This window comes from Cognatishimia activa (assembly GCF_001458335.1).
Classification (GTDB): Bacteria; Pseudomonadota; Alphaproteobacteria; order Rhodobacterales; family Rhodobacteraceae; genus Cognatishimia; species Cognatishimia activa.
The window spans coordinates 420,615-504,796 of sequence record NZ_CYTO01000024.1; the positions used below are offsets into that span (position 1 = coordinate 420,615).

The 84,182-nt window shown below is 54.4% G+C and carries 85 protein-coding genes and 1 tRNA gene (1 of these 86 only partly in view); 59 read left to right on the forward strand and 27 right to left on the reverse strand.

Features of this window, described 5'->3' with window-relative positions; all coding sequences use genetic code 11:
• Positions 1 to 890, forward strand: partial view of a Re/Si-specific NAD(P)(+) transhydrogenase subunit alpha gene (locus TA5113_RS13120; protein WP_058314433.1) — the 3' portion only. It extends 688 nt beyond the left edge of the window; 890 of the gene's 1,578 nt are visible here — the last part of the coding sequence; its start codon lies beyond the left edge, outside the window; the stop codon is at positions 888 to 890.
• A gap of 15 nt (positions 891 to 905) precedes the next feature.
• Entirely contained in the window at positions 906 to 2,339 is a 1,434-nt protein-coding gene (locus tag TA5113_RS13125; protein WP_058314432.1) for an NAD(P)(+) transhydrogenase (Re/Si-specific) subunit beta, read from the forward strand.
• 53 nt (positions 2,340 to 2,392) lie between these two features.
• Here TA5113_RS13125 and TA5113_RS13130 read toward each other — a convergent pair whose 3' ends face one another.
• On the reverse strand, positions 2,393 to 2,749 hold the full coding sequence (locus TA5113_RS13130) for a winged helix-turn-helix transcriptional regulator (RefSeq protein WP_058314431.1): 357 nt from the start codon (positions 2,747 to 2,749) through the stop codon (positions 2,393 to 2,395).
• Between the two features lie 100 nt (positions 2,750 to 2,849).
• Between TA5113_RS13130 and TA5113_RS13135 the strand changes: the two genes are divergently transcribed.
• The 8 genes from TA5113_RS13135 (at position 2,850) to TA5113_RS13170 (ending at position 11,463) form a co-directional block, all read left to right on the forward strand.
• Positions 2,850 to 3,416: a flavodoxin family protein gene (locus tag TA5113_RS13135; RefSeq protein WP_058314430.1), complete on the forward strand. Its 567-nt coding sequence runs from the start codon at positions 2,850 to 2,852 to the stop codon at positions 3,414 to 3,416.
• A 194-nt stretch (positions 3,417 to 3,610) separates the two neighbouring features.
• Complete coding sequence (locus TA5113_RS13140; protein WP_058314429.1) at positions 3,611 to 4,885, forward strand: DUF3422 family protein; 1,275 nt, start codon at positions 3,611 to 3,613, stop codon at positions 4,883 to 4,885.
• A 67-nt stretch (positions 4,886 to 4,952) separates the two neighbouring features.
• Positions 4,953 to 6,116: an acetylornithine deacetylase gene (gene argE, locus TA5113_RS13145; RefSeq protein ID WP_058314511.1), complete on the forward strand. Its 1,164-nt coding sequence runs from the start codon at positions 4,953 to 4,955 to the stop codon at positions 6,114 to 6,116.
• A gap of 19 nt (positions 6,117 to 6,135) precedes the next feature.
• Positions 6,136 to 7,302, forward strand: coding sequence for a M20 aminoacylase family protein (locus tag TA5113_RS13150; RefSeq protein ID WP_058314428.1), 1,167 nt, complete (start codon positions 6,136 to 6,138; stop codon positions 7,300 to 7,302).
• A 288-nt stretch (positions 7,303 to 7,590) separates the two neighbouring features.
• On the forward strand, positions 7,591 to 8,418 hold the full coding sequence (locus TA5113_RS13155; RefSeq protein ID WP_058314427.1) for a UDP-2,3-diacylglucosamine diphosphatase: 828 nt from the start codon (positions 7,591 to 7,593) through the stop codon (positions 8,416 to 8,418).
• 4 nt (positions 8,419 to 8,422) lie between these two features.
• Positions 8,423 to 9,508, forward strand: a complete 1,086-nt coding sequence (locus tag TA5113_RS13160) for a sulfotransferase family protein (protein WP_058316770.1) — start codon at positions 8,423 to 8,425, stop codon at positions 9,506 to 9,508.
• Positions 9,509 to 9,594: 86 nt separating this feature from the next.
• Complete coding sequence (locus TA5113_RS13165) at positions 9,595 to 10,722, forward strand: glycosyltransferase (RefSeq protein ID WP_058314425.1); 1,128 nt, start codon at positions 9,595 to 9,597, stop codon at positions 10,720 to 10,722.
• Positions 10,723 to 10,737: 15 nt separating this feature from the next.
• Positions 10,738 to 11,463 (forward strand): polysaccharide deacetylase family protein, encoded by a 726-nt coding sequence (locus TA5113_RS13170; protein WP_058314424.1) that lies wholly within the window; start codon positions 10,738 to 10,740, stop codon positions 11,461 to 11,463.
• A gap of 137 nt (positions 11,464 to 11,600) precedes the next feature.
• Here the strand turns inward: TA5113_RS13170 and moaA are convergent, their stop codons facing one another.
• The gene (gene moaA, locus TA5113_RS13175; protein ID WP_058314423.1) at positions 11,601 to 12,605 is read right to left on the reverse strand and encodes a GTP 3',8-cyclase MoaA; all 1,005 of its coding nucleotides are present in this window, start codon (positions 12,603 to 12,605) and stop codon (positions 11,601 to 11,603) included.
• A gap of 62 nt (positions 12,606 to 12,667) precedes the next feature.
• On the opposite strand from moaA, the gene TA5113_RS13180 reads away from it, so the two are divergent.
• Positions 12,668 to 13,096 (forward strand): hypothetical protein, encoded by a 429-nt coding sequence (locus tag TA5113_RS13180; protein WP_131726407.1) that lies wholly within the window; start codon positions 12,668 to 12,670, stop codon positions 13,094 to 13,096.
• Here TA5113_RS13180 and TA5113_RS13185 read toward each other — a convergent pair.
• From TA5113_RS13185 to glmU, 4 genes are read right to left on the reverse strand one after another with little or no spacing between them, the layout of a single operon-like run.
• A complete protein-coding gene (locus TA5113_RS13185) occupies positions 13,093 to 13,773 on the reverse strand; it encodes a DNA alkylation repair protein (RefSeq protein ID WP_058314421.1) in 681 nt (226 codons plus the stop codon). The genes TA5113_RS13180 and TA5113_RS13185 overlap by 4 nt on opposite strands.
• Before the next feature lie 6 nt (positions 13,774 to 13,779).
• On the reverse strand, positions 13,780 to 14,331 hold the full coding sequence (locus TA5113_RS13190) for a pyridoxamine 5'-phosphate oxidase family protein (protein WP_058314420.1): 552 nt from the start codon (positions 14,329 to 14,331) through the stop codon (positions 13,780 to 13,782).
• 25 nt (positions 14,332 to 14,356) lie between these two features.
• Positions 14,357 to 16,180: a glutamine--fructose-6-phosphate transaminase (isomerizing) gene (gene glmS, locus TA5113_RS13195; RefSeq protein WP_058314419.1), complete on the reverse strand. Its 1,824-nt coding sequence runs from the start codon at positions 16,178 to 16,180 to the stop codon at positions 14,357 to 14,359.
• Positions 16,180 to 17,535: a bifunctional UDP-N-acetylglucosamine diphosphorylase/glucosamine-1-phosphate N-acetyltransferase GlmU gene (gene glmU / locus TA5113_RS13200; RefSeq protein WP_058314418.1), complete on the reverse strand. Its 1,356-nt coding sequence runs from the start codon at positions 17,533 to 17,535 to the stop codon at positions 16,180 to 16,182. Before glmU ends, glmS begins: the two co-directional genes overlap by 1 nt.
• A gap of 137 nt (positions 17,536 to 17,672) precedes the next feature.
• Between glmU and TA5113_RS13205 the strand changes: the two genes are divergently transcribed.
• The 33 genes from TA5113_RS13205 to TA5113_RS13365 all read left to right on the forward strand — a co-directional run bounded on the left by TA5113_RS13205 (position 17,673) and on the right by TA5113_RS13365 (position 48,870).
• A complete protein-coding gene (locus TA5113_RS13205) occupies positions 17,673 to 18,341 on the forward strand; it encodes an HAD-IA family hydrolase (protein ID WP_058314417.1) in 669 nt (222 codons plus the stop codon).
• Between the two features lie 73 nt (positions 18,342 to 18,414).
• Positions 18,415 to 19,608, forward strand: coding sequence for a DegT/DnrJ/EryC1/StrS family aminotransferase (locus TA5113_RS13210; protein ID WP_058314416.1), 1,194 nt, complete (start codon positions 18,415 to 18,417; stop codon positions 19,606 to 19,608).
• 133 nt (positions 19,609 to 19,741) lie between these two features.
• Complete coding sequence (locus tag TA5113_RS13215; protein WP_058314415.1) at positions 19,742 to 20,905, forward strand: isovaleryl-CoA dehydrogenase; 1,164 nt, start codon at positions 19,742 to 19,744, stop codon at positions 20,903 to 20,905.
• A 25-nt stretch (positions 20,906 to 20,930) separates the two neighbouring features.
• Positions 20,931 to 22,535: a carboxyl transferase domain-containing protein gene (locus TA5113_RS13220; RefSeq protein WP_058314414.1), complete on the forward strand. Its 1,605-nt coding sequence runs from the start codon at positions 20,931 to 20,933 to the stop codon at positions 22,533 to 22,535.
• An 87-nt stretch (positions 22,536 to 22,622) separates the two neighbouring features.
• Positions 22,623 to 24,557 carry an acetyl/propionyl/methylcrotonyl-CoA carboxylase subunit alpha gene (locus TA5113_RS13225; RefSeq protein ID WP_058314413.1) on the forward strand — a complete coding sequence of 645 codons (1,935 nt, stop codon included), beginning with the start codon at positions 22,623 to 22,625 and terminating at the stop codon, positions 24,555 to 24,557.
• Between the two features lie 3 nt (positions 24,558 to 24,560).
• A complete protein-coding gene (locus TA5113_RS13230; RefSeq protein WP_058314412.1) occupies positions 24,561 to 25,223 on the forward strand; it encodes a glutathione S-transferase family protein in 663 nt (220 codons plus the stop codon).
• Position 25,224: 1 nt separating this feature from the next.
• Positions 25,225 to 26,088: a hydroxymethylglutaryl-CoA lyase gene (locus TA5113_RS13235; RefSeq protein ID WP_058314411.1), complete on the forward strand. Its 864-nt coding sequence runs from the start codon at positions 25,225 to 25,227 to the stop codon at positions 26,086 to 26,088.
• The gene (locus tag TA5113_RS13240; protein WP_058314410.1) at positions 26,089 to 26,886 is read left to right on the forward strand and encodes a crotonase/enoyl-CoA hydratase family protein; all 798 of its coding nucleotides are present in this window, start codon (positions 26,089 to 26,091) and stop codon (positions 26,884 to 26,886) included.
• A 167-nt stretch (positions 26,887 to 27,053) separates the two neighbouring features.
• Positions 27,054 to 27,419, forward strand: coding sequence for an NADH-quinone oxidoreductase subunit A (locus TA5113_RS13245; RefSeq protein ID WP_058314409.1), 366 nt, complete (start codon positions 27,054 to 27,056; stop codon positions 27,417 to 27,419).
• Positions 27,410 to 27,958: a NuoB/complex I 20 kDa subunit family protein gene (locus TA5113_RS13250; protein ID WP_058314408.1), complete on the forward strand. Its 549-nt coding sequence runs from the start codon at positions 27,410 to 27,412 to the stop codon at positions 27,956 to 27,958. Before TA5113_RS13245 ends, TA5113_RS13250 begins: the two co-directional genes overlap by 10 nt.
• The gene (locus TA5113_RS13255) at positions 27,955 to 28,572 is read left to right on the forward strand and encodes an NADH-quinone oxidoreductase subunit C (protein WP_058314407.1); all 618 of its coding nucleotides are present in this window, start codon (positions 27,955 to 27,957) and stop codon (positions 28,570 to 28,572) included. Before TA5113_RS13250 ends, TA5113_RS13255 begins: the two co-directional genes overlap by 4 nt.
• On the forward strand, positions 28,572 to 28,745 hold the full coding sequence (locus tag TA5113_RS17020) for a hypothetical protein (RefSeq protein ID WP_058314406.1): 174 nt from the start codon (positions 28,572 to 28,574) through the stop codon (positions 28,743 to 28,745). Before TA5113_RS13255 ends, TA5113_RS17020 begins: the two co-directional genes overlap by 1 nt.
• Positions 28,745 to 29,968 (forward strand): NADH-quinone oxidoreductase subunit D, encoded by a 1,224-nt coding sequence (locus tag TA5113_RS13265; RefSeq protein WP_058314405.1) that lies wholly within the window; start codon positions 28,745 to 28,747, stop codon positions 29,966 to 29,968. Before TA5113_RS17020 ends, TA5113_RS13265 begins: the two co-directional genes overlap by 1 nt.
• Positions 29,968 to 31,068, forward strand: coding sequence for an NADH-quinone oxidoreductase subunit E (locus TA5113_RS13270; RefSeq protein WP_058314404.1), 1,101 nt, complete (start codon positions 29,968 to 29,970; stop codon positions 31,066 to 31,068). The genes TA5113_RS13265 and TA5113_RS13270 overlap by 1 nt, the downstream gene beginning before the upstream one ends.
• A gap of 85 nt (positions 31,069 to 31,153) precedes the next feature.
• Positions 31,154 to 31,765 (forward strand): helix-hairpin-helix domain-containing protein, encoded by a 612-nt coding sequence (locus TA5113_RS13275; RefSeq protein WP_131726408.1) that lies wholly within the window; start codon positions 31,154 to 31,156, stop codon positions 31,763 to 31,765.
• A gap of 52 nt (positions 31,766 to 31,817) precedes the next feature.
• The gene (locus TA5113_RS13280) at positions 31,818 to 32,045 is read left to right on the forward strand and encodes a DUF5337 domain-containing protein (RefSeq protein ID WP_058314402.1); all 228 of its coding nucleotides are present in this window, start codon (positions 31,818 to 31,820) and stop codon (positions 32,043 to 32,045) included.
• Positions 32,046 to 32,051: 6 nt separating this feature from the next.
• Positions 32,052 to 33,350 carry an NADH-quinone oxidoreductase subunit NuoF gene (gene nuoF, locus TA5113_RS13285; RefSeq protein WP_058314401.1) on the forward strand — a complete coding sequence of 433 codons (1,299 nt, stop codon included), beginning with the start codon at positions 32,052 to 32,054 and terminating at the stop codon, positions 33,348 to 33,350.
• Positions 33,351 to 33,473: 123 nt separating this feature from the next.
• Entirely contained in the window at positions 33,474 to 33,806 is a 333-nt protein-coding gene (locus TA5113_RS13290) for a hypothetical protein (protein ID WP_058314400.1), read from the forward strand.
• Positions 33,807 to 33,984: 178 nt separating this feature from the next.
• Positions 33,985 to 34,395 carry a DUF5333 domain-containing protein gene (locus tag TA5113_RS13295; protein ID WP_058314399.1) on the forward strand — a complete coding sequence of 137 codons (411 nt, stop codon included), beginning with the start codon at positions 33,985 to 33,987 and terminating at the stop codon, positions 34,393 to 34,395.
• A gap of 2 nt (positions 34,396 to 34,397) precedes the next feature.
• Entirely contained in the window at positions 34,398 to 36,416 is a 2,019-nt protein-coding gene (gene nuoG, locus TA5113_RS13300) for an NADH-quinone oxidoreductase subunit NuoG (RefSeq protein WP_058314398.1), read from the forward strand.
• A gap of 8 nt (positions 36,417 to 36,424) precedes the next feature.
• Entirely contained in the window at positions 36,425 to 36,826 is a 402-nt protein-coding gene (locus TA5113_RS13305; RefSeq protein WP_165589427.1) for a YNQ4 family lipoprotein, read from the forward strand.
• Positions 36,827 to 36,832: 6 nt separating this feature from the next.
• A complete protein-coding gene (gene nuoH / locus TA5113_RS13310; RefSeq protein WP_058314396.1) occupies positions 36,833 to 37,870 on the forward strand; it encodes an NADH-quinone oxidoreductase subunit NuoH in 1,038 nt (345 codons plus the stop codon).
• A gap of 6 nt (positions 37,871 to 37,876) precedes the next feature.
• Entirely contained in the window at positions 37,877 to 38,650 is a 774-nt protein-coding gene (locus tag TA5113_RS13315) for a class I SAM-dependent methyltransferase (RefSeq protein WP_058314395.1), read from the forward strand.
• On the forward strand, positions 38,647 to 39,141 hold the full coding sequence (nuoI, locus tag TA5113_RS13320) for an NADH-quinone oxidoreductase subunit NuoI (protein WP_058314394.1): 495 nt from the start codon (positions 38,647 to 38,649) through the stop codon (positions 39,139 to 39,141). Before TA5113_RS13315 ends, nuoI begins: the two co-directional genes overlap by 4 nt.
• A complete protein-coding gene (locus TA5113_RS13325; protein ID WP_058314393.1) occupies positions 39,138 to 39,545 on the forward strand; it encodes a carboxymuconolactone decarboxylase family protein in 408 nt (135 codons plus the stop codon). The genes nuoI and TA5113_RS13325 overlap by 4 nt, the downstream gene beginning before the upstream one ends.
• Positions 39,542 to 40,192: an NADH-quinone oxidoreductase subunit J gene (locus TA5113_RS13330; protein WP_058314392.1), complete on the forward strand. Its 651-nt coding sequence runs from the start codon at positions 39,542 to 39,544 to the stop codon at positions 40,190 to 40,192. Before TA5113_RS13325 ends, TA5113_RS13330 begins: the two co-directional genes overlap by 4 nt.
• Before the next feature lie 5 nt (positions 40,193 to 40,197).
• The gene (gene nuoK / locus TA5113_RS13335) at positions 40,198 to 40,503 is read left to right on the forward strand and encodes an NADH-quinone oxidoreductase subunit NuoK (protein ID WP_058314510.1); all 306 of its coding nucleotides are present in this window, start codon (positions 40,198 to 40,200) and stop codon (positions 40,501 to 40,503) included.
• A gap of 6 nt (positions 40,504 to 40,509) precedes the next feature.
• Positions 40,510 to 42,582 (forward strand): NADH-quinone oxidoreductase subunit L, encoded by a 2,073-nt coding sequence (gene nuoL, locus TA5113_RS13340; protein WP_058314391.1) that lies wholly within the window; start codon positions 40,510 to 40,512, stop codon positions 42,580 to 42,582.
• Positions 42,582 to 44,129 carry an NADH-quinone oxidoreductase subunit M gene (locus TA5113_RS13345; RefSeq protein ID WP_058314390.1) on the forward strand — a complete coding sequence of 516 codons (1,548 nt, stop codon included), beginning with the start codon at positions 42,582 to 42,584 and terminating at the stop codon, positions 44,127 to 44,129. The genes nuoL and TA5113_RS13345 overlap by 1 nt, the downstream gene beginning before the upstream one ends.
• 13 nt (positions 44,130 to 44,142) lie before the next feature.
• A complete protein-coding gene (nuoN, locus tag TA5113_RS13350) occupies positions 44,143 to 45,591 on the forward strand; it encodes an NADH-quinone oxidoreductase subunit NuoN (RefSeq protein ID WP_058314389.1) in 1,449 nt (482 codons plus the stop codon).
• Between the two features lie 70 nt (positions 45,592 to 45,661).
• Complete coding sequence (locus TA5113_RS13355; protein ID WP_058314388.1) at positions 45,662 to 46,414, forward strand: biotin--[acetyl-CoA-carboxylase] ligase; 753 nt, start codon at positions 45,662 to 45,664, stop codon at positions 46,412 to 46,414.
• Positions 46,415 to 46,425: 11 nt separating this feature from the next.
• Entirely contained in the window at positions 46,426 to 47,196 is a 771-nt protein-coding gene (locus tag TA5113_RS13360; protein ID WP_058314387.1) for a type III pantothenate kinase, read from the forward strand.
• Positions 47,197 to 47,202: 6 nt separating this feature from the next.
• Positions 47,203 to 48,870 carry a ribonuclease J gene (locus TA5113_RS13365; RefSeq protein ID WP_058314386.1) on the forward strand — a complete coding sequence of 556 codons (1,668 nt, stop codon included), beginning with the start codon at positions 47,203 to 47,205 and terminating at the stop codon, positions 48,868 to 48,870.
• 88 nt (positions 48,871 to 48,958) lie between these two features.
• On the opposite strand, the gene TA5113_RS13370 is transcribed toward TA5113_RS13365, so the two are convergent.
• The 5 genes from TA5113_RS13370 to TA5113_RS13390 all read right to left on the reverse strand — a co-directional run bounded on the left by TA5113_RS13370 (position 48,959) and on the right by TA5113_RS13390 (position 55,928).
• Positions 48,959 to 50,335 (reverse strand): DEAD/DEAH box helicase, encoded by a 1,377-nt coding sequence (locus TA5113_RS13370; RefSeq protein ID WP_058314385.1) that lies wholly within the window; start codon positions 50,333 to 50,335, stop codon positions 48,959 to 48,961.
• A gap of 191 nt (positions 50,336 to 50,526) precedes the next feature.
• Complete coding sequence (locus tag TA5113_RS13375) at positions 50,527 to 51,480, reverse strand: glycosyltransferase family 2 protein (RefSeq protein WP_058314384.1); 954 nt, start codon at positions 51,478 to 51,480, stop codon at positions 50,527 to 50,529.
• The gene (locus tag TA5113_RS13380; protein ID WP_058316773.1) at positions 51,477 to 53,204 is read right to left on the reverse strand and encodes a glycosyltransferase family protein; all 1,728 of its coding nucleotides are present in this window, start codon (positions 53,202 to 53,204) and stop codon (positions 51,477 to 51,479) included. Before TA5113_RS13380 ends, TA5113_RS13375 begins: the two co-directional genes overlap by 4 nt.
• 44 nt (positions 53,205 to 53,248) lie before the next feature.
• Positions 53,249 to 54,856: a peptide chain release factor 3 gene (locus TA5113_RS13385; protein ID WP_058314382.1), complete on the reverse strand. Its 1,608-nt coding sequence runs from the start codon at positions 54,854 to 54,856 to the stop codon at positions 53,249 to 53,251.
• A gap of 49 nt (positions 54,857 to 54,905) precedes the next feature.
• Positions 54,906 to 55,928 carry a Hint domain-containing protein gene (locus TA5113_RS13390; protein ID WP_058314509.1) on the reverse strand — a complete coding sequence of 341 codons (1,023 nt, stop codon included), beginning with the start codon at positions 55,926 to 55,928 and terminating at the stop codon, positions 54,906 to 54,908.
• Positions 55,929 to 56,081: 153 nt separating this feature from the next.
• On the opposite strand from TA5113_RS13390, the gene TA5113_RS13395 reads away from it, so the two are divergent.
• From TA5113_RS13395 to TA5113_RS13405, 3 genes are all read left to right on the forward strand, one after another.
• Positions 56,082 to 56,861 (forward strand): SDR family oxidoreductase, encoded by a 780-nt coding sequence (locus TA5113_RS13395; protein ID WP_058314381.1) that lies wholly within the window; start codon positions 56,082 to 56,084, stop codon positions 56,859 to 56,861.
• A 17-nt stretch (positions 56,862 to 56,878) separates the two neighbouring features.
• A complete protein-coding gene (locus TA5113_RS13400; RefSeq protein ID WP_058314508.1) occupies positions 56,879 to 58,003 on the forward strand; it encodes a YhaZ family DNA alkylation repair protein in 1,125 nt (374 codons plus the stop codon).
• Positions 58,004 to 58,119: 116 nt separating this feature from the next.
• Positions 58,120 to 59,229: an ABC transporter ATP-binding protein gene (locus TA5113_RS13405; protein WP_058314507.1), complete on the forward strand. Its 1,110-nt coding sequence runs from the start codon at positions 58,120 to 58,122 to the stop codon at positions 59,227 to 59,229.
• Positions 59,230 to 59,235: 6 nt separating this feature from the next.
• Here TA5113_RS13405 and TA5113_RS13410 read toward each other — a convergent pair whose 3' ends face one another.
• Genes TA5113_RS13410 through TA5113_RS13420 form a run of 3 tightly spaced genes read right to left on the reverse strand, consistent with a single transcriptional unit; the run spans position 59,236 to position 61,786 of the window.
• On the reverse strand, positions 59,236 to 59,739 hold the full coding sequence (locus TA5113_RS13410) for a flavin reductase family protein (RefSeq protein WP_058314380.1): 504 nt from the start codon (positions 59,737 to 59,739) through the stop codon (positions 59,236 to 59,238).
• Positions 59,739 to 60,629: an aldo/keto reductase gene (locus tag TA5113_RS13415; protein ID WP_058314379.1), complete on the reverse strand. Its 891-nt coding sequence runs from the start codon at positions 60,627 to 60,629 to the stop codon at positions 59,739 to 59,741. The genes TA5113_RS13410 and TA5113_RS13415 overlap by 1 nt, the downstream gene beginning before the upstream one ends.
• Positions 60,629 to 61,786: an LLM class flavin-dependent oxidoreductase gene (locus TA5113_RS13420; protein ID WP_058314506.1), complete on the reverse strand. Its 1,158-nt coding sequence runs from the start codon at positions 61,784 to 61,786 to the stop codon at positions 60,629 to 60,631. Before TA5113_RS13420 ends, TA5113_RS13415 begins: the two co-directional genes overlap by 1 nt.
• A gap of 138 nt (positions 61,787 to 61,924) precedes the next feature.
• Between TA5113_RS13420 and TA5113_RS13425 the strand changes: the two genes are divergently transcribed.
• Complete coding sequence (locus TA5113_RS13425; protein WP_058314378.1) at positions 61,925 to 62,629, forward strand: GntR family transcriptional regulator; 705 nt, start codon at positions 61,925 to 61,927, stop codon at positions 62,627 to 62,629.
• Here TA5113_RS13425 and TA5113_RS13430 read toward each other — a convergent pair whose 3' ends face one another.
• Positions 62,630 to 63,859, reverse strand: coding sequence for an MFS transporter (locus tag TA5113_RS13430; protein ID WP_058314377.1), 1,230 nt, complete (start codon positions 63,857 to 63,859; stop codon positions 62,630 to 62,632).
• 148 nt (positions 63,860 to 64,007) lie between these two features.
• Between TA5113_RS13430 and TA5113_RS13435 the strand changes: the two genes are divergently transcribed.
• Positions 64,008 to 64,637 carry a DNA-3-methyladenine glycosylase family protein gene (locus TA5113_RS13435; protein WP_058314376.1) on the forward strand — a complete coding sequence of 210 codons (630 nt, stop codon included), beginning with the start codon at positions 64,008 to 64,010 and terminating at the stop codon, positions 64,635 to 64,637.
• Positions 64,634 to 65,299, forward strand: coding sequence for an alpha/beta hydrolase (locus TA5113_RS13440; RefSeq protein ID WP_058314375.1), 666 nt, complete (start codon positions 64,634 to 64,636; stop codon positions 65,297 to 65,299). The genes TA5113_RS13435 and TA5113_RS13440 overlap by 4 nt, the downstream gene beginning before the upstream one ends.
• A 104-nt stretch (positions 65,300 to 65,403) precedes the next feature.
• Here the strand turns inward: TA5113_RS13440 and TA5113_RS13445 are convergent, their stop codons facing one another.
• Entirely contained in the window at positions 65,404 to 66,018 is a 615-nt protein-coding gene (locus TA5113_RS13445; protein WP_058314374.1) for a pyridoxamine 5'-phosphate oxidase family protein, read from the reverse strand.
• A 232-nt stretch (positions 66,019 to 66,250) separates the two neighbouring features.
• Here TA5113_RS13445 and TA5113_RS13450 point away from each other — a divergent pair, with 232 nt between their 5' ends.
• Both TA5113_RS13450 and TA5113_RS13455 read left to right on the forward strand, forming a co-directional pair.
• Positions 66,251 to 66,499: a peptidase gene (locus TA5113_RS13450; protein WP_181949471.1), complete on the forward strand. Its 249-nt coding sequence runs from the start codon at positions 66,251 to 66,253 to the stop codon at positions 66,497 to 66,499.
• Between the two features lie 186 nt (positions 66,500 to 66,685).
• Positions 66,686 to 67,270, forward strand: coding sequence for an HNH endonuclease (locus TA5113_RS13455; protein WP_058314504.1), 585 nt, complete (start codon positions 66,686 to 66,688; stop codon positions 67,268 to 67,270).
• 40 nt (positions 67,271 to 67,310) lie between these two features.
• On the opposite strand, the gene ocd is transcribed toward TA5113_RS13455, so the two are convergent.
• Positions 67,311 to 68,363, reverse strand: a complete 1,053-nt coding sequence (gene ocd, locus TA5113_RS13460; protein ID WP_058314373.1) for an ornithine cyclodeaminase — start codon at positions 68,361 to 68,363, stop codon at positions 67,311 to 67,313.
• Complete coding sequence (gene rocF, locus TA5113_RS13465; protein ID WP_058314372.1) at positions 68,360 to 69,286, reverse strand: arginase; 927 nt, start codon at positions 69,284 to 69,286, stop codon at positions 68,360 to 68,362. The genes ocd and rocF overlap by 4 nt, the downstream gene beginning before the upstream one ends.
• 129 nt (positions 69,287 to 69,415) lie before the next feature.
• On the opposite strand from rocF, the gene TA5113_RS13470 reads away from it, so the two are divergent.
• The gene (locus tag TA5113_RS13470) at positions 69,416 to 69,841 is read left to right on the forward strand and encodes an Lrp/AsnC family transcriptional regulator (protein ID WP_058314503.1); all 426 of its coding nucleotides are present in this window, start codon (positions 69,416 to 69,418) and stop codon (positions 69,839 to 69,841) included.
• Here the strand turns inward: TA5113_RS13470 and TA5113_RS13475 are convergent.
• Entirely contained in the window at positions 69,838 to 70,299 is a 462-nt protein-coding gene (locus TA5113_RS13475) for a disulfide bond formation protein B (protein ID WP_058316774.1), read from the reverse strand. The genes TA5113_RS13470 and TA5113_RS13475 overlap by 4 nt on opposite strands.
• Positions 70,299 to 70,877, reverse strand: a complete 579-nt coding sequence (locus TA5113_RS13480) for a YqaA family protein (protein ID WP_058314370.1) — start codon at positions 70,875 to 70,877, stop codon at positions 70,299 to 70,301. The genes TA5113_RS13475 and TA5113_RS13480 overlap by 1 nt, the downstream gene beginning before the upstream one ends.
• A 458-nt stretch (positions 70,878 to 71,335) precedes the next feature.
• Here TA5113_RS13480 and TA5113_RS13485 point away from each other — a divergent pair.
• Positions 71,336 to 71,419, forward strand: a tRNA-Leu gene (locus TA5113_RS13485).
• Between the two features lie 46 nt (positions 71,420 to 71,465).
• On the opposite strand, the gene TA5113_RS16865 is transcribed toward TA5113_RS13485, so the two are convergent.
• Positions 71,466 to 73,958: a Hint domain-containing protein gene (locus TA5113_RS16865; RefSeq protein ID WP_058314369.1), complete on the reverse strand. Its 2,493-nt coding sequence runs from the start codon at positions 73,956 to 73,958 to the stop codon at positions 71,466 to 71,468.
• Between the two features lie 265 nt (positions 73,959 to 74,223).
• Here TA5113_RS16865 and TA5113_RS13495 point away from each other — a divergent pair, with 265 nt between their 5' ends.
• Entirely contained in the window at positions 74,224 to 75,006 is a 783-nt protein-coding gene (locus TA5113_RS13495; RefSeq protein ID WP_058316775.1) for a Hint domain-containing protein, read from the forward strand.
• A gap of 54 nt (positions 75,007 to 75,060) precedes the next feature.
• On the opposite strand, the gene TA5113_RS13500 is transcribed toward TA5113_RS13495, so the two are convergent.
• From TA5113_RS13500 to TA5113_RS13510, 3 genes are all read right to left on the reverse strand, one after another.
• A complete protein-coding gene (locus tag TA5113_RS13500) occupies positions 75,061 to 76,386 on the reverse strand; it encodes an HlyC/CorC family transporter (protein ID WP_058314367.1) in 1,326 nt (441 codons plus the stop codon).
• Between the two features lie 117 nt (positions 76,387 to 76,503).
• Complete coding sequence (locus TA5113_RS13505) at positions 76,504 to 77,433, reverse strand: tyrosine recombinase (RefSeq protein WP_058314366.1); 930 nt, start codon at positions 77,431 to 77,433, stop codon at positions 76,504 to 76,506.
• Positions 77,433 to 78,956, reverse strand: coding sequence for a hypothetical protein (locus TA5113_RS13510; RefSeq protein WP_058314365.1), 1,524 nt, complete (start codon positions 78,954 to 78,956; stop codon positions 77,433 to 77,435). The genes TA5113_RS13505 and TA5113_RS13510 overlap by 1 nt, the downstream gene beginning before the upstream one ends.
• 285 nt (positions 78,957 to 79,241) lie before the next feature.
• Between TA5113_RS13510 and TA5113_RS13515 the strand changes: the two genes are divergently transcribed.
• The gene (locus TA5113_RS13515) at positions 79,242 to 79,778 is read left to right on the forward strand and encodes a shikimate kinase (protein WP_058314502.1); all 537 of its coding nucleotides are present in this window, start codon (positions 79,242 to 79,244) and stop codon (positions 79,776 to 79,778) included.
• A gap of 3 nt (positions 79,779 to 79,781) precedes the next feature.
• Complete coding sequence (gene aroB, locus TA5113_RS13520) at positions 79,782 to 80,897, forward strand: 3-dehydroquinate synthase (RefSeq protein ID WP_245627133.1); 1,116 nt, start codon at positions 79,782 to 79,784, stop codon at positions 80,895 to 80,897.
• On the opposite strand, the gene TA5113_RS13525 is transcribed toward aroB, so the two are convergent.
• Entirely contained in the window at positions 80,894 to 81,322 is a 429-nt protein-coding gene (locus TA5113_RS13525) for a MarR family winged helix-turn-helix transcriptional regulator (protein ID WP_058314364.1), read from the reverse strand. The genes aroB and TA5113_RS13525 overlap by 4 nt on opposite strands.
• 98 nt (positions 81,323 to 81,420) lie before the next feature.
• Between TA5113_RS13525 and TA5113_RS13530 the strand changes: the two genes are divergently transcribed.
• Positions 81,421 to 81,852, forward strand: a complete 432-nt coding sequence (locus TA5113_RS13530; protein ID WP_058314363.1) for a hypothetical protein — start codon at positions 81,421 to 81,423, stop codon at positions 81,850 to 81,852.
• 60 nt (positions 81,853 to 81,912) lie between these two features.
• Here the strand turns inward: TA5113_RS13530 and TA5113_RS13535 are convergent, their stop codons facing one another.
• Positions 81,913 to 82,431: a single-stranded DNA-binding protein gene (locus TA5113_RS13535; protein WP_058314362.1), complete on the reverse strand. Its 519-nt coding sequence runs from the start codon at positions 82,429 to 82,431 to the stop codon at positions 81,913 to 81,915.
• A 178-nt stretch (positions 82,432 to 82,609) separates the two neighbouring features.
• Here TA5113_RS13535 and TA5113_RS13540 point away from each other — a divergent pair, with 178 nt between their 5' ends.
• Positions 82,610 to 83,197 (forward strand): lytic transglycosylase domain-containing protein, encoded by a 588-nt coding sequence (locus tag TA5113_RS13540; RefSeq protein ID WP_058316776.1) that lies wholly within the window; start codon positions 82,610 to 82,612, stop codon positions 83,195 to 83,197.
• Here TA5113_RS13540 and TA5113_RS13545 read toward each other — a convergent pair.
• The gene (locus tag TA5113_RS13545) at positions 83,181 to 83,993 is read right to left on the reverse strand and encodes a helix-turn-helix transcriptional regulator (RefSeq protein WP_058314360.1); all 813 of its coding nucleotides are present in this window, start codon (positions 83,991 to 83,993) and stop codon (positions 83,181 to 83,183) included. The two genes, TA5113_RS13540 and TA5113_RS13545, sit on opposite strands and share 17 nt — an antisense overlap.
• Positions 83,994 to 84,182 lie beyond the last annotated feature (189 nt).

Genomic DNA, 84,182 nt, shown 5'->3' on the forward strand with positions numbered 1-84,182 from the left:
GTTACGCATCTGTTCAATCCGAAGAATTCCGCAATGCACAGCTTGCGAAATTCCGCGAAATTGCGCCGGATATCGACATTGTCATCACCACAGCTTTGATCCCGAACCGCGAAGCGCCAGAGCTTTGGACCAAAGACATGGTCGAAGCGATGAAGCCGGGTTCCGTCATTGTGGACCTCGCAGCAGAGAAGGGCGGCAACTGTAAGCTGACCGTCGCTGACGAGAAGATCGTGACTGAGAATGGCGTGACCATCATCGGTTACACGGACTTCCCATCCCGTATGGCGGCTCAGTCCTCTAGCCTTTACGCGACCAACATCCGTCACATGATGACTGACCTGACCCCCGAAAAAGACGGTCAGATCAACCATGACATGGAAGACGATGTGATCCGCGGCGCAACCGTGACCTTTGAAGGTGAGATCACCTTCCCACCACCACCACCAAAAGTGGCGGCGATTGCGGCGCAGCCGAAGGCAGAAGTCAAAGAGCTGACGCCTGAGGAAAAGAAAGCAGAAGAGGCAGCAGCCTTTAAAGCGCAAACAAAGCAGCAGGTTACACTGCTGGCGATTGGTGCAGCGCTGATCATGGGCGTGGGTCTTATCCCGAACATGCCAGCAAGCTTTATGCAGCACTTTATCGTGTTTGTTCTGTCGGTCTTCATCGGCTTCCAGGTCATCTGGAACGTGGCGCATTCCCTGCACACACCGCTGATGGCTGTGACCAACGCGATTTCTTCCATCATCATTCTTGGTGCTCTGATCCAGATCGGATCCGGTGGTTTCCTTGTGATTTTGCTGGCGGCTCTCTCGGTCTTTATGGCCGGTATCAACATTTTCGGTGGCTTCCTCGTCACCCGGCGCATGCTCGCCATGTTCCAGAAATCTTAAAGAGGAGCAGGACACATGGAAAATACATTCACTATGGCGGCCTACGTGGTCGCAGGCGTTCTGTTCATCCTCTCTTTGGGTGGTTTGTCTGGACAAGAAAGCGCGAAACGCGCGGTTTGGTATGGCATTGTCGGCATGGCGATTGCGGTTTTCGCAACGCTTGTTGGTCCGGGTTCCGGCCTGTGGCTGCTGTCCCTGATGCTGATCGGTGCCGGTGGTACCATCGGTTACTTTGTGGCGCAGCGCGTGCAAATGACCGAGATGCCTCAGCTGGTTGCGGCGATGCACTCCCTTGTTGGCCTAGCAGCGGTCTTTGTTGGCTTTAACGCGGAAATGACCATCAATCTCGTGGAAGCGGCGAAAGCAGCTGGCGACGCGGTAGACGGTACATTCGCGAAGCTGGTTTATAAGAAAGAGCCAATCGAGATTGGTATCCTGAAGATCGAGCTGGCGCTGGGTATCTGGATTGGTGCTGTGACTTTCACGGGCTCTGTCATTGCCTATGGCAAGCTTGCAGGCAAGGTGACCTCTGCGGCTAAAAAGCTGCCTGGTGGCCATATCCTGAATGCGGCGGCGGCGGGTCTCTCACTGCTCTGCCTCATCTGGTACCTGAACTCAGGCGCGATGTTGCCTTTGCTGATCCTGACAGCGGCGGCGTTGTTTATCGGCTACCACCTGATCATGGGTATTGGTGGCGCGGATATGCCGGTTGTTGTGTCTATGCTGAACTCCTATTCCGGTTGGGCAGCGGCAGCGATTGGTTTCTCCCTTGGCAACGACCTTCTGATTGTTGTCGGTGCGCTGGTTGGTTCTTCCGGTGCGATCCTGTCCTACATCATGTGTAAGGCGATGAACCGTTCCTTCGTTTCCGTGATCCTCGGTGGCTTTGGCGATGCCAAAGGCCCTGCGATGGAAGTGGAAGGCGAGCAGGTGGCGATTGACGCTGATGGTGTTGCGACAGCCTTGGAAGAAGCGGACAGCGTTGTGATCATACCGGGCTACGGTATGGCGGTTGCGCAAGCGCAGCAGAACGTTGCTGAACTGACCCGTCGTCTACGTGCGAAGGGCAAAGAAGTACGCTTTGCAATCCACCCGGTTGCAGGTCGTCTTCCAGGTCACATGAACGTTCTGCTTGCTGAAGCGAAGGTGCCATATGACATCGTGTTGGAAATGGATGAAATCAATGATGATTTCCCAGAGACAGACGTGGCGATTGTTATTGGTTCCAACGACATCGTGAACCCGGCAGCACAAGAAGATCCGAACTCCCCAATCGCGGGCATGCCGGTTCTGGAATGCTGGAAAGCGAAGCAGGTGTTTGTCTCCAAACGTGGTCAAGGTACCGGTTACTCCGGCATCGAGAACCCGCTGTTCTATAAAGAGAACACCCGCATGTTCTATGGTGATGCGAAAGCGTCCTTGGACACGCTGCTGACCCTGATCAGCTAAGCGCTTTCAATTACGAAAACAAAAGCCCCGCCAAATTGGCGGGGCTTTTTTGTTTATTCTGCAGCTTCTAAAGCTGGAAATCCTTTGTCTGGTTCCCAGCCAAGGGCTTGCCATTCCACAGCTACGGTGTTGAGCGCCCTCACGACCACATGCAGGTCTTGGCCTTGCTTGGTCAGCTCATAGCTTACTTGTGGTGGGATGGTCTGTTTCTGTGTGCGTAAGACTATGCCGTTGCGCTCCAACATGCGCAGGCGGTCTGTCAGGACTTTTGCCGAGATGTCAGGCATCAGCCCCATCAGCTCACCGAAGCGAAGCTCGCCTTCGGTGTATAAAAGCCAGAGAATATGTGTGGTCCAACGCCCGGTGATCGTCCGAAGCAAAGGGTCAACGGGGCATCCGTTACTCGCCATAAAGTCTCTTTCTTTTTCGTAACTGGTTACAAAAAGGTAATTACTTACAAAAAGAAAGTAAAGGCTGCATATCCTTTGTGACAACACACAGGAGAGTGCAATGGCACGGATCGAAATCATCTATTTTTCAGGCTACGGCCACACAGTGAAACAAGCGGAAGCGGTATTAGAAGGGGCCTCGGACCTTGCTGACGCTCGCCTTTGGGCAATCCCGGAAGATGGGGTTGTGTCTGATGAACTGTGGGAAGCCGCTGACGCTGCGGATGCCATCGTTTTCGGCTCCCCGACCTATATGGGGAACGCGGCTTGGCAGTTTAAACGTTTTGCTGACGACAGCTCTAAGCGTTGGTTCACTGCAGCTTGGGCCGACAAATTCGCAGGGGGCTTCACGACCTCGGCAAGCCTTGTGGGCGACAAAGGCGAGACCATCAACTATTTCAAAACCCTAGCAGGCCAACACGGTATGCTTTGGGTGCCGCTGGCGCAGATGCCGGCCAACAGCCTGGAAAGCACAGCCAGCGACGCGAACCGGTTGGGCGGAAGCGGCGGTGCCTTGGCAGTCGCGCCCGCTGATGCCTCACCGGAACAGGGCGCAAGCGCGGGTGATATGACTTCGGCGAAGGCCTATGGTCGGCGGATCGCAGAGTTTGCAGCCAAAGCGGCGTAACGCAATTGGTGAAATCGGATCAATGTTGGGCGCTTAGAGAAGCGCCCAATTTGCGTAACGGACTTTACTATAACATAAATTGGTACAGCGCTCCTTGCTTGGTATACGTTTGTATTCCATTAAGTGACTGATATTAAATAACTTATTGACTAAAGAGCGTGTTTGGCTAGGGTGGCGTATCGAAAGGGACCGCTATGACTCCAATTGCAGATCACCCCAGACGCTTTGCGCTTTCCAATGAATTGCACGCCAGACCTTTCCCGTCTTTGACTGCGCCTGCAACAGCAACGTTCTTGGCGATCAAACGGCCCGATGATGCTGCTGCTCGAGATCGTGGCGAAGACTTCCTGCACCTGACAAAGCTGCTGGATCATTTCGGCGCGCCACACCCAGAGCCGGGGGCAACCCACTATCAAGGCGCGCTTGGCCGCAATCAGTTGAAGTGGGAACAGCACACGGAGTTTGTGACCTACACGATTTTCTCTAACAAACTGTCTGATCGTGCATTCGATCCGGTAGAATTTGAGGCCTTCCCAGATGATTGGCTCGCACAAGCGCCAGGGGTGCGGTTCACATCAGCATTAGTGCGGATCGTTCCGCGACCAAGCAGGGACGAAACAGTCGCGCTTCTGAAAGATTGGTTTGTGCCAGAGAGTTTGGCGGTCAGCACGGTTCTTGATGACTCAGCGATCATTGCTGGTGACTTTCGTATCGACCCTGCCGGGCATCTAAGATTTGCGGTCTTCCCATCAGAGGGCACCGGGCGCCAACGGATTGGCCGCGTCGTGCAACGCTTATGTGAAATCGAAACCTACAAATCCATGTCCATGCTCGGCTTCACACGGTCCCAAGAAATGGCGGCGGAGATGGCACGTATTGAGCCGCGGCTGACCAGTTTGATTGGCGAAATCAGTGATGTGGAAGCAGAAGATGCATTAAATGAGTTGCTTGGGATTTCTGCACAGCTTGAAGGGCTCTCTGCAAAAGCATCGTTCCGGTTTGGTGCCACAAAGGCATATAAAGCGATCGTTGATCAGCGCATCGATGTGCTGCGTGAAGAACGGTGCGAGTCGCGACAGACCTTTGCGGAATTCATGATGCGCCGCTATGAGCCTGCGATGCGGACCGTAGGGTCCACAGATGCGCGGCTGCAATCCCTTGCTGATCGTGCAATGCGGGCAGGGGAGTTGTTGCGGACCAAGGTTGACGTCGCTCGTTCGGCCCAGAACCAGAAGCTTTTGGAAAGCATGGACCGCCGTTCGGATATGGCGTTGCGCTTGCAAGAAACGGTCGAGGGTCTGTCCGTCGTGGCAATCAGTTACTACGCGGTCTCTTTGGCGGGCTACCTGTTCTATCCACTCACCGAAACCGTGGGGATTTCCAAGGGTATGCTCCTTGCGATGCTGACCCTGCCTGTTGTCGGGGCAGTTTGGTACATGGTGCGCAAAATCAGGGCTCGGATGCACTAGCACCTCTTGGATTGCCTCGGTCTCAGCACTAGAGTCCCGAGTAAGCATGAGGTGTCCCATGACGCAAATGGCAACGCGCCTGTCTCCACGCGAGCTATTGGAAAAGCTGGTGAGCTTTCCGACGGTCAGTTCCGAAAGCAATCTGCCTTTGGTCGATTGGCTGGAAGGCTATCTGGAAGGCCATGGGATCAAGGCACAGCGCCACTACGACCCTACCGGTAAGAAAGCCGCATTGTTTGCCCATGTTGGTCCTGAGGTCGATGGCGGTGTGGTTTTGTCAGGACACACAGATGTGGTGCCCGTCGTTGGCCAGCCTTGGGACACGGATCCCTTTGTTCTGACAGAGAAAAATGGACGGCTTTACGGGCGTGGATCCTGCGACATGAAAGGCTTTGACGCTTTGGCAATCTGGGCATTAGTCGAAGCACAATATGCGGGCATCACGAGGCCCTTACAGTTGGCACTCAGCTATGACGAAGAAATCGGCTGCGTTGGGGCACCGGCCATGATTGCGGCCATGGGTGATGCACTACCAAAAGCCAGCGCGGTCATCGTTGGCGAACCCTCCATGATGAAAGCGGTCACGGGTCACAAGGGTACAGCGTCTTATAAGGTCCATTTGAAGGGGCACGAGGTGCATTCGTCGATGCTGCACAAGGGGGTCAGCGCCATCATGTCCGGGGCCAAGCTGATTGAATGGGCCAATATGAAGAACGCGGAAGGCCAGGCCGCGGAGCCCCGCGATGTTGACGCCGTTTTTGATCCCCCGTTTACCACTGTTCATGTGGGCATGATCGAAGGCGGCAATGCCCATAATATCACCGCCAAGGATTGCCGGTTCGAGCTGGATTTCCGCACCGTGCCCGGAGATGACATGAACGCTTGGAAAGAAGCATTTCTGCAGCGTGTGGCCGAGGTGGAAGCAGAAATGCAGGCGATTGTGCCGAGCACGGGAATCGACCTGGTAGAAGGGTTTAACGTGCCCGCATTGGTGCCTGAGATCGATGGTGAAGCGGAAGCGCTGGCACGCCGTTTGACCGGTGACAATTCATCGAACGTGGTCAGCTACGCCACTGAAGGCGGCCAGTTCCAAGACGCGGGCTATTCTGTCGTCGTCTGCGGCCCCGGCGACATTGCTCAAGCCCATCAACCTAATGAATACCTAGAGATTTCCCAGCTTGTGGCCGGGCAGTCGTTCATGCAAAACCTTTTGAAAGAGCTCTGCCAATAGGCACGATCAGGAGACCCTCATGCCCATCAAAAACCGTTTTGCCGAGCTTCTGCCGGAAATCACTGCGTGGCGGCAGGACATTCACGCCCATCCTGAGATTCTGTTTGAAACGCACCGCACCGCTGCGTTGGTTGCTGAGAAGCTCAAAGAATTTGAATGTGACGAGGTGGTCACGGGGATTGGTCGCACCGGCGTTGTGGGGGTCATCAAAGGCCGAGAAAGCGGTTCTGGAAAGGTGGTGGGCTTGCGCGCCGATATGGACGCGCTGCCAATCCATGAAGAAACGGGTCTTGCCTATGCGTCCAAAACTGAAGGCGCGATGCATGCTTGTGGACATGATGGGCATACCGCTATGCTTTTGGGGGCTGCGAAATACCTTTCAGAAACCCGCAACTTTGATGGCACCGTGGTGGTCATCTTTCAGCCCGCGGAAGAGGGCGGCGGCGGCGGTCGCGAGATGTGCGAAGACGGCATGATGGAGCGGTTTGGCATCCAAGAAGTCTATGGCATGCACAATTGGCCGGGCCAGCCCGCGGGGCAGTTTGCAATCCGGCCGGGTGCATTCTTTGCAGCGACAGATCTCTTTGAAATCAAATTGATAGGGAAGGGAGCTCATGCGGCTAAACCGCATGAAGGCATTGATCCAACCGTTATGGCAAGCCACGTGGTTCTTGCCTTACAGACCATCGCCAGCCGCAATGCGGACCCAGTAGATCAATTGGTTGTTTCTGTGACGTCTTTTGAGACTAGCTCCAACGCGTTCAACGTGATCCCTCAAAGTGTGACCATCAAGGGCACCGTGCGCACTATGAGCAACGAGATGCGCGCATTGGCCGAAGAGCGCATCAAAGCAATCTGCACGCTGCAATGTGAGAGCTTCGGAGGCGAGGCCGATATCAACTATATGCGCGGGTATCCCGTGATGGTGAACCATGAGGCGGAAACGGGCTTTGCTGCGGATGTTGCGCGATCAGTGTCAGGCCAATGCGATGATGCGCCTTTGGTCATGGGGGCCGAGGATTTCGCTTACATGCTAGAAGAGCGTCCGGGCGCCTATATTTTGGTGGGCAATGGGGACACCGCCAATGTACACCATCCGAAATACAATTTCAGCGACGAGATCATTCCGGCGGGATGTTCTTGGTGGGCTGAAATGGCGGAGCAGCGGATGCCTTTGAAAGGGTGATGGTCAATTCTTGGTTTTGATCCTACGGCCATTTTGACCACGTTGCAGCGAATGGTGGTTTTAAACCTGAAGGAGGACCACCTGCCGCCTAGCCCTCAATAGAGGGATGTGCACAGGAGCCTATCTTTCTGGTATTGGTAATTGGCCAATATGTTTCATTCGTCACATTGAAGAGACCGCGTTCAACCCAAAAAGATGGCATCACCAAGCGTGCACATCTGTGCAGGTGTCATGAAACCGACACAAGATATTGCGATTACCCGGTAGAACTCGACCGGAGTCGTAGGTATGTCAGATCGTTATTCGAACCGAAAACAAATTGAGCATCACCGGACACTGTTTGTCTCCGATCTTCACTTAGGAGCCCGGTGTAGCGAAGCTCAGGATATCCTAGATTTTCTCAAGAGCTGTCGAGCGGAGACTGTCTACCTTGTCGGCGACATTTTTGACTTGTGGCATGTTGGCAAAGTGCATTGGAGCAGCGTTCACAACGAGATTGTTGCCGAACTTAACCGTTTCTCAAATGACGGAGCGCGGCTGATCTATCTGGTCGGCAACCATGATCGGCTCGCGGAAGATACCGTTCGAAAATACCTGCCTGAAGCCGAGTTTTGCGAGACCGTTTTACACGAGGCTGCGGACAATAAGACCTATTTGGTTCTACACGGAGACCAGGCGGATCGACGTTTTTTACGCTGGCACGTCATGACTTTGCTTGGAAGCCGACTAGATGCGTTTCTGCGAGGATTGGATAACAGGATCACACGTGGTCGAGACAATTCTCAGAAGAAAGTTTTTAAGCGGCTGATTGATCTTTTCAATGGAATGATGGCCATGGGGGAACGCTTTGAAACCCTTTTGATTGCGACAGCAAAAGAAGCCGGCGCAAACGGGGTTATCTGCGGACATTCCCATCGGCCAGTGGTTCGCAGGCATGGCGACATGACCTACGCGAATTGCGGAGATTGGGTGGATAGCCTTACGGCTCTGACCGAAGATCAAAACGGACGCATTGAGCTGTATCGGTGGCGCTCTGAACCTGCGGGATCGCAAGACGCTCCTTCATCAGAACCATTTAGGCCCGCGTTCGGCAACGGACAGCGCCAAGGGGCATAAGGCAATGTGGGTGCCACCCGAACAAAAGAAGATCCGGGTTCTGGGAATAGTCACTAAGTGCCTCCTCCTGCCGGTCATTCTGATGATCCTTCTCATTCATCGCCTGGCGTTCATCATCGACGTCATCTTATTTCCGCGCCTCAAGCATGTAGAAGTAAGTAAGCCACTTTTCATTGTCGGTCTGCCGCGGAGCGGAACGACAACAGTGCATCGCATGATGGCCAGCCATTCAGAGCGGTTTACGTCCATGCCGTTATGGGAGCTGATTTTTGCCCCCGCCCTTTGCCAAAAATACCTGTTTAGCGGCGCTTCTAAAATTGACGCAGCTTTGGGTGGTCCAGTGCAGAAAATTCTAAATTGGGCGCAGGATCGTCTCATATCCAGTTTTGACGATATCCACCCAACGCGCCTGACTGACCCGGAAGAGGACTATTTGGGTTTGCTTCCCTTTGACGGCTGCTTTTTGCGCTTTCTCGTCTTTCCATACGCGAAAAACACTTGGGCGATCGGTGATTTCTCGTCGCTGCCCCTTGCAAAAAAACAGAGGCTCTTAAACGCCTATCGAGGCCTTGTGAAACGTCACCTGGCCTTTCGTGGTGAAGAGTTCCGGCTCCTTTCAAAAAACCCAAGTTTCACCACATGGGTGTCTGACTTGGCAGAGGAATTTCCCGATGCGGAGTTTATCGGAACACATCGCGATCTTGCAAAGGTCGTTCCATCTCAGCTGAGTTCAATCGATGGGGGGCTCAGATTTTTTGGCTGCACTGCTAAAGATCCGTGGATCATTGCTCAATTCTCAGAGCTTTTGGCGGATTATCAGGAACGCCTAACGGCGTATAAGCATTACCTTGGCCTGCGTTACGCTGATGTGGATTTTCAATTGCTTGTCAGCTCGCCTGAGAAGGTCATCGAAGACATTTATCAACAACTTCAAATTCCGCCTCGGAACGAAGAAGACGCGACGCACCTGCATCAACTGCTCTTGGCATCACGTTCTTACAAATCGAAACATGCCTATTCTCTGAACGAGTTTGGGTTGCAACCTACTGACCTTGGGCGCGGTTCTGCCACCTGCCCCTCGAAAGGTTGAATGAGCCAGCTATGAACATTCAAACACCCACACCCAAGATAAGTCGATCCTTTAAAGCGCGCGATGCATCGCAAAGAGCTGCAACGGTGGTTGACTTTGTTAACCACCTAAGTGACGTATCAAACCTGCGGGTCGCGGTTGTTTCAGATGCGATTTCTGGGCGCAATGGTGTTGGGACATTTTATCAAGATCTGCTGGCACAGATTGAGCCGGTCGTTGACGAGATCGCGTTGATTTCCCCGAGTAGACTGCCTGATCACACACTGGAACGGTTTGCTTTGCCAATGCCGGGTGACAAAACTCAGAGACTTGCTTGGCCAAGCCGGAAAGAAATCCAGAAGCGTCTGGATCAAGTGCAACCAACTTTGATTGTTGTGCCGTCCCTTGGACCATTTACGTTTTTTGCAGTTGCTTATGCTCGCAAGCGGCAGATCCCTTTGGTCGTGGTGAACCACACCGACTTTGATCATATTTTGTCGATCTATTGGCCCAAACTGATCGCAAAACCACTGCGCATGGCTCTTGATCTGGTGAACCGATGGCTCTGCAAACAAGCGGTTGCCGTTGGTGTCATGCATGATGGTGCGGGAGAGGCTGCAAAGCGGATCGGAGCACGCAATGTGCGGGTGATGGCGACCCCGCTGAGTCAGTCGTTTCTGTCCAAACCCATTCAACCGCTTGAAGAACGTGCAACGCGCGCAATCTTTGTCGGGCGTTTGGCCAAAGAAAAGGGCATCGCGGATCTCTTGACGACAGCGCGCATGTCACCCAACACGCATTTTACGATTGTTGGCGACGGCCCTTTACGGGAGGATGTCGAAACCGCGGCAGAGTCTTGCGAAAACTTAACCTATCGAGGTTGGCTGCCCAGATCAGGTGTTCTGGAAGAAGTCGACTCCGCTGATGTTTTGATCCTGCCTTCTGCCTATGAAACCTTTGGCACTGTTGCGCTTGAAGCCTTGGCGCGTGAGCGATACGTGATTGCAAGTTCTGGCTGCGGGATTGCCGAGTGGCCAGCGCTGGCAAAAGGGATTTTTGTTGTTCCGGAGAATGGCAGCTTGCCCAAAGTCCTGCAGGATATGCAAATTATGCCTGCGGCCGAGCGGTTACAAAAAGCACGCCAAAGCTGGGATGCGGTGCAGGACTTCAACAGTCAAGCGGTCGATGAATGGCTGGAACTGTTCCAAGATGCAGCGCGTTCATATGATCGCTGACGCGCGGGAAACTCTATGAAAACGCTTGTCTCAATCCACGATGTGATGCCCGATACGATGGGCGAAGTGGCCGAGCAGCTGCAGATTTGCCGTCACCTTGGTGTTGAAAAGGTGACTTTACTTGTGGTGCCGGGTCTAAGCTGGTCATCGTCGCAAATTGAACAGATCCGCCAATGGCAGGAAGAAGGGTATGAGCTTGCGGCGCACGGCTGGCATCATAAATGTGAGACCATTTCGACTTTGAAGCATCAACTGCACAGCGTCCTGCTATCGCGTGATGTTGCGGAACATCTCTGCTTGACGTCCGGTGAGATCGCAAAGCTAATGATACGCTCTGGGAACTGGTTTGAAGACAACGGTTTTAATCGGCCCGAACTTTACGTACCACCCGCATGGGCGCTTGGAGAGATCACCGAAAAGGCTTTGGCCGAAACTGGGTTCCGTATGGTCGAAACGCTGAGAGGTGTGCGTTTTCCTCAGAGCGGCGAACGTGTGTCTCTGCCCTTAGTTGGGTTTGAAGCGGATACCGCGGTACGCGCATTGGCACTAACTGTGTTCAACGGTTTTTCAACGCGCGCATCAAACAACCGGCTGCTTCGGGTGTCACTCCACCCACATGACCATAAACTAAGGCTGCAGAATAACCTTCGAACGATCTTGAGAAACAGCGATGAGAGTTTCGACTATGCGTCCCTTTGGGTTGGATGCGATCTGCGAAAGCCGTATGCCGCCACAAGTTAGTCTTTGCTAAATTTAAGGACAGGGTTTGACGCGATAAAATCTCGGTCCGATGCAATACCGAACATATGACCCATGCTTGGGGCGCCGAACTGACGAAACACTTTAAATATCAGACCTCAGCCTAAACCGGAGCGGACTCAGCCCCCCGTATGGCTCATATGCCGGGACATTTGGCCGCCCACGATCTGACGAGAATAATCAAAGTCATGCCCCTTCGGCTTGCGCCCAATGGCTTGGTGGATGGCCTCTTCCACCAATGTATCGCTTTCACTTGCGCGTAGCGGGGTTATCAGGTCGGCCATGTCTTCTTGACCAAGGCACATGTATAGCTCGCCCGTGCAGGTCAAACGCACGCGGTTGCAGCTTTCGCAGAAATTATGGGTGAGGGGCGTGATAAAGCCGATCTTTTGGCCGGTCTCTTCCAGTCGAACATACCGCGCCGGACCGCCGGTGCGTTCGGCGAGCTCCGTCATTGTGTAATGTTGCGCCAATTCACGGCGGAGATCTTTCAGGGACCAATACTGATCTAGCCGGTCTTCGTTGCCCAGATCGCCCATCGGCATGACTTCGATCCAAGTCAGGTCCATGTCCCGCTCAGCGCACCATTTGGTGATGTCGAGCATTTCTGACTCGTTGAAACCTTTCAGCGCCACCGCGTTCAGTTTGACGCGAATGCCAGCCTTCTGAGCCGCATCAATGCCGCGAAGGGTGCTTTCCAGTTTGCCCCAGCGGGTGATGGATTTGAACTTATCTGCGTCCAAAGTATCCAGCGAGACATTCACACGACGCACACCGTAGCTGTACAGCTCATCGGCAAAACGGTGCAACTGGCTGCCATTGGTTGTCAGCGTTAGTTCTTTCAGCGTTCCCGCCTCAAGATGCCGCCCCATGGCTTTGAAGAAAGTCATGATATCGCGCCGCACCAAAGGCTCTCCGCCCGTGATGCGCAATTTCTCGACCCCAAGACGCACGAAGGTGGAGCAGAGCCGGTCCAGCTCTTCCAGTGTCAGCAGGTCTTTCTTGGGCAGAAACGTCATGTCCTCAGACATGCAATAGGTGCAGCGAAAGTCGCATCGGTCTGTAACGGACACACGCAGATAGTCAATGCTGCGCTGGAAAGGGTCGATCAACTTGACTGTCATGTGTAAGTTTTAGGAAGACGAGCGGCCTTCTACAAGGCCAATTGCGTCATGGGAGGTGAGTTTTGCGCGTAAATTTCCTGTGTCTTTGCGTAACTTGCATGGTTGCTGGCTGTGGCGATGGGTTTCTTTCTCAAGAACCAGATGATGCTGCGGTCGCGGCTGAAGTTGATGAGTTAGGGGAGGTGAGACCCGTTTTGCGCCCTAACGATGCATCGGTTGGTGCCGCCACCAGTGGCGGTGTTCCGCGCATTGGTGCTTTGGGAGAGACCGTCGCAACACTTGATGCCACCGAGCCTGGACGCTGGCTTAAGACTCCGTTGGTGCGCGTCGAACAATCCGGCGCCATCGTCTTTGGAGCGAAGCAATTGGCGGTACGGCTCATCCCAATCGATGGGCCAGAAACCGGTGGCAGTTTGATTTCGCTTGAGGCGATGCGCGCAATTGATGCGCCGCTGACGGGTTTCCCGAAATTGCAGGTCTTTGGCGGTTAGTTTGACAAATGCCGTGCCGCTTCTTTGCGCGCAAACGGCTTCAGTCGTGCGCCAAATTCATCCAGAAATGCCTGAGAACGCGCTGCGTCATGGCGCGATAGATCTCTGATCCACCATGCAACCGCCTTTTGAATGAACCAATCGTGGTCGTCCACATATGACGCTGCCCACCCTAGAACGCGGTCCCGGGCTTGAAGCTCGTGCGGTTTTGGGTGGTTCTGTTTGGTCCAGGGCAGGGTGATGACAAGCGCCGCGCGACGGGTCCACATGTGATCTGACGTGGTCCAACCTTCGACTTGGTCTAAGCGGCTAGGATCGGCAACAAGACGTTTTTGGCCAGCCATGCAGGCGTGATCGGCAATGGCCCAACTGTCAAAATCCGGCACCCATGACTGAATTAGGGTCCATGCGTCTTCATCAGGGCGGAGGCGGGCTTGCGTCAAGAGTTTGGAGGCCGCCAATCGGCCCTCAAAAATGTCCGTGGCCCACAGCTCAGAGGCGAGGCTTACGCGTTCTTCGACAGTGAGGGTCTGACGCCAAGTCTTTGTCAGATCGTTGATGTCAGGGTTTGGAATGCCAATCACGTCTCGCTTTTGCTTGTGATAGGCGGCCATTTGTTCCGCGCGGCCAGGTTCGGCCAACGCACGAAGTTCAGTCAGGGCGTCTTCTAAATTCACGATATTTTACTGCGGTTTAGCCGGCGTGTTAGTGGGCATGCCGTCAATTGTCGTTTGGTTGCGGTCCGTCCAATAATCGCGAACCCCTTCTCGCCCTTTGCCTTCGGCCCATTTGGTGAGAACGTCACGATCACCCACATGATCGTAAAACGGCACCGCAAAACCACAGGAAGTCTGAAGCATCTCAACAGCCATCTCATAGACCTGCCGTGCACCGGTGTGCGCTGGGAAAAGCGCATTCAGTTCCGCAAAATCGCCGTCTGTTTCATGCAGCGTTCGCGCGGTGCCATAGGCGCGCATAATCATGGGCTGTTTTTCAAAACCACACCACATAAGGGTCATGCGATTGACCTTTAGCAGGTGACCAGCGGTTTCATTGCCGCTGCCCGTCAGGTTGCGCCAAACAATACGGTTGGGTCCCAGAACACGCAGTGAATCCATACCTTTTGGTGAGATATTCACGCGCCCGTCTTCGGCCGCCGTACCAACGAAGAACATATGCTGTTTTTGAATGAAGGCACGATGATTGTCTTCAATGGCTGGGAATTGTTTGCCCATGTTGGTGTCCCTTGTGGTGGAGTCTTTACTCCACCGTAACAGATTTCGCGAGGTTGCGGGGTTGGTCCACATCGGTGCCTTTGGCGATGGCTGTGTGATAGGCCAACAGCTGGGCGGGCAGGGCGTAAAGGATCGGTGCAAGGATTGGATCGACCTGTGGCAGCACAACGGTTTCCCAAGCCCCTTCGCTTGCTTCCACAGCGCCTTCTTTGTCGGTGATCAAGAGCACCTTTCCACCCCGCGCCATGACCTCTTGCATGTTGGAAATCGACTTATCAAACAGACCGTCTTTAGGTGCCATAACAACCACCGGTACGTGTTTGTCGATCAGGGCGATGGGGCCGTGTTTGAGCTCTCCACTAGCGTAAGCTTCAGCATGTATATAGCTGATTTCTTTAAGCTTCAGTGCGCCTTCAAGAGCCAGTGGATACATCAGTCCGCGTCCCAAGAACAGAATGTCGCGCGCTTCGGCCAGTTTGCGTGAGGCGTCGGCCAAACCTTGTTCGGCTTCCATCGCAGTGTTGAGGACTGAGGGCAGTCCGCGCAGTTTTGATAAAGCATCCGCAATCGCGTCTGCATCTAGCGCGCCGCGGTCGTTTGCAGCTTTCAACGCCAGCATCAACAGAACGGTCAATTGGCAAGTGAAAGCTTTGGTTGAGGCTACGCCAATTTCGGTTCCTGCAAGGATCGGGAAGGCCACGTCGCTTTCGCGTGCAATAGAGCTTTCTGCTACGTTCACGACCGACAGGATCTTGTCTGCCTTACCTTCGCAATACCGAAGCGCCGCGAGCGTATCGGCGGTTTCACCGGATTGGCTAACAAACAGTGCGACGGTGCCTTTTGTGATCGGAGGTTCGCGGTAGCGGAATTCCGAGGCGATATCGACCTCTACGGGGATACCGGCGAGCTGTTCAAACCAATATTTCGCAGTGAGGCAGGCATAAAATGCTGTGCCGCAGGCCACCATCGTCAGTCGTTCGATCTTGGTGAAATCCAAGTCTGTATCGGGAAGCTCGATGCTTGTCCCATCTTGCGCCAGATAGTGGCGGACCGCTTCGCCGATCACGGTAGGCTGCTCGGCGATTTCTTTGGACATAAAGTGTTTATGGCCCGCCTTATCAACCTGCGCATTGCTCAGCTCGATCTTGCGTTTCTCGCGGTTTGCCAGTTCGCCATTTTCGTCGCGAATTTCCAAAGACGTGCGCGTAAGAACCGCACAGTCGCCTTCTTCAAGGTATGTGATTTCGTCGGTCATCGGCGCAAGGGCGATGGCGTCAGAGCCGACGAACATCTCACCATCTCCGTGGCCAATCGCCAGCGGAGAGCCTTTGCGCGCGGCGACCATCAGATCTTCTTCGCCATCAAAGAGGAAGGCGAGGGCAAAGGCGCCATCCAGACGGTCAAGCGTCTTGCGCGCGGCTTCAACGGGGGCAGCGCCTTCTTGCATATACATCTGCGTAAGGAGCGCGACAGTTTCTGTATCGGTCTCCGTAACAAAGCTCATCCCAGCCGCTGCAACTTCTTCGCGCAACTCGCGGAAGTTTTCGATGATGCCATTATGAACAACGGCAACGGAGCCTGCCTTGTGAGGATGGGCGTTTTCAACGGAAGGCGCACCATGGGTGGCCCAGCGGGTATGACCAATACCAGATTTGCCGGGCAGGGGTTCATGTACCAAGAGGTCTGAGAGATTGACGAGTTTGCCAACGGCACGGCGGCGTTCGAGTTTGCCTTCGTTGATCGTCGCGATCCCGGCGCTGTCATAGCCCCGATACTCCAAACGACGCAGGGCTTCGACCAGTTGAGGGGCCGCTTGGTGATTGCTTAGAACGCCAACAATTCCACACATTATTTCTTTCCCTCAGCCTTTTTGGCTTTCTTTGTCCGCAACATCTCAAACAATTTGCGCGCCATGTTTGGTTTGTTCACTTGCGGTGCGCGGGCCAAAGCCAAAGCACCTTCGTCGACAGACTTTGTAATCACCGATCCGCTTGCGGTCATGGCTTCGTCACCCACCGAGACGGGTGCTACCAGCATGGTGTTAGACCCAATAAACGCGTTCTTACCGATGGTGGTTTTGTGCTTCATCACCCCGTCGTAATTGCAGGTGATGGTGCCCGCGCCAATATTGGCCTTTTCGCCAACCTGCGCGTCGCCCACATATGACAGGTGATTGACCTTAGCGCCCTCATCGATGATTGCATTCTTCGTTTCCACGAAGTTGCCGATTTTCACGTCTTCCGCCAGTTCGGTGCCTGGACGCAGTCGGGCATAGGGGCCGACAATGCCGCCTCTAGACACGTGAGCGCCTTCCAGATGGCTAAAGGCGCGGATGCGCACGCCGCTTTCAACCGTAACGTCGGGACCAAAGAACACATTCGGCTCGATGACCGTATCGCGGCCAATCACGGTGTCATGGCTAAAGAAAACGGACGCTGGATCGATCAGCGTTACGCCGTCAGTCATCAGTTCAGCCCGTGCACGCTCTTGGAACGCGGCTTCCGCTTCTGCCAGATGTGCGCGTGAGTTCACGCCCATGGTTTCGCTTTCATCGCAAGAGACCGCTGTGGCCGTCAAACCGGCGTTGCGCGCGGCAGCGACAACGTCCGTCAAATAGTATTCGCCCGAGGCGTTCTGATTGTTTGTTGCGTCCAAGAGGTCGAACAAAACTTTACTGTTCACCAGCATCACACCGCTGTTGCAGAAGCTGATGTTGCGAATGTCCTCTGACGCGTCCGCATACTCGACGATGGCGTTTAAAGCGTCGCCTTCCATCACCAAGCGACCGTATTTCTCAGATGTGTCCGCTTCAAAGCCAAGGACGACGACCGCGTGATCCGCTCGGGCGTCAATCATCCGTGTCAGGGTTTCAGGCTGAATGAACGGCGTGTCTCCATAAAGAACAATGACGTCACCCTCAAACTCTGCCAAAGCGTCGCGCGTCACCATCACCGCATGACCCGTGCCGTTTTGCTCTGGTTGCAAAACAACGGTTGCGTCTGGGTCGTAATCTTCTGCCGCCGCTTTCACGTTTTCAAACCCATGACCGGCCACAACAACAGTGCGTTCGGGGTCTAAAGTCGCTCCGGCCTTCATGGCGTGAACCAACATCGGTGCACCGGCGATTTCATGCAATACTTTGGGGAGATCGGAATTCATCCGTGTGCCTTGGCCTGCAGCAAGGATGATCAGGGCGATGCTCATAAGATTTCTCTTTGTAATTGGTTCCGGGTCGTTTTATCGGGTTCAGGAGGGCGCGCAAGTGGTGACGCTATCAAAACAGGTTGCGAGTTGTAACAGCACTGGCGGGAAATCGCTGTCTAGCAAGAGGGTAGAGCTGTATGAAAACGGTCATTTTCGATCTGGATGGGACGCTGGCGGATACTTCTGGTGACCTTTTGGAGGCCGCAAACCATTGCTTCCGGGACATGGGATATGGCGATGTTTTAGAACCGGGCCGCGATGCTGGGATCGCATTGCGGGGCGGTCGCCGAATGCTGGCTGCGGGGCTAGAGCGTGTGGGCGCTTTTGAAGAAGCCAAGATCGACGCATATTACCCAGTTCTTCTGGAGGCCTACGGTGCTGCGATTTCGGTACACACGGTTATGTATCCCGGTGCCATCGACGCCGTTGAACAGCTAAAAACCCTTGGATATGGCGTTGGCATTTGTACCAACAAACCTGAGGGGTTAGCCGAACAACTGCTAACAGAAATCGGTGTGCGCAACGCGTTTGATGCTTTGGTGGGAGCGGACACACTTCCCGTCCGCAAGCCTGATCCAGCGCCACTTATCGAAACCGCAAGGCGATTGGGCGGCAATCCGAAAATGACGCTTCTGGTCGGTGACAGCGATACCGATCGCAACACCGCGAAAGCGGCAGGTGTTCCCTCTGTCTTGGTGACTTTTGGTCCAAGCGGTGAAGATATGGCTGCGTTGGAACCAGAGGCCTTGTTGGATGACTACGCTGCACTACCTGCGGTCGTGCAGAGCTTGATTGGACCGTCTTAATTCCCGATGCCAATTCTCTTAAACCGCGAAACCCGCGTTGACCTCGCTTACGCCTTCTCTGAAAGTACCCCTTATGACTGACGTATTCACCGGCAACTTCACCCAGCAAGAACCGATCCCAGAAGAGGGTATCGAGGCGGCAATCGAAGTTATGCGCTCTGGACGTATCCACCGCTATAATGTTGCGGAAGGAGAGGCCGGGGAAACCGCGCTTTTGGAAAAAGAGTTCGCCGATCAGCTTGGGGTGAAATATTGCCTTGCGGTGGCCTCTGGCGGCTATGCCATGGGGGCCGCATTGCGTGCCATGGGCGTTGCACCGGGCGCGCGCGTTTTGACCAATGCGTTTACCTTGGCCCCGGTGCCTGGGGCGATTGCATCTGTCGGCGCGGTGCCTGTTTTTGTCGGTGTGACTGAAGATCTTGTTATCGATCTGGAAGACTTGAAAGCCAAAGCAGTTCAAGCGGATGTTCTGATGCTGTCCCATATGCGCGGTCACCTCTGTGATATGGATGCGTTGATGGACATTTGTGATGGCGCAGGCATTCGCGTCATTGAGGATTGTGCCCATACGATGGGCGCAAGCTGGCGTGGTAAACCATCTGGCCTTTGGGGCGAAATGGCGTGTTATTCCACCCAGACCTATAAACACGTGAATTCCGGCGAGGGCGGGCTGCTTGTTTCAAACGATCCCGATCTGATGGCGCGCGCAACCATTCTGTCCGGGTCCTATATGCTCTATGGTCGCCATCTTGCAGCACCCGCACCGGAGGTCTTTGAGAAGATCAAATACCATACACCCAATGTCTCTGGCCGGATGGATCATTTGCGCGCTGCAATCCTTCGTCCGCAATTGCGCAATTTGGATGCGCAGTGTGAAGCTTGGAATATGCGCTATCGCGCGGTGGACGACGGGCTTGCAGAGACGCCTGGACTGACCCGGATCCGACGCCCTCAGGAAGAGTATTTTGTCGGTTCTTCGATTCAATTCCTGTTGCTCGATTGGGAAGAAGACAAAATCCACGATGTGATAGCGCGCTGTGCGGGGCGCGGTGTGGAGCTGAAGTGGTTCGGCGGAAAAGAACCGGTGGCTTTCACATCGCGTTATGACAGTTGGCAATACGCGCCATCCGAGCCCATGCCAAAATCAGATCGTGTTTTGAAGGGCGTGATAGACATGCGCATTCCGTTGACATTCTCGGTCGATGACTGTGCGTTGATCGCTCGGATCATCCGAGAAGAAGTGATCGCCGTTTATCAAGGCGGCTGACATTCAGCCTTAAATCCCAGACTTTGAAACCGGCGTTCTGAAAAGAACGTCGCGTCGCTTGATGCGGTGATGGCTTGCCGGAATCGATCTCGCACCTCTATAAATGAACGTATGTTCAATAACGGGGTTGCCCATGTTTATGCACACTATGAATTTTGATCTGGGCGAAGAGATCAACGCATTGCGCGATATGACCCACCGCTGGGCGCAAGAGCGGGTGCGGCCCATGGCGCAAGAGATTGATCAAAATAATGAATTCCCTGCCGAGCTCTGGAAAGAGATGGGCGAACTGGGCCTTTTGGGGGTGACAGTCTCCGAAGAGTTCGGTGGCGCAGGCATGGGCTATCTGGCGCATGTCATCGTGACGGAAGAGCTGGCGCGCGCATCAGCCTCTGTGTCGCTTTCATACGGTGCGCATTCGAACCTTTGCGTGAACCAGATCAAATTGAACGGCAATGACGAGCAAAAGGCAAAATACCTGCCGAAACTCGTGTCGGGTGAGCATGTGGGCGCTTTGGCAATGTCGGAAACGTCGGCGGGGTCCGATGTTGTCTCGATGAAGCTTCGTGCAGAGAAGAAGAATGACCGGTATGTGCTGAACGGCAACAAATTCTGGATCACCAACGGTCCTGATGCGGATACGTTGGTTGTTTATGCAAAGACCGACCCTGACGCTGGTTCCAAGGGCATGACGGCCTTTCTGATCGAAAAAGACATGGTTGGGTTTTCGACCTCCAAGCATTTCGACAAGCTCGGCATGCGCGGTTCCAACACTGCAGAGCTGATCTTTGAAGATGTCGAAGTGCCATTTGAGAATGTTCTAGGAGAAGAGGGCCGCGGCGTTCAGGTTTTGATGTCAGGTCTAGATTATGAACGTGTTGTGCTGTCGGGCATTGGCACGGGCATTATGGCGGGCTGTTTGGACGAGGTGATGCCTTACCTGGCTGAGCGTAAACAGTTCGGGCGCGCCATTGGTGATTTCCAGCTGATGCAGGGCAAGATCGCCGATATGTACACCAAAATGAACTCGGCACGGGCCTATACCTACGAGGTTGCAAAGGCATGTGATCGTGGTGAGGTGACTCGCCAAGACGCGGCGGCCTGTGTGCTTTATGCCTCCGAAGAAGCTATGGTGGTTGCCCACCAGGCGGTTCAGGCGATGGGCGGCGCTGGCTTCATGAACGAAACGCCTGTCAGCCGTATTTTCCGCGACGCCAAGCTCATGGAGATCGGTGCGGGTACCAGCGAAATCCGCCGCATGCTGATTGGACGTGAGCTGATGGGAAAAATGAAATGATCAAATTTGATCAGGAGTTTACAGCATGAAGTTGAACTCATCCGCAGTGCCGTCATCTGAAGCGTTCAAAGCCAATGTTGCGGGGCATTTGGAAGCTTTGAAAGTTGTTTCTGATGTCGCTCAATCAGCAGCCCTTGGCGGTGGTGAGCGTTCACGGGAACGGCATTTGAGCCGCGGTAAGATGCTGCCACGTGAACGCATTGCGAATTTACTGGATGCAGGCTCTCCCTTTCTCGAAGTGGGCGCGACGGCTGCCCATGGACTTTATGATGGCGCTGCGCCGTGCGCCGGTGCCGTTGCCGGTATTGGTCGTGTACATGGCCAAGAGGTCATGGTGATTTGCAATGATGCAACGGTTAAGGGCGGGACCTATTTCCCGATGACCGTTAAGAAGCATCTTCGCGGGCAGGAGATCGCAGAAGAGTGCAATCTGCCTTGCATCTATCTGGTGGATAGCGGTGGAGCGAACCTGCCAAACCAAGATGAGGTTTTCCCGGATCGCGATCATTTTGGCCGGATCTTCTACAATCAGGCGCGGATGAGTGCCAAAGGCATCCCGCAAATCGCGGTCGTGATGGGCAACTGCACTGCAGGCGGTGCATATGTGCCAGCGATGTCAGACGTCACGATCATGGTGAAAGAGCAAGCGACGATCTTTTTGGCAGGACCTCCGCTGGTAAAGGCGGCGACCGGAGAAGTGGTTTCGGCAGAGGAATTGGGTGGTGGCGACGTCCATACGCGGCTGTCTGGTGTAGCCGACTATTTGGCGGAAGACGATGCCCATGCGCTTGCTTTGGCGAGGCAGGCTGTTGGCAATCTGAACCGAGAAAAGCCGGCGACTGTGAAGTGGGAAAGCCCCGAGGATCCTGCTTATGATCCTGCCGAAATTTTCGGCGTGGTGCCCACTGACCTTCGCACGCCTTATGACATTCGGGAAGTCATTGCGCGGATCGTCGATGGCAGTCGCTTTGATGAATTCAAAGCTCGATTTGGCGAAACCTTGGTGACCGGGTTTGCCCATGTCAAAGGTTGCCCGGTGGGGATTGTTGCCAATAATGGCGTGCTCTTTAGCGAAAGTGCCGTGAAGGGCGCTCATTTCATTGAGCTTTGTTCTCAGCGAAATATCCCATTGGTTTTCTTGCAAAATATCACCGGGTTTATGGTGGGACGCAAATACGAAAGCGAAGGCATTGCGCGCCATGGGGCTAAGATGGTGACCGCTGTGGCCTCTACCAATGTGCCAAAAATCACCATGTTGGTTGGGGGCTCTTTTGGTGCAGGCAATTATGGCATGGCTGGGCGGGCGTACTCGCCACGTTTCTTGTGGACATGGCCCAATTCTCGGATTTCAGTGATGGGTGGAGAACAGGCCGCTGGGGTTTTGGCGACCGTAAAACGCGATGCGATTGAACGGCAGGGCGGCGCTTGGTCCTCGGAGGAAGAGGCCGCGTTTAAGCAGCCTACGATTGATATGTTTGAAGAGCAGAGCCACCCGCTTTACGCATCAGCGCGACTTTGGGATGACGGCATTATCGACCCGCGCAAGAGCCGGGATGTCTTGGCTCTGTCGCTGAGTGCCGCGCTTTGTGCGCCGATTGAACCGACGAAATTTGGTGTGTTCCGAATGTGATCAAGGCTGGGGTTCCACCCCAGACCCCGGGATATTTCTGCCAAAAAGAAGCATGGGCCGTGACGGTGAAGGCCTAGGAGGCTGTGGATGTTTGAGAAGATACTGATCGCCAATCGAGGTGAGATTGCATGTCGGGTCATTGAAACGGCGCGCGCGCTTGGGGTGAAGACCGTTGCGGTTTATTCTGATGCGGATGCAAACGCCAAACATGTAGCAATGGCGGATGAGGCGGTTCACATTGGTGGTGCAGCGCCAGCAGAGAGCTATCTGCGCGGCGATGTGATTGTGAAGGCTGCGTTGGAGACCGGCGCACAAGGCATTCATCCAGGCTATGGTTTTTTGTCTGAGAATCCCGATTTTGTGGACACGGTTGAAGCGGCGGGGCTGACATTTATTGGGCCATCTGCCAAAGCGATCCGCGCCATGGGGCTTAAAGATGCGGCCAAGGCTTTGATGCATGAGGCGGGGGTGCCTGTAGTGCCCGGTTATCATGGCGATAACCAAGATGCGGCCTACTTAAAGGCGCAAGCGGATGAGATCGGCTATCCAGTTCTGATCAAAGCAGTGGCGGGCGGCGGCGGCAAAGGCATGCGGTTGGTGGAAGAGGCCGCCGCATTTGGCGACGCGCTAAGCTCTGCGCAGAATGAGGCGACGACGGCCTTTGGCAATCCGGATGTTTTGATTGAGAAATACATCCAACAACCACGCCACATTGAAGTGCAGGTGTTTGGGGATGGCGCTCAGGCGGTGCACTTGTTTGAGCGGGATTGCTCTTTGCAGCGACGCCACCAGAAAGTCATTGAGGAAGCCCCCGCGCCGGATATGCCTTTGGACGTTCGCGAGGCCATGGGTCAGGCGGCGGTGCGCGCAGCGGAGGCGATTGGTTACAAAGGGGCGGGCACCGTTGAGTTCATCGTAGATGGGTCAAATGGGCTGCGCACGGATGGCTTTTGGTTCATGGAAATGAACACGCGGCTGCAGGTCGAGCATCCGGTGACGGAATTGATCACAGGTGTTGATTTGGTGGAGTGGCAGCTGCGCGTTGCAGCCGGAGAGCCGATTCCCGTCGCGCAAGAAGACCTTTCTATCAATGGCCACAGCTTTGAGGCACGGCTGTATGCCGAAGATGTGCCAAAAGGGTTTTTGCCCGCCACCGGGACCTTGAGCCATCTTGCCTTTCCAGATGGGTGCCGCGCCGATAGCGGTGTGCGCGGTGGGGACACCATCAGCCCGTTTTATGACCCGATGATTGCAAAGGTCATTGTGCATGGCCCATCTCGGGCGGCGGCGCTGTCTAAAATGCGCCATGCGCTTGAAGGCTGTGAAGTTGCAGGCACCGTGACAAACCTCGCTTTCTTGGGTGCTCTTTGCGCCCATGAGGGTTTCTCAAAGGGTGACGTGGATACCGGTTTGATTGCGCGCGATATTGAAGCGCTGACTGCTGCGGAAAGGCCTTCGGCGGTGACGGTTGCGCAAGCGGCCTTGGCTGTTTCCGGCGTGCTTAAATGCCCTGCGGATGCGCTGGGATTCAGCCTTTGGGAGCCATTGAGCCACAGTGTTTACTTGCGCCGGGACGACCAACAGATCACCGCAAAGATCAAATGCCATTCTTCCAATGATGTTGTGGTTGAGGTCGAAGGCAATGATGTTCGTTTCTTGCGGTCTCAAACCGGTTGGCGTGTCGCGGGTAGGGCGCTGTCAAATGCGGTGGTCAAAGACGGCGTTGTGACGGTCTTTGAAGACTATGGCGTGGCCTTTGATGTGATCGACGCGCTGGATCGTTCTTCAAATGACGGTGCGGCAAGCAATGTGATAGAGGCGCCGATGCCAGGTCTTGTGAAGGCGGTTTTCGTTGAGGCAGGGCAAAACGTTGCTGAGGGAGATCGCCTCGCAATCCTTGAGGCGATGAAAATGGAACATTCCCTGCTGGCCGCGCGAGATGGTACCATTGCTGAGGTGATGGCCGAGGCAGGGGCTCAGGTGGAAGCGGGGGCTGCGCTGATCCAATTGGAAGAGGAGTAGTCGATGATCACTTTGCACCATGTGGCAGCGTCGCGATCGTTTCGCACCCTTTGGCTTTTGGAAGAGCTGGGTCTGCCTTATGAGGTAAAAACCTACAAAATTACCGACGGTTCATTGCGCGATCCTGCCTTTTTAGAAATTTCTCCCGCGGGGCGCGTACCGGCCTTGGAAATGGGCGAACAAGTGGTTTTTGAAAGCCAAGCAATCACACAAGTTTTGTGTGAGGCTCATCCGGAGGCATCCCTTGCGCCAGACCTTGGGGATGCGGAACGCGTTTCGTATTTGCAATGGCTTTCTTTTGCAGAAACTCAGGCGAGCATTATCGCCTCGCTCAACCTGCAAATGGTGTTCCTGCGTCCGCCGGCGAAACCGTCTGTTGTGGTACTGAAACTTGAAGTCGCACGTCTCAAAGCGACGCTCTATCCGCTTGAGCAAACGCTGGCGTCGCAAGATTGGCTTTTAAAAACAGGATTTTCTGCCGCTGACACTATGCTTGGGTTCAACCTCTTTGCGATTAAGCATTTCGTGCACTTGGATGACTTTCCGCATGTGCGCGCCTATATGGAGCGTATGAAAGAAAGAGACGCCTTTCAGCGTGCGCAAGAAAAAGACGGTGCGCAGGAATTCTATGACCGCGAATTCTATGCGCCTGAGGACTTCGCCTAAAATGTCTGATTTTGTTGAGATATTTGAGGTTGGGCCTCGTGACGGCCTGCAGAATGAAAAAAACCAAATTGCCACCAAGGATAAAATCGCTTTGGTGGACTGCCTCAGTGGCGCAGGCTTTAAGCGGATTGAAGTGGCAAGTTTCGTTTCGCCGAGATGGGTGCCACAGATGGCTGATTCAGCCGATGTGCTTGCAGGGATTGAACGGGCCAAAGGTGTGTCCTATGCGGCCCTGACACCAAACATGCGTGGGTTTGAAAGCGCCGTTGCGGCGCGCGCTGATGAGATTGCGATTTTTGCATCGGCCTCTGAAGGCTTTTCCAAAGCGAATATCAACGCGAGCATTGAAGAAAGCCTTGAGCGGTTTGCGCCCATTGCTAAAGCTGCGAAAGCCCTTGGGGTACCGATGAGGGGCTATGTGAGCTGTGTGACAGACTGCCCTTATGACGGTGCAACCGAGCCGGGCCAGGTGGCGCGGGTTGCGAGCGCGCTTTCTGCTTTGGGCTGCTATGAGATCTCGCTGGGCGACACGATCGGGCAAGGCACTCCAGACAAAATCCGCGCCATGTTGGACGCTGTTCTCAATGTCATCCCAGCCGACGAACTGGCCGGGCATTACCACGAGACGGCGGGTCGCGCGCTTGATAACATTGAGGCATCTTTGGATTTGGGGTTGCGGGTTTTTGATGCCGCTGTCGGTGGGCTGGGTGGATGCCCATATGCGCCGGGCGCCGCAGGGAACGTGGCGACCGAGGCTGTCGATGCCCGGCTGAAAATGTTGGGGTTTTCAACGGGTTTGGATGCACAAGTGATTGCCAAAGCGGCAGAAATGGCGCGGGGCATGCGCGCGGGGAGAGCAGACTAAATGTATGACACGATTTCCATAAACACCGATGCGCGTGGGGTTGCGACCCTTACGCTCGCGCGTCCGGAAAAGCACAATGCTCTGTCAGCTCAGATGATCGCTGAACTTACTGATGCAGCAAACATGCTCGGGCAAGACGACACGGTGCGCGTGGTTGTTCTCACTGGCGAAGGAAAATCCTTTTGTGCCGGGGGCGATCTTGCGTGGATGCAAGAACAGATGGCGGCTGACCGAGAGACTAGATTTTCAGAGGCACGCAAAATTGCGACGATGCTATACGCGCTGAACACATTGCCCAAACCACTGATTGGTCGATTGCAAGGCAACGCGTTTGGCGGCGGTGTTGGGATGACCTCGGTTTGTGATGTGGCCATTGGGGTCGACACCCTGACCATGGGGCTGACGGAAACCCGCCTTGGCCTGATCCCTGCCACCATTGGTCCTTATGTGCTTGTGCGTATGGGGGAGACGATGGCGCGGCGGGTGTTTATGTCCTCGCGGCTCTTTGGTGCGGAAGAGGCAGTTTCGCTTGGTTTGCTGGCGAAGGCGGTTTCCGCCGATGATCTGGACAAGACGGTTGAGGCGGAGGTCATTCCGTATCTGACCTGCGCGCCAGAGGCGATTGCGCGCGCCAAAGCTTTGACTCGACGTTTGGGCACGCCCATCAACGATGACGTGATTGATCATACGATAAGCGAATTGGTCGCTTGTTGGGAGGGGCAAGAGGCAAAAGACGGCGTTGCGGCTTTCTTTGAAAAACGCCCCGCACCTTGGATAAAACAGACCTCAAGCGACTAAGTTTTAAGGTTCTGACCACCGTATAGGCCCGAACAGGTCGGATGACCCTCAACTTCTTGTGCAAAAGGGGTTAATTTCGTTGACCCACAGGGAACCCATGCTAACCTCTGCTCCGACTGAATAGCGAAAGACGTGCGAGCCTATTTTTCGCATGAAAGGAGCCACGAGTGGACGAGATGCTACGGGAATACCTTCCCATCTTAGTTTTTCTAGCCATAGCCATCGCATTGGGACTAGTTCTTATCCTTGCTGCTGTTGTTGCCGCTGTTCGAAATCCCGATCCAGAAAAAGTCTCTGCCTACGAATGTGGGTTCAACGCTTTTGACGATGCGCGCATGAAATTCGATGTGCGGTTTTATCTCGTGGCGATCCTGTTCATCATTTTCGACCTCGAAATCGCGATGCTCTTCCCTTGGGCCGTGGCCTTTAAAGACATCAGCATGGTTGGGTTTTGGTCGATGATGGTGTTCCTAGCGGTTTTGACCGTGGGCTTTGCCTATGAGTGGAAGAAAGGGGCGCTGGAATGGGAGTGATCACCGAGGGCGTTCAAACCGGTGCCAATACTGCGAGCGCTGACAAAGAAGTGGCGACTCAAGCCTTGAATGCAGAGTTGCAGGACAAAGGCTTTTTGCTGACTTCAACGGAAGACATCATCAACTGGGCACGCACTGGTTCGCTACACTGGATGACCTTTGGTCTCGCATGCTGTGCGGTTGAGATGATCCAGCTTTCTATGCCGCGTTACGACCTAGAACGCTTTGGCACCGCGCCGCGCGCCTCTCCGCGCCAGTCAGATCTGATGATTGTGGCCGGTACGCTGACCAACAAAATGGCGCCAGCGCTTCGCAAAGTGTATGACCAAATGCCAGAGCCGCGCTACGTCATCTCTATGGGCTCTTGCGCCAATGGGGGTGGGTATTACCACTATTCCTATTCCGTTGTGCGCGGTTGTGACCGGGTTGTTCCTGTGGACGTTTACGTCCCCGGTTGCCCGCCAACCGCAGAAGCTTTGCTTTATGGCATCCTGCAGCTCCAACGCAAAATTCGCCGGACGGGGACTTTGGTCAGATGAGTGAAGCCCTTAACGAACTCGGCGCATTGATTGAGCTGAAGCGGCCAAGCTGCGTGCTTGCTTGGGATGTGGCCCATGGGGAGCTGAATGTTGACGTCGCGCCGAATAACATCTTGTCTTTCATCGACTTTCTAAAAACGTCCCCGACCTGCAAGTTCACCACATTGATTGATATCACTGCAGTGGATTATCCAGACCGACCCAAACGGTTTGATGTGGTTTATCATTTGCTGTCGATGGAGCAGAACCAGCGCATCCGCCTGCGGGTGTCTATTCGTGAAGATGAGATGGTGCCCTCTGTGACACCTGTTCATCCCGGCGCAAATTGGTTTGAGCGTGAAGTGTTTGATATGTTCGGGATCATCTTTACCGATCATCCCGACCTGCGCCGCTTGTTGACCGACTACGGGTTCCGCGGCCACCCGCTGCGCAAGGATTTCCCGACGACCGGTTACACTGAGGTGCGTTACGACGACGAGCTGAAACGCGTTGTTTACGAGCCAGTCGATCTGGTTCAGGAATACCGGCAGTTTGATTTCATGTCCCCTTGGGAGGGCGCGAACTATGTGTTGCCGGGCGATGATAAGTCCGAACAAAAAGAGGAGACCACATAATGGAATTCATTATTTGGGCTATTCTGGTTGTCCTAACAATTATTCCGATGCTGAAATTGCTACCGCATTTCGGGATTAACAAGAATTGGGCCTTTGCCTGCGTGTTCTCACCAGCCGTGTTGGTGTTGATCTGGATGATGGCGATCCGACTGCAAGAGTTGGAGAAACGCTAATGGACGGTTCCAAGTTTGACGACGGTAGTGTTGACGCGCTTCAGGGCGAGCAGAAGATCCGTAATTTCAACTTAAACTTTGGGCCACAACACCCTGCAGCCCATGGTGTTTTGCGTTTGGTGCTGGAGCTTGATGGTGAGATCGTCGAGCGCTGCGATCCTCACGTTGGCTTGCTTCACCGCGGCACTGAAAAGCTGATGGAAAGCCGCACTTATCTGCAGAACCTGCCTTATTTTGACCGGCTGGATTATGTGGCACCAATGAACCAAGAGCATGCTTGGTGCCTTGCGATTGAGAAGCTGACCGGCACAGAAGTGCCGCGTCGTGGGCAGCTGATCCGCGTGTTGTTCTGCGAGATTGGCCGGGTGCTCAACCACCTCATGAACGTGACCACTCAGGCGATGGATGTGGGTGCGCTGACACCTCCGCTCTGGGGCTTTGAAGATCGCGAAAAGCTGATGATCTTCTATGAACGCGCCTGTGGAGCTCGGCTTCATGCGGCGTATTTCCGGCCCGGCGGCGTGCATCAGGACATTGATGACAAGCTTGTCGATGATATCGAAGAATGGGCGCTGACCTTCCCTGAACGTTTGGACGATATCGACGGTCTTTTGACCGAGAACCGTATCTTCAAGCAGCGCAACGTTGATATCGGCGTTGTCGACGCGGACATGGTGCAGGAGTGGGGCTTTTCTGGCGTTATGGCACGGTCAGCAGGTCTTGCCTGGGACCTGCGTCGCGCACAGCCTTACGAGTGCTACGACGAATTCGAGTTTGAGATCCCGGTGGGCAAGAATGGCGATTGTTACGATCGCTATCTGATGCGCATGGAAGAGATGCGCCAATCGGTTTCGATCATTCGTCAGGCCATTGTGAAGCTACGCGAAGCCACTGGGGACGTTCTGGCGCGGGGTAAAATCACACCACCCAAACGCGCTGAAATGAAGACGTCGATGGAGAGCCTGATCCATCACTTCAAACTCTACACCGAAGGTTTTCATGTGCCTGCGGGTGAGGTTTATGTTGCCGTTGAAGCTCCGAAAGGGGAGTTCGGCGTGTACCTCGTGGCGGACGGCACCAACAAGCCATATCGCTGTAAAATTCGTGCGCCGGGTTACGCGCATTTGCAGGCGATGGATCATATGTCCACCGGTCACCAATTGGCCGACGTGGCCGCCATTATTGGCACGATGGATATCGTGTTTGGGGAGATCGACCGTTAATGCTCCGCCGTCTCTACCACGAACAACCAGAGAGTTTTGCTTTCACACCTGCCAATCAGGCATGGGCCGAAGCGCAGGTCACCAAGTATCCTGAAGGCCGTCAGGCCTCTGCTGTGATTCCACTTCTGTGGCGCGCGCAAGAACAGGAAGGTTGGGTGACGAAGCCAGCGATTGAATACATCGCTGAGATGCTGGATATGGCTTATATCCGGGTGCTCGAAGTCTGCTCTTTCTACTTCATGTTTCAAATGCAACCTGTTGGTTCTGTTGCGCATTTGCAAATCTGCGGCACCACGTCTTGTATGATTTGCGGCGCCGAGGATCTGATCGCGGTTTGCAAAGAGAAAATTGCGAAAAACCCTCATGAACTTTCTGCTGACGGCAGGTTTAGCTGGGAGGAAGTGGAGTGTCTGGGGGCATGTACCAACGCGCCGATGGCACAGATCGGCAAGGATTATTTTGAGGACCTGACTGCCGATGGTTTGGCGTCCATGATTGATGCGATGGCTGCTGGCGAAGTGCCGACACCTGGTCCACAGAACGGGCGATTTGCGGCAGAGCCTCTGGCCGGTTTGACCAGTCTCAAAGAATTCGACAGCGGGCAGACGCAGTATAATGCCTCGGCTGCACTGGCAACCGAATTGGGTGACAGCCTAAAACGCATCGATGGCTCTGAAGTGCCGCTCACTACACCTTGGATCGGCAAAGACGGTACCGTAGCCGGGCGCGACGCAGCAGATGCGCCACCCAAAGCGCCGGAAGCACCGGTGCCAGTTGCCAAGCAGGTCGCAGCGAAAAAGAAGGCTGCAAAGCCTTCCAAAGCGGCGAAGTCTGAAAAAACAACAGAGAAACAGCCTGAGACACTAAAATCCGCGCGCGAGGGCGGTGCCGATGATCTTAAGAAAATAAGCGGTGTTGGACCAAAACTTGAACAGACCTTGAACGAGCTAGGCTTCTATCATTTCGATCAAATTGCGGAATGGGGCGAGGCGGAAAAATCATGGGTGGATTCCCGTCTGAAGTTCAAAGGTCGCATTGATCGCGACGATTGGGTACAACAAGCGCGTGAGCTTGCAACCAAGGGGAAAGAACACTCCTAGCCACGTAATAAGAAGGCAAAACAAAAAACAGTTCTAACGAGGGGACACCGGTATGGGACAAACTGAAACAAATAAGACGTGCAGCATGGTTTGCTGGGTTATCGCGGCGGTCATTGGGATCATCGCCTTCTTTATGATGAAGGCCTCGCTGTCGACTTTCTTGGCACTGATCCTTGCTGTCATCGCCGTCGTCGTTTTGGCGATGTTGTTGATCAAATTGTTCTGCGGTGAATCTGCGAGTTCTAGCAGCGCGACCGCGACGACAGCAGCCCCTGCAGCGGCCCCAAAACCGACTGCCGTGAAACCAGCGGAAGCGCCAAAGCCAGTCGAGACTGTAGCGCCAAAAGCTGAAGAAAAACCTGCGGAAGCAACGGCTGAGAAGCCAAAAGCGGCTCCGAAAAAGAAAGCAGCGCCAAAGAAAAAAGCAGCACCTAAGAAAGAGGCTGCTCCGGCGGCTGAGGGTGACGGTCCAGAGGTGCTTACAGCGGCACGTGGTGGCGCTGCGGATGATCTGAAGAAAATCAAAGGCGTTGGTCCGGGGCTTGAAAAGACCCTGAACGAGCTGGGCTTTTTCCACTTTGACCAGATCGCTGCATGGACTGATGCAGACATCGCATGGGTCGACAGCCGTTTGAAATTCAAAGGTCGCATCACCCGTGATGATTGGATTTCTCAAGCCAAAGATTTGGCGGGTTAACGAACTAATTGTGCGCTCTCTTGCATGAGGGCGCACGCACCAAGGAGACGACATGACAAGCAGCGACTTAGATCAACAACTTGCACGCAAGGGGCGCATGGTCAGCCTTGTGATCGCAGGGACGTTGATCCTTTGGATGCTCATTCAAGTCGTCTCAAACCTACTTGGTCTTCCGGGGCGCTATGCGTTCTTGTTTGATTTCGCCGCGATGGCTGCGCTTTTGTGGGCGCTCATCAACGGCTTACAGCTTTGGCGCGCGCGGCGCGACAGTCAGGGGTAGAACGGCATGCTCAAAGACCAAGATCGCATTTTTACCAACCTTTATGGCATGCATGAACGCACCCTAAATGGTGCAAAGCAGCGTGGCCATTGGGATGGTACCGCTGGTCTTGTTCAAAAGGGACGCGATTGGATTATCGAAACCATGAAGGCCTCGGGGCTTCGCGGCCGTGGCGGGGCAGGGTTCCCGACCGGTTTGAAATGGTCTTTCATGCCGAAAGAAAGCGACGGGCGCCCGGCCTATTTGGTGATCAACGCAGATGAATCTGAACCCGGCACCTGTAAAGACCGCGAGATCATGCGCCATGATCCGCATACATTGATCGAAGGTGCCTTGATCGCCTCTTTCGCAATGAATGCCCATACATGCTACATTTACCTGCGTGGCGAATATATTCGCGAGCGCGAAGCACTGCAGATGGCGATCGACGAATGCTATGATGCCGGGCTTTTGGGTCGCAATGCTGCTGGCTCCGGTTGGGACTTTGATGTCTTCCTGCACCACGGTGCAGGGGCTTATATCTGTGGCGAAGAAACCGCATTGATTGAAAGCCTTGAGGGCAAGAAAGGCATGCCACGCATGAAGCCGCCATTCCCGGCAGGCGCGGGGCTTTATGGTTGCCCAACAACCGTGAACAATGTGGAAAGCATCGCTGTGGTGCCCACCATCCTACGGCGCGGTGCGGAATGGTTTGCTGGCTTTGGACGCACAAATAATGCGGGCACCAAGCTTTTTGCGATTTCCGGTCATGTAAACAACCCATGCGTTGTCGAAGAAGCCATGTCGATCTCGTTTGAAGACCTGATTGAGAAACATTGCGGTGGCATTCGGGGCGGTTGGGACAACTTGCTGGCGGTCATTCCGGGCGGCTCTTCCGTGCCTTGTGTTCGCGGAGAGAATATGCGCGATGCAACCATGGACTTTGACTATCTGCGCAACGAGCTTGGTTCGGGCCTCGGGACTGCAGCGGTCATCGTCATGGACAAGCAGACAGACATCATCAAAGCCATCTGGCGGCTGAGCAAATTTTACAAACATGAAAGCTGCGGCCAGTGTACGCCCTGCCGCGAAGGCACGGGCTGGATGATGCGCGTGATGGATCGATTGGTGAAAGGCCAAGCGGACCCAGAAGAAATCGACATGTTGTGGGACGTGACAAAACAAGTGGAAGGCCACACGATCTGCGCTCTTGGGGATGCGGCGGCTTGGCCCATTCAGGGGCTTATTCGGAACTTCCGCGAAGAAATTGAAGACCGTATCAAACACACCAAATCCGGTCGCGTCAGTGCGATTGCGGCGGAGTAGGGTGCATGTGGGTGAAAACGGAAGAAATATAGAATTAGTGCAGGTAGGTTTGGATTGCATAGCAGCAGTCTTCCCACCCAAGCAGTGCCCAGATCGGGCGGGACAGAAGAAAGACAAATGACAATGATAAAACCTGCAGTTTTGATGGTTTTGGTCGCGGCGACAGCACTGCCCGCCTGCTCTCGTCTTAAACGCGACGACGGCGTACGCTTTGAGGGCGAACGGTTTCGGATCCAAGCCAAAAAGGTGGATCGCGATGATCGCAGCCTTTTCAGGGTAACGGCGTCACCAGCCTCGAAAACGCTGGATGGAGCACGTCAAGCTGCGGCCTATGGCGGCACACGCTATTGTATCCAAGAATACGGCACATCCGTAATTGCATGGACGCAAGGCCCTGACGATGACCCGATTTTTGATGGCGATCGAATTGTTATGGAAGGTCAGTGCAAGCCTTGATGTATCCCCCGGCATATCTCGGCCTAAGGCCTGCGATGTATCGGCAAAAAGGCGCTGATATCAGCGCTTTAGGGGCGTGTTATTGCATAGCAGCGTCCCAAATCCTTCATTTCACTCAAACCGGGTGCAAACCAATTGTTGGTTTCAGCGCCCCGTTTGGCATGAATGGAGAATTGAAATGCGTAAAGTAGTGATCCCAGGTCTTGTTGTGGCCATGCTTGTAAGTGGCGTTGGAATGGCGCAGGCGAAACGACCCTTGGAAGATGTCACAAGCATCACCAATGGCCTTTTGTGGATCGGCATCGCCGATGAAATTCGCAACACCTGCCCAAGCATCTCAGCGCGCATGTTCCGCGCACTGAACCGCATCAACGGCATTCAGAACGAAGCCGAGGCTTTGGGCTACAGCAAAGAAGAGATCGATCGTTTCCGCAAAAGCGATGCAAATAAGGCCGAGCTGCGCCGTCGTGGCGAAGCCTATCTTACCGCCAATGGGGTAACCCTTGGCGACTCTGACACCTATTGCACGTTGGGTCGTGCAGAAATCGCGAAATCCAGCCAGATTGGCACGCTTCTAAGGGCGAACTGACTATGTCTGACCAACGCAAGATTGTGATTGATGACCAAGAGGTAGAGGTGGATGGGGCCATGACCCTGATCCAGGCCTGCGAACAAGCCGGGGTAGAAGTGCCCCGGTTCTGCTACCACGAACGTCTCTCAATCGCCGGCAATTGCCGTATGTGTCTTGTGGAGGTCGTGGGCGGTCCGCCAAAACCAGCTGCCAGCTGCGCCATGCAGGTGCGCGATCTGCGCCCTGGGCCTGAAGGCCAACCGCCGGTGGTGAAAACCAACTCTCCCATGGTGAAGAAGGCGCGCGAAGGGGTGATGGAGTTCATGCTGATCAACCATCCGCTGGACTGCCCAATTTGTGATCAGGGGGGCGAGTGTGACCTGCAGGACCAAGCCATGGCCTATGGCGTGTCTGGCAGTCGGTTCAAAGAAGCCAAACGCGCCGTGGATGATCTGGATCTGGGGCCATTGGTCGACACCACCATGACCCGCTGCATTTCCTGTACCCGCTGCGTGCGCTTTACGACCGAAGTGGCGGGCATCTCACAAATGGGCCAGACAGGGCGCGGCGAAGATGCAGAGATCACCAGCTATCTCAACCAAACCTTAGATAGCAATCTGCAAGGCAATATCATTGATCTTTGCCCAGTTGGTGCGCTGACCTCAAAACCTTATGCTTTCACGGCGCGCCCTTGGGAGCTGACCAAAACAGAAACCATCGATGTGATGGACGCGCTTGGCTCTAACATTCGTGTGGACACAAAGGGGCGAGAAGTCATGCGCATCTTGCCGCGCAACCATGATGGGGTGAATGAAGAATGGATCTCGGACAAAACCCGTTTTGTCTGGGACGGTCTGCGTCGTCAGCGGCTGGATCGTCCTTATGTGCGCGAGAATGGCAAATTGCGTCCTGCTTCATGGGAAGAGGCGCTCAGCAAAACCGCTGAGGCCATGAAAGGCAAAAAGGTTGCGGGTCTGATTGGCGACCTTGTCTCAACCGAAGCCGCCTATGCACTAAAACAGCTGGTCGAAGGGCAGGGCGGTAAAGTGGAATGCCGCACGGATGGTGCCAAGCTCCCAGCAGGAAATCGCTCGGCTTATGTGGGCACTGCGCAGATCGAAGACATCGACAGCGCAAAAGCAATCATGCTGATTGGCGCAGATCCTGAACGGGAAGCGCCAGTGCTAAATGCGCGGCTTCGTAAAGCATGGCTCAATGGCGCGATCATTGGCGTGATCGGCGCAAAACTTGATCTCTCTTATGAGGCAACGCATCTCGGCGATGATCGCAAATCGCTTGAGCTTCTTTTTGGTCCAAATATCCAAAACGCCATTGGCAAAGACACGCTGGTCATCGTCGGGCAAGGGGCCATTCGCGACACAGATGGCGATGCAGTTCTGGCCATGGCCCACAAATACGCGGCGGAAACCGAAAGCAAATTCATGGTGCTTCACACCGTGGCCTCACGGGTTGGTGCCATGGACGTAGGGGCAACCACCGAAGGCGGCATGGATGCAGCTCTTGAGGGCGCAGAAGTCGTTTTTAACCTCGGTATGGACGAAGCGGAAATTCCCGAAGGTCCCTTTGTAATCTACCAAGGCTCGCATGGCGACCGTGGCGCACATCGGGCTGATGTGATCCTTCCATCTGCGGCTTACACCGAAGAGAACGGTCTTTTTGTAAATACCGAAGGCCGCCCGCAATTGGCCATGCGCGCTAACTTTGCACCGGGTGAAGCCAAGGAAAACTGGGCGATCTTGCGTGCGCTTTCTGCCGAACTGGGTGCCACACTTCCCTTTGACACATTGGCGCTGCTGCGCAGCGCAATGATCAAAGACGTGCCGCACTTAAAGAAAATCGACCAAGTGCCTGAAAACGAATGGCAAGCGCTTGAAACCGGGGCTCTGAATGATGCACCCTTCAGCTATGCGATTCAGGACTTCTACCTGACCAACCCCATCACCCGGGCCAGCGCTTTGATGGCGGAACTCTCTGCCAATGCCAAAGCGCGCAAAGAGCCCAAACTGGCTGCGGAGTAAGTCACAGCATGCGCCCACTCTCCCTCATACTAGCAGCGACTGTCGCGCTTGGGGCCTGCACCATGCAGGACGAGGGAGTGTCCCGTGATGAGCTTGCGTTTGACCCAAGCTATATGGGTGTTCGCACAGACCTCCTCGACGGAGATTTGGTGAATTTTCATGTGGAAATGACCGGGGCGCGGGGCGGTGCTGACGTGCATGCCTATGCGGAATGCGCAGCAGCGCAATACGCGCTTATTCGCGGCTACGGTTTCGCGCGCCATGTGCGCACCACGATCGACACACAATCAGACACTTGGACCGGGGACGCGGTCTACACCATCTCGCCGAGCCTTCCACGAGGCTTAAAGACCATCGATGCCGAAGTTGTGGTGTCAAATTGCGAGGAAAACCGAATACCGACGGTGTAACGACATATGGCAGATTTTTTAACCACCCCACTTGGACTTGGAGTCCTGATTGTCGCACAGGTTTTGGCTGTGGTTGGCTTCGTGATGGTGTCATTGCTATTCCTGGTTTATGGCGACCGTAAAATCTGGGCCGCGGTGCAGATGCGCCGAGGCCCCAACGTGGTTGGCGCTTGGGGATTGCTGCAAACCGTCGCCGATGCCCTCAAATACATCGTGAAAGAGATCGTGGTTCCCGCCGGGGCGGATCGCACCGTCTTCTTGCTTGCGCCGCTGACATCCTTCGTGCTCGCCATGATTGCTTGGGCTGTGATCCCATTCAATGACGGCTGGGTTTTATCAGATATCAACGTCGCCATTCTCTACGTCTTCGCGGTCTCATCCCTCGAAGTCTACGGCGTGATCATGGGAGGCTGGGCGTCGAACTCCAAATACCCGTTCCTTGGATCGTTGCGCTCCGCCGCTCAAATGATTTCTTATGAGGTCTCGATCGGTTTGATCATCGTGGGGATTATTATCACCACTGGTTCCATGAATTTCGGTGACATCGTGAAGGCGCAGGACGGCGACTACGGCTTCTTCAGCTGGTACTGGTTGCCACATTTCCCGATGGTCTTCCTGTTCTTTATCAGCGCGTTAGCCGAAACAAACCGCCCGCCATTTGACCTGCCAGAAGCGGAATCCGAACTGGTTGCTGGCTATCAGGTGGAGTATTCCTCCACGCCATTCCTGCTCTTCATGGCCGGCGAATATATCGCCATCTTCCTAATGTGCGCGCTGACCAGCTTGCTGTTCTTTGGCGGTTGGCTCTCCCCAATTCCGGGTCTGCCGGATGGCGTGTTGTGGATGGTTGGCAAAATGGCCTTCTTCTTCTTCATCTTTGCGATGGTGAAGGCAATCACGCCACGCTACCGCTATGACCAACTGATGCGTATCGGTTGGAAAGTCTTCCTGCCGCTCTCCCTCGTTTGGGTGGTCGTGGTGGCATTCCTCGCAAAATTTGAAGCCTTCGGCGGTGCTTATGCACGCTGGGCGATTGGGGGCTAAGCTCTAATGGGCGTTGATTTCGAACTTTTTGAACGGCTCGTCGAACTATCGACGCGTTTCCGCCCAAATGGGCGGACGCTGATGCTTGGCCGGCACACATTCAAAGTGCCCGAGAAGATCACGCACAAATTTGTGAGGACTCTGCGCCGGAAAGAAGTTGATCTGAATGTTGAAGAAATTCAACAGGAGGATGGCTACTGTGAAACTCTTATGCGCAAACTGGGATTCGGTGAGATGGAGGCAATGGACTTCTCCGATTACGAAGGGGCGTCCATTCTTCACGATCTCAATCGGCCAGTCCCAAAGGCGCTACACGGTCAGTTCAGCTTTATTTTCGATGGTGGCACAATTGAGCATGTGTTCAATGTGCCCCAGGCACTTGAGAATGCTTTTTTGTTGTTGAAGCCCGGTGGGCGTTTCGTATCTGCGAATGGCTTCAATGGTTGGCCAGCTCATGGGATTTATCAGTTCAATCCAGAACTGGTCTGGACCTACTGGAAGCGCAATTGCGGCTGTATCGTGCACGATTGTCGTGGCATTCAAAAGAAACCTCGCGGCGGGAACTATCATTTGCCTTTCCCAGATCCTGCTGAAACGGGCCGTAGATTGCGCTTGAAAGGCAAGGTACCAGAAGGCCGTATGTATCTATATTACGAGATCGAGCGGACTGCGGAATCGGTCTTGAAGGATTTGGTGCTGCAGAGCGACTACGAAACAAAATGGCATAGCCATGATAATGCCGGGGCGACTCGGTTAGATGAGGGAGCAAGTCCTGTATGACGCAGATCGACTACACCCGCGCTGCCAAATACTTCCTGCTGGCGGATTTCGTCAAAGGCTTCAAGCTGGGGTTCAAATACTTCTTTGCCCCCAAGGCCACGTTGAACTACCCGCATGAAAAGGGGCCGCTGAGCCCGCGTTTCCGCGGGGAACACGCGCTGCGCCGGTATCCAAACGGCGAAGAACGCTGCATTGCGTGCAAGCTATGCGAGGCGATCTGTCCTGCGCAGGCGATCACGATTGACGCGGAGCCCCGCGAAGACGGCAGCCGCCGCACCACGCGTTATGACATCGACATGACCAAATGCATCTATTGCGGTTTCTGCCAAGAAGCCTGCCCAGTGGATGCGATTGTCGAAGGTCCGAACTTTGAGTTTGCCACCGAAACCCGCGAAGAGCTGTTTTATGACAAGGATAAACTCTTGGAAAACGGCGAACGTTGGGAGGCAGAAATCGCCCGTAACCTAGAACTGGATGCCCCTTACCGATGAGTGACAGCAAGAACCCCTTTGAGCAAATGATCCAACAGTATCAGGACATGGCGAAATCCATGAATCCTGCGCTTGAGAGCTTTACGCCGAAGGGATTTGAAAAGCTGTGGCCGACGATGCCCAAAGACATGATGGAAATGTTCTTTGGCAATACGCTGAATAAAGACGGTTTAGACGCCAAAACGCGTCTTTTGCTGAACCTCGCGGCGCTGACGGTGCTGGGAGGCCAAGCGGACGCGCAGATCCGCGTCACGGTGCGCCATCTGCTTGAGGCGGGCGCGACCCACCAAGAAATCATTGAATGTGTTGGGCAAATGTCGATGTTTGCAGGTATTCCTGCGATGACACAGGTGATGGAAATCGTTCAAGATATTCTGGGCGAAGACGAGGAAGACGACGCATGACGGTAGCCGCCTTTGCATTTTACCTCTTTGCGCTGTGCGTAATCGCTGGCGGTTTGATGACAGTCGTCAGTCGCCACCCGGTGCATTCAGTCCTGTGGTTGATCCTATCTTTCATTAGCTCGGCAGGGCTCTTTGTGCTCCTTGGAGCCGAATTCGTCGCCATGCTTCTGATCATCGTCTACGTTGGTGCGGTGGCCGTGCTTTTCTTGTTTGTGGTCATGATGCTGGATGTGGATTTTGCTGAACTCAAAGCGGGCATGGCACAGTATTTTCCAATTGCCGTTTTGATTGGCCTTGTGCTGTTGATGCAATTTGGTTTGGCCTTTGGCGATTGGCGGGTCTCTGACCTGGCGGAAGGCCAGCGGCAGGCCGTGGCCCCGGTAGGGGTTGATAACACCACGTCCTTGGGGCTGCTGATTTACGATCAGTATTTCTTGCTGTTCCAACTGGCAGGCCTGATCCTGCTGGTCGCCATGATCGGTGCGATTGTTCTAACAATCCGCCACCGCAAGGATGTGAAACGTCAGAACGTTCTGACGCAGATGTGGCGTGATCCCGCGGCAGCGGTTGAGAACGTGAACGTGGTACCGGGGCAGGGTTTGCTGAAGATCCCGGGGCGCGACAAAGACAAGAATAGGGGGCAATGAAGCAGATGATCGGGCTAGAGCATTACCTTGTCGTGGCTGCGACGCTCTTTGTGATTGGCATCTTCGGGCTGTTTCTGAACCGGAAGAATGTGATCATCCTTTTAATGTCGATCGAGCTGATGCTTTTGGCGGTCAACATCAACCTTGTCGCCTTCTCTAGTTTTCTGGGGGATTTGGTCGGTCAGGTCTTCACGCTCTTTGTGTTGACGGTGGCTGCCGCTGAAGCGGCCATCGGTCTTGCGATCCTCGTCAGTTTTTTCCGAAACCGCGGCACCATCGCCGTGGAAGATGTCAGTGTCATGAAGGGCTAACAGAGTATGGAAACGGTCATCCTCTTCTCGCCCTTGGTTGGGGCCATTATTGCGGGCTTTGGCTGGCGCTATATCGGCGAAGCGGCAGCGCAATATATCACCACCGGCCTCTTGATGCTGGCCGCGCTGCTGTCTTGGATCGTGTTCCTGACCCATGGCGCGGAAACGGAACAGATCCACATTCTGGATTTCATTCAATCTGGAACGCTTGATACCAGCTGGTCTATTCGCCTTGATCGCCTGACATCGACAATGTTGATTGTTGTCACGACCGTCTCTGCGCTCGTTCATCTTTATAGCTTCGGCTATATGGCCCATGACGAGAATTTCTCAAAAGATCAGCACTATAAGGCGCGTTTCTTCGCGTATTTGAGCTTCTTTACCTTCGCCATGTTGATGCTGGTGACAGCGGACAACCTCGTGCAGATGTTCTTTGGCTGGGAAGGCGTGGGCGTCGCGTCTTATCTGCTGATTGGGTTTTACTGGAAAAAACAAAGCGCGGGTGCGGCGGCGATCAAAGCCTTTGTCGTCAACCGGGTTGGCGATTTTGGGTTTGCGCTGGGGATCTTTGGGATATTCATGCTGACGGACAGCATCGACTTTGACGTTATCTTCGCTTCCGCTCCGGAACTGGCTGAAACCACCATTCGTTTCCTTTGGACCGACTGGAACGCCGCAAACCTGCTTGCCTTCCTTTTGTTCGTCGGCGCAATGGGCAAATCGGCTCAGTTGATCCTGCACACTTGGCTACCAGATGCGATGGAAGGCCCGACGCCGGTATCGGCGCTGATCCACGCGGCAACCATGGTGACGGCAGGTGTCTTCCTTGTCTGCCGCATGTCGCCATTGATGGAATTCGCGCCAGACGCGATGGCATTTGTCACATTCCTCGGAGCAACAACCGCGTTCTTCGCGGCGACCGTGGGTCTTGTGCAAAACGACATTAAACGGGTCATCGCCTATTCCACATGTTCGCAGCTCGGCTACATGTTCGTGGCGGCTGGCGTCGGCGTTTATTCGGTCGCCATGTTCCACCTGTTCACCCACGCTTTCTTCAAAGCGATGCTTTTCTTGGGGGCAGGCTCTGTCATCCACGGCATGCATCACGAGCAAGACATGCGGAACTATGGCGGTCTTCGCAAAAAGCTGCCTTACACGTTCTGGGCCATGATGATCGGCACATTTGCCATCACCGGGGTTGGTATTCCATTGTCTGGCTGGGTCGGCTTTGCTGGCTTTGCGTCCAAAGATGCGGTTATCGAGTCAGCCTATGCCGCGACCCACGGAGGCTACGCGTTCTGGATGCTCGTGATTGCTGCGCTTTTCACCAGCTTCTACAGCTGGCGTCTGATCTTCCTGACCTTCTATGGTAAAGCGCGCGGCGACAAACACACCCATGATCATGCCCATGAAAGCCCGACGGTGATGCTGGTTCCGCTCGGCGTTCTTGCACTTGGTGCGGTCTTTGCCGGTGCGATTTGGTATTCGAGCTTCTTTGGAAAAACCAATGAAGTCGTGAAGTTCTTTGGCGGACATTATGAAGAGCCCGCAAAAGAACTGGCGAAAGAGGTTGCCGAAAACAACCCTAAGGCCTCGAAGTTGAAATATGTCATGGCCGGAGAGCCGGGCGAGGCGGCGATCTATATGAAGCCTGAAAACACCGTTCTACACGAGGCGCATTACGTGCCAACGTGGGTGAAACTCTCGCCATTTGTGTCTATGGTTTTGGGGCTTCTGACCGCGATGTGGTTCTACATCTGGTCGCCCGAAATGCCGAAACGGGTCGCGACCCATATGCGGCCGCTTTACCTGTTCCTGCTGAACAAATGGTATTTCGACGAGATCTACGACGCGATAATTGTGCGCCCCGCCAGACTGCTTGGCACTTTCCTTTGGAAACGCGGCGACGGCCAAGTGATTGACGGTGCATTGAATGGTATCGCTATGGGCATCGTGCCCTTCTTCACGCGCCTCGCGGGACGCGCTCAGTCGGGCTACATCTTCACCTATGCATTCGCCATGGTCATCGGGCTTGTGGTGTTGATCACCTGGGCCACGTTGGGCGGAGGTGCCAACTGATGGATAACCTTCTTTCAATCGTCACCTTTATCCCAGCCATTGCGGCGCTCATTCTGCTGGTTTTCCTGCCGGGGAATGGTGGCGCGAACGCGGAGCGCAACGCCAAATGGGTGGCGTTGATTGCCACGTCGATCACCTTCCTTGTGTCTCTGTTTATCTTGGCGGAGTTCGACCCAAACGATACGGGGATGCAATTTGTCGAAGAGCGAGAATGGCTGCTGGGTCTGCAATATAAACTCGGCGTTGACGGCATTTCCGTGCTCTTTGTGATGCTGACCACCTTCATGATGCCATTGACCATCGCAGCCTCATGGGACGTGAAAACCCGCGTCAAAGAATACATGATCGCCTTTCTGCTGCTGGAAACGCTGATGCTCGGTGTGTTCATGGCGCTGGATCTGGTGCTGTTTTACCTGTTCTTCGAAGCAGGCCTTATTCCGATGTTCCTGATCATCGGCATTTGGGGCGGGGCGAACCGCATTTATGCGAGCTTCAAGTTCTTCCTTTACACGTTCCTTGGCTCGGTTTTGATGCTGGTGGCGATGGTTGCGATGTTTGCCGATGCCGGGACGACAGATATTCCAACTTTGATGAAGCATACCTTTGCGTCAGAGAGCTTCAGCATTTTGGGCATCCACGTGGTTGGTGGATTGCAAACCATGCTGTTCCTCGCCTTCTTTGCGAGCTTTGCGGTGAAGATGCCCATGTGGCCGGTGCACACCTGGTTGCCGGATGCGCACGTGCAAGCGCCCACAGCAGGGTCTGTGGTCCTGGCCGCAATCTTATTGAAAATGGGCGGATATGGGTTCTTGCGCTTTAGCCTGCCGATGTTCCCCGTCGGCGCGGATGTCCTGACCGACCTTGTGCTGTGGATGTCAGCGATTGCGATTGTCTACACGTCTCTTGTGGCCCTTGTGCAGGAAGATATGAAGAAGCTGATTGCGTATTCATCGGTCGCACATATGGGCTATGTGACCATGGGGATTTTTGCCGCCAACCAGCAAGGTATCGATGGCGCGATCTTCCAGATGATCAGCCACGGCTTTATTTCTGGCGCGCTGTTCTTATGTGTCGGTGTCATCTACGACCGCATGCATACCCGAGAGATTGACGCCTATGGCGGTCTCGTGAACCGCATGCCGGCCTATGCGCTGATCTTCATGTTCTTCACCATGGCCAACGTAGGCCTGCCGGGCACATCCGGGTTTGTGGGCGAATTCCTCACCCTGATGGGGGCCTTCAAAGCCAATACTTGGGTCGCCGCGATTGCCACATCCGGTGTGATCCTGTCGGCGGCTTACGCGCTTTGGCTTTATCGTCGTGTGGTCTTTGGCGATCTCATCAAAGAGAGCCTGAAAACCATCAACGATATGACCCAGCGCGAAAAATGGATCTTTGCACCATTGGTCGTGATGACCTTGCTGCTTGGGGTCTACCCGGCATTGGTCACCGACATTATCGGACCATCGGTAGAAGCGCTGATCGAAACTTACGAAACCGCCTTGGTGGAGGCTGCGGCTTTCAACCAAGCTGCGGCAACGCAATAAGGAGCAACCCCTCATGATCACAGACGACCTGATCATCATTGTTCCGGAAATTATCCTGGCGCTCTTTGCCATGCTGGCACTGGTCGGCGCGGTCTACACGCGCAAGGACGCGATTGGGCCTCTGCTCACATGGGTGTCTGCAGGCTTGCTTGCTTTGATGGGCGTTTGGATCGCCGTCAATGGGGACGGGGATAACACCGCGTTTAACGGCATGTTTGTCGATGACGGTTTTGCGCGTTTTGCTAAAGTGGTGGTGCTGATTTCAGCCGCCGCCGTTCTGGCGATGAGCCAAGATTACATGAAACAGCGCGGCCTCTTGCGGTTTGAGTACCCATTGCTCGTGGTTTTGGCTGTTGTGGGCATGATGGTCATGGTCTCTGCCGGGGACTTGATGGCGCTTTATATGGGGCTCGAGCTGCAATCCCTATCGCTTTACGTGATCGCGTCGCTGCGCAGGGACTCGGTGAAGTCCACAGAAGCCGGAATGAAGTATTTTGTCCTCGGCGCACTGTCATCGGGTTTGCTTCTCTACGGTGCCTCTCTGGTTTATGGCTTTGCAGGCACCACGCAGTTTGCTGGTATCATTCTGGCCGCTGGCGAAGGCCAGACCTCGCTTGGGCTGCTGTTTGGCCTGACCTTTGTCGTGGCGGGACTGGCATTCAAAGTCTCAGCCGTACCATTCCACATGTGGACGCCAGATGTTTACGAAGGCGCACCAACGCCGATCACCGCGTTCTTTGCAACCGCGCCAAAGATGGCCGCGATGGGTTTGTTTGCCCGCGTTGTGCATGACGCATTTGGTGGCGTGGTGGCGGATTGGCAGCAGATCCTTGCGCTGCTGTCTTTGCTTTCAATGTTCTTGGGGGCTGTGGCGGCGATTGGTCAGAAAAATATCAAACGCCTGATGGCTTATTCATCAATCGCCCACATGGGTTACGCTTTGATGGGGCTTGCCGCTGGCACGGCCTTTGGCGTGCAGGCGATGCTGATCTATATGGCGATCTATGTGACCATGAATGTTGGCACATTTGCTTTCATTCTGACCCTATCTCGTGATGGACAACCGGTGGCGTCAATTGATGCGCTGAACATGTATTCCAAACGCGAGCCGGGCAAAGCGCTCGCGGTTCTTGTGTTGATGTTCTCGCTGGCAGGCGTGCCGCCGTTGGTCGGTTTCTTTGGTAAATTCTATGTGCTGCGCGCGGCATATGACGCGGGATTGGCGTGGCTGGCCATTGCGGGTGTGGTCGCATCGGTGATCGGGGCGTTCTATTACTTGCGGATTGTGTTCTACGTCTATTTTGGCGACGAAGTGGAAGATCTTGATACGGACCGTAACCCGGTGCTTTTCGGTTTTCTCATGAGTTCCGCTGCGTTGATCGCATTGGCTTGGTTCCCGGGGTTGAACCTTTTGGGATTAGAGGCCATGGCTTTGTCCGCAGCTGAGGCGCTCTTGAACTAAGGGCGCGAATGGCTGGAAGGCAGGATTGCCTTCGGCGAGGATATTTGAGCCAAAAAGAAAGCAAGCAAGTATGACAGATTGGCCAGTGGGCTATGGACGCCGGATCTTGGCAGAGGTCGACAGCACAAACGCTGAGGCGGCGCGGATTGCGCCTGATTTGGCGGGGCCTGAGTGGATCGTAGCTTTGCGCCAAACCAAAGCGCGTGGTCGGCGCGGGCGTGCTTGGGACACAGAGACCGGGAACTTTGCGGGCACTTTGGTTTTGCATCCCAATGAGAGCGCAGACCACATGGCGTTGCGCAGTTTTGTGGCCTCATTGGCATTGTTTGATGCGTTTTCCGCGGTAACTGCGCGGCCTGAGGCGTTTTCCTTGAAATGGCCTAATGACGTCCTGATGAATGGCGGAAAAGTCGCGGGGATTTTGCTGGAAAGCGCTGGGTTCGCAGGTGGCCGTCCGAGCCACTTGATTATTGGAATTGGCGTGAATCTTGCCCATGCACCTGGACCCACAAAGCTTGAGCCCAACGCAGTGCGCCCGGTGTCTCTATTGTCTGAAGCGGGCGTTAACGTGGATCCCGAGAGTTTCTTGAATGTGTTGGCCCCAGCCTACGCCCATTGGGAACAGCAATTTGTGACCTATGGGTTTGAGCCCATTCGTAGCGCGTGGATGTCCCGTGCGGCGCGGATCGGCGAGGTGATTACGGCACGGACCATGCGTGAGGAATACATCGGTACCTTTGAGACAGTGGACAATGCGGGCAATCTGGTGTTGAAGACAGCCCAAGGTGCCGTGGCGATCTCGGCGGCGGATATCTTTTTCTAAGGCAGGTGTGCATGCTACTGGCCATCGACTGCGGTAACACAAATACGGTTTTCTCGATCTGGGACGGGGAGAAATTCCTGTGCACCCTGCGCACCTCGACCCACCATGCGCGCACCGCAGATGCCTATTTCACGTGGTTTTCTACGCTGATCAGCCATTATGGGATCAAGCTCGACATTACTGACGTGATTATTTCGTCCACCGTGCCGCGGGTGGTGTTTAACTTGCGGGTGTTTGCGGATCGTTTCTTTGGCTGCCGTCCGATTGTTGTGGGCAAACCAGAATGTGACCTGCCAGTCGCTGTGCGCGTGGATGCGGGCACGCAGGTGGGGCCTGACCGGCTGGTGAATACTGTGGCAGGCTATGACCGCCATGGTGGTGATCTGATCATTGTGGATTTTGGCACCGCAACAACTTTTGACGTTGTCGACACCGATGGGGCCTATATCGGCGGGGTTATTTCTCCCGGCGTGAACCTGTCGCTTGAAGCCCTGCACCAATCCGCTGCGGCCCTGCCGCATATCGATATCGGTAAGCCGCAAAAGGTGATCGGGACCAACACATTTGAGTGTATGCAATCGGGTGTTTTCTGGGGCTATGTGGGCCTCGTGCGCGAGATTTGCGACCGTATCAAAGCCGAGCGTGACCGGCCGATGAAAGTGATTTCTACGGGGGGGCTCGCCCCGTTGTTCCAACAGAGCGAGGCGCTCTATGACGCCTTTGAAGAAGACTTAACGATGCACGGGCTAACCGTCATCCACCAACATAATAAGGACAACTGACGCAATATGAGCAGTGACCGTTTGATTTACCTGCCTCTCGGAGGGGCGGGCGAAATTGGTATGAACGCCTATGTTTATGGCTATGGGAAACAGGGCCAAGAACGCCTGATCCTGGTCGATCTGGGTGTGACCTTCTCTGATATGGAGACCACGCCGGGGGTGGACCTGATTTTCCCCGATATGACCTGGCTGATGGAAAACAAAGAGCGCCTTGAGGCGATTTTTATCACCCATGGTCACGAGGACCACATTGGGGCGATTGGCCAGTTCTGGGAGAAACTCGGCGCGCCGGTTTATGCGCGCGCTTTCACTGCGAACCTAGCGCGCCACAAAATGCGCGACAATGGCCAACCTGAAGAAGCGATCCGTACCGTATCCGCTTGGCCGGAAGTGACAGAGGCAGGACCATTCAAGGTTGGCTTCTTGCCCATGTCGCACTCTATTCCTGAAAGCGCGGCCTTGGTGATTGACAGCCCGGATGGGCGCGTCATTCACACTGGCGACTTCAAGTTGGACGAAACCCCCATTGTAGGCGAACCGTTTGATCCAGAGCTTTGGGCCTCTGTTTCCAAATCGGGCGTTAAGGCGCTGGTCTGTGACTCGACCAACGTGTTCTCTCGCCATGAAGGCCGATCAGAAGCCAGTGTGGGTCCAGAGATTGAGAAGCTTGTGGCGGCGGCGCCGCAGATGGTGGTGGCAACGACCTTTGCGTCAAACGTGGCCCGCGTGAAAACGCTTGCCGAAGCGGGAGAGCGAGCAGGGCGGTCGATTTGCTTGATGGGTCGCGCCATGCGGCGCATGATTGAGGCGGCGATTGAAACCGGCGTACTGACGGACTTCCCGAAAGTCGTCAGCCCGGAGGACGCAGGCAACATCCCACGCGAGAATCTGATGCTTTTGGCGACCGGGTCCCAAGGGGAACGCCGTGCGGCATCTGCGCAATTGGCACGTGGTAAGCACAATGGGATTACACTGAAGGACGGCGATATGTTCCTCTTCAGTTCCAAAACCATTCCAGGCAATGAAAAGGGTGTCATCCGCATCATCAACCAATTCTCTGAACGCGGTGTGGATGTGGTGGATGACAGCTCTGGTCTTTATCACGTGTCTGGTCACGCGAACCGTCCGGATCTGGAACGCCTGCAAGATATCGTTAATCCTCAGATGGTTATCCCGATGCATGGCGAACACCGCCATCTGCGCGAACATGCGAAACTGTCCGAAAGCAAAGGACGTCAGAGCATTGTTGCGGTGAACGGAACCATGCTGGATCTGTCTGGCAATGAACCAAAAGTCACCGAATTTGTTGAAACCGGCCGCACCTATTTGGATGGGTCCGTCAAGATTGGTGCCTTGGATGGTGTCGTCCGAGACCGTATTCGCATGGCGCTCAATGGCCATGTGATCGTGAACGTCATCTTAGATGAAGATGACGAGCCATTGGGAGAACCATGGGTCGAGCTGATGGGCCTGCCAGAGCAGGGCAGCAGCTTTGCGCCACTGGTTGACGTGCTGGAAGAAGATCTGAACCAGTTCCTGGGTCGCGCGGGGCAGAAGACCCTTGCGGATGACGACAAGCTGGAAGAAGGCCTGCGCCGCGTGGCGCGCAATTCCGCGCGGGATGAGATTGGTAAGAAGCCGGAAGCGACGGTAATCATCAGCCGGTTGAGTTGATCGTAGGGTGGGGTTTCACCCCACCGATCAAGAACGCACAAAAAAAGGTGGGGTAAAACCCCACCTTTTTTAATTCTAAAACAGCGCTTTAGCTTGCGCGACGCTCTTCAAAGCTGAGTGCAATAAAGCTTGGCATATGGTCGCCCATACCAACCACTGGCGTGTCATTGTCACGGCCACGACCACCACGCCCGCGAGAGCGGCTGCGGTTTGATTTGGCTTCGGACTTGTTGGTTTCAGACTTAGTCGCTTCCACCTTTGCTGGTGGTTCTTCCGTCTTCTCTTCAACCTGCGCACGCGGCTTGCGCTCTGCCGGTTTCACTGGGTTCTCGATCCGAGGAATTTCTTTCTGGATCAGCGCTTCGACCGCAGCAAACTGCTTTTCGTCGCGTGGAGAGCAAATCATCACGGCTTTGCCAGAACGACCGGCACGACCGGTGCGGCCGATGCGGTGCACATAGTCTTCGGCATGACCTGGCACGTCGAAGTTAAAAACATGCGTCACGTCAGGAATGTCCAAACCACGGGCTGCCACATCTGAGGCCACAAGGAATTGCAGCTCGCCATTACGGAATGCGTCCAATGTCTTCATCCGCTGGGACTGGTCCAGATCGCCGTGAATAGGCGCTGCGTTCAAACCATATTTCTTCATGGATTTCGCACAGATATCCACGTCAGTTTTACGGTTACAGAAGATGATCGCGTTGGTGCAGGTGTCACCTTCGAGCTTGATCAGCTCGCGGAGAACCTTGCGCTTCTCGCTGCCCTCGCGGTCACGGCGAGAGGCCTTGAACATCACAACACCTTGCTCGATGTTTTCAGATGCCGTCGCCTGACGAGCCACTTCAATCCGCACAGGTGCAGAGAGGAAGGTGTTGGTGATCCGCTCAATCTCTGGCGCCATGGTGGCGGAGAAGAAAAGCGTCTGGCGCGTGAATGGTGTCAGGCCGAAAATGCGTTCAATATCAGGGATAAAGCCCATATCCAGCATGCGGTCCGCTTCATCCACAACCATGACTTTCACGTCAGAGAGGATCAGTTTGCCGCGTTCGAAATGGTCCAGAAGGCGACCCGGAGTGGCGATCAGAACGTCCACACCTTTATCGATAATCGCTTCTTGTTCCTTAAAGCTCACCCCGCCAATCAGCAGCGCTTTGGTGAGTTTTAGGTGTTTGGAGTAAGCATCGAAGTTCTCTGCCACTTGCGCCGCCAGCTCTCGGGTCGGGCACAAGACAAGGCTGCGAGGCATGCGCGCACGAGCGCGACCACGGGCCAGTAGCGAAATCATTGGTAGAGTAAAACTCGCGGTTTTACCGGTGCCGGTTTGAGCGATCCCCAAAACGTCTTTGCCTTCAAGGGCAGGGGGGATGGCGCCCTCTTGAATGGGCGTTGGGCTTTCGTAACCCGCTTCTTCAACGGCTTTTAGAACTTTTTTGTTCAGGTTCAGGTCAGCAAATTTTGTCATGCGTATCCGTGGTTTACGGACAAATTCGCGCCCGTAGCGTATGATTGGATCGGGCCCGTCTGGCCCCGCGGTCATGCGCGGTCTTGATCCTTGCGCCACCCATTAAAGCATAAGCGGACATGCGTCAACGATGGCCCCGGGGCACTCGCTTCAAGCGCGAATTTGTTTGCAAAATGGAAACAAAGATGTCGCTATTTTGGGAAGTGTTTTGCCCGTTTTTGCGCGAGGTCTAATTTGTACTGACGCAGATAGCCCAATTCATCTAGTCGCGTGCGCAATTCGGGTGTGGCTAGGCAACTTTCTTCAAAGAATGCCCGCAGGCTTTCAGTGCCGCCATCGGTGAGGGATTTAAACAGAGCATGACGCTGAACGCGACCCGAAAGCGGATCAATATTTTGTTCCAGCTCCTGTCGGTAAGAGCCGCGGCTTAGGCGGAAATCCATGATCGTCAGCCATTTCTCCCAGCTTTCAATATGCTTGTGGCAAAGCTCAATTCCTTCGGCGTCTTCGGCCTTTAGAGCAATCTCTTTGTTTTCAAACGCACGGTGGATGCCGAATTTGATGTCGTTCAACCCGGTGCGGACGAAGATCTTGCCTTCAACATGGCTGACAAAGCCGCTTTTCAAAATGCCGCCGTAAGTGGGGTAGAGTTTATGCTCGATCGCTTTCCCTTGTGGGCCGTTGGGTAAGCGGGACTTGCAATAGGTAACCTCTGGGTCAATCTCGGTGAGGCCATCGGTACATAAAGCCTCGGATGGAAAAACCCGCAACACGGGCACGTGAGCTGCACAGGCCGCGAGGATTTCGGCCACAGGCCTTTCCGGACATAGGAATTCGTCAACGTCGATATGGACCACCCAATCCAAGTCCTTGGCGCGTCGATAGTAGTAGGACGCATTGCGAACCTGCCGCACCTGATGTTTTTTCGGTCGCCGACCAATGGTGCTTTGCCAATGCTCGTCATCGGTGAGCACCGCATGCGCTTTGGGGTTCTTAGATAAAGCCTTTGCCGTTTTTTCATTGCGGTCGTCCAAGAAGACTGTGACGTCGTCAGCACCCAGATCCAAATGGTAGGCCACAAAGCGCAAAACATCTTCTGTTGGTGCTTTGATCGTGGCGACCACGCCCCATTTCGGCGCGCTCATTCCGCTGCCTCATCTGGCACGCTTTTGGCCAATTGCGTAATTTCCTTCACCAGCGCGTCGATTTTTTCGTCGGTGTTCAGGTCGATTTTCACAAGGTCCCCTGAGGCAGTCAACGCTTCAATGACGTCAGGTCGGGCGGTGGCGATCTCGTCAAAAAACTGTTGTAACTCAGGGTTAAATGGCTCGTTGCTTAAGGCGCTGAGGGTTGTTCGTATGTCGATGTCGCCCTTACCACGGCGCGCATAGCCTTGATCCATGCGCCGAGGTATAGAATCCAAGAAATGTCTGAAATCACGGGCGTGGTTATGGGCCACTTGTAGCCCGGCGGGCGTGAAACCATTGGTGATCGGCTTTTTGTGGTGCTTGATCACGTAATTGCCGACACGAATGTCTTTGAGCTTTGCGCGTAAAAACAATCGGGGCTCTGATGGGCCAAGCATTAAGTTCGCCACGTAGCCATAGTAAGTGGGGTAAAGTTTCTGCTGATCGGCGAGTGGCAAATTCCAGTCGCTTGATGGCCTCCGATACGCAGTGTCGCTTCCCGCAAATTTTTCGACAACGGGCATGGTGATAAAGGCGGCATCTTTGGGGACTTCTGCCAGCATATCGCGCAGCTCACCGTCAAAGACCATACGTTCGTCAGTGTCCAGCATTGCCAGCCAATCGACCGAAAGTTTGCGCCGTGCTCGGTTGAAGTAGAACGCTTTTCTGGCGTTGCGCTGTGGAAGCCGTTCCCTTTGGGTCGGTGAAATCACATTGTCGTCCGCCAAGACCACGCTGATCTTCGGATGTTCGGCGAGTTCCGTGGGCAAAGCGTTTGGGTCCTCGCCATAGAGCACCACCTGATCGGCGCCCATATCGATATGATGCGCCGCAAAGGCCACTGCTTGGTCGAGATCTTCATTTACTGTTGCGGCAACAGCCCAGGTGATCTTTTTGGGGTTCCGTTTGATGTGGCCAGGCGGCACCGGAAGGGGGTTTGTATTGGCCTGTGCCAATGTGGCTTTGCGTTCACCGGACATGACCTGAAGTCGACGGAACAATGTGCCGGGGTCGTCATTGATCGCATTGAGCAAGTGTTTCGCCAATGGTTCGATCACCGGGTCTTTGTCGCTATCGGCCCAAAGGCGGGTCAAAAGCGCCACATCCAAACCGCCGCCTTTCAGCGAATAGGAGGGGATATCCAGCGGCAAAGCCGTGTTGATCTTGTGATCGGTGCTATGCGGAACCGCCGGTTTTTTGCCGGTATAGAGCCGCTCAAATTCATAAAGTTTGATCATGCCAAATAGCATGGTCATGGACCGTCCAAGGCTGCGCTGCGCCTCGTTCACGCCTCTGTCGCCAAAGGTGGTGATGGAGGACACGAGCCAGCGCAGGGGCAACCAACGTAGCAAAAACTCAGAATGCTCCGCCCAGATTTTCTGAAATAATTCAGCCGCATGGTCAGGCTGGTCTTCTTTGCGCAAATTGGCGATGACAAAGCCATTCAGCCAACATAGCTGAGGTTGGCCTTCGAATTCCTGCTGCAGCTGACGCGCTTTCTTCGCAAAACTTGAATCGGATTTCAGCGGTTCGGCAATGGTGAGTTCAGTGCGCATCACATGCAGATCGGCGTCAAGACCGGGTAGGTCTTCGCCATCTTCCATGCTCATAGGCACGCGGCGCATGCGGGCGCGCTGCATGAGGGCGTCAAAGCCCTCTGGATATGTTTTCTCGTCACTCATACTGCTCGTGCGGGCCTTTGTTTTATCGGCCCATCACGGGCCAGTTAGACCATCATCTCCTTTGTAGCGGTCAATTTCACGTCTGGGTAGTCCCTTCCCACACGATCGATGTCCCACTGCAAACGGGTCAGATATACAATGTCGCCATCATGGTCGTGGCTGATGTGTTGTTTGTTGGCGTCCGCAAACTTCTCAACAGCCTCTTTTTCACCACTCACCCAACGGGCCGAGGTGAACTGGCTGGCTTCAAAACGCACGGGCAGGCCGTATTCGAGTTCGATCCGGCTGGCGAGTACTTCAAATTGCAACGCGCCAACAACACCGACGATAAAGCCAGAGCCGATGGAGGGTTTGAAGACCTTCGCTGCGCCTTCTTCGGCAAACTGCATCAGCGCTTTTTCAAGATGTTTGGCTTTCAGCGGGTCGCCCGCACGGACCCCTTGTAGGAGTTCCGGAGCAAAAGATGGAATGCCAGACACGCGCAGCGCTTCGCCTTCGGTCAACGTGTCGCCAATCCGCAATTGGCCGTGGTTTGGAATACCAATGATGTCGCCGGCCCAAGCCTCTTCCGCCAATTCACGGTCAGAGGCCAAAAACAGCACAGGGTTCGAAATCGCCATAGGCTTCTTGGTGCGCACATGGGTCAGTTTCATGCCGCGCTTAAAGTGGCCTGATGCCATGCGGACAAAGGCGACACGGTCGCGGTGCTTCGGGTCCATATTCGCCTGAACCTTGAATACAAAGCCCGCCACTTTCTTTTCTTCCGGCGCGATTTCACGCGGGGAAGCCGTTTGTGGTTGCGGCTCTGGTCCGTAATTTGCAATGCCGTGCATCAGCTCCTGAACACCAAAAGAGTTGATGGCAGAGCCAAACCAGATCGGGGTCATGTGGCCTTCAAGCACGGATTGAGGATCAAGCTTTGGCAGCAATTCCTTGGCCATCTCGACCTCTTCCAGGAACTTGTCCAATAGGTCCGCCGGCACATGTTCCGCAAGGCGCGGATCATCCAGCCCATTGATTTCAATGCTTTCCGCGACCTTGTTTCGGTCCGCACGGTCCATCAGCTCTAGCCGGTCCCGCAGCAGGTCATAACAGCCGATGAAATCGCGGCCGACGCCGATTGGCCAAGAGGCGGGCGTCACGTCAATCGCAAGGTTCTCTTGTATCTCGTCGATGATCTCAAACGTATCGCGGCTTTCCCGGTCCATCTTGTTACAGAAGGTAAGGATTGGCAGGTCGCGCAGGCGGCAGACTTCGAACAGTTTCTGCGTCTGGCTTTCAACACCCTTCGCGCCGTCAATCACCATGACAGCAGCGTCCACTGCGGTCAGCGTGCGATAGGTGTCTTCCGAGAAGTCAGAGTGGCCCGGCGTGTCCACAAGATTGAAGCGGAAGCTGCTGAAATCAAAAGACATTGCGGATGCAGAGACCGAGATCCCGCGATCCTGTTCCATCTTCATAAAGTCAGACCGCGTGCGCCGCGCTTCGCCTTTCGCGCGCACCTGACCGGCCATCTGAATCGCACCACCATAGAGAAGGAATTTCTCTGTCAGGGTGGTTTTACCGGCGTCCGGGTGGCTGATGATCGCAAAGGTGCGACGACGCGCGATTTCGGGCGGCAATTCTGGGCGGTTTGAAGCGGTGTTTGACATGAGCGCGCGTATAGCGCTCACGTCTTAACCACGCAATGGGGATTAGTGTTTAGCGTGACGACGCGCGGCGCAAGAGGCTTGCTGCGTCTTTGTCCAAAAGCAGCCGTTCATTGATTTCGACTGCCGCTTGATCCGGCGCGGAAAGGCCCGGTTGGGATTTCTTGAACTTCTCACCTAGGTCCTTTGGCAGAACACTTTCGGTTTTGTCATCCACCAGCAGTGTCTCTGCGGCGATGCCTTCTGCGAAAATGATGTGGTGGTTATCAAACAGAATTTGGAAATACTCGACAAAACCACCGTTTTGAACATAGATGCTGTCGCCATTCAGCAAGTAGCGGGCTTTCACCATGACTTCTGCACGGCCTGCATTCAGCTTGTCTTCACGTTGATAGACAAACAGACGGTGGTCTGGGTTTACGATTAGGTCGCCATGGTTGTTCAGGGTGCCTGCCTCAATCACAATCGGCGCAAAAGGCCCGGTTGCGCGAACTGTCGTGCGACCAATCCAGCGAATTTCCTGAGCGCCTGCATCACGGGTCAGCACCTGATCGCCAACCTTCAGGTTCTCAATACGGGTCTGAACTCCGTTGGCCATGGTAATATGTGTGCCACGGGTAAAGGAAACGCAGCTTGATAGAGCCAAACGGCGATGTGCGTTTTCGCGATCTACACCAACAAGCGTATAAGCTGTCTTCGCGTCCAGTGGTGCGAGCGCATGCAGGTAAATTTCAGCGACATTGCCTGCGTTATCGACTTCAACAAAAACGAGGGCCTCAATCGTATCACCGGCGGATTGCATGAGCGTAAGACTGCAATCAAGATATAGTCTTGCTCCCTGATGGCCAATGGAAGACCGCCCACTGATTTTAAAGCTGGCATCACCGTTTGGCGTCATTGCTAAAACGGCCGGGTAGCAGCCCTGGCGAAGCTCATAGATGTCATCCAACATCAACTCCGCCGCAAAAGACATTGCATCGCCCTCGTTTGCGCCATTCACAACGCGGAAATCCGTCGCGCGGTAGACGGGCAGTTGCTGATCTTTGCGATCCTGATGAGGCACAGCTTGGGTCATGCCGGGTCCTTTGAATTGTACGTCACAGGCTTTTGCCTTGCTTTCCATCCGTTCTGCTGACCAATTATGGCAACAAGAGGGATCGCCTTCGGCAATTTACTGGCTTTGCCGTGGAAATCCCGCGAAATTGAACTTGGGATAAGGAATACACAGATGGATCTGGGAATCGCGGGGAAAAAGGCGCTGGTTTGTGCAAGCTCAAAAGGTCTTGGGCTGGGGTGTGCAGAGGCGTTGGCCGAAGCAGGTGTTGACCTGGTGATGAACGCACGGGGCGCAGACGCGTTGGAAGCCGCCGCTGCGGATATTCGCGCGCGTTTCGGCGTCTCAATAGACACCGTGGTTGCTGATGTGACGACAGAACAGGGCCAAGCCGACGTGCTGGCCGCCTCCAAAGGCATTGATATCCTTGTCACAAATGCTGGCGGTCCACCTCCGGGCATGTGGACGGATTGGGACCGTGATGACTTCATCAAAGCCTTGGACGCCAACATGCTGACACCGATTGCGCTGATGAAAGAGCTGATCCCGGGCATGATGGAGAAGGGTTGGGGCCGGGTCGTGAATATCACCTCTGTGTCTGTCAAATCCCCGATCCCGGTGCTTGGTCTGTCTAACTCTGCGCGGGCTGGTCTGACAGGCTATGTCGCGGGCACCGCACGCCAAGTTGCGGGTCAGGGTGTGATCATCAATAACCTGCAGCCAGGGATCCACGCGACAGACCGCGCGGCCTCACTGGATAAAGGGGCAAGCGACGCGCAAGGCATTTCGGTTGAGGAAGCGCAACAGCAGCGGTTTGCCACCATTCCGGCGGGCCGTTACGGCACGCGCGAAGAGTTCGGCGCAACATGTGCGTTCCTCTGCTCTCAACATGCGGGCTTTATCGTGGGGCAAAACATCCTGCTCGACGGCGGCGCGACAAACACAACAATGTAATGGCAAGAGGTACGGGCGTGGCGCAGGGATTTTCGCTGGCTGATCAGCTGTTTAACGAAGAGACGGTCTCGCAAATTGCGAATGAACATGCAGCGGCGATCCCTGGGTTTGACGCGGAGGAATTCACCAAAGAGGTGATTGCGAAGTTTCCGGACCTGTCTTTGACCGAGCGTATGGAATGGATCGCAGATTGTCTGGAAAAACGTCTGTCAGATGACTTTCCCACCATGGCCGGTCAATTAGAAGCTGCCATGCCGCGCGAACTTGACCCATCCAAGACGGACGACGATTTCGGGCAGTTCACCCATGCACCACCAGGCTATCTGGCGGTGCGCCATGGGTTGGAAAACCATCGCGAGCGCGCGTTGGATCTGATCTATGAGAACACCAAGCGGTTCTCGATGGAGTGGCCGATCCGCCCATTCCTAAATCGCTGGCCTGACGAAACCTTGGCGCGGCTTAAGCTATGGGCGAGCGATGAAAACTACCATGTGCGCAGGCTAGTATCTGAGGGAACGCGCCCCAAGCTGCCGTGGGCGAAGAAGTTGGATATGGAGGTGACAACGCCGCTCCCATATCTTGATATACTTCACGCGGATTCAACGCGGTATGTGACAAGATCGGTCTCTAACCATCTGAATGACATCGCAAAAACCCATCCGGATTTGGTCGTTGAGACACTCATGAAATGGCGTGATCTAGGGGCGCAAGATAAGAAAGAGCTGGACTGGATGACCCGCCATGCGTTGCGCAGCTTGGTCAAGCAAGGCCACGTCGGTGCGATGGAACTGCTGGGCTTTAAAGCGGATGCACCAGTATCGCTGAAACGTCTCGATCTGGCAAAAGATCAGGTTGTCGGCGGTGAGGCACTGGAATTTGAGATGGAGCTTGAGGCAAGTTCTGAAAGCCCGGTTATCGTTGACTACGTGATCCATTTTCAAAAAGCCGGGGGCAAGGTTGCGCCAAAGGTATTCAAGCTGAAACAGGCCGTACTTAAGGCGGGTAAAGCGCAGGTTTTTGCTAAGAAACACGTGCTTAAAGCCAATGCCACCACGTTCAAGCTTTATCCCGGCGCGCATAAGGTGGTGGTGCAGGTCAACGGCAAAAGCCTTGGCGAAGCGGTTTTTGATCTGTCTTTATAACACTTTAAGCTCTATTCGCGACCTAGACTTGATGCGCGGCAGTTGCGCTGCTACATCCCTATAAAACCTGATGAAATTCGTCAGGGACTGAAGGGGCTAAGGTGGATCAGCAGCCAATGACATCTAAGGCGACATCAGAGGCAAAGTCGCAAACGCCACCGCGTTTAGAGGTGAAAAACCTATACCGCAGTTTCGGCGATCGGAACGTGGTTGACGGTGTGTCCTTGGCGATCGAGCCGGGAAAGGTTACGTGCCTTCTGGGTCCGTCTGGATGTGGTAAGTCGACGACGCTTCGTTTGATTGCCGGTGTCGATATGCAGGATACGGGCGAGATCTATGTAGACGGCAATCTGATCTGTGACACCGTCTTCCGCATCCCACCGGAACGCCGCCAGATTGGGCTTATGTTTCAAGACTTTGCGCTGTTTCCACACATGAGTGTTGCCGGCAATGTGGCCTTTGGTTTGGCCGGGTCGGCAGTAGAAAAACGTGCCCGCGTTGAGGAACTCTTGGCCAAAGTGGGCCTCAGCTGGGCCATCGATGCTGCGCCGCACGCCTTGTCGGGTGGGGAACAACAGCGTGTCGCTTTGGCCCGCGCTTTGGCGCCGCGCCCGCGCATCATGTTGATGGATGAGCCCTTCTCAGGCCTTGATAACCGGCTACGCGATGGCATTCGTGATGAAACGCTTGCCTTGCTTAAGGAAGAAGACACGGCCGTGCTTTTGGTAACCCACGAGCCGGAAGAAGCGCTTCGCATGGCCGATGAGATCGCATTGATGCGCAATGGTAAAATTGTGCAAGCTGGCGCGCCTTATAACATCTATAACGCCCCTGTGGACCGGGACGCGATGGCGTTTTTCAGCGACATCAACCTGATTAAGGGCACGAGCAACGGCGCGCTTTGCTCGACCGCTTTTGGTGACTTCCTGACGCCTGGCATGGCCGAGGGGACTGATGTTGAAATCGCAATACGTCCCCAACATGTTCACCTTGATTTCTATCGAAATGGTGCTGCGGTTTCACCGAGTGGCGCGTATGGCATGTCTGCAGTTGCCTCTGTGGAACGCGCGCGGTTCATGGGGACCGAAAGCCTTGTGGAATTGCGCGTGGAAGCGGACGGAACCGCGCTAAAAGCGACGGTTCCAAATGTGTTTCTTCCTGAGCAGGGTACAAAGTTCATGGTCTCGTTAAAGCGAAACCATTGTTTTGTTTTTGCAGGGAAATAACCGATATCAGGTCGGTGTGAATTTCGCGTTTTTCCCACCAAAGAAAGCCAGCGGCTCTCCGTCACGCATTTCTGCGCGCAGCACTTCGCCCAAGATGATCATGTGGTCGCCAGCCTCGAATGTGTTGGCTTGTTTGCAATCAAAACGCGCCAACGCATTCTCAATCACGGGCACACCATCCGCATTTAGTGCGTGCGGGATATCTTTGAAGGCAAAGGCGTCCTTGGCAAAGCCCCAGCACAAGCTCTCTTGCTCTGCCGCCAAAACATGAATCGCGTAGTGCGTAGCTTTTTCAAAATACGGGAAACGGCGGGAGTCCTTGCTTGGGGACCAAAGCACCATCGGGGGTTCAAGTGAAACGGAGCTAAAGCTGTTTGCGGTGATGCCGACAGGCCCGTCTTCTGACATGGCGGTGACAACAGTTACGCCGGTTGCGAAACGCCCAAAAGCGTCACGCAACAGACGCGTGTTGTCTGCGTCAGGTTCAAAACTGGTTACGGGTGCATTCATCACGGAACTTCTTTCCCTAAAGCGGCTTCATAGAGCCGGTACCAGCTTTCGCGGTCAAGTTTAACCTTCAACGCATCAGAAATCTTAGAAATCCGTTCAAGGTTGTTTGTGCCCATCACCGGCAGGATCTTTGCCGGATGTTTCAGCAGGAAGGCAACAGCCACAGCCGCGCGATCCACGCCAAACTCTGCCGCGAATTCATCAAGCACCGCACCGACTTGGCCAGCATCATTCATTAGATTGCCGCCTCCAAGTGGAGACCAGGCCATCACTGCGTGGCCTTGGCGCTGGTGGAATGCCAGATCACCATTGGTGAAAGGCGAGATCTCTCCCATCGACATTTCAATCTGGTTGGTCACAAGCTGGGTTTTCATGCCAGATTGCAAAAGCTCCCAATCCCAAGGACGGAAGTTAGAAACACCGACATTGCGTACTTTGCCGGAGGCTACTAGATCATCCAGCGCTGCACCGGTTTCTTGATGGTCCATCAGTGGGTCCGGGCGGTGAATCAAAAGCAGATCGACGTGATCAATCGCCATCTCTGACAAAGAGATGTCCACGGACTTTTCAATATGTGCGCGAGACGTGTCGTAGTATTTGACCTTCGCGTCTGCGTAACGACCACAGGGCGCGACGATGTCACATTTCGTGACGATCTCCATCTGGTCACGCAGGGCAGGGTTGGCTTTCAAAGCACCACCCAGCACAGCCTCTGCGCCGTAATCCCCATAGATATCCGCCTGATCAAAGGTTGTGATGCCTTGTTCCAGACAAGCCTGGATCTTTGCTTCCACATGGGCTGGCGACGTGTCGGTGTCATCCCCAAGGCGCCACATGCCATAAACGATGCGGCTCATCTCTAGTGTTGGGGAGAGTGTGATGCGATCCATTAGCGGCGAACTCCGTTGCCAAGGGGTGTTGCAGGTGTTGATGCTGGCACACGCCCATATTCATGGGGCAGCGAGCAGGTTTTGAGGTTCGGCAAGACGCGCGCGCCGAAATGTTTGGCCTCTTCGATATGCGGATAGCCCGAGAAAATAAAGGCGCGAATGCCCATCTTTTGGTATTCTTCGATCTTAGACATAACCTGATCGGTCGAGCCGACAAGAGCTGCGCCACAGCCAGAGCGCGCTCGGCCAACGCCGGTCCACAGGTTCTGTTCAATATAGCCGAACTTATCTGCCAATTCGCGGTTCTTGGCTTGGTGGCTGACGCCCAATGACGTGCTGTCCAGCGCCCGCTCGCGGATCATGCGGCCGTATTCGTCATCCAGTTTGGACACGATGTGATCGGCGTATTCACGCGCTTCAGCCTCTGTGTCGCGCACAATCATGTGCACGCGCAGACCATAGTCTAATGTGCGGTCATAGCGTTCCGCCACCGCGTTCACGGCTTTCATCCGGCCCGCAAGCTCGTCCATCTTCTCAGGCCACATCAGGTAGACGTCACAATGCTGGCCACAAAGTTCCAGTGCATCTGGTGAATAGCCACCGAAATAAAGCAGGGGGCCACCGTTTTGCTGATAGGGGCGCACAGGGTCTGTGGTCAGACCTTGGAAGTTATAAACTTCGCCCTCAAAGTTAATCTCATCCTGTGTCCACGCTTGCTTTAAGATCTCCACCACCTCACGAGAGCGTTTATAGCGGTAGCTGCTCTCTTCTTTTTGGCCAGGGAAGTCAGAGCTGATGATGTTGATCGTCAAGCGCCCCTGCAACATGTGATCCAGCGTCGCCACAGTACGCGCCAGCATGATTGGCTGCATCTCACCACAGCGCACTGCGGCAAGAAGGTTGATCTTGTCAGTAATGGGAGCACAACCCGCCACGAAGGACAGGGTGTCTTGGCCCACCTGATAAGATGAAGGACACAGAATATTGCGGAAGCCTTGCTCTTCGGCTGTCTTCACGATGTCGCTGCAATGCTCCCAAGAGCTGCGCAGATCGCCATCGGGCACGCCGAGAAACTGGTAATCATCTGAACATAAAGCCGAAAACCAAGATACCTCTGCGGCATCAAGATCTGGGGATGTAATGGGCACGACCGTCATGAGGAGTCCTTTGCGTGGTCTTTTTGTTTGGGCTTGCCATTTTGTTGCATCCATTTAAACATCGACTGAGTGGTGCATCAATGGTGTATCAATTTTGCTTTATGACGCCATTTGCGTCGCTGAAATCGAGGGCCAAAGATGTCTAATCAGAACCGCAACGCCTTGCCGATTTACATCCAGATTGCAGAGCTGATCATTCGCGATGTGGATGCCGGGCGTCTGAATGACGGAGACCGTTTGCCGCCAGAGCGCGAGATGGCTAAGGAGTTCAACACCTCTGTTGGAACGCTTCGCAAAGCGCTGGATGAGCTTACAAATAAAGGGCTTTTGCAGCGTATTCAGGGGTCAGGAAATTACATCAAAACCGGCCAGGTGCGCGACTCTGTCTATGGCATGTTTCGACTGGAGCTGCCGGAAGGGGGCGGTTTGCCACGGGCGGATGTCTTGTCGGTCCAGACCTTGGATAAGCCTTCAACGCTGCCGAGATTTGGATATAGCGGTCGGGGCACCCGTATCCGGCGCATGCGCTATTTGAATGATACAATCATCGCGGTCGAAGAAATCTGGCTCGATGAATCCGTCGGACGAGTCACAAAAGACGCCCTGTCTGATTCCTTGTATCGCCATTATCAAAAGCAGCTCGGGTTCTGGATTACCCGCGCAGAAGACCGCGTCTCGTTAGGCGAAGTCCCAACTTGGGCACCAGAGAGTTTCACCAAAACACCCGGAGAACCGGTCGGCTATATTGAGCGCTTCAGCTGGGCTGATCAGGATCAACCCATTGAATTTTCGATGACGTGGTTTGACAGCGACCGCGCACGCTATGTGCAGCGATTGAAGTGATTAATGTGTGAGCTTCTCACTTGGCCGCAACGCCAACCAAATAAGCGCACCACCTGCAAGGGTTAAGAACGGTGCCATGGCTAGGTTCACTGCGGTCCAACCTTGCGCAGCGTCCCCGCCAGAGCAGTTCATCAAGCCGCCAGAGGCCAATGAGGCGACAGTGACACCACCGAAAACAATCAGGTCGTTCATGCCCTGAACTTTCCCGCGCTCATGGGGCTCATGGGACATGGTCAGCATGGTCGTCGCGCCGATGAACCCAAAGTTCCAGCCGACACCCAGCAAGATCAAAGCGATAAAGAAGTTCTCAAGCTCAACACCGTGCAGTGCCACAGCACCGGCAGCCGCGAGGATCAAGATGCCGGCGGCAACAATCTTTTCAACTCCGAAGCGCTGGATCAAATGGCCAGTGAAGAATGACGGAGCAAACATTGCAAAGACGTGGGCGCTGACGATGTCAGCGGCACTGTTCTGGGTATATCCGCACCCCACAACCGCCAAGGGTGTGGATGTCATCATCAGGTTCATCAGCGCATAAGAAACGGTAGCGCAGATCACTGCCACAGCAATCCGTGGGGTGGTCAGCAGCTCCCAACGCGAGCGAGACGGTTTGGAGCTTTCATCTGCCTTCTCAGGCAGTGGGATGTCCAAGAAAACGAACAAGACCATGCCAATCAGGTTCAATGCGATAACAGCGCCATAGGTGCCCATGAATGGGATCACCATGGCGTCTGCGGTCACTTTCACCAGCTGCGGACCAAAGATTGCAGCGGCAAGACCACCGGCCATCACGTAGGAAATCGCTTTCGGGCGGAACTCATCCGAGGCGCTGTCTGCCGCTGCAAAGCGGAAGAAGCCGTGTGAACTCATATAGATGCCGGTGAACAGGCTGCCCAAAAGGAACAATGGGAAGCTGCTTGTATAAAGCCCATAGGCCCCAATCGCCGCGCCCGTCATGCCGCCGATTGCGCCGACAAAGAACCCGGCACGTCGGCCGTGGCTTTGCATGAAGTTCGACATCGGTGTCGCGCTGAGCATGGAGCCAAGGACGATCAAAGAAATCGGCAAAGTCGCAAAACAAGCGTTAGACGCAAGCGACTGCCCGGCGAGGCCCGCGATGGTGAACAACATTGGCATCTGCGCGCCAATCAGCGCTTGGGCCAGAACCAAAATAAAAACCGTGCGCTTCGCGCGGCGGTCATCCACCATATCATCAATCACTTGGGTCATAGGCAAATGGCTAGACCTGTTTTGAGACTTTGGGAAGGGGTGCTGACCAATAAAGTGAACTCTGCTGTTCACATTTCCTTTTGAGCAGGAAACGGATTTGACAGTGAGACGTATTTCGGCGCTCATGCGCAACAAAGAGTAGGGCGCAATGGTCGGTCGGATTATCAAAACAGAAGCCTGCGTGGCAGAAGGTGCGGCTTGGCTGGCTGAACAAGACCCAAGGTTCCGCCAAGCTTTGGAAATCACCGGCCCATTGCCAACGCGCTTGCGCAAAGATGGTTTTGATCAGCTTTTAAGCGCCATTGTCTCTCAGCAAGTCAGCGTCGCTGCCGCCCGCGCCATTTGGAAGCGCATGAGGGACGCCAAACTGACCGGTCCGCGCAAGGTCATGTGGGCGACAGAGGATGATCTACGCGCTGTTGGCCTCAGTCGCCAAAAGGTGCGCTACGCGAAAGCGCTTGCTGAAGCGCGTATTGATTTCAAAGCCTTACGGGACACTCCTAATGAAGAGATAGTCAAGACCCTGACCGAAGTGAGCGGCATTGGCGTTTGGACCGCAGAGATCTACGCCATGTTTTCACTGGGTCGCGCTGACGTCTTTGCCCCCGGCGATCTCGCCCTTCAAGAAAGCGCTCGGATCTTGTTTCAACTCAACAAACGCCCCACGGAGAAAGAGCTCCGCCTCATGGCTGAGGCCTGGTCTCCGTGGAGATCAGTTGCAGCGCGGCTCTTGTGGGCCTACTACCATGTAGAAAAGCAGAGGGAAGGCATCACATGACTCGGGTATTGAACACATTGCGCAAAGAACCGTTGTCTGGGGATACCCGGTCCGTTGTGGTGTTTCTGCATGGCTATGGGGCTAATGGGCAGGACTTGATTGGTCTGGCCGATCCACTGGCCGAGCATTTGCCGGACACATTGTTCCTGGCCCCTGACGCTCCGGAAACCATTCCCGGCATGCCTATGGGGCTGCAATGGTTCCCGATCCCTTGGATTGATGGTTCTTCCGAGGAAGAAAGTGAGCGCGGCATGATGGCGGCGGTCAAAGACTTGAACGCTTTCCTCGATGCGATGATGGTGGATGAGGATGTGTTGCCCGAGCAGGTGGTTCTGTTTGGCTTCTCTCAAGGCACGATGATGGCGCTGCACGTGGCCCCACGCCGCGAAGATCCAGTGGCAGGGGTGGTCGCCTTCTCAGGCCGTTTGCTGCGCCCGGAATTGTTGGAAGACGAAACCGTCAGCCGCCCGGCGGTCTTGCTGGTGCATGGCGATCAGGACGATGTGGTGCCCCCGCAATCCTTGCCGCAAGCGGCAGAAGCGCTGCAGCAGGCGGGTTTCAAAGATGTGTTCGCGCATATTATGAAAGGCACCGCCCACGGGATTGCGCCGGACGGGTTGAGCGTTTCATTGGCGTTTATGCGGGACAAGTTGGGGCTTTAAGCCAGTCCAAGCAGGTCCCTGTCGGATGGAACCCTTTCGGGTGGAACCCTGCGCATACCTGAACACAGCTTTCTTGTCGCTTCGCTGATCCGGGATCTCGAAACTTACCACATGGTGGTGCGATAGGCTTCGTCAAGGACGTCGTCAAACTCAGCCGCCGTTTCGGATAATTTGGCTTGATCCTTTAAGATTTGACCCAGAGTCGGCATATCGGAACGCGGAGCCCATGTCTCAGGCGACCAGAGCTTTGAGCGCATAAATGCTTTGGCGCAATGCATATAGACTTCTCGTACTTTCACGATGAGCACCGCAGAGGCCGGGCGATTGTTGACATGCATCGATCTGCACATATCGGCGTCAACGGTTAAACGTGCTTCGCCATTGATACGCAGGGTTTCATTCATTCCGGGGATCAAAAAAATTAGTCCGACATTCGGATTCTCGATCACATTCTCCCAAGTATCGAGCCGGTTATTACCTGGTCGATCTGGTATCGCGAGTGTGACGTCATCCAGGACCTGAACGAAACCTGGCAGATCACCTTTTGGGGATACATCTCCGTTCCCAGCGGAGTTCTGCGAGCCGATGAAAACAAACGGAGATTTTTCGATAAACTGACGAGAATGGGCATCAATGAACCGAAGCTCTTTTCGAATGGCTACATCATGCTTCGCTTGAAATGAATCTCGAAGCTCCTCAAGGGACTCGATGTATTTCATCTTTTTCTCCTTTGGCGGTGCTAATTTTGGCCGCCGCCCTTTTCAAATATTGGTTTTTTGTTATCGCAAACATTTATGGACGTTTTATCGAAACCGTCAATTGGCTGGTACGGCTTGTTACAAGGTTGACGTAGCCAATTTCTTTAAAATATTGCGCCGCCACATGCATTTTGCTAACCATTTCCGTAGCAGAACGCCGGGTTCACGGCGCTGTTTACCCGAGAGTTAAAGAATGAATCTTCTGAAGTTCGCTGTGTTTGAGCAGCAGCTGAAGTGGCTGGCGCTGGCATTGGGCCTCGCGAGCACTGTTTCAATCGTGCAAGGTTGGCAATTGGCGGCGATGCTGTTCAGCCTGCCATTCTGTCTTATCTGGATCTACTGCGCCTGGCTGCGCACGGAACCCCAGCTGAAATATATCAACGTCATCTTTGCCATTTTATACATCTACGGCATCGCGCGGTATTTCATCATTCAAGCATAGCTCAGCAATTAAGCCATTCGCTTAACTGTCACGCGATCGTTACGGAATCGCCCTAGCTCTTATGCCAATACATATATCGTGGGGGTTGTCATGGCTTCACCGCGATATATAGTAAAGACAGAGCTGGGCGGGACGTCCCGCCCGAATGCTGGAAAATCAGGCAGTTGGGCGGAGGTTGAGTCCCAAATGGATGGCGATTTCAGGACAGAGTTTGTACATCAACCCGGTGGGTTGAAACATCATCCTGCATTGGTGTTGAACGCGGATTATCGGCCGCTTTCCTATTACCCGCTATCGCTCTGGCCCTGGCAAGATGCCGTGAAAGCCGTTTACATGGATCGTGTGGATATCGTCGCTGAATACGACACCTATGTGCACAGTCCGAGTACCGAGATACGGATACCGTCTGTTGTTGTCCTTAGAGATTACGTCAAACCAGTAAAGCGCGTGGCCTTCACGCGCTTTAATCTTTTTTTGAGGGACGAGTTTAAGTGCCAGTATTGCGGCTCTAAGGGCGATCTGACCTTTGACCATGTGGTGCCCCGCGCAGCTGGTGGTGTTACCAGCTGGGAGAATGTGGTGGCCGCGTGTAGTCGGTGCAATCTGAAGAAGGGCTCCAAGAGCCTGCGTCAGGCCAATATGTCTTTGATGAAACCACCTCGGCAGCCCGCCGCAGAAGAATTGCGGAATTTGGGGCGGAAGTTCCCGCCGAACTACCTGCATGATAGCTGGGTTGATTTCCTCTACTGGGATGCGGAGCTCGACGCGTAACAAAAAAGGCTGAGCCCGACCGCGGGTGGGAAAAATTGATCTAAGCTGGTGTTTTCGACCGCTGCAACATCCCAAACAAATCCCGTGGATCATCCGGATCTGCAAGCATGTCCAGCATCTCTGCAAACCCCAGTGCTTTCACCTGATCGCGCACGTAGCGCAGCGCCGAGAAGTCCTCGATTGCAAAGCCAACGCCGTCAAACAGAGTGATCTGTCGATCATCCAATCGGCCGGGTTTTTTGCCCAAGATCACTTCCCACATTTCGGTTACCGGGAAATCAACAGCCATCTGCTGAATTTCTCCTTCCACGCGGGTCTGTTCCGGGAATTCCACAAACACATCGGCCCGTTCCAAGATCCCAGCGGCAAGTTCGGTTTTTCCAGGACAGTCACCGCCTATCGCATTGATATGCACCCCAGCGCCAACCATGTTGTCTGATAAGATCACCGCGTTCTTCTTGTCAGCCGTACAGGTGGTGATGATCTGCGCGCCTTCGATGGCCTCTTCAGGTGAGCTGCATTTGACAACAGAAACACCAAGACCGGCCAAATTCGCTGCGCATTTCTCTGTCGCTGCGGCATCAACATCGTAGAGGCGCACGGTTTCAACACCAACAATCGCCTTCATGGCCAAGGTCTGAAATTCCGACTGCGCCCCATTGCCAATCATCGCCATGGTTGTTGCGCTTTTCGGTGCCAGATGTTTAGCCACCATGGCAGAAGTTGCTGCTGTGCGCAGGGCGGTCAGTAAAGTCATTTCCGTCAACAAAACGGGATAGCCTGTGTAAACATCGGCCAATAGCCCGAAGGCCGTGACCGTCTGTAGACCCTCAGAAGTGTTCTTTGGGTGACCGTTCACATATTTGAACCCGTAGGCTTCGCCGTCTGAGGTGGGCATCAGCTCGATCACCCCCACATCGGAATGGCTCGCCACCCGGGGTGATTTGTCAAACAGCTCCCAACGCTTGAAGTCTTCTTCAATGTAGCCCGCGAGTTCCACAAGCATTGCTTCGATGCCGATGTGATGCACAAGGCGCATCATGTTGTCGACGCTCACGAATGGGACAAGAGCTTTGTCAGAAGGGGTGTTCATAGGTGGCTCCGTGTTGGACGATCAAATATTTTGCGCCCCAATGACGAGGCCGCGAGGTCTACCATCAGGGTCGCAGTGCGGCCGCGCTCGTCTAGGAATGGGTTCAGTTCCACGAGGTCGAGCGAGGTCATAAGCCCGCTATCATGCAGCATCTCCATCACCAGATGCGCTTCGCGAACGGTCGCACCGCCGGGGACGGTGGTTCCCACCGCTGGGGCGACGCTTGGATCTAGAAAGTCCACGTCCAGGGAAACATGCAGCATCCCGTTCGCTGCTGCGACGCGGTCGAGGAATGCAGCGAGCGGCTTGGCGATACCGCTTTCATCGATCTCTCGCATGTCGTGGCGGCGGATTTCACTTTGCTGCAAAGCGTCTCGCTCCGCCGAATCCACAGATCGCAAACCGATCATACAGACGTTTTCATCTGGAACCGGAGAGCCGAATTTTGGGAATCCCTCAAACCCATCACGTCCAGTGAAATAAGCGACCGGGGTTCCATGTAAGTTCCCGGTGGCGGTGGAGATGGGTGTGTGGAAATCACTATGGGCATCTAGCCAAAGCACAAATTGGGGTCGATTTTGTGCGTCAGCTGCGCGTTTGACGCCAGTCACTGTGCCAGCCGCCATGCTGTGGTCTCCACCAAGGAAAATTGGCAATCCCTGACCAATGGCGGTTTCAGCCACATCAGCCAACGCTTGGGTCCATGCGATGGTTTCCGACCAGTGAAGCAGTTTCGGGTCCGGGGCAGTCTCGCCGCGATCTTCAAAGGTAACGTTTCCAGTGTCGATAACCTGGTGTCCCAACTCTTCAAGGCTCGTCGCAAGCCCGGCCGTGCGGTAGGCATCTGGCCCCATCAAACAGCCCGGCTGCCTTTGACCTGTATCCACTGGTGCGCCCACCAAAATGCAGGTGTGTTTTGTCATTCTTGATCCCTAGATTTTGAAAGAGGAAATCCGATGACTTGAGTTTCCTTCCAAAGTGAGAAATATATAAGCGTTCAAATTGCGCTTTTCGGAGTGTGATTTGCCATAGTGAAGCTGGAAGTGATCAAAATGGACAAAGTCGACCAAAGCTTGATTTCAGCGCTGCGTCATGATGCGCGCGCGTCGCTCTCCGATCTCTCGCACCGTCTTGGTGTGTCACGCACAACCGTGCGCGGGAGGCTGGACCGGCTCCGTCAAAATGGTGACATTGTGGGCTTCACGGTTGTGCTTAAGGAAGATGTGCAGACGGATGCGATCCGTGGCCTGATGATGATAGGAATTGAGGGGCGCGGGACGGATCGGATCACACGTCAGTTGCGCGGGTTGCCAGCGGTCCGTGCGGTACATTCGACCAACGGCCGTTGGGATCTCATCTTAGAGCTTGGAACGGGAACTCTGGCCGAGCTCGATGCCGTGCTCGCCCAGATCCGACGCTTTGATGGGGTGTCGACCAGCGAGACGAACCTGTTGCTGGCCACTCACAAACAATCTTAATCTTTTTTGAGCGCAACCCAGAGCCAACCCGCGGCAAAGGCGAGGGAGGCGAGGGCGTTCAGATTGGCCATGGTCAGCCCGAACATCTCCCACGGGATTTCGTCGCAACGCACCAGCGGAGCGCTCATGATTTGGTTGAAGAGTTCGTCGCTGCTTAGGCCATCAATGGAAGTGGAGCTGCAAGAGCTCGGGCCGTCCCAAAGCTTGCGTTCCCCGCCAAAATAAAAAATCCCAATGCCAGCGGTGATCAACATTGCGAGGGCACCGAGCCATGCAAAGATCTTGGTCTTTAGCGCGAGAGCCAGACCGCCGATGACAATGGCCGCAAAATGCGGATAGCGCTGCCAGTAGCACATTTTACAGGGCGGGTAGCCGCCAATGTATTGGAATCCCCACGCAGCCAAAATCATGGTCGCAGATGCAAGGGTCAGCAGTAGTGTTGCTTGAGATTTTGTCATCACATGTACCGAACGGCCATGAAGCCGCCAAAGAGAACCACCAAGAAGAGGGTGAACATAAGACCCAAACGCTTCTCGATGAACGTGCGGATCGGTTCACCGAATTTCCAAAGCAACCCGGCGACAATGAAAAAGCGAAGCCCGCGTGCTAGGATGGATGTGGCGATGAAAGTTGCAACCGGCATGCCGGTCCAGCCGGACATGATCGTGATGACCTTGTATGGAAATGGCGTAATACCAGCACCCAACACTGCCCAGAATCCGAAATCGTTAAAGCGGGTGTTGAACTCAGCCATGGCATCCCCTTTGCCAAGGCTCTCAAGGATCGGCTGACCAAGCTGATCAAAGGCAAAGGCGCCGATGGCATATCCGGCGATACCACCAAGTACTGAGGAAAACATTGCGACGAGGGCAATGAGCCAAGCGCGGTGAGGGGCGGCGAGGATCATCGGGATCATCATAATGTCCGGCGGAATCGGGAAGATCGAGCTTTCGATAAAGCTGACAAATGCCAATGCCCAAAGCGCGCGCGGATGATCCGCAAGACTCATGGTCCAATCGTAAAGTTTCTTGATCATAGCCACCTCAATCAATTGATGTCTGCGTGCGGCAGTTGAGGGCTGAGTGCAAGTAAAATTTGGTTTATAGGCGCGATTGGTGTGGTTCGTATCGTTATATCGATAATTGCATTAAAAATACATTTAAATTAAATTAAAACAGTTATTTATCATGGTTTTATGATCTTATGATTTAGGTGTTTTCTTGGAGCTAAGGTTCTTAATATATTGATATATATGAATTTTGTAATCGCGCTGGATTGACTTCAATTTACGCACTTAAAGCATGCAGTAAGCACTTATAGAAAATTATAAATTTGAGTTGTCCACATCAAGCATGTGGGTTTCTGAACTTTCGTGTTTCGCTTTCGCCCTCATTGGCGAATTGGTCGCGATGCGAAAAATGTCATGCAATTTTTTGGAAAACGTCGTTTTGCCTCTGGACGCCCAAACGCAGCTTCGTTATCTGATCCGAACGTGCCCAAGTGGCGGAATGGTAGACGCAGGGGATTCAAAATCCCCCGCCGCGAGGCGTGCCGGTTCGAGTCCGGCCTTGGGTACCATAGAAAAGAGCGGCTCCAATTTTGGGCCGCTCTTTTTTTGTTTTTATTATCTGGTGATAAGCTTGGCTTCGTGCTTTTGCGCCACGCGGCGGGCAGTGCCGAACACATTCTTTCGATCACTTTCAAGCTCTGGGAAGAGCTCGAAGATTTCAATGCGTTGCGCGTCTTCGAGACCGTTCAGGGCTTGCTGACCCGGCTGAAAACTTTCTGACCATAGCTGATCGGAATAGACGATCTCATGGCGATCAAACATGAAATGGATATAGGTCAGTGCGTGCGCATTGTCGCGTGTGACACCGGGCATACCTAGAAGGTGCTTGGCGGCCACCAAAACTTCGCGCTCACCCAACAGCAATTCCACTTTGTGATCATTGACCAAGACCCGGTGGTTGGGGCTCACGATCATGTCTTGATCGGGAAGGTTCTCTCCGAGCGCATGTTTTTCGATTTTCACACCACGCAGGTGAGGGCGCTCTGCGAGGTCCTGAGCTGACATATCGCGTTTGCCGACCCAGCGGATTTCTTGCAGCCCATGATCGCGGGTGCAGACCAGATCGCCAACGGCCAAATCTTCTACCGGCGTAAAGCCCGCCTTGGTCGCAATCCGTGTACCAGGTGTGAAACAGGGCACGATGGTTTCGATGTCTTTGTAGGCAGCGGTACCGGTGACATTTCCGTCCGCATCCAGAAATTCAATGGTCCCAGAAGAGGTGTCGTCGGCATCAACGACGATATTGTGATTACCGACGCCGGACAAGTTTAGCGTATCGAGGCCGTCCTCTCCAAAAATTGTATCGCCAGCGGTGATGCCGATAAATGTGTCATTGTCAGCGCCACCGTACATTTCGTCGGCGCCGGTTCCACCGATCAGCGTGTCATCTCCGAGGTCGCCAAACATCACGTCGTCGCCGCTGCCGCCGTCGACCAAATCATTGCCGGCGCCCGCATGAACCGTATCGTTGCCCCCAAGGGCTAGGATATGGTCATCGTCCCCGCTTGCGCCGGCCAGTGCAGCGTCGCCACCATCGATGAAATCTCCATCGTCGTCTAAGTAGCCCACTGCCATTGTTTCAGAGGTATCGGTGCCCGTGACATAACCATCGGGTGCCTCAGGTATGCCCATAGCTTCAAGCGCCGCTGGGTCAGAGATGTCGGAAGCGCTGACACCTTCTAGGGTCAGGTTCTCGCCACCTGGGAAGGTGAGGACCGCATTGCCATCGCCATCTTCGGTGATCGTGACATCACGTGTCGTCACGCCACGCGCACCATAATCAAATGTCAGACCAGTCACATCCAAAAGGTCGCCCGCCGCATAAGTGCCGTCGCCATTATCGGTGGGCGCTTGAAAGCCAGAAACTCGGTCGGTGCCGGAGCCATCCGCCAGCACCAAAGTATCCTGACCTGCAGAAAGCTTGATGTTTTCAATGGCACCAAAGCTTGTCGTGTCTGTGCCATAGCTGAAGGTGCCTGACTTTGTGTCAGAGCCGCTTAAGTCAATCGTAAGGTCATCGGTGACGGCGCTCAGATCGAGCGTATCGCCATTGATCTCTTCTTGGTCTTCGCCTTCGATCGTGTCGTTGCCAAAGCCGTTCGTGACCACGAAAGTGTCGTCACCATAACCACCCCAAAGATAGTCATCGCCTTCGCCCGCGTGGATCGTGTCATTGCCAAAGCTGCCACGCAGCCAGTCATTGCCTTCGCCGCCATCAAGAACATCGTTGCCATAGTCGCCGTTCACACGGTCGTCGCCTTCGCCACCTTTGAACGTGTCGTTACCATGGCCAAGTTCTGCTTCGTCGTTGCCAATGCCACCGTCGACATTGTCATCGCCGTCGCCGCCAACGATCGTGTCATCCCCATCACCAGCGCTGATCACAACACCGTCGTCGTCCACGCGGTCACCGTCTGGGTCATCAAGGTAGGTCCCGTCGATCAAATCACCAGCTGCGGTTCCTTCGACAATTCCGTCGGGGGCGTTGGTCAGGGTGATGTCGGAAACGCCGATAAAGCCGGTGCGATCTGCATCCGCGCCAGGCTCAAAAATGATCTCAATTGAAGTGACAGGCCCTGGAATCGTCACGGTCACGGAATCTGCGCCATTTATATCAGCGCCTGAATCGGTGCCGAAATTATCATTGGCAATCGTGGTGGTGCTGTTGCCTTCAATGGTGTTTCCATCGACGTCGTGGGAAATTTCTAGATCAGAGAAAGAGACCGGATAGATATTGCCGTCTGCGTCCGTTGCCAGGATCGTCACTTGGTCGTCCCAGACCGGCCCAAAATTATCCACGTCGATCAACGTGAAAGACACGTCTTGTACTGGTGTCTCAAAAGCAATTTCCGTGGTCACGGGGTTGTCAATGTTGCGTACCCACAGTGCTTCAGTTTCGGGCACCCCAAGCGTGCGCACACTTGCAGCATCGCCATCCGCATTGGTGTCTGAGATGATTGAGACATTGACCGCCTCGGTACCGCTGCCCAGAGTAAAGTCGCCATTGGCGGACAGATCTGACCACACGAGTGTTTGTTCAACAGGCATTCTTAACTACTCTTCTCAAAGCGCGCCGCGACGGATCGCGGGCTCTCAAATTATTAATTTTTTGCTTAGTAGCGGTTGACTATGGAAGCATTGGGGCGGCTTTCGTACATGAATTTGCAGTCATTATGGCATCGCCCGGTCGTCGCTATATTCCTAAATTTAAACGAATTTTGCCCCAATCCGGCCTTGATCCGCCTTTACGACCTTCTTCACTACATCGATGCCTGCAGAAGCGGCCGAGCAAATTGCAGAACTAAGGCAAACCATGAAAGTACGTGTGGTAAACCGTCGTTTGACGGGCGCGGGGATGTTTCAGTCCCGGCAAGATAATATCTTCTCAAACATCTCGGACGTTGCAGCTCCTCAGGCCGCCACATCTCCGTTGCCAACCCCAAAATCCGCGGAAGTGCTGCATCCATCAGCATTTTTGGTACATCGTAAAGAGCGCGTGACGAAGCGATCTCCGGCGCAATTGCAAGGTATGTCTTGTGCTGGCGCGGACTCAATTGTCATTACACGGTCAGGAGCGAAAGCCGCGTCAGACATTCGTGTTGGTGACATGCTTCTGACGCGAGATAACGGATTTCAACCGGTCCTTTGGATGAAGCATGTTGCCGGCAGCGACGCCGCGCCGATGACCGTTGAGATCAAGATCGACGCGATAAGCGCCGGTATCCCTGGGTCGTGCCTGTTCGTCTCTGGTCGTCAGGCAATTCTGCTGACATGTACTGAAATCATGGAGCAGTTTGGGTCCGCAGAGATTTTGGTGCGGGCAGGGGACCTGCTGCATCTAAATGGTATCGCTGAAGCGACCGATGATTTTGAAGGCGTTGTTTTGATGACGCCACGCCATGAATTGATTAGCGTCAACGGTATGTGGGTTGAAAGCTTTGCCCCCGATAGCACCGCCCGAAAATGCCTTAGCGACAAAGAGCGTGAAGAGGTCTTGTGTCTGGTGCCGGGCCTGACAGACTTGCCGTTTGAACGCAGCTACCCATCCGCGCGCACAGTGTTGCGCAGCGAGTTTGCACGACAATTCACACGCTAAATCCGTCGACAATTCAAAAGAGAAACGCGCCGCTGAACGACGGCGCGTTTTGCGTTAGGAACGCTGACTGTTCAGCGTCTCAAGCGGGCGCATTTTCAGTCGCGTGATGCGGTTGTCTTCTCGCGCCACAATCTCAAACCGGAAGCCATGGAAAGCAAACACCTGACCCACCACAGGGATTGTTTGTGCTTCGTGGATTACAAGACCCGCGACTGTATTGGCCTCTTCATCGGGCAATTGCCAATCGCTTGCTCGATTCAGGTCGCGGATCGTCATGGCCCCATCAATCAGGAACTGACCGTCTTCGCTTTGACGGATCTGATGTTCGCCGTCTGGGTCGAATTCGTCGGTAATTTCACCAACGATCTCTTCCAAAATGTCTTCAAGCGTGATGAGACCGCGCAAGGCACCATATTCGTCGACCACCAAGGCAAAGTGGCTGCGGCGCTTAAGGAATTGACGCATCTGATCATCGAGCGAGGTCGTGTCCGGCACAAAATATGGCTTCTTTGCCACCGCATTCAGGTTGAATTTGCCAACACCTTTGGTCTCTGTGTCATCGCCAACAGAATGCATCTCCCGCAACAAGTCTTTGGCATGAATGACACCGACAATGTTCTCGGGATCGTCTTTATAGACGGGCAGGCGCGTGTGGTTGCTTTCCAGACACTGATTCAGAATGTCGTTCGGCGCATCGTCGGCATTGATCATCTCGATCCCAGAACGGTGCAGCATGATTTCTTCGACGGTTCTTTCCGCAAGATCAAGGGCACCTAAAATCCGGTCTCGGTCTTCTTTTTCTACGATGCCTTCAGAATGGCCCAATTGCAGCGCGCCGGCGATTTCTTCACGAACCGCAAGGATCTGGCTGTCAGGATCAATTTTCACACCAAACAAGCGCAGGACAATACGGACCAGAACACGCACCGCAGAAACGATGGGCGCGAACAACGTCACAACAACACTGATCACGCCTGCAACTCGGGATGCAGCGGTTTCTGGCGCCGTGATGGCGTAGGTTTTTGGGAGAACCTCAGCGAAGATCAGAACAAGCAACGTCATAACAAGAGTTGCAAGCGCAACGCCACTTTCGCCCAGTAGCCGCGTGAAGAGAGCGGTTGCGAGGGAGGTTGCGAGGATATTGACTAGGTTGTTGCCCAGAAGCACCGAGCCGATCAGCCGCTCGCTGTCCTCCGTGATATTCAGCGCCCGTTCAGCACCTTTATTGCCTTTGTCTGCTTGGCTGCGCAGCTTACCGCGACTTGCAGCGGTCAAGGCCGTCTCACTGCCAGAGAAGAAGGCAGACAGCATCAAAAGCACCGCAATCGAGCCTGCGGTGATCCAAAAAGCGGTGTCCAATGTTACGTCCATAGCGTCCATGCGCGAGAATTTCCTTTATCTCCTCGCGTTATGGGGCTCACACGCGCTGCATTCAAGGAAAAGCCCGCGAAATCCCCGCTGGTTTTGCAGGTTTGACACAGTGCTTATGTGCTCAGCTCAATTTGAGGAGCTGAGCGGGTGGTTTTCCAAGACCAGTTCCTTGAGACGTTCATCCAACACATGGGTGTAGATTTCTGTTGTGGCGACATCCGCATGGCCCAACAATGTTTGGATGGAACGCAAGTCCGCGCCATTGGCCAGCAAATGGGTTGCAAAGGCATGGCGCAACGTGTGCGGCGTCACCTTATTAGGATCGACGCCCCCATTCACGGCAAACTCTTTGATCAAAGCGTAGAAACGGTGTCGCGTTAGGTGTCCGGTCTTTCCTCTGCTTGGGAAAAGGAACTTCGAGGCCGACTTCCCTTCCTTGACGGCTGCCTCCTCATTTGCATCGCGAATTTTGATCCAACCGACCAGCGCAGTGCGGGCAGGGGCGCTTAAGGGTACCATACGTTCTTTGCCACCTTTACCCTTGATCAAGAGCATGCGTGGATCGCCGCGTGTTGCGCTAACCGGCATGGAAACAAGTTCTGAGACGCGCATACCGGTCGCATAAAGCAGCTCCATCATACAGATGTTGCGCGTGCGTTCGACTTTGTTGCGACCGGATTTGCGAGAGGCTTCAATCAGACGGTCGACTTCGCCGACTTCCAAGGTTTTTGGCAAGCGTTTATCAAGCCCCGGACCTTTGATTTGAATGGCAGGATTGCTGTCACGCCAGCCTTCCTCAAAAGCAAACCGGAAAAGCTGTTTGATGGCCGACAAGCGACGCGCGCGCGTGGACTTTGCCAATCCCTGCGCATCGCAGCAAACCATGTAGTCTTCAACATCCTGGCGTGCTGTGTCTTTGAATTCCTGGCCACGGTCATCACACCATTCCGCAAACCCTTTGAGGTCTCGTGCATAGGCCAGTTGTGTATTGTTTGATGCGCCTAATTCGGCGGCTTGTGCTTCAAGAAAAGTGGATATCCACTTGTTGTTACTCATTAAAAGCCACGCTCCAATAGTAGTACCTGTAGTGATGCTTGGCGTGCCGTGTCCTCCAACCCGACGGCGCGGAATGTCGCCAATGCGTTTGTCAAAGCGCGCAGATCACCCGACGCACCCTGTTGAAAAGATTTGATTGCGAGCAGGATTACTTCACCAAGTTGGCCCCGTGCAAGCCTGTTTGTCCAAACCTGCGGCACGCCTGCACGATGGAAGGCGTCAGCGATGGCTTGGCGTGTTGGATCTGCTGATCTTTTGGGCGGTTGGCCCATCGCAAGGCCTGCAAGAAAGTCCCGGGTCCCGTCCCGCGCTGCAAGCTCGTAAGACTCAGACAAAAGACGGATTTCCCGCCCTAGCGTTCCCGCGACTGAGCCCTTTGGAAGAGATTTGAGGGTGTCACCATAATAACGTGCGAAAGGGACCTCTAGATGAGCGGCCTTCATGGCAGACCACGCCAAAGGAAGGGATTCGGCGATTTTGACTGCATCTCCGGCCGTTAAGGCGGATTGGAATTTTTGCACCGCGGCGACGCGGTCCCAAATGGTACCTGATGCGGCAGGTTTGCGGTCCAAATAAAGACCAAACAGTCTATTTTCCGTGAGCGCGCCGACTTTTGCGAGGCGTTCCGCTGCTTCGAGCTGCGCTTTCCATCCAATATTATCGCGCAGATCAGCATGGGCATAGGCACGCGGCAACAATCGAGTGGGCTGCGGCTCGCCGATCGCCTCAAACAGACGGAATTGAAGCGGATCCGGTTCGCTGACCGTGATCAATAGTGGTTCTTCAGCAAATAGCTCTGGGTCGAGAAAACGCACAAGCAATGCGTCATCAGCAGGCGAGATCAGCTTTAGAAAATTAGCAGTGTTCAGTGTAATGACCGCTGTTTCCCAAGCCCCGTCGCGTGCCTGACAGAACACCCTTGCCGCGTAGCTTGGGGCCAGATGGGGCGCGCCACTAAGGACGTCGCAGGCTCTTTGTTCCTCTCCAATCAATAAAGAGACATCAAACCATCTCGTAAAGAGGTCCGCTCGGTCTGGGGCTGCACGATCCAAAAGTGCGTTGGCTTGCTCGATCGCGCCAAGCGCCACCAACTTGTCCACCCGCGCAAGCAGCAATGCGTCGTTGCCCCCCGCATCCGCAGGTGGGTTCGCCTCTGCCAATAACAGCGTGTACATCAACGCTTGTATCGCGGGCAGGGGTTCTTCGGGTATGTCTGAAATCAGATCCGCAAGGGTCAGCGCTTTGCTGTCTTGCCAAATCGAGCTTGGCAGACCGGTGACATGGCTAGGCAAAAGACCAACTGCGTCACGCCCGGATTGACCCAATTCTGATACGTCGATTTGCGGCGTATCACCTGCGTCTGTCACTGGAGGCTCTGGGTTTATATTGACCGTAACCGTCGGTGTTTGGGTCAGCCAATCAATGGCAGACAAAGGAGCATCTTCTTGGCCAAAGGCCAAAGCGGGAAGACACATAAGAGCACCGGCCAGCTGAACTTTGGCGGTGCGGACTTTATTGAACATCAAGAGGTACCGACTCGCGAATCTCCTTCTGCGGGGCGGAAAAATCCGCTCCAAAGATCGGCCCGAGATACGCGAAACCAATTAAACCAATGGCCGATAGTATGATGAGGAAAAACAACGCTCTGAAGAGTTTGCCCATATGTTTCCCGTCGTTTGCTTAGTTTTTGCCTGTTTTTTTCCACTTTATAACTGGCCTTTTCGTCAATATCACGTCATTCAATGCCAAATGGCGGATTTTGGCCGGAAAATTTCGGTGATCGCCCCAAAAACCTTGGGCAGTTGGGTATGAACCTTAAGAAAACAGTGGTCATGGTCGGGATGATGGGCGCGGGCAAAACCGCCGTGGGCCGGGCGTTGGCCGCAAAATTGGGTGTTCCTTTTCTGGATTCGGATGCAGAAATCGTGAAAGCCGCCAATATGTCTATAGCTGAGATATTCGAGCGCGACGGCGAAGCGTTTTTTCGCACCAAAGAGACCCAAGTCATTGATCGTTTGCTCGATGAAGAGCGTGGCATTCTCTCCACCGGAGGCGGGGCATTTCTGGCGGAAGGCAACCGCGATTTGATCACCGATAAGGGTGTATCTGTCTGGCTTGATGCGGATCTCGACCTTTTGTGGCAGCGCGTCAGGCATAAGGATACGCGCCCTTTGCTACGCACAGCTAACCCACGCCAAACTCTGTCAGATATCTACGATGTGCGCGTTCCGGTCTATGCGAAGGCGGATCTGGCGGTGAAATCAGACCCGAAATATTCCATCGAAGATATGGCGGAGCGCGTTTACCAAGCGCTGCTGACGCGCCCGGACGTGCTGGAGGCTTAAGTCATGGCAACCAAAATGGAAATCGTTCACGTTGGCCTCGGCGATCGCGCCTATGACATCCATATTGGCCAAGGCTTGCTGGGCCGCGCGGGTGAATTGATCCGCACGATTTCTGACCGCAAACGCATGATGATCGTGACGGAAGAAAACGTCGCCGCTTTGCATCTAAAGACTTTGCAAGGCGGGTTGGCGGCTGCTGGTATCGAAAGCGAAGCGCTTGTTTTGCCAGCGGGGGAAAGCACCAAGAGCTGGCCTTACTTTGAACAGACCGTCGAATGGCTTCTGGCACAGAAGGTTGAGCGCAAGGATCTGGTGATTGCATTCGGCGGCGGCGTCATTGGCGACCTGACTGGATTTGCGGCAGCGACCATGCGGCGTGGCGTTGGGTTCGTTCAAATTCCGACGTCTTTGCTGGCGCAAGTGGACAGCTCTGTGGGCGGCAAAACCGGCATCAATGCGCCTCAGGGCAAGAACCTGATTGGGGCCTTTCATCAGCCGTCTTTAGTTTTGGCCGATGTCGATGTCCTAGGCACGATGACCAATCGCGATTTTCTGTCTGGCTACGGCGAAGTGGTCAAATACGGCCTGCTGGGGGACGCCGGTTTCTTTGAGTGGCTGGAACAATATGGCCCGAAACTGGCCGCAGGCGATGTGCAGGCGCGCATTTCAGCGGTGAAACGGTCTTGCGAAATGAAAGCCGACATTGTGGAACGCGATGAGACAGAGCAGGGGGATCGCGCTTTGCTCAATCTCGGCCATACCTTCTGCCACGCGCTTGAGGCGGCCACGGGTTATGGGGATCGCTTGCTGCACGGAGAAGGGGTCGCCATTGGCTGCGCCTTGGCGTTTGAGCTGTCCTCACGCCTTGGGCTTTGCAGCCAAGAAGACCCAAGCCGCGTGCGTGCGCACCTCAAGGCCATGGGAATGAAGGTTGATCTGTCTGATATTGAAGGGGATTTGCCGTCGGCAGAAGCCCTTGTGGATTTGATGGCGCAGGACAAGAAAGTCGTTGATGGACAGCTGCGTTTTATTCTGGCGCGTGGAATTGGTGAGGCCTTCGTGACGGCAGATGTGCCAATGGACAAAGTCGTCACCTTATTGCGGGATGCGCTTGATTAATCGCGCCTGTCGGCCAAAGCTTTGCTAAGGATCGCCTCGAGATCTTTGGTCTCTTGGCTCGAAATTGGCGCAAGTATGTCGTTGATGACATCTGCAACCGCATTCATGAGCTCCGAAACAACGATTTCACCGCTTTCAGTCAAGGAAATAAGGCTAATTCGGCCGTCTTCCTGCGAAGGCTTGCGATGAACCAGCCCCTTGCCTTCAAGGGTTCTGATTAGCCGCGATATCTGAGACTTATCGCGCGCGACGCGGGCGGTGAGCTCATTGAGTTTGATTTCACCCGTATCTTTCAGCGTCATCAAAACGATGCCGCCGCCGGGGCCAACACCCCTTTTGTCAAAGTCAGCCGCGCTTTGTTGTAAGCCGAAATGTATCTGCCGCATGAAGCGATCAACAAGAAGGGCGAAGTCTGGTGTCGTCATGGGCGTCTTTTAGTTGACATTGTCTACTTAATTTGTGGATATAGTCAACTTAATGATGGCGGTCAGGGAACTCAATCGCCAAGTTTAGGAGACGCGACATGAATGCAACTAACGTTTTGAAGGGCATCGCCGTGCTCTGGGTCATTTGGGGACTCGTGCACACTTTGGCCGGAGTCATTGTTCTGACGAGCGATGCCTCTGGTGGGTTTCAGGCGATTGCTGATGCAGTCGATCCGGCAACCTTAGCGGCAAATTACCACGAAGCTGTTGGCGGGATACTCAATCAACATGGCTGGAATCTTGGATGGTTTGGCATTGCAACGATTATAGGGGGCGTGTTGATTTGGCGTGAGAATCGTACCGCAATTTGGGTCACAGCCATGATCGGCGGCATGGCCGACCTTGGGTATCTGCTATTTGTGGATTTGCCTGGCTACGTTCACTTCATGCCTGGAACCGTCATGACACTTGTTTCCGGCACAGCGATCGTTCTGAGCTTATGGGTCTGGAGGTCCACAGCTCGCCAATAGGTCCAAATATGGGACCGCTGGTGTCTAATAAAAAGCCCCGCAATTGCGGGGCTTTCTCAGTTAAAACGGGATTTCGTCGTCCAAGTCGCGGCTTCCGCCACCGCCTTGTTGGCCGCCGCCAAAGTTTCCGCCACCTTGGCCGCCGCCGCTGTCGTAGCCACCGCCACCATAGCCGCCGCTTTGACCGCCACCTTGGCCGCCAAATCCACCGCCGCCGCCACCTTCGCCGCGACCGTCAAGCATTGTCAGTGTAGAGCCAAAGCCCTGCAAAACGACTTCGGTGCTGTAGCGGTCTTGACCGGATTGGTCCTGCCATTTGCGGGTCTGCAGCTGGCCTTCGATGAAAACCTTGGAGCCTTTGCGCAGATATTGCTCGCATACACGCACCAGACCTTCGTTGAACACAGCGACAGAGTGCCATTCGGTCTTCTCACGGCGTTCGCCGGTATTCCGGTCTTTCCATGTTTCAGAAGTTGCAATCCGCAGGTTGCAAACCTTGCCGCCGTTTTGGAAGCTGCGCACCTCAGGGTCGCGCCCCAAATTGCCAATCAACATGACTTTGTTCAATGATCCGGCCATGGACCTACCCCCTGAATCAATTTTTCATTTCGGGCACCTTACACCACCCTGTCGGAGAGGAAACCAGCGATTTTTTGCGCGGGTGTTCGGGATAGAAAACGCCCAAGTCTTTAAAACTTTCTGAATATTGTTATATTTCGCAGGATTGGGACATTAAGAGCGACTGGGACGTCACTTTATGCGCAAGAAATTTGCTTTGTTTTTGGCCGTAAGTATGGCCGCGCCTCTTAGCGTTTCTGCCGGTGAGATTATTGGCAGTAAGTCTCGGACCAAACTGTTTTCCGGACAGATCGATGTGCTCGATAACCGTGCGAAAGAACAGTATAATACCGCCGTACGTCTTGCGCCGCCACGGGTGATCACCCCGACCAAATGGGGGGATGGCCAGTATAAAGGCAAGTATCGCGGACCCTATCTCGACATGGCGCGCAATGCGGCGTTGAAACATGGGGTGCCGGTGGATTTGTTTCTAAAACTTGTACAGCAGGAGAGTGGTTGGAACGCACAAGCGCGCTCTCATAAAGGCGCGATGGGGCTCGCTCAGCTGATGCCTCAGACGGCGGCCTATCTTGGTGTGAACCCCAATGTGCCCCAAGAGAATTTGGATGGTGGAGCACGCTATTTGGCGGAACAGTATCGCGAGTTTCGTTCTTGGCGACTGGCGCTTGCCGCCTATAATGCCGGACCACATGCGGTTAAGAAATACGGCGGTGTTCCGCCTTACAAAAAAAACCAGAATTACGTTAAGATTATCTGGGGGAGCTAACCCCAAATTTTGCCGCCTTATGTGCCGCTTGCCGCAATCGGCTAGGGGTCATGCCTGTGTGCTGCTGAATGAAACGCGTGAAATAGGCAGGGCTGCCAAAGTTCAGATCTTCTGAAATTGTCTTAAAAGACACGTCACTCCGCGTTAGGCGCAGCCTGCTTTCATGTGCTAGGGCCTGCACCAAGAGGTCCGCTGCGGTGATGCCCGCAGATTGGCGGCTAACACGGGTCAGGTGCGTGGGCGTAACATTCAGCGCGTCTGCCAGATCTGCCATAGATTTACCGCTGCCCACGTTTTGAGCTGCAAGATCACAAAACCGGCGCATCAGACGCTGCGCTGCGCTCAGTTTTTTGGCTTGGGGGTGGCTTTCGACTTGGCGCCTGAGCCATATCCCCAGAAGTGCGGATTGGGCGGCCACCGCGTCGTCTAGAAACGGGCGGTCCTGTTGGATTTCCCGCCGCATATCCTCAATCAGGCCCGTTAGCTCACTCTGGCTAAGCCCGTCTTGAATGCGCAGCAGTTGTTCTGTTGGCGGAAAGCTGGCGGCGAGCTCAGGGGGGAGGGTAACCGCTTGGCCAAGGATCTGACGGCCAAACTCCACCGACCACAGGTGGTTTGGCGGGATGTAGATCGCGTTGTTGGCGCTAAATCCGCGCCGGTGCCCATGCATATGGATCACGCCTTGGCCGCGTGTAACCCACAACAACAAGCCGCCTCGTTGCACATGAACGAGACTGCTGAGCCAAGGCTCCGCTTGTCCAAACTGGGCAAGTGTCGTGACAGTGACGTCAGTCATTTACGTGAAAACTCGGTCCCGGTTGCGCTATTTGTGAAAGTTGGTAGCGCTGAAATTCCACCTTGTCACCGAAAATTGTATGATAAGTATCACTTTGAGGGTCTTTAAACAGGAAGCGATATCTTTTGCCAAATTTTCATGCGGGATCGGAACCAGGTGCGTTGGCGCTTGGCATATTGGCGGGTGGAG

Excerpts from the sequence above, each read along its gene's own strand:
- TA5113_RS13530 (WP_058314363.1), top strand. The coding sequence starts at position 81,421 with ATGAATGCAACTAACGTTTTGAAGGGCATCGCCGTGCTCTGGGTCATT.
- nuoK (WP_058314510.1), top strand. The coding sequence starts at position 40,198 with ATGATCGGGCTAGAGCATTACCTTGTCGTGGCTGCGACGCTCTTTGTG.
- TA5113_RS13475 (WP_058316774.1), bottom strand. The coding sequence starts at position 70,299 with ATGACAAAATCTCAAGCAACACTACTGCTGACCCTTGCATCTGCGACC.
- TA5113_RS13125 (WP_058314432.1), top strand. The coding sequence starts at position 906 with ATGGAAAATACATTCACTATGGCGGCCTACGTGGTCGCAGGCGTTCTG.
- ocd (WP_058314373.1), bottom strand. The coding sequence starts at position 68,363 with ATGAACACCCCTTCTGACAAAGCTCTTGTCCCATTCGTGAGCGTCGAC.
- TA5113_RS13525 (WP_058314364.1), bottom strand. The coding sequence starts at position 81,322 with ATGACGACACCAGACTTCGCCCTTCTTGTTGATCGCTTCATGCGGCAG.
- TA5113_RS13325 (WP_058314393.1), top strand. The coding sequence starts at position 39,138 with ATGAGTGACAGCAAGAACCCCTTTGAGCAAATGATCCAACAGTATCAG.
- TA5113_RS13375 (WP_058314384.1), bottom strand. The coding sequence starts at position 51,480 with ATGAGCGCGCCGAAATGGGGCGTGGTCGCCACGATCAAAGCACCAACA.
- TA5113_RS13415 (WP_058314379.1), bottom strand. The coding sequence starts at position 60,629 with ATGGATCGCATCACACTCTCCCCAACACTAGAGATGAGCCGCATCGTT.
- TA5113_RS13235 (WP_058314411.1), top strand. The coding sequence starts at position 25,225 with ATGTCTGATTTTGTTGAGATATTTGAGGTTGGGCCTCGTGACGGCCTG.
- nuoN (WP_058314389.1), top strand. The coding sequence starts at position 44,143 with ATGATCACAGACGACCTGATCATCATTGTTCCGGAAATTATCCTGGCG.
- TA5113_RS13495 (WP_058316775.1), top strand. The coding sequence starts at position 74,224 with ATGAAAGTACGTGTGGTAAACCGTCGTTTGACGGGCGCGGGGATGTTT.
- TA5113_RS13500 (WP_058314367.1), bottom strand. The coding sequence starts at position 76,386 with ATGGACGCTATGGACGTAACATTGGACACCGCTTTTTGGATCACCGCA.
- nuoF (WP_058314401.1), top strand. The coding sequence starts at position 32,052 with ATGCTCAAAGACCAAGATCGCATTTTTACCAACCTTTATGGCATGCAT.
- TA5113_RS13410 (WP_058314380.1), bottom strand. The coding sequence starts at position 59,739 with ATGAATGCACCCGTAACCAGTTTTGAACCTGACGCAGACAACACGCGT.
- TA5113_RS13470 (WP_058314503.1), top strand. The coding sequence starts at position 69,416 with ATGGACAAAGTCGACCAAAGCTTGATTTCAGCGCTGCGTCATGATGCG.
- TA5113_RS13365 (WP_058314386.1), top strand. The coding sequence starts at position 47,203 with ATGAGCAGTGACCGTTTGATTTACCTGCCTCTCGGAGGGGCGGGCGAA.
- TA5113_RS13380 (WP_058316773.1), bottom strand. The coding sequence starts at position 53,204 with ATGAGTGACGAGAAAACATATCCAGAGGGCTTTGACGCCCTCATGCAG.
- argE (WP_058314511.1), top strand. The coding sequence starts at position 4,953 with ATGGCAACGCGCCTGTCTCCACGCGAGCTATTGGAAAAGCTGGTGAGC.
- TA5113_RS13130 (WP_058314431.1), bottom strand. The coding sequence starts at position 2,749 with ATGGCGAGTAACGGATGCCCCGTTGACCCTTTGCTTCGGACGATCACC.
- TA5113_RS13265 (WP_058314405.1), top strand. The coding sequence starts at position 28,745 with ATGGACGGTTCCAAGTTTGACGACGGTAGTGTTGACGCGCTTCAGGGC.
- TA5113_RS13210 (WP_058314416.1), top strand. The coding sequence starts at position 18,415 with ATGACTGACGTATTCACCGGCAACTTCACCCAGCAAGAACCGATCCCA.
- TA5113_RS13270 (WP_058314404.1), top strand. The coding sequence starts at position 29,968 with ATGCTCCGCCGTCTCTACCACGAACAACCAGAGAGTTTTGCTTTCACA.
- TA5113_RS13240 (WP_058314410.1), top strand. The coding sequence starts at position 26,089 with ATGTATGACACGATTTCCATAAACACCGATGCGCGTGGGGTTGCGACC.
- TA5113_RS13390 (WP_058314509.1), bottom strand. The coding sequence starts at position 55,928 with ATGACCCAAGCTGTGCCTCATCAGGATCGCAAAGATCAGCAACTGCCC.
- nuoI (WP_058314394.1), top strand. The coding sequence starts at position 38,647 with ATGACGCAGATCGACTACACCCGCGCTGCCAAATACTTCCTGCTGGCG.
- TA5113_RS13385 (WP_058314382.1), bottom strand. The coding sequence starts at position 54,856 with ATGTCAAACACCGCTTCAAACCGCCCAGAATTGCCGCCCGAAATCGCG.
- TA5113_RS13405 (WP_058314507.1), top strand. The coding sequence starts at position 58,120 with ATGACATCTAAGGCGACATCAGAGGCAAAGTCGCAAACGCCACCGCGT.
- TA5113_RS13220 (WP_058314414.1), top strand. The coding sequence starts at position 20,931 with ATGAAGTTGAACTCATCCGCAGTGCCGTCATCTGAAGCGTTCAAAGCC.
- TA5113_RS13425 (WP_058314378.1), top strand. The coding sequence starts at position 61,925 with ATGTCTAATCAGAACCGCAACGCCTTGCCGATTTACATCCAGATTGCA.
- TA5113_RS13160 (WP_058316770.1), top strand. The coding sequence starts at position 8,423 with ATGTGGGTGCCACCCGAACAAAAGAAGATCCGGGTTCTGGGAATAGTC.
- TA5113_RS13225 (WP_058314413.1), top strand. The coding sequence starts at position 22,623 with ATGTTTGAGAAGATACTGATCGCCAATCGAGGTGAGATTGCATGTCGG.
- TA5113_RS13515 (WP_058314502.1), top strand. The coding sequence starts at position 79,242 with ATGAACCTTAAGAAAACAGTGGTCATGGTCGGGATGATGGGCGCGGGC.
- TA5113_RS13480 (WP_058314370.1), bottom strand. The coding sequence starts at position 70,877 with ATGATCAAGAAACTTTACGATTGGACCATGAGTCTTGCGGATCATCCG.
- TA5113_RS13140 (WP_058314429.1), top strand. The coding sequence starts at position 3,611 with ATGACTCCAATTGCAGATCACCCCAGACGCTTTGCGCTTTCCAATGAA.
- TA5113_RS13430 (WP_058314377.1), bottom strand. The coding sequence starts at position 63,859 with ATGACCCAAGTGATTGATGATATGGTGGATGACCGCCGCGCGAAGCGC.
- nuoG (WP_058314398.1), top strand. The coding sequence starts at position 34,398 with ATGTCTGACCAACGCAAGATTGTGATTGATGACCAAGAGGTAGAGGTG.
- TA5113_RS13230 (WP_058314412.1), top strand. The coding sequence starts at position 24,561 with ATGATCACTTTGCACCATGTGGCAGCGTCGCGATCGTTTCGCACCCTT.
- TA5113_RS13360 (WP_058314387.1), top strand. The coding sequence starts at position 46,426 with ATGCTACTGGCCATCGACTGCGGTAACACAAATACGGTTTTCTCGATC.
- TA5113_RS13395 (WP_058314381.1), top strand. The coding sequence starts at position 56,082 with ATGGATCTGGGAATCGCGGGGAAAAAGGCGCTGGTTTGTGCAAGCTCA.
- TA5113_RS13370 (WP_058314385.1), bottom strand. The coding sequence starts at position 50,335 with ATGACAAAATTTGCTGACCTGAACCTGAACAAAAAAGTTCTAAAAGCC.
- TA5113_RS13345 (WP_058314390.1), top strand. The coding sequence starts at position 42,582 with ATGGATAACCTTCTTTCAATCGTCACCTTTATCCCAGCCATTGCGGCG.
- TA5113_RS16865 (WP_058314369.1), bottom strand. The coding sequence starts at position 73,958 with ATGCCTGTTGAACAAACACTCGTGTGGTCAGATCTGTCCGCCAATGGC.
- TA5113_RS13250 (WP_058314408.1), top strand. The coding sequence starts at position 27,410 with ATGGGAGTGATCACCGAGGGCGTTCAAACCGGTGCCAATACTGCGAGC.
- TA5113_RS13275 (WP_131726408.1), top strand. The coding sequence starts at position 31,154 with ATGGTTTGCTGGGTTATCGCGGCGGTCATTGGGATCATCGCCTTCTTT.
- TA5113_RS13450 (WP_181949471.1), top strand. The coding sequence starts at position 66,251 with ATGAATCTTCTGAAGTTCGCTGTGTTTGAGCAGCAGCTGAAGTGGCTG.
- nuoH (WP_058314396.1), top strand. The coding sequence starts at position 36,833 with ATGGCAGATTTTTTAACCACCCCACTTGGACTTGGAGTCCTGATTGTC.
- TA5113_RS13435 (WP_058314376.1), top strand. The coding sequence starts at position 64,008 with ATGGTCGGTCGGATTATCAAAACAGAAGCCTGCGTGGCAGAAGGTGCG.
- TA5113_RS13505 (WP_058314366.1), bottom strand. The coding sequence starts at position 77,433 with ATGAGTAACAACAAGTGGATATCCACTTTTCTTGAAGCACAAGCCGCC.
- TA5113_RS13170 (WP_058314424.1), top strand. The coding sequence starts at position 10,738 with ATGAAAACGCTTGTCTCAATCCACGATGTGATGCCCGATACGATGGGC.
- TA5113_RS13205 (WP_058314417.1), top strand. The coding sequence starts at position 17,673 with ATGAAAACGGTCATTTTCGATCTGGATGGGACGCTGGCGGATACTTCT.
- TA5113_RS13535 (WP_058314362.1), bottom strand. The coding sequence starts at position 82,431 with ATGGCCGGATCATTGAACAAAGTCATGTTGATTGGCAATTTGGGGCGC.
- TA5113_RS13455 (WP_058314504.1), top strand. The coding sequence starts at position 66,686 with ATGGATGGCGATTTCAGGACAGAGTTTGTACATCAACCCGGTGGGTTG.
- TA5113_RS13545 (WP_058314360.1), bottom strand. The coding sequence starts at position 83,993 with ATGACTGACGTCACTGTCACGACACTTGCCCAGTTTGGACAAGCGGAG.
- TA5113_RS13280 (WP_058314402.1), top strand. The coding sequence starts at position 31,818 with ATGACAAGCAGCGACTTAGATCAACAACTTGCACGCAAGGGGCGCATG.
- TA5113_RS13190 (WP_058314420.1), bottom strand. The coding sequence starts at position 14,331 with ATGGGCAAACAATTCCCAGCCATTGAAGACAATCATCGTGCCTTCATT.
- TA5113_RS13445 (WP_058314374.1), bottom strand. The coding sequence starts at position 66,018 with ATGAAATACATCGAGTCCCTTGAGGAGCTTCGAGATTCATTTCAAGCG.
- TA5113_RS13305 (WP_165589427.1), top strand. The coding sequence starts at position 36,425 with ATGCGCCCACTCTCCCTCATACTAGCAGCGACTGTCGCGCTTGGGGCC.
- TA5113_RS13155 (WP_058314427.1), top strand. The coding sequence starts at position 7,591 with ATGTCAGATCGTTATTCGAACCGAAAACAAATTGAGCATCACCGGACA.
- TA5113_RS13355 (WP_058314388.1), top strand. The coding sequence starts at position 45,662 with ATGACAGATTGGCCAGTGGGCTATGGACGCCGGATCTTGGCAGAGGTC.
- TA5113_RS13440 (WP_058314375.1), top strand. The coding sequence starts at position 64,634 with ATGACTCGGGTATTGAACACATTGCGCAAAGAACCGTTGTCTGGGGAT.
- TA5113_RS13135 (WP_058314430.1), top strand. The coding sequence starts at position 2,850 with ATGGCACGGATCGAAATCATCTATTTTTCAGGCTACGGCCACACAGTG.
- nuoL (WP_058314391.1), top strand. The coding sequence starts at position 40,510 with ATGGAAACGGTCATCCTCTTCTCGCCCTTGGTTGGGGCCATTATTGCG.
- TA5113_RS13295 (WP_058314399.1), top strand. The coding sequence starts at position 33,985 with ATGCGTAAAGTAGTGATCCCAGGTCTTGTTGTGGCCATGCTTGTAAGT.
- glmS (WP_058314419.1), bottom strand. The coding sequence starts at position 16,180 with ATGTGTGGAATTGTTGGCGTTCTAAGCAATCACCAAGCGGCCCCTCAA.
- aroB (WP_245627133.1), top strand. The coding sequence starts at position 79,782 with ATGGCAACCAAAATGGAAATCGTTCACGTTGGCCTCGGCGATCGCGCC.
- TA5113_RS13215 (WP_058314415.1), top strand. The coding sequence starts at position 19,742 with ATGTTTATGCACACTATGAATTTTGATCTGGGCGAAGAGATCAACGCA.
- TA5113_RS13510 (WP_058314365.1), bottom strand. The coding sequence starts at position 78,956 with ATGTTCAATAAAGTCCGCACCGCCAAAGTTCAGCTGGCCGGTGCTCTT.
- TA5113_RS13420 (WP_058314506.1), bottom strand. The coding sequence starts at position 61,786 with ATGACGGTCGTGCCCATTACATCCCCAGATCTTGATGCCGCAGAGGTA.
- TA5113_RS17020 (WP_058314406.1), top strand. The coding sequence starts at position 28,572 with ATGGAATTCATTATTTGGGCTATTCTGGTTGTCCTAACAATTATTCCG.
- moaA (WP_058314423.1), bottom strand. The coding sequence starts at position 12,605 with ATGACAGTCAAGTTGATCGACCCTTTCCAGCGCAGCATTGACTATCTG.
- TA5113_RS13315 (WP_058314395.1), top strand. The coding sequence starts at position 37,877 with ATGGGCGTTGATTTCGAACTTTTTGAACGGCTCGTCGAACTATCGACG.
- TA5113_RS13540 (WP_058316776.1), top strand. The coding sequence starts at position 82,610 with ATGCGCAAGAAATTTGCTTTGTTTTTGGCCGTAAGTATGGCCGCGCCT.
- TA5113_RS13330 (WP_058314392.1), top strand. The coding sequence starts at position 39,542 with ATGACGGTAGCCGCCTTTGCATTTTACCTCTTTGCGCTGTGCGTAATC.
- TA5113_RS13290 (WP_058314400.1), top strand. The coding sequence starts at position 33,474 with ATGATAAAACCTGCAGTTTTGATGGTTTTGGTCGCGGCGACAGCACTG.
- rocF (WP_058314372.1), bottom strand. The coding sequence starts at position 69,286 with ATGACAAAACACACCTGCATTTTGGTGGGCGCACCAGTGGATACAGGT.
- glmU (WP_058314418.1), bottom strand. The coding sequence starts at position 17,535 with ATGAGCATCGCCCTGATCATCCTTGCTGCAGGCCAAGGCACACGGATG.
- TA5113_RS13150 (WP_058314428.1), top strand. The coding sequence starts at position 6,136 with ATGCCCATCAAAAACCGTTTTGCCGAGCTTCTGCCGGAAATCACTGCG.
- TA5113_RS13255 (WP_058314407.1), top strand. The coding sequence starts at position 27,955 with ATGAGTGAAGCCCTTAACGAACTCGGCGCATTGATTGAGCTGAAGCGG.